At 48.0% G+C, this 115,343-nt stretch carries 94 protein-coding genes and 1 pseudogene (1 of these 95 running past the window's edge); 37 read left to right on the forward strand and 58 right to left on the reverse strand.

The window, feature by feature from the left end; genetic code table 11:
• Positions 1-103: 103 nt before the first annotated feature.
• The 10 genes and pseudogenes from B5F83_RS06875 to B5F83_RS06920 all read right to left on the reverse strand — a co-directional run bounded on the left by B5F83_RS06875 (position 104) and on the right by B5F83_RS06920 (position 8,186).
• Positions 104-1,270 (reverse strand): AAA family ATPase, encoded by a 1,167-nt coding sequence (locus B5F83_RS06875; RefSeq protein ID WP_087278433.1) that lies wholly within the window; start codon positions 1,268-1,270, stop codon positions 104-106.
• Between the two features lies 1 nt (position 1,271).
• Positions 1,272-2,117: a hypothetical protein gene (locus B5F83_RS06880; protein WP_204207348.1), complete on the reverse strand. Its 846-nt coding sequence runs from the start codon at positions 2,115-2,117 to the stop codon at positions 1,272-1,274.
• Positions 2,118-2,310: 193 nt separating this feature from the next.
• Positions 2,311-3,159, reverse strand: a complete 849-nt coding sequence (locus B5F83_RS06885; protein ID WP_087278436.1) for a nucleotidyltransferase domain-containing protein — start codon at positions 3,157-3,159, stop codon at positions 2,311-2,313.
• Positions 3,160-3,169: 10 nt separating this feature from the next.
• Positions 3,170-3,370 (reverse strand): helix-turn-helix transcriptional regulator, encoded by a 201-nt coding sequence (locus B5F83_RS06890; RefSeq protein WP_087278439.1) that lies wholly within the window; start codon positions 3,368-3,370, stop codon positions 3,170-3,172.
• Positions 3,371-3,465: 95 nt separating this feature from the next.
• Entirely contained in the window at positions 3,466-3,870 is a 405-nt protein-coding gene (locus tag B5F83_RS06895; RefSeq protein ID WP_044655277.1) for a hypothetical protein, read from the reverse strand.
• 35 nt (positions 3,871-3,905) lie between these two features.
• A complete protein-coding gene (locus B5F83_RS06900) occupies positions 3,906-4,844 on the reverse strand; it encodes a relaxase/mobilization nuclease domain-containing protein (RefSeq protein WP_087278441.1) in 939 nt (312 codons plus the stop codon).
• The gene (locus B5F83_RS06905) at positions 4,834-5,142 is read right to left on the reverse strand and encodes a MobC family plasmid mobilization relaxosome protein (RefSeq protein ID WP_044655275.1); all 309 of its coding nucleotides are present in this window, start codon (positions 5,140-5,142) and stop codon (positions 4,834-4,836) included. The genes B5F83_RS06900 and B5F83_RS06905 overlap by 11 nt, the downstream gene beginning before the upstream one ends.
• A 142-nt stretch (positions 5,143-5,284) precedes the next feature.
• Positions 5,285-6,355, reverse strand: coding sequence for a DUF6371 domain-containing protein (locus B5F83_RS06910; protein WP_087278443.1), 1,071 nt, complete (start codon positions 6,353-6,355; stop codon positions 5,285-5,287).
• 83 nt (positions 6,356-6,438) lie between these two features.
• Positions 6,439-7,806 carry a DUF3987 domain-containing protein gene (locus B5F83_RS06915; RefSeq protein WP_044656461.1) on the reverse strand — a complete coding sequence of 456 codons (1,368 nt, stop codon included), beginning with the start codon at positions 7,804-7,806 and terminating at the stop codon, positions 6,439-6,441.
• Positions 7,807-7,817: 11 nt separating this feature from the next.
• Positions 7,818-8,186: pseudogene (locus B5F83_RS06920) on the reverse strand (helix-turn-helix domain-containing protein).
• Positions 8,187-8,358: 172 nt separating this feature from the next.
• On the opposite strand from B5F83_RS06920, the gene B5F83_RS06925 reads away from it, so the two are divergent.
• Positions 8,359-10,023 carry a DUF262 domain-containing protein gene (locus B5F83_RS06925; RefSeq protein ID WP_143822560.1) on the forward strand — a complete coding sequence of 555 codons (1,665 nt, stop codon included), beginning with the start codon at positions 8,359-8,361 and terminating at the stop codon, positions 10,021-10,023.
• Positions 10,020-11,447, forward strand: coding sequence for an ATP-binding protein (locus B5F83_RS06930; protein ID WP_087278450.1), 1,428 nt, complete (start codon positions 10,020-10,022; stop codon positions 11,445-11,447). The genes B5F83_RS06925 and B5F83_RS06930 overlap by 4 nt, the downstream gene beginning before the upstream one ends.
• Before the next feature lie 173 nt (positions 11,448-11,620).
• Here the strand turns inward: B5F83_RS06930 and B5F83_RS06935 are convergent, their stop codons facing one another.
• The 4 genes from B5F83_RS06935 to mnmE form a co-directional block, all read right to left on the reverse strand.
• Positions 11,621-12,385, reverse strand: a complete 765-nt coding sequence (locus B5F83_RS06935; RefSeq protein ID WP_087278453.1) for a mobilization protein — start codon at positions 12,383-12,385, stop codon at positions 11,621-11,623.
• Positions 12,386-12,579: 194 nt separating this feature from the next.
• A complete protein-coding gene (locus tag B5F83_RS06940; RefSeq protein WP_087278456.1) occupies positions 12,580-13,686 on the reverse strand; it encodes a site-specific integrase in 1,107 nt (368 codons plus the stop codon).
• Positions 13,687-13,778: 92 nt separating this feature from the next.
• Positions 13,779-14,684, reverse strand: a complete 906-nt coding sequence (locus B5F83_RS06945; RefSeq protein WP_087278709.1) for a helix-turn-helix domain-containing protein — start codon at positions 14,682-14,684, stop codon at positions 13,779-13,781.
• Positions 14,685-14,935: 251 nt separating this feature from the next.
• Positions 14,936-16,408, reverse strand: a complete 1,473-nt coding sequence (mnmE, locus tag B5F83_RS06950) for a tRNA uridine-5-carboxymethylaminomethyl(34) synthesis GTPase MnmE (RefSeq protein WP_087278459.1) — start codon at positions 16,406-16,408, stop codon at positions 14,936-14,938.
• Between the two features lie 217 nt (positions 16,409-16,625).
• Here mnmE and B5F83_RS06955 point away from each other — a divergent pair, with 217 nt between their 5' ends.
• Together B5F83_RS06955 and B5F83_RS06960 are read left to right on the forward strand one after the other, a co-directional pair.
• The gene (locus B5F83_RS06955; protein ID WP_087278461.1) at positions 16,626-18,791 is read left to right on the forward strand and encodes an RNA degradosome polyphosphate kinase; all 2,166 of its coding nucleotides are present in this window, start codon (positions 16,626-16,628) and stop codon (positions 18,789-18,791) included.
• Positions 18,792-18,826: 35 nt separating this feature from the next.
• Complete coding sequence (locus B5F83_RS06960; protein ID WP_087278464.1) at positions 18,827-19,735, forward strand: exopolyphosphatase; 909 nt, start codon at positions 18,827-18,829, stop codon at positions 19,733-19,735.
• Here the strand turns inward: B5F83_RS06960 and B5F83_RS06965 are convergent.
• From B5F83_RS06965 to B5F83_RS06985, 5 genes are all read right to left on the reverse strand, one after another.
• Positions 19,695-21,053, reverse strand: a complete 1,359-nt coding sequence (locus B5F83_RS06965) for a BACON domain-containing protein (protein WP_143822489.1) — start codon at positions 21,051-21,053, stop codon at positions 19,695-19,697. The genes B5F83_RS06960 and B5F83_RS06965 overlap by 41 nt on opposite strands.
• Positions 21,054-21,057: 4 nt before the next feature.
• Complete coding sequence (locus B5F83_RS06970; RefSeq protein ID WP_087278470.1) at positions 21,058-21,288, reverse strand: phosphopantetheine-binding protein; 231 nt, start codon at positions 21,286-21,288, stop codon at positions 21,058-21,060.
• Positions 21,289-21,385: 97 nt separating this feature from the next.
• A complete protein-coding gene (locus B5F83_RS06975; RefSeq protein WP_239383839.1) occupies positions 21,386-21,979 on the reverse strand; it encodes a GNAT family N-acetyltransferase in 594 nt (197 codons plus the stop codon).
• A gap of 60 nt (positions 21,980-22,039) precedes the next feature.
• A complete protein-coding gene (locus B5F83_RS06980) occupies positions 22,040-22,894 on the reverse strand; it encodes a BACON domain-containing carbohydrate-binding protein (protein WP_087278473.1) in 855 nt (284 codons plus the stop codon).
• Positions 22,895-23,040: 146 nt separating this feature from the next.
• Positions 23,041-24,993 carry a BACON domain-containing carbohydrate-binding protein gene (locus tag B5F83_RS06985; RefSeq protein WP_087278476.1) on the reverse strand — a complete coding sequence of 651 codons (1,953 nt, stop codon included), beginning with the start codon at positions 24,991-24,993 and terminating at the stop codon, positions 23,041-23,043.
• A gap of 346 nt (positions 24,994-25,339) precedes the next feature.
• Here B5F83_RS06985 and carA point away from each other — a divergent pair, with 346 nt between their 5' ends.
• Both carA and carB read left to right on the forward strand, forming a co-directional pair.
• Entirely contained in the window at positions 25,340-26,410 is a 1,071-nt protein-coding gene (gene carA, locus B5F83_RS06990) for a glutamine-hydrolyzing carbamoyl-phosphate synthase small subunit (RefSeq protein WP_087278479.1), read from the forward strand.
• Between the two features lie 12 nt (positions 26,411-26,422).
• The gene (carB, locus tag B5F83_RS06995; RefSeq protein WP_162607158.1) at positions 26,423-29,710 is read left to right on the forward strand and encodes a carbamoyl-phosphate synthase (glutamine-hydrolyzing) large subunit; all 3,288 of its coding nucleotides are present in this window, start codon (positions 26,423-26,425) and stop codon (positions 29,708-29,710) included.
• 158 nt (positions 29,711-29,868) lie between these two features.
• Here the strand turns inward: carB and B5F83_RS07000 are convergent, their stop codons facing one another.
• Positions 29,869-30,171, reverse strand: coding sequence for a hypothetical protein (locus tag B5F83_RS07000; protein WP_087278481.1), 303 nt, complete (start codon positions 30,169-30,171; stop codon positions 29,869-29,871).
• Between the two features lie 38 nt (positions 30,172-30,209).
• Positions 30,210-30,671 (reverse strand): DUF4595 domain-containing protein, encoded by a 462-nt coding sequence (locus tag B5F83_RS07005; RefSeq protein ID WP_087278484.1) that lies wholly within the window; start codon positions 30,669-30,671, stop codon positions 30,210-30,212.
• A 1,006-nt stretch (positions 30,672-31,677) separates the two neighbouring features.
• On the opposite strand from B5F83_RS07005, the gene B5F83_RS07010 reads away from it, so the two are divergent.
• From B5F83_RS07010 to B5F83_RS07020, 3 genes are all read left to right on the forward strand, one after another.
• Positions 31,678-32,106 carry a hypothetical protein gene (locus tag B5F83_RS07010; RefSeq protein WP_143822490.1) on the forward strand — a complete coding sequence of 143 codons (429 nt, stop codon included), beginning with the start codon at positions 31,678-31,680 and terminating at the stop codon, positions 32,104-32,106.
• A gap of 112 nt (positions 32,107-32,218) precedes the next feature.
• Complete coding sequence (locus tag B5F83_RS07015) at positions 32,219-32,782, forward strand: hypothetical protein (RefSeq protein WP_143822561.1); 564 nt, start codon at positions 32,219-32,221, stop codon at positions 32,780-32,782.
• A gap of 106 nt (positions 32,783-32,888) precedes the next feature.
• Positions 32,889-33,374: a hypothetical protein gene (locus B5F83_RS07020; protein ID WP_087278495.1), complete on the forward strand. Its 486-nt coding sequence runs from the start codon at positions 32,889-32,891 to the stop codon at positions 33,372-33,374.
• A gap of 10 nt (positions 33,375-33,384) precedes the next feature.
• Here the strand turns inward: B5F83_RS07020 and ispG are convergent, their stop codons facing one another.
• From ispG to ligA, 7 genes are read right to left on the reverse strand one after another with little or no spacing between them, the layout of a single operon-like run.
• Positions 33,385-34,710, reverse strand: a complete 1,326-nt coding sequence (gene ispG, locus B5F83_RS07025) for a (E)-4-hydroxy-3-methylbut-2-enyl-diphosphate synthase (RefSeq protein WP_087278498.1) — start codon at positions 34,708-34,710, stop codon at positions 33,385-33,387.
• Complete coding sequence (locus B5F83_RS07030; protein WP_087278501.1) at positions 34,697-35,467, reverse strand: outer membrane beta-barrel protein; 771 nt, start codon at positions 35,465-35,467, stop codon at positions 34,697-34,699. Before B5F83_RS07030 ends, ispG begins: the two co-directional genes overlap by 14 nt.
• Positions 35,464-37,266 (reverse strand): Ig-like domain-containing domain, encoded by a 1,803-nt coding sequence (locus B5F83_RS07035; RefSeq protein WP_158094177.1) that lies wholly within the window; start codon positions 37,264-37,266, stop codon positions 35,464-35,466. Before B5F83_RS07035 ends, B5F83_RS07030 begins: the two co-directional genes overlap by 4 nt.
• A 43-nt stretch (positions 37,267-37,309) precedes the next feature.
• On the reverse strand, positions 37,310-39,538 hold the full coding sequence (locus tag B5F83_RS07040; protein WP_087278506.1) for a RelA/SpoT family protein: 2,229 nt from the start codon (positions 39,536-39,538) through the stop codon (positions 37,310-37,312).
• Positions 39,539-39,541: 3 nt separating this feature from the next.
• Positions 39,542-40,465 (reverse strand): YihY/virulence factor BrkB family protein, encoded by a 924-nt coding sequence (locus B5F83_RS07045; protein WP_087278509.1) that lies wholly within the window; start codon positions 40,463-40,465, stop codon positions 39,542-39,544.
• Between the two features lie 28 nt (positions 40,466-40,493).
• Positions 40,494-40,865 (reverse strand): thioesterase family protein, encoded by a 372-nt coding sequence (locus B5F83_RS07050; RefSeq protein ID WP_087278512.1) that lies wholly within the window; start codon positions 40,863-40,865, stop codon positions 40,494-40,496.
• 50 nt (positions 40,866-40,915) lie between these two features.
• Positions 40,916-42,952 carry an NAD-dependent DNA ligase LigA gene (gene ligA / locus B5F83_RS07055; RefSeq protein WP_087278718.1) on the reverse strand — a complete coding sequence of 679 codons (2,037 nt, stop codon included), beginning with the start codon at positions 42,950-42,952 and terminating at the stop codon, positions 40,916-40,918.
• Between the two features lie 110 nt (positions 42,953-43,062).
• Between ligA and B5F83_RS07060 the strand changes: the two genes are divergently transcribed.
• Both B5F83_RS07060 and B5F83_RS07065 read left to right on the forward strand, forming a co-directional pair.
• Positions 43,063-44,292 carry a 6-phosphofructokinase gene (locus B5F83_RS07060; protein WP_087278517.1) on the forward strand — a complete coding sequence of 410 codons (1,230 nt, stop codon included), beginning with the start codon at positions 43,063-43,065 and terminating at the stop codon, positions 44,290-44,292.
• Between the two features lie 30 nt (positions 44,293-44,322).
• On the forward strand, positions 44,323-45,897 hold the full coding sequence (locus B5F83_RS07065) for an alpha-amylase family glycosyl hydrolase (RefSeq protein ID WP_087278520.1): 1,575 nt from the start codon (positions 44,323-44,325) through the stop codon (positions 45,895-45,897).
• Here the strand turns inward: B5F83_RS07065 and B5F83_RS07070 are convergent.
• A complete protein-coding gene (locus tag B5F83_RS07070) occupies positions 45,881-46,657 on the reverse strand; it encodes an RNA methyltransferase (RefSeq protein WP_343234008.1) in 777 nt (258 codons plus the stop codon). The two genes, B5F83_RS07065 and B5F83_RS07070, sit on opposite strands and share 17 nt — an antisense overlap.
• 74 nt (positions 46,658-46,731) lie before the next feature.
• Here B5F83_RS07070 and B5F83_RS07075 point away from each other — a divergent pair, with 74 nt between their 5' ends.
• Both B5F83_RS07075 and eno read left to right on the forward strand, forming a co-directional pair.
• The gene (locus B5F83_RS07075; RefSeq protein ID WP_087278523.1) at positions 46,732-48,975 is read left to right on the forward strand and encodes a BamA/TamA family outer membrane protein; all 2,244 of its coding nucleotides are present in this window, start codon (positions 46,732-46,734) and stop codon (positions 48,973-48,975) included.
• A gap of 70 nt (positions 48,976-49,045) precedes the next feature.
• Positions 49,046-50,326, forward strand: coding sequence for a phosphopyruvate hydratase (gene eno, locus B5F83_RS07080; RefSeq protein ID WP_087278526.1), 1,281 nt, complete (start codon positions 49,046-49,048; stop codon positions 50,324-50,326).
• A gap of 95 nt (positions 50,327-50,421) precedes the next feature.
• Here eno and B5F83_RS07085 read toward each other — a convergent pair whose 3' ends face one another.
• The 12 genes from B5F83_RS07085 to B5F83_RS07150 all read right to left on the reverse strand — a co-directional run bounded on the left by B5F83_RS07085 (position 50,422) and on the right by B5F83_RS07150 (position 67,956).
• Complete coding sequence (locus tag B5F83_RS07085; protein ID WP_087278530.1) at positions 50,422-51,621, reverse strand: Ig-like domain-containing protein; 1,200 nt, start codon at positions 51,619-51,621, stop codon at positions 50,422-50,424.
• A 157-nt stretch (positions 51,622-51,778) separates the two neighbouring features.
• Complete coding sequence (locus tag B5F83_RS07090) at positions 51,779-52,909, reverse strand: Ig-like domain-containing protein (RefSeq protein WP_158094178.1); 1,131 nt, start codon at positions 52,907-52,909, stop codon at positions 51,779-51,781.
• Between the two features lie 12 nt (positions 52,910-52,921).
• A complete protein-coding gene (locus tag B5F83_RS07095) occupies positions 52,922-54,091 on the reverse strand; it encodes an Ig-like domain-containing protein (RefSeq protein ID WP_158094179.1) in 1,170 nt (389 codons plus the stop codon).
• Positions 54,092-54,271: 180 nt separating this feature from the next.
• A complete protein-coding gene (locus B5F83_RS07100) occupies positions 54,272-55,609 on the reverse strand; it encodes an MATE family efflux transporter (protein ID WP_087278539.1) in 1,338 nt (445 codons plus the stop codon).
• An 84-nt stretch (positions 55,610-55,693) separates the two neighbouring features.
• Positions 55,694-58,933 carry a S41 family peptidase gene (locus B5F83_RS07105; RefSeq protein ID WP_087278542.1) on the reverse strand — a complete coding sequence of 1,080 codons (3,240 nt, stop codon included), beginning with the start codon at positions 58,931-58,933 and terminating at the stop codon, positions 55,694-55,696.
• A gap of 21 nt (positions 58,934-58,954) precedes the next feature.
• Positions 58,955-60,229 carry a replication-associated recombination protein A gene (locus tag B5F83_RS07110; RefSeq protein WP_204207350.1) on the reverse strand — a complete coding sequence of 425 codons (1,275 nt, stop codon included), beginning with the start codon at positions 60,227-60,229 and terminating at the stop codon, positions 58,955-58,957.
• Positions 60,230-61,455: 1,226 nt separating this feature from the next.
• Positions 61,456-62,778, reverse strand: a complete 1,323-nt coding sequence (locus B5F83_RS07125; RefSeq protein WP_087278551.1) for a TolC family protein — start codon at positions 62,776-62,778, stop codon at positions 61,456-61,458.
• Between the two features lie 12 nt (positions 62,779-62,790).
• The gene (locus B5F83_RS07130; RefSeq protein WP_087278554.1) at positions 62,791-63,891 is read right to left on the reverse strand and encodes an efflux RND transporter periplasmic adaptor subunit; all 1,101 of its coding nucleotides are present in this window, start codon (positions 63,889-63,891) and stop codon (positions 62,791-62,793) included.
• Positions 63,892-63,904: 13 nt separating this feature from the next.
• Positions 63,905-65,188: an ABC transporter permease gene (locus B5F83_RS07135; protein ID WP_087278557.1), complete on the reverse strand. Its 1,284-nt coding sequence runs from the start codon at positions 65,186-65,188 to the stop codon at positions 63,905-63,907.
• Complete coding sequence (locus tag B5F83_RS07140; RefSeq protein WP_087278560.1) at positions 65,185-66,459, reverse strand: ABC transporter permease; 1,275 nt, start codon at positions 66,457-66,459, stop codon at positions 65,185-65,187. The genes B5F83_RS07135 and B5F83_RS07140 overlap by 4 nt, the downstream gene beginning before the upstream one ends.
• Positions 66,440-67,114 carry an ABC transporter ATP-binding protein gene (locus B5F83_RS07145; RefSeq protein ID WP_087278563.1) on the reverse strand — a complete coding sequence of 225 codons (675 nt, stop codon included), beginning with the start codon at positions 67,112-67,114 and terminating at the stop codon, positions 66,440-66,442. Before B5F83_RS07145 ends, B5F83_RS07140 begins: the two co-directional genes overlap by 20 nt.
• Before the next feature lie 44 nt (positions 67,115-67,158).
• Entirely contained in the window at positions 67,159-67,956 is a 798-nt protein-coding gene (locus tag B5F83_RS07150) for a DUF2807 domain-containing protein (RefSeq protein WP_087278566.1), read from the reverse strand.
• A gap of 125 nt (positions 67,957-68,081) precedes the next feature.
• On the opposite strand from B5F83_RS07150, the gene rlmD reads away from it, so the two are divergent.
• From rlmD to B5F83_RS07190, 8 genes are all read left to right on the forward strand, one after another.
• Positions 68,082-69,488 carry a 23S rRNA (uracil(1939)-C(5))-methyltransferase RlmD gene (gene rlmD, locus B5F83_RS07155; RefSeq protein ID WP_087278568.1) on the forward strand — a complete coding sequence of 469 codons (1,407 nt, stop codon included), beginning with the start codon at positions 68,082-68,084 and terminating at the stop codon, positions 69,486-69,488.
• A gap of 71 nt (positions 69,489-69,559) precedes the next feature.
• Positions 69,560-70,255, forward strand: coding sequence for a 4Fe-4S dicluster domain-containing protein (locus B5F83_RS07160; RefSeq protein WP_087278571.1), 696 nt, complete (start codon positions 69,560-69,562; stop codon positions 70,253-70,255).
• A 23-nt stretch (positions 70,256-70,278) separates the two neighbouring features.
• The gene (locus B5F83_RS07165; protein WP_087278574.1) at positions 70,279-71,349 is read left to right on the forward strand and encodes a heterodisulfide reductase-related iron-sulfur binding cluster; all 1,071 of its coding nucleotides are present in this window, start codon (positions 70,279-70,281) and stop codon (positions 71,347-71,349) included.
• Positions 71,350-71,367: 18 nt separating this feature from the next.
• Positions 71,368-72,396: an FAD-dependent oxidoreductase gene (locus B5F83_RS07170; protein ID WP_087278577.1), complete on the forward strand. Its 1,029-nt coding sequence runs from the start codon at positions 71,368-71,370 to the stop codon at positions 72,394-72,396.
• Positions 72,386-72,724, forward strand: coding sequence for a 4Fe-4S dicluster domain-containing protein (locus B5F83_RS07175; protein WP_087278580.1), 339 nt, complete (start codon positions 72,386-72,388; stop codon positions 72,722-72,724). The genes B5F83_RS07170 and B5F83_RS07175 overlap by 11 nt, the downstream gene beginning before the upstream one ends.
• Complete coding sequence (locus tag B5F83_RS07180; protein ID WP_143822562.1) at positions 72,721-74,529, forward strand: (Fe-S)-binding protein; 1,809 nt, start codon at positions 72,721-72,723, stop codon at positions 74,527-74,529. Before B5F83_RS07175 ends, B5F83_RS07180 begins: the two co-directional genes overlap by 4 nt.
• A gap of 31 nt (positions 74,530-74,560) precedes the next feature.
• Positions 74,561-75,859 carry a cysteate synthase gene (locus tag B5F83_RS07185; RefSeq protein WP_087278587.1) on the forward strand — a complete coding sequence of 433 codons (1,299 nt, stop codon included), beginning with the start codon at positions 74,561-74,563 and terminating at the stop codon, positions 75,857-75,859.
• Positions 75,856-76,839 carry a mechanosensitive ion channel domain-containing protein gene (locus B5F83_RS07190; RefSeq protein ID WP_239383840.1) on the forward strand — a complete coding sequence of 328 codons (984 nt, stop codon included), beginning with the start codon at positions 75,856-75,858 and terminating at the stop codon, positions 76,837-76,839. The genes B5F83_RS07185 and B5F83_RS07190 overlap by 4 nt, the downstream gene beginning before the upstream one ends.
• A gap of 15 nt (positions 76,840-76,854) precedes the next feature.
• On the opposite strand, the gene B5F83_RS07195 is transcribed toward B5F83_RS07190, so the two are convergent.
• Entirely contained in the window at positions 76,855-78,081 is a 1,227-nt protein-coding gene (locus B5F83_RS07195; protein WP_158094180.1) for a 1-acyl-sn-glycerol-3-phosphate acyltransferase, read from the reverse strand.
• 247 nt (positions 78,082-78,328) lie between these two features.
• Here B5F83_RS07195 and B5F83_RS07205 point away from each other — a divergent pair, with 247 nt between their 5' ends.
• Both B5F83_RS07205 and B5F83_RS07210 read left to right on the forward strand, forming a co-directional pair.
• Complete coding sequence (locus B5F83_RS07205) at positions 78,329-79,921, forward strand: Ig-like domain-containing protein (protein ID WP_158094181.1); 1,593 nt, start codon at positions 78,329-78,331, stop codon at positions 79,919-79,921.
• A 258-nt stretch (positions 79,922-80,179) separates the two neighbouring features.
• Positions 80,180-81,538 (forward strand): Ig-like domain-containing protein, encoded by a 1,359-nt coding sequence (locus tag B5F83_RS07210; RefSeq protein ID WP_143822494.1) that lies wholly within the window; start codon positions 80,180-80,182, stop codon positions 81,536-81,538.
• Positions 81,539-82,082: 544 nt separating this feature from the next.
• Here B5F83_RS07210 and B5F83_RS07215 read toward each other — a convergent pair.
• Positions 82,083-83,297 carry an S-adenosylmethionine:tRNA ribosyltransferase-isomerase gene (locus B5F83_RS07215; RefSeq protein WP_087278596.1) on the reverse strand — a complete coding sequence of 405 codons (1,215 nt, stop codon included), beginning with the start codon at positions 83,295-83,297 and terminating at the stop codon, positions 82,083-82,085.
• 544 nt (positions 83,298-83,841) lie between these two features.
• Here B5F83_RS07215 and B5F83_RS07220 point away from each other — a divergent pair.
• A complete protein-coding gene (locus B5F83_RS07220; RefSeq protein WP_162607159.1) occupies positions 83,842-84,243 on the forward strand; it encodes a helix-turn-helix transcriptional regulator in 402 nt (133 codons plus the stop codon).
• A gap of 72 nt (positions 84,244-84,315) precedes the next feature.
• Here B5F83_RS07220 and rd read toward each other — a convergent pair whose 3' ends face one another.
• Positions 84,316-84,477: a rubredoxin gene (gene rd / locus B5F83_RS07225; protein WP_087278602.1), complete on the reverse strand. Its 162-nt coding sequence runs from the start codon at positions 84,475-84,477 to the stop codon at positions 84,316-84,318.
• A gap of 102 nt (positions 84,478-84,579) precedes the next feature.
• Here rd and B5F83_RS07230 point away from each other — a divergent pair, with 102 nt between their 5' ends.
• Entirely contained in the window at positions 84,580-85,611 is a 1,032-nt protein-coding gene (locus B5F83_RS07230) for a quinone-dependent dihydroorotate dehydrogenase (protein WP_087278605.1), read from the forward strand.
• Positions 85,604-86,899, forward strand: a complete 1,296-nt coding sequence (locus tag B5F83_RS07235) for a CinA family nicotinamide mononucleotide deamidase-related protein (protein WP_087278608.1) — start codon at positions 85,604-85,606, stop codon at positions 86,897-86,899. Before B5F83_RS07230 ends, B5F83_RS07235 begins: the two co-directional genes overlap by 8 nt.
• A gap of 55 nt (positions 86,900-86,954) precedes the next feature.
• Here B5F83_RS07235 and B5F83_RS07240 read toward each other — a convergent pair whose 3' ends face one another.
• From B5F83_RS07240 to B5F83_RS07260, 5 genes are read right to left on the reverse strand one after another with little or no spacing between them, the layout of a single operon-like run.
• The gene (locus B5F83_RS07240) at positions 86,955-87,974 is read right to left on the reverse strand and encodes a dipeptidase (protein WP_087278611.1); all 1,020 of its coding nucleotides are present in this window, start codon (positions 87,972-87,974) and stop codon (positions 86,955-86,957) included.
• A 27-nt stretch (positions 87,975-88,001) separates the two neighbouring features.
• A complete protein-coding gene (gene rlmB / locus B5F83_RS07245; RefSeq protein ID WP_087278614.1) occupies positions 88,002-88,751 on the reverse strand; it encodes a 23S rRNA (guanosine(2251)-2'-O)-methyltransferase RlmB in 750 nt (249 codons plus the stop codon).
• 3 nt (positions 88,752-88,754) lie between these two features.
• The gene (gene abc-f / locus B5F83_RS07250) at positions 88,755-90,692 is read right to left on the reverse strand and encodes a ribosomal protection-like ABC-F family protein (RefSeq protein ID WP_087278617.1); all 1,938 of its coding nucleotides are present in this window, start codon (positions 90,690-90,692) and stop codon (positions 88,755-88,757) included.
• Positions 90,689-91,096, reverse strand: coding sequence for a thioesterase family protein (locus B5F83_RS07255; RefSeq protein ID WP_087278620.1), 408 nt, complete (start codon positions 91,094-91,096; stop codon positions 90,689-90,691). Before B5F83_RS07255 ends, abc-f begins: the two co-directional genes overlap by 4 nt.
• Before the next feature lie 4 nt (positions 91,097-91,100).
• Positions 91,101-93,752, reverse strand: a complete 2,652-nt coding sequence (locus B5F83_RS07260; protein ID WP_087278623.1) for a valine--tRNA ligase — start codon at positions 93,750-93,752, stop codon at positions 91,101-91,103.
• A 173-nt stretch (positions 93,753-93,925) separates the two neighbouring features.
• Between B5F83_RS07260 and B5F83_RS07265 the strand changes: the two genes are divergently transcribed.
• Both B5F83_RS07265 and B5F83_RS07270 read left to right on the forward strand, forming a co-directional pair.
• On the forward strand, positions 93,926-94,237 hold the full coding sequence (locus B5F83_RS07265) for a DUF3467 domain-containing protein (protein WP_087278625.1): 312 nt from the start codon (positions 93,926-93,928) through the stop codon (positions 94,235-94,237).
• A gap of 4 nt (positions 94,238-94,241) precedes the next feature.
• Entirely contained in the window at positions 94,242-94,817 is a 576-nt protein-coding gene (locus tag B5F83_RS07270) for a Maf family nucleotide pyrophosphatase (protein WP_087278628.1), read from the forward strand.
• Here the strand turns inward: B5F83_RS07270 and B5F83_RS07275 are convergent.
• Positions 94,804-96,813 carry an ATP-dependent DNA helicase RecQ gene (locus B5F83_RS07275; protein ID WP_143822563.1) on the reverse strand — a complete coding sequence of 670 codons (2,010 nt, stop codon included), beginning with the start codon at positions 96,811-96,813 and terminating at the stop codon, positions 94,804-94,806. The two genes, B5F83_RS07270 and B5F83_RS07275, sit on opposite strands and share 14 nt — an antisense overlap.
• A gap of 330 nt (positions 96,814-97,143) precedes the next feature.
• On the opposite strand from B5F83_RS07275, the gene pckA reads away from it, so the two are divergent.
• The gene (gene pckA, locus B5F83_RS07280; protein WP_087278633.1) at positions 97,144-98,751 is read left to right on the forward strand and encodes a phosphoenolpyruvate carboxykinase (ATP); all 1,608 of its coding nucleotides are present in this window, start codon (positions 97,144-97,146) and stop codon (positions 98,749-98,751) included.
• A gap of 459 nt (positions 98,752-99,210) precedes the next feature.
• Here pckA and B5F83_RS07285 read toward each other — a convergent pair whose 3' ends face one another.
• The 5 genes from B5F83_RS07285 to B5F83_RS07305 form a co-directional block, all read right to left on the reverse strand.
• Positions 99,211-100,395, reverse strand: a complete 1,185-nt coding sequence (locus B5F83_RS07285; RefSeq protein ID WP_087278637.1) for an ATP-binding protein — start codon at positions 100,393-100,395, stop codon at positions 99,211-99,213.
• A 400-nt stretch (positions 100,396-100,795) separates the two neighbouring features.
• Entirely contained in the window at positions 100,796-102,463 is a 1,668-nt protein-coding gene (locus B5F83_RS07290; RefSeq protein ID WP_087278639.1) for a PL29 family lyase N-terminal domain-containing protein, read from the reverse strand.
• A gap of 263 nt (positions 102,464-102,726) precedes the next feature.
• Entirely contained in the window at positions 102,727-103,527 is an 801-nt protein-coding gene (locus tag B5F83_RS07295) for an MBL fold metallo-hydrolase (protein WP_087278641.1), read from the reverse strand.
• Between the two features lies 1 nt (position 103,528).
• On the reverse strand, positions 103,529-104,356 hold the full coding sequence (locus B5F83_RS07300; protein ID WP_087278644.1) for a purine-nucleoside phosphorylase: 828 nt from the start codon (positions 104,354-104,356) through the stop codon (positions 103,529-103,531).
• 21 nt (positions 104,357-104,377) lie between these two features.
• A complete protein-coding gene (locus B5F83_RS07305; protein ID WP_087278647.1) occupies positions 104,378-105,652 on the reverse strand; it encodes an amidohydrolase in 1,275 nt (424 codons plus the stop codon).
• A 153-nt stretch (positions 105,653-105,805) separates the two neighbouring features.
• On the opposite strand from B5F83_RS07305, the gene B5F83_RS07310 reads away from it, so the two are divergent.
• The 8 genes from B5F83_RS07310 to rny all read left to right on the forward strand — a co-directional run bounded on the left by B5F83_RS07310 (position 105,806) and on the right by rny (position 113,154).
• On the forward strand, positions 105,806-107,860 hold the full coding sequence (locus B5F83_RS07310) for an acetate--CoA ligase family protein (RefSeq protein ID WP_087278651.1): 2,055 nt from the start codon (positions 105,806-105,808) through the stop codon (positions 107,858-107,860).
• 29 nt (positions 107,861-107,889) lie between these two features.
• On the forward strand, positions 107,890-108,111 hold the full coding sequence (locus tag B5F83_RS07315; protein ID WP_087278653.1) for a ferredoxin family protein: 222 nt from the start codon (positions 107,890-107,892) through the stop codon (positions 108,109-108,111).
• Positions 108,112-108,123: 12 nt separating this feature from the next.
• A complete protein-coding gene (locus tag B5F83_RS07320; RefSeq protein WP_087278656.1) occupies positions 108,124-109,206 on the forward strand; it encodes a 3-methyl-2-oxobutanoate dehydrogenase subunit VorB in 1,083 nt (360 codons plus the stop codon).
• A gap of 28 nt (positions 109,207-109,234) precedes the next feature.
• Positions 109,235-109,996 (forward strand): thiamine pyrophosphate-dependent enzyme, encoded by a 762-nt coding sequence (locus tag B5F83_RS07325; protein ID WP_087278659.1) that lies wholly within the window; start codon positions 109,235-109,237, stop codon positions 109,994-109,996.
• 27 nt (positions 109,997-110,023) lie between these two features.
• On the forward strand, positions 110,024-110,575 hold the full coding sequence (locus tag B5F83_RS07330) for a 2-oxoacid:acceptor oxidoreductase family protein (RefSeq protein ID WP_087278662.1): 552 nt from the start codon (positions 110,024-110,026) through the stop codon (positions 110,573-110,575).
• A 186-nt stretch (positions 110,576-110,761) separates the two neighbouring features.
• Entirely contained in the window at positions 110,762-111,037 is a 276-nt protein-coding gene (locus tag B5F83_RS07335) for a hypothetical protein (protein ID WP_087278666.1), read from the forward strand.
• The gene (locus B5F83_RS07340; RefSeq protein WP_087278669.1) at positions 111,034-111,345 is read left to right on the forward strand and encodes a cell division protein ZapA; all 312 of its coding nucleotides are present in this window, start codon (positions 111,034-111,036) and stop codon (positions 111,343-111,345) included. Before B5F83_RS07335 ends, B5F83_RS07340 begins: the two co-directional genes overlap by 4 nt.
• 264 nt (positions 111,346-111,609) lie before the next feature.
• Positions 111,610-113,154 (forward strand): ribonuclease Y, encoded by a 1,545-nt coding sequence (gene rny / locus B5F83_RS07345; RefSeq protein WP_087278672.1) that lies wholly within the window; start codon positions 111,610-111,612, stop codon positions 113,152-113,154.
• Positions 113,155-113,238: 84 nt separating this feature from the next.
• Here rny and B5F83_RS07350 read toward each other — a convergent pair whose 3' ends face one another.
• The 3 genes in view from B5F83_RS07350 to B5F83_RS07360 are tightly spaced (at most 32 nt apart) and all read right to left on the reverse strand, a layout consistent with a single transcriptional unit that may run on beyond the window.
• The gene (locus B5F83_RS07350) at positions 113,239-114,150 is read right to left on the reverse strand and encodes a DMT family transporter (protein ID WP_087278674.1); all 912 of its coding nucleotides are present in this window, start codon (positions 114,148-114,150) and stop codon (positions 113,239-113,241) included.
• 32 nt (positions 114,151-114,182) lie between these two features.
• Positions 114,183-114,995 carry a hypothetical protein gene (locus tag B5F83_RS07355; RefSeq protein WP_087325290.1) on the reverse strand — a complete coding sequence of 271 codons (813 nt, stop codon included), beginning with the start codon at positions 114,993-114,995 and terminating at the stop codon, positions 114,183-114,185.
• 22 nt (positions 114,996-115,017) lie between these two features.
• A protein-coding gene (locus B5F83_RS07360; protein WP_087278678.1) for a hypothetical protein crosses the window boundary here: on the reverse strand, positions 115,018-115,343 show its 3' portion. Its footprint extends 280 nt past the window's final position; only the last 326 of its 606 coding nucleotides appear in the window; the start codon falls outside the window, past its right edge; its stop codon occupies positions 115,018-115,020.

Genomic DNA, 115,343 nt, shown 5'->3' on the forward strand with positions numbered 1-115,343 from the left:
CCTGTTCGACAAGACTAATTTCAATGATGTCAAAGATCTAAATGATCCCCTGATTCCGGGGCTTTTTGATTAATTGTTTAACTCGTCCCATTTTAACGGGACACTAATGAAATTCTATCTTGATTTTCTTATTAATATCTCTCATATTTTCATACTTATCTACAGGTATGGTTGTTACAAAATGGTGAACATCATTATCTCCTAAAGATTCATTATAGTGTTCATTGTATTTCCGTATGATAGATTTAATTCGATATTCTACATATTTTCTTTTATCTTGATTAAATAATCTAGTGAAATGCCCTTTATAATCAAATCTTGAACGTAGTTCAGGCGATATCCTTGTAGGGAACTCTTCCTTTGTAATATTTGATGTAAATATTATTACAAAACCATTGATATCAATTTCTACTGCTTGAGAACTTACCATCTTACCACTCTCTAATACATCCAAAAAGAAATTAAATAGTGTGGCATTTGATTTTTCAAATTCATCAATTAGAATAAGTCCTACATCCGTATTACGGACACGAATAAAAATCTCACCATCATCGCTTCCGATATAGCCACGAGCACTACCTATTAATGAACTTAATGAGAATTCGTTGCTATAATTCCCGAAATTTACTTTTGCTAAATTATCCTTACCTCCAAGACATTTATATAATGCTCTAGCAACTTCTGTCTTGCCGACCCCTGATTCCCCTAATAGAAATAACGATAATACTTTATGTTCTCCTATTTTGTTAAACAAACGAAATGATTTTGCTATTTCATAGAAATCATCTTTGAACTTTTCGTGCCCGTATAATGATTCTCGAAATGATTTAAAGAATGTTTCAAATTCTTCAGGTGTAAAATCTGTAATCTTCTTATGTATTCTATCTGTTGCAATTATAGGGGGAGGTAATTGTTCGAAGAAAATATCGTATTTTTCTTTGATGTCTACAAATTGTTCAAAACAATATCTTAATTCATATTTAAGTTGATCAAAATACTTGTTGTCACAGATATAAATAATATCTTCATTATTGAATAGTCTAAATACATTTTCTCCAATAGCCTGAATAGCGCTCGTATTATAATATCCTCCACCTAATATTGATACATCAATAACACATATGCCACTTTTGTAGGGAGTGAACTTATCAAGATCTTTTAAGTCTTCTAAAAAGTAACTTAAACTTATCACTTCATACTCTAAAGACTGAAACAATGTCCTTATTGACTCAAATTCTATTTGATTATAAAACAAGAGTTCTTTTTTCATGCTATTTTGTAGTATGTATATTCTGGATTATGGCTAACAAATCAATGTAATGGTATATAGAACTATCTCCTGAACTAGCAAACTCTTTATATGTCGGTTGCTCAATGGGATATTGACTTTCTTGTATTTCCTCAAATTCGGATGTCCTTTTAAATTGTGATTGTATGTTCCCTAATTCTGCAAAGTATTGAAAAGTATTGCCTAACTGATTTATCTTAATAGTACCTTTATATATTCCCAAAACACTAACTTTTCCAATAAATAAATCATCAACATTGTATGAGCTTTCAAATTCATTTTCAAAAGTAACAGGTATCTTTATGATAATCTTATCATTTCCATTTAATAGTACACCTTTAATTTTATATGCATAATCTTTAAACATTGAGTTGAATAAGTTTGTTATATCAAATCCATTAACCCCAGGAACAGAAAGATTTTTGAAAGCTCCACTTGTAAATAACTTTACCGTCCTTAGCTCAACTTCATTTTCTAATGATAATTGAACATTATCAATTAATACTAATTCACCTTCTTTGATAGTATTATCAAACTGAGCAATATTTTTACTTGCGTCCACGACATCACTTAATATAATAGATTTGGTAGTTTTAATCTCGATGGTCTCCAGTACTTTTTTCGAAGCACTTCCCCCTACATTAATATCAGCATTACCTTCACCACTAAATAGTTTTAGAAAGCCCAGTCCCATTTTTGCTCCTAAATGCGCAGAAGCGTTACCTTCTGTATTCTTCTGTACCTCTTTGGCTACAGTTATGAAATTATCAAACATCATCTTAATTTCATAAACCTTAGGGTAATTAATATAATAAATATTAAATGCCATAGACTGTGATATATGTGTATTCTTATTTTTCTTTAATATTATTAATCAGTAATTCTGTAATATTGTTTAGTTACCTTCATCTTGCAATAATTTATATAAGCCCGTGTTTATTACGGGAAATTTAAGATTCTTGCGAATTGTTGAAGGTAAATTAAAATTGTTATTCAATTGTTCTTTCATATCCTCAATTTGTTTAAGATAAATAATCTCTAATCCACAATTCCAATTGTTGGGGCAATGTCGTTTCAATCTTATCAGAATCATATTCCATGTACATTCTAGATATCAAATCGGATGGCAATTTAGGTAACTTACAATCTTTAAGCAGACAAACCTTATTTCCTTTTGCCAACATGTAACCAACTTCTAAAGCGACATTGGGATTATAACTGTCTTGATCATTTTTGTCAAATATTGCTACTGAAACTTTGCAACAATCAAGATACACTTTAACATTATTCCACAAATCATCCGTAAATAGCTTCTCGTTAGCTCGTATGGCAATATATCCATTCTTTGCAAATACACTTTTAATTATATCATAGACTATTTTGAGTTCCTCTCTAAATGGCATAATGACAAAAACTGCATGTTTTCCATAAGTCTTATAAAACTTTATTTCTTCATCTGAATATGAAGGAATGTAAGACATTTTAAAATCAATATCTCGTTGGACCTTAATTTCTTGGTATCTGCCCATTAGAGAACTCTCTCCTTTTTCTTTTGACCATAATAACTTAGCATCGAGAGTGGCCACGATATCGTCTCTTCTTATCCAACTATCATTTGCAAAACTTTCTGCTTCAATCTTATTTGTAGTTTTAAATATATCTAAAGCCTTCTCCATCTCTATTATTGGCATAATCTCATCTCGTCTAAGCCCATCAGGAGCATAAACTAAAATGTCAATATCGGATCTAAGGCTGCCCGTCTCATAAGCGCGTGATCCAAATATGTATATTTCTTTAACATTGTTAATCTTGGAAATTTTATATATTAAATCTCTGAGATTAATTAGTCTTACATCATCTCTAATTGCCATATTATATAGATTATTTATTATAAATTAAGTCTTTGGGATCCACATTCAATATCTTTGCAATCTCAAATAATACCTCTAAACTTGGTTGTCGACGGTTGCAGACATAAGAGTTGACAATACAAAAACTTTTTCCGAGCTTTTCTGCCAACCATGTTTGCTTGATGCCTTTTTCTTCAAGCACCTCTTTTATTCGGTTCATGGGTTTGTACATTGTTAAATCCTTGTTATTTTACAAAGATATAAAACATAATGCTATAAAAAGAGAAAAAGGAGAGAAAAGTCCTCTCCTTCATAAAGAAATCTACATTACACCTCCAACTCCTTCAACGGCAATCCATAATTATATTGTCTGAAAAATCCTCTGTGGATAAGTTTCAGACCAAGGGTCTGGTAATACTTGTAGTCATCATCCTCGGTGCAAAGGTATTTATAACCGTAACGTGGGGCGTACTCTTTGAAGAAGCGGGCAAGGTCTTTCAGGTTTTCCTGCTGGTTCCGTTTGAAGTTGCTGCGCACAATGATAATGCTCCAGTCGGGGATGCTGCCAACGCCGCAACTGTATTCCCAAAAACGGATGTATAAATCCATTTCGCCTACATGGACAGAAACACAAATACCGTTGGCGTTGTGCATGACGGAACAACAGTTTCTGTAACCGAATCTCTCACACAAATAGAGATTGAAATCGTAAATAAAATCGGAATAGTTCATAATAATTTGAATTTTGATGGTTAATAAAAAATTGATTATAGACTGAAACCTCGCTTGCGTTTCGGTTTCTTTTTCTTCTTTTTAAGCCGGTTGGCCTGTATCGCTTCCTCCGTATCATAATCCGTAGGAGAGGGCGTGAACAATCCCACACTGATGCTGGAATGATTCTCCTGCTGGTATTCATGCCGAGGTTCCTCGCGTATGGTTTCTGTCTGTGCCTGACGCTGGTTCATGGTAGCAGAAAGAGCGTTATATCTCAGCTCCTGGTCGATGTTCAGGAAACTGAACTGGCGGTCAATCTTGGAACCGCTAAAGGTCAGTTGGTCACATGTGAACTTGACACCTTGCATCTCTCCGGTCGTGCGACTTAGCTTCCATTGCGTATCAATTCCGTATCTTCGCAAGGCCAGTCGCAGCTCACTCCAGCTTCGGGCGTTCGGAACTTCTCGTTTCAAGGCATGATAGATAAAATACTTTACCTTGTCGTGATGGCGCAACCGCATGAAATTCACATGCTCTTTTCCTTCGGCAAAATGCAAGCGGTAACGAGCTGTCAACATCTTGCAAACTTTTTCATTTCGGTAGCGGTCGTTCTTGTCGCTGATGGTGCAGCCATCATTATCCACCCGGTTGTAAACGATGTGACAATGCGGATGGTCACGGTCGGTATGCCGGGCGATGATGAACTGCGTATTCTCAATTCCCATCAGTTTCATATAGTCGTGGGCGATCTTCAGCATCAGCCCATCATCGTCACGGAGGCGGTCTCTGTCCTCTGCGGAGAAGCTCAATGATATATGGCCGACCGTGTTCTTGACCTTGTCATTCAGTAAAGTCTGCAACTCGAATTGCTCCGCTATTTCTTCGGGTGAACCGTAGACACCAACTGCTTTCAGCAGTCGCGATTTATCTTCTTTCAGCACATAGTTTACGCACCCGGAAAACGATGTGCCCTTAACAATCTTACCTATCATCCTTGAGTTGTTTTATGAGTTGTGAAATCTGTTGAACGGCGGTACTGCACTCATCGGCCACACGATAAAAACCGTAAGCATTGGCTCGTCTGGCAAGCTGATTCAGGTTCGTGCTTTCGCCAATCAGTTTTCGGATAATGTCAAGATTTTCTCTCGTAATTCGTTCACGCACCGTACCGCGTTCGATGAGTGAACGCACAACTTCGCTTTGACTGCGTTTACTGCGTCGGCTGAGTGCTCTGAGCCAGCCGAATTGTTCGTCTGTAAGACGGATTGTAACTGTATTTTTCTTGTCCATAATATTTGCTTTTGAGATTAATAATTGTGACCATCGGGAGCCGTCTCACCTTCTTTTGAGGTGAGCAAGTGGCCGGGAAATGTAATACACCGGCATAAACTTGCTCCAGTGAAAAAGAAGTGAATCAGACATCTGAAAGTTATCATTTAAAAAGTCCTTTCCGGGTACGTTGAACCTTTGCTGAAAGCGGTGCTTTCTCCACATTGACGAGCTGCAAATTGAAAGTTTCGACCAGCGTTTTCAAGGCCGGATTCAACGTGATAAGACGATTGAAAATAGCCTCCTTTGTCTCTTCTCTCAGCAGGAAATCGGCGATGTCATAACCCGCATCCCGTTCTTCTTTTGTTGCGTTTCTTTCCATAAAATCGAAGAGAGAAACCTCTATTCCCAGGCTCCGGATCATCTCCATTTTGCTGTTCCAATAGTCGGTTGCCCCAAGGTCGGGGAAGAGCAGAACACGTCGGTTTCTCAATACGCTCATGGCATCCCGATTGAACGCTCCGTTCTTTCCGCCCGAAGCAATCCATAGATATTGTGGCAGATAGAAGCTGGAAATCAAAGCGCTTTTCTCACTCTCCACAAGGGCAACCGGACGCTGCTGGTCGGAGGACAAAAGATGTTCACCAAACAAACATTGCCGAAGGTTGAAATTCTCTTTCTTCAGAAGGGAATGTACCCACGTGATGTAGTTGTGCGGCTCTTTAATCCGTCTCCCGTTTTCGGGATTGTAGAGCATCACTTTTCCGGTGCGTACCCGTCCGGAAATATCCACCTGCCAGAAGACTGTAGCTCCCGGCCAATGCTTCGAGGTTCCTACATGGTAGCGCAACATCAGTTCTTTGGTAGCCTCCTGTCCGAAATGCAAACTCAGGAATTGAAACAGCTTGTTCGTGTGATACAGCTTCAGGGACTGCCTCATGATTTTCGGCTCAATGAATGAAGGTTCAGGAAGCAGACTGATGCCTGGCTTTGACACCGGTACAAACTTTTCGCTCAATCGTTCTTTGGCAATCGGGTTTTCGTCAAAGTACATTTTGGGCGTATAGTTGTAGCCACACTTCTGTTCATGGTTGCATCGCCCTACATAATTGGGAAAACTGATTTGCTTTTCCGTGTCGATGTATTTGGCGAAACAACTTTTGCGGTGGCAGTTCGGGCATGTATGCCGGGTGCTGACACCTTTGTATGGTTCTAATGTAAATCTGTAGTTCATTTTTCTTTCTGTTTGGATGTTACTATGCACATTTTCGCAACTTCACAAACCCCTCGGTTGCGAAAATGTGCATAGTAACAGGTTTATTTACTGTATTCTCCATGATTCTCTTTTCTGAATAATGTTCCGATGTGGCGTTTTAGAAACATCTTAAAAGCATGTTCCTTCATCCCGTAACTTTCAGCAATGCCGATACCTTCTGCCGTTGTAAATCTGTGAGGCAGATTCAGGTATATGTTGCGGTGCAATTCGCTCAACTGTTCCTGACTGACGGCAGTCTGCACTTTTACGGCTGTTGTCCGAAAATACTCTGCCAGCAGGATGGCACGGTTCACGCTTTCAAGGTCAATCGTATGCTTGTCGCACTCTCCGCAAGTCCATCGGGCAAGCTGTATAATCAGACAAAACCGGATAATGTAGATTTCCAGTTTGCAGTAAATACCTACCAAAGCATCATTGGTTTCCATATCACATTGACGGGCATTTTCATGCTGCCAACCGTAAAGCCGTTGCTTGGCATTTTCATCGAATGGCAGGCATTGAGGCTGCAACTCATTATTCTCGTCATGCGGACAATCCTGTGTGATCAGCTTGTCGATAATCTGTTGCCACTGGATTTCCAGTTCTTCAGGAGTTTCCCGGTCGTTCCATCTGCTTTTCAAGACAGATTCAGGCATCACGAAAAGAATACGGTCAATAAAACCGTTACTCGAACGCTCGCCCTTGACCAGTTCGCCCAGAATCTTCTTTTGAATGGTACCGATAACAGAGATGTAAGGACGTCTGATAAAAATGGAACTTTGCATACTCTTGCGGTCGGAAATCGTGGGCTTGGCATTGAACACCGAAAGCCAGAATTGTTCTTCCGAACCGTTATTGTAACGGTTGAAGTTCTTGAACCAGGCCGACAGCTCGTCCGACCAAAGGCAGAGTCCTCTGGGATTCTGGGCATGTATCAGGCTCAATCCTTCGGGAGTAATATCCGAAACAAGAAAGCGTTTGCGCACGGGAGCCTGCGGAAATTCATCCAAACCAGCTTCCATGCGTTCCTTTTTGCTCATGGACATAGTGCGTTCATACTCGGCATACAACTTCTGATACTCCTGATTCTGACAATAGTCGTGTTCAATAAACGGCTGGAAAGCGAAACTCAGCGGATGACTCTTATTCGCTCCGGGGCGTCCAATCAGTGCCATGTACAGAATAGGACTTTCCAGCCAGTTGCGCTTTACCTGCACCAGATGGGAGTTGCCAATCCCCACGGCAATGGCTGCAAGGATAGCCGCAGCAACATAATCTACGGGATAGCCCTGACAATCGTGTAAACTGCCAATGATACGCTGAATCCTGATAGGAAAGACTTCTATCGGGAACTCACCGCCGGACATCTTGGCCCCGATGCGCACAGCCTCGCCGATGATACCTTCTGCTGTTAATTTGGAGGTTTCCATAGCCGTGCAGATCAAAAGTTATAACCTCCCTTTGGTTTACGCTTTGCTCCATGTACTATTTGCGCGGCTTGTTCCTGGAGCGACATTGCCTGCATCTGCTTGCGCCCGGACTCAATCCATTGCAGTAACTCATCTTCATAGAAGTAGAGTTTCTTTCCTTTTTTATAGGCTGGAATTAGTCCTTTACGTGCAAGCGTGTAAATGGTAGGCTTCGCTTTTCGTGTGATTTTACAGGTTTCGTCAATTTCAACAAGACGATGCTTGTCAGAAGATGTCTGTGGTTGCAATGCCGCCACCATTTACCGGATTTGTTCCATCTGTTCTGTGAGATAACCTACCGCCTGCGGCAGCTTATCAAAAGTGATTTGTTCATTTGCCATACGTACTCGTTTTTAATTGTTCGCTGGCAAAGGAAATTGGTGTTTTGATGGTGGAAAACATCACCGGAATATAACTGTGAGATAACTTTTGGTGGTGATTGGTAGTGATTACAAGGAATTTAAGTATCTTTGTAAACGAATAGATAAGAATACTTTATTAGTTAAGCAAAATATGGCACTATATTTATCTGCAGAACAGAAAAACCTGAAATCATTGTTTTCCAATGACAACAGGTATATAATACCAAACTATCAGCGGCACTATTCATGGACTATGGAACAGTGTAGGCAACTATATGATGATATAATGGATGCATATAGCAGTGGTACCGATTCATATTTTTTGGGAAATATTGTATTGGCAGAAGACGAGCATGACGATCGTCCAGAAGTTGTTGACGGGCAACAACGTTTAATTACTCTATGGTTATTTCTTAAAGCTATTCATATTCTTCATCCGTTTAATAATCGTCTGAAAAGAATGATACAGGTGGAGTCTTATGAGGATGATAGCACTACTGATTTTGTAAGCACCATCTTCTCGGATGTTTTTGAAGTGAAAGATCAAGAACAAATAGATGCTATTCTCACAAAAACAAAAGAAGATTTTGAAAAAGACTATTTGGAATACTTAAAGAAGGGAGAGATGCTGTACTATAAGAATAGTACAGAACAAGTGAAGAATAATGCAATTGCCATCTATGCACTATTGAGAGAGTATTTCTCTCGTTTGGATGATGAAAAACAGAAAGTATTTGTTGATTTTTTTATTAGCAAGATATATCTGCTACCTATAGTATTGAAAGACGATGACTTGGATGAGGCTAGGTCAAATGCTTTATTAGTTTTTGAAACCATCAACAATAGAGGTATGGATTTACAAGACGCAGATATTTTTAAAGCAAAACTCTATTATATGTCTCTATCAGTGGGGAAGGGTGAGAAATTCAAAGAAGAATGGAAAAACCTCATATCTCGATGTGATGACTTAGAACTTAAAATTGATGATTTATTTCGCTATTACTACCATATAATTAGAGGTAAAGAGGGAATTGTGATAGCCGAAAAAAGACTAAGAGAGTTTTTCCAAAAAGATCCAAAATCTCCCTTTAAAACAGGTGGATACGAAATAGTGTTGGAAGATTTACAGAAGACACTAGATGCGATAGAAGTGTACTACTATAAGCGTACAGAGCCTACACGATTAGGAGCTTGGCTACAAGTGTTAGATGCATACACCAATCAGAATCCTGTATATGCGTTAATAGTGTTTCTATACTTTCACAAAGAGGCTAACGAAGATGACTTAATTGAATTCTTAAAAAAAGTTTTGCGTTATTGCTATTACAGAGGTTCAACAATGTCAGTGAAATTTGAGATTTATAATATTATATATAGAGTAGCTGCAAATTTGCCAGTTGATGACTATTTGACAAAGAATATTGATTCATGGATGTGGAATTATCCTGGACGATTGAGGAAAGGACTTTCCTTATTGGCTTTCTATCTAAAGTATCCCAATCAGGTGGCCGTAAAGAATTATAAAGTTGATAAGATTCTCAAGTCAATCGATTCCTGTCATATTGATTCAAACTGGCCAAAAGACAATCTTGATGACGATTTAAACAGTCTAGGGAACAATATTGTTCTTGACATGCCACAGCGTAACACTCCTATCTATCAACGTTATCAGTCTTATAAGATGTCTGAGCTAGAGGAGGTTAAGAATTTAATAAGCACCACTGCAGGTTATACTTATAGCCAATTTACTAAACGAATAAAAGATATATCTAAGCTATTAGAAAATTTCTTTGTAAATGGAAAAGAAGGGTTATGAAACAGCTAACATTAGAAAACTTTAAGGCTTTTGGTAGTGATAGAGCTGTTCTCGGAGATGCTACTGCTGAGGGGAAACCAATGAATATATTGTGTTATGGCGAAAATGGATCTGGAAAAAGTTCAATTTATGAAGCTATTAAATATGTTTTTCATAAGAAACGAATTGAAAATGAAAGAATCCCGGCACATCTAACAGGTGATGGGAGACTGAATGCCGAACGTCAGATCTTAATAGATTATAAGAATTGTATGTCGAGTAGTCCCGTTAATATTACCGTTAACGGGGAATCTTTTTTGACTTTCGACACCTCATGTTATCATGTATATATGATAGACGGGGCTGATTTAGCTGTTAATAAACAGATTGATGTCAAACAATTATTAAAATCAATGTATTTGGGGCATCATGATATTGATAATGAGGTTACACAAGATTTCGTTGATGTAATTGTTTGTGAGACAAACCGTGTTTTAAAAAAAATTTTCTTTGAAGAAGTGACAGTTGCAGTGTCTCAAAATGGGTCGTTCTTGCTAAAGATTAATGATGATAAGCAAAACCTTCATTATGATGATTTTTTAAAAATATATTTCAATGAGGCAAAACTTCACCTGATTGTATTAATTGTTGCTTTGTCATCAATTATGTTAATGGCACCTACACAGGCTGACCAAAAGAGGATTTTAGTTCTCGATGATTTTATTACAAGTTTAGACACTGCCAATCGGTCTTTTTTATATCAATATATTACAAGTTGTTTCAAGTCCTATCAAATAGTAATTTTTACGCACAATACTAGTTTTTACAACCTATGTGATCATTTCTTGAAGGAAGTTCCAGAAGAAAATCAAAAATGGTTACGTCAAGGAATCTACGAATATAATCACAAGCATTGTGTTTATGCCAAGAAGAATGTAGACAGAATAAAAGAAATCGAAAAAGAACTAGATGATCACCCAGAAAATACAATTAATATTGGTAATGACATTAGACAGTATTTTGAGGTACTACTGCATCAGTTAGCCATGTTGTTGATGTCTGGTGCAAAAGAAGAAACCACTTTCATAATAAAAGAAATTTGCCAGAAAAGTGATTTTAGATTTTTTCATATTGATGCCTCCGGCATTAGTGATTTAAGAACACTTTTCAAGGAAATTAATGATATTATGAGACATGCGCCAGAAGCCATGCAGTGGGAGAAGATTAAGAAGACTATCAATAAGTTCAATAATGCCGCAGAATCAGCTGATAAACTATCAGAAAATATACAGGCAATGTCTATATATCAAAAAGTAGTTCTTCATCAATCTTCTCATGGACATGCAGGTCTTCCTAATTTGTCAGGAAAAGAAATAAAAGCTTCAATTGAAGTGATGAAAAAAATAGAAGATACCATCAAAAAAATGAAGATAGAAAGAATATAATTGAGATTGGCCTTCCAGACATTATTGATGAGATACACTTTTCTCTATGTAGCCTCTATTATCCTGATAAATGGTCGTTAACACAATATATTTATGATTACGGCTACAAACTTCTTAAAGTTATGAAAATGGATTTAACTATTGGAATGCGATAATACCTAACGGTATTGCTGTTATACTTTTTTGTTCAGTTTTATCTTGCTCTCTGATTCTGTATGTGACATTTTACGTTCAATCGTTGAAATTTCCAAGTCACGGAGGGGATGGGCAAAGACATTCTTGATGAATGTGGCGGTATGAATACGCTTCCTGCCAAAAGCCTTGCCGATGTTCCAACCAAAGTGCATTATATCAATGCTTTTAAGTTGTGAGTCAACTTTTACAGGCGATATCTTTTGTAAGGTATCTCCTGTACTATATTCTGTAACGTATGTGCATAGACGGTTGAGATCTTCTTCACCCATATAGGCGACCATGGTTTGCTTAGTATAATTGAGCACCTTTTCTAATTTGGTTTGAATAGCACGATTATTTTCTGCGATAGCGTTGGTTCGCATGACTTCATATTCTGAAAGTTCAGAGATTGCTTCTTCAGTGGAAGGAGCAGGGTCAATGACATCAGGCGTAGCCTGGTTTGAATCTTTGATTGTAGGGGCTTCTGGAACAGAAACGGTATCATTGTGATTTTTCATCGTTTGAAAAGCAGTGAAACGCAATAGAAAAGCTTCTATGCGTGGCAGTAGAAACTGATTGAAAGTTGTCTGTAAACTGGCATAGATTGCCATCAAGACAATTACTGTTGCAAAAAATGCAACACTACTACTGAAATCGTCAACGCCTTTGGATAAAACAAACAGCCGAGCTAAAACGCCAACGACAAGCGTACCTACCAATACAAGGGAATAGAGTGCTATATGTTCTATACTTTTCTGATTCATAGTGATATTTGCTAATTGTTTGTGCGCAAATATATGTCATTTCATAGATACCATGTTATAAATCCAAGAAAGTGGCAGCATTTGTCCTCGATATGGTACTTATTTCTATGCCATCTATGCCACAATAGAATAAAAAAGAGTCCGACATGGGAGTAAAACATAGTCGGACTCTTCTTATGTTACAGTACTCAATGCTATTTCAGCGAAATCTTATTCGCTGTCTCTCGCTTCTTAGAGTTAACCAAATCAGCATAGATTTGAGTAGTGGTGACATTCTTGTGTGTCAGCATCTTTGATACTGTGTAAATGTCTGTACCTAAAGAGATTTGGATGACCGCATACGAGTGCCTAAAGCAGTGGAAGGTTATGTGCTTTTTGATTCCGGCTTCGGCAATCCATTGTTTCAGGGGATGATGAGTCATGGATCGGGTTAAGCCTTTGAAGACTTTTCCGGTGCCCCATTCGCCACACAACTCCAGTGCTTCCTGACTGATAGGGAGGGTGGCCTCGGTTTCTGTCTTTTCGGTGCAGATACGGATGTAATAGCCTTGATCCGGACCGACTTCAAAGTCACGCCAATCCAGCTTCAGAATATCACTGATACGGAGGCCGGTCATGCAAGCGAATAGGGAGGCCTGTTTCAAGACTGGAATCTTGCAGGGTGTAGCGGCCAGTTTCTTGACTTCATCAAGTGTCAGATACTCTTTCTTGACCTCTTTCCATTCTATCTTTTCCAGAAAGTCGTTCAAGTTCTCACGCAGCATCTTCTCTTTGTAGGCTATCTTCAACAAGGCTCGGAAAGTTGAATAATAGCCAGCGGCCGAATTGCGTGAGATATAAGCATTGGGATGATTGATTTGTTTGCATTTGAGCAGGTAATCCCTGAACTTCTCGCACAGTTCCACGGTGACATCACCAAAGGTGCATTTACCACCGACAAATTTCTCGAAGTGGTTGTAAACGCAATCCCATTTCTCATACTTTTCTCGTGCTTTAGTCCGGAAATAGGCGAGAAAATCTACCTTGTGTTTGTTCTTATCCAGGAACCCGAATTCTTCATTGATAAGCGACTGGACACGGATACAGCGGATAGCCTCTGCCTTGTTCAGCATATCCTGATTGAACATTCTTTGCTGCTCATTCTTGGGCTTGGCATAGATGTAAATGCCGAGGAATTCCCGGCGACTCATCTTCATCGTGTAAGGATTGCGGATGGCCGGATAATAATCCAGATAAAGAGATATACGGTCGTTACGCAATGGCTTTTGTCTCAGTGTTACGTTGGTACATGTAAGTGTCATAGCTATATTGTTTTTTGATTAATACTTGTTTTTGTTGCAAATAAAATAGGTGTTCTAATGGTGGTATTTATCACCGGAAAATAACTTTCGGCTCATTCTATCTTTGGAGGCGCAAAGAACTTGTCCAGCTCTGCCCGCAGGATCTTGGTATATTTACCGACCTTGATATGGGGAATATTATGGTATTTCACATAATGGTAAAGTTGATCCCGCGTCAAATTGAATCGCTCCATCGCTTCGGCAATGGTGTAGTATTTGGGCTCTTCTGGGGCAATGAGACCTTTGGCAATGTCCACATGCTTTTTGGAGTAGTACACCATGATGCCGACCTTCTTCTTGGGAATGGCATTCTTTGAAACAAAAGAATAGATGGCCGTCAGTGTCATACCGAACTTCTCCTGCATGTCTTGCGTGCTGTACCATTCCCTGATTTCAGGATCGGGAGCTTTCTTTGCAAAGTAGTCATCAATATGCTTTTTGCTCCAATAGGTTTTTCCACGGTGAAAGGTTCGTGGAATATTATGTTCCTTAGCGATATGAAATATCCAGGAATCCTTTACGCCATACTTCTCCTTGATTTCGGCGGTGGTGTAGAAATCATTAATGGAAGGTTTGTCTCTTACCGGAATCTTAAATTCTATAGACTTCTTGAATAAGTTATCAATATCCTCCTTTTTCAATAGAAACTTATATCCAAGTCGGATGGCTTTAAGTTCACCTCTTTTCAGATAGCCATAAAGAGTAGGTCGGGTTACGCCTATGTATGTGGCAGCTTCTGTGATAGTAAGAATAGGCTTGTCTCTGATTTTTGCAATCGGCTTCTCCTTGATGACTTTTTCTACAATTTGGTTGTTGGCCTTAATAGAAGCCTCACGTTTCTTCTGTTTATACAGAAGGTTTGCACATCTGTGCGAACAACAGGTTGTAGTCGTTTTATGCGCAATGAATTCTTGCTTGCACCACGCACAGATTCGTCTGATTTCAATGTTGCTACTCATGTTATTTCTCCTTATTTCTCCAATATTTTTGTATAACTCCGTAAAATCCCGTAAAATGGCGTAAAAGTTCTCCACGACCTTGCCAACGATAATCCTTAGATTTTCGTGGTGAGGTACACAGGAGGTACAAAAAATGGCGTAAAAAGGCTTAGCAACGATTATCAACGATACTTGAGCAACAAAAAAGGCGCCCCGTAAAGAGCGCCATATTAATCGATTATAATCAATTTAACTCATTGATAATCAGATAGTTATTTGCCGACGCAAAACCCTTTGAACACTTCGCCCAGGACCTCTTCCGTGGAGATTTCCCCGGTGATTTCGCCGAGGTGATGGATTGCCTCGCGGATGTCCTGGGAAACGAGGTCGGTCGGCAGGCCGTCGGAAAGCCCTTTTATGGTACGGTCGAGGGCTTCTGCGGTAGCTCGCAAGGCATCGGCATGACGTACATTGGTTACAAGTACGGAATCGGGGTCTCCGAGCATGGAACGCATATAATCGGCTAAAACACCGCGTAATTCGTCCGTTCCGAAAGACATTTTTGCTGACAAAGGTATGACCGGGACGTCCTTGACGATTCTGACCCCCTCGGGAAGCAAGGCCTGAAGCCGGTCGTAAATTCTTGCCAGCCTATCCATAAGTTCCGAAGAAAATCCTCCTTCGTCCCCGGATGCATAAAGGTCCGCCTTGTTCATAAGCAGCATGAGTTTTTGAGCCTTGAAATCCACGTGTCCGACTATCGCTTTAAAACTCTCCGACAAACGGCGGAAAGGGGAGGAGATATCCATAACGGCCAACACGACGGAAGCGGAGCCGATTTTCTCGAAAGTCCGTTCAATGCCTTTCTTCTCGATATTACCGGCACTTTCGCGAAGACCGGCGGTATCTATGAACCTGAAAAGCATCCCGTCGATATTGAGGCATTCTTCAATCGTGTCCCTTGTAGTGCCATGCTGTTCGGAAACAATCGCCCTTTCTTCGCCGAGCAACGTATTGAGCAGAGTGCTTTTCCCGGCATTCGTCGCTCCCGTGATGACTGTCGGCAGACCGTTTTTAACGGCATTTCCGGCACGAAAACTTTCCGCAAGCCTCCGTGCGTGGTCGCGAATCCTGACGGCAAGGGCCGTAAGCGCGGTGCGGTCGGCGAATTGTACGTCTTCTTCGGAAAAATCGAGTTCCAGTTCCATCAACGTCACCAATTGCAGAAGCTCATCCCGCATTTTCTTCAATTCGGATGAAAATCCGCCTCGCATCTGCATCATGGCAAGTCTGTGCGAGGCCTCGTTTCCGGCGGCTATGATGTCAGCAACCGACTCGGCCTGAGCCAAATCCATCTTTCCATTCACAAAAGCCCTTCTCGTAAACTCTCCCGGTTCCGCAAGCCGTGCCCCAGCAGCAACGAGAAGCATCAGAAACTGTTCCGCTATATATGGAGAAGCGTGGCACGAAATCTCAACAGAGTCTTCTCCGGTATACGAATGCGGTGCACGGAATACGGCGGCAAGCACATCATCAAGAGGTCTTCCCTCGGAATCGGCCGCCCGGGCGAATTTTACCGTATTGCCGGGTACTATGTTGCCGTCCGGACCCTTCAGTGTCCCTCCGAGCACCTTGTCGGCAATGCATATCGCATCCGGACCGCTCAGTCTTATCACTGAAATCGCACCAGTGCCCGGGACGGTAGCCGGTGCGCATATTGTATCATTCAATTTATTCTGCCTCATTTTTCCAACCGTTTATAGTCGTTTGTAATCGGATAATTACAAAAAACCGTTGCAAAAATAAGAAAATGGTTTATATTTTTGCGAAATACAACCATTTGTAATAATTATGAAACAAAAATTTGCCTTATTTGCAATAAAATAGAGCCGGATGCGGATACCGGCGGCAGGAGTGTCCGTCCGTATCCGGGATTTGTATAACAATCAGCACCGAAGAACCATGGTTAAGAAAAACGTTTCGCACCCTTATCTGGAAAGAGACATAAGTTGGATGTATTTCAACAGGAGAGTGCTCCAGGAAGCATCTAAAGACAACGTCCCGCTATTGGAACGCGTGTCATTTTTAGGCATATATTCCAACAATCTCGACGAATTTTTCCGTGTCAGGGTCGCATCTCTCAACAGGATAGCGGAGTACGATGAAAAAAGCGGAGCGAAGGAAGCGCATCTTGCAGCCAGGACCGTCCGCACCATCAACCGGATTAACGATGTGTATGTATCTGATTTCGAGAACGAATTCAGCCGGATTTTCATGGCTCTCAGACAGGAAGGCATAATGCTCATCTCCGACAGGGAAGCGGATGCGGAGCAACTGGAGTTCATACACCAATATTACAGGGACAAAATCGACGGCCTGATTGTGCCGATAAGGTTTTCCGCCATAGAATACCTCGACCATGAAACGGACGAAAGCATATACATGGCCGTAAAGGCTTCATACATAAACAAAAACGGCAAGACAAACTACGAATATGCCTATTTCGAGCTTCCGGTTCAGAGCTGCGGCCGTTTCGTCAGGCTTCCGGACAAAGAGGGCAAAAGCTATATAATGTTCATAGACGACATTGTGCGATGCTCGCTTCCGAAAATTTTCGAAGGCACAGAATACGAAAATTTTGAAGGATACACATTCAAATTTACCCGCGACGCCGAAATGGAGATAGACAACGATGGCCGCAACGGAATCCTTCAGAAAATATCCAAAGGTCTGAAAGATAGGAAGAAAGGTGAGCCGCTCCGTGTCGTTTACGACAAAGACATGCCATCCGATCTGCTGAAACGCATAATGAACCGCCTCGATATAGGAAAGACCGATACCGTTTCGAAAAGCGGACATTACCAGAACCATAAGGACTTCATCCGTTTTCCGGACTGCGGGCGCAAAGATCTGAAGTACGGCCCGATGCCTCCGATAGCTAAATCGGATTTGATGGGGCCGGAGAGCATACTCGAAAAAATAAGCAGGCGTGACCGTTTCCTCCATGTGCCGTATCACAGTTTCAACTCATTCATAAGGGTTTTGCGGGAGGCGGCCGTGGACAAGAACGTCCGAAGCATCAAGATAACGCTTTACAGGCTCGCCAAGGATTCAAAAGTGGTGCGTGCGCTGGTAGGGGCGGCCCGTAACGGAAAGAAAGTCACCGTAGTCATCGAACTGCTTGCCCGTTTCGACGAAGAATCCAACATCCAGTGGTCCCAGAAGCTCCAGGATGCCGGTGTCAAGGTGATTTACGGCCTCGAAGGCCTGAAGGTCCACTCCAAGGTCGTACATATCGGAATGAAACGCGGGAAGGACATAGCCTGCATCAGTACGGGCAATTTTCACGAAGGCAACGCTTCGTCATATACGGACTGTATCCTTATGACCGCGGCAAAATCCATAGTAAGCGATGCGGAAAAACTCTTCGAATTCATCGAGAAGCCGTACATTCCGGTACATTTCAAGGAATTGCTCGTTTCCCCGAATGAAATGAAAAACCGTTTCATGCGCCTCGTCAACGATGAAATACGCAACAAGGCCGCAGGAAAACCGGCCTACATCCATGTCAAAATCAATCATTTGACGGATACGGTGATGGTAGGAAAACTATACGAGGCCGCGGAAAACGGGGTAGAGGTGCGTGTTTCCGTCAGGGGAAACTGTTCCGTGGTTACGTCCAAGCTCCGCAAATATTGCGACATACGCCTTAACGGAATCATAGACCGTTATCTGGAGCATTCGCGTATTTATGTCTTCGCGGCAGGAGGCGAAGAAAAGGTATTTATCGGCTCTGCCGACTGGATGCCACGCAATCTTGACAACAGGATTGAAGTCGCAGCTCCGGTATATGACCCTGAAATCAAGCGTGAAATGATAAGAATAGTGGAATATGCGCTAAGGGATACCGTACAGGGGCGCCTCGTCGACGGCAGCGGCGGAAACGGCCCGTGGACGTGCAGCGACCCACTTCCCCATGGTTCCCAGACCGAACTTTACGAATACTACAAATCCGCAAACGGCGGTGGGGACACCGCTCCCGATAGTGGCATCACCACCAGCTGCACTGGCACCAATGGCTGCAATAACATCAATGCTTGCAGCAGCACCAATAACTGCAATGGCTAAAGGTTACAGGCGTAATAAATTATTGGAAAACGACAATGGCATCTAAATCAAAAAATATAACATTTGCGGCGATAGACATAGGCTCCAATGCCGTAAGGCTTCTGATCAAGCAGCTTGAAAATCCTGAAAGCAAGGTCCTTACGAAGGTCCAGCTCGTCAGGGTTCCGCTCAGGCTCGGTTTCGATGTATTCTCAAAAGGCTATATCTCCGATGAAAAGAAGAAAGACATGGTGAGACTGATGAAGGCGTTCAGGCAACTCATGAAGATATATCATGTCGACGTTTACCGCGCCTGTGCCACTTCTGCCATGCGCGATGCCGCGAACGGCAGGGAAATCATAGAAAGCATATACAAGGCCACAGGGATAAGCATAGACATCATAGACGGAAAGGAGGAGGCCGCAATCATTTACGGCAACCATATCGAAAAGAACAACGGCCTGAACGGAAACCTTCTTTATGTGGATGTCGGAGGAGGAAGTACGGAAACCAACCTGATAAGCGAGGGACGACTGATTTTTTCAGCCTCATACAATATCGGTACGGTCAGAATGCTCAACGGCTCGGTCTGTGACAGCGAGTGGGAGAGACTCGGCAGCGACTTGAAAGGGCTCGTCCCGGCATATCCCGGAATAGACCTTATCGGCTCCGGCGGGAACATCAACAAACTGTACAAGCTTTCCGGGGAAAGAGGGCTTGAATCCACCGGGATGAGCGTGACTTCGCTCAGGAAAATCCATGAATCATTGGCATCCCTTACGGTCGAAGAGAGGATTGAACGCTATGACCTCAAGCCGGACAGGGCAGATGTAATAGTGCCGGCCGCCAGGATTTTCCTCACGATAGCGGAAACTGTGGCGGCCGGATACATCTATATACCTATGATAGGGCTGTCGGACGGCATCATCGACGGCTTGTATTCCGCATCCCTGAACCGTACATGAAAGACTCGTCGATGAATTCCGGGAAGCCCGTCCATTCGGCGGTAATCATGTTTGCAGGAGTATCATCATCCCCGCAGGCCACATTTATCGTGTAGGACCCGTCGCTGTTAATGCTTATAATGATTTCTCCGGTCCTTAGCGGAGCGAGCGGCCCGATGATATTGCCTGCCTGGTCCTCATTGTAATACCAGCTTGCTGAGTACATCCCTTCTATGTAACCCCTTACAAATTCGCCTTCATATCCGGCATATTCTTCCGAAGAAGCGACAAATCTGCCGGCAGGCAGCCCGTCTTCGAAAGTATTGGATGGAGAAGTGCAGATATCGAGCTGCAATACCTCACCCGAAGGCGAGGCCATGATAATGAACCAGTCGGATGTATTGGTAAAATAAAAATCCCCGTAATATATCGCACTGACACCCATTTCCGAGCAGTCCACATCCACATCGCCTTCCAGTGACGATTCAATCAGGCCGTTTGAAATCAGTCCCTCGCCGGAATACATTAGTTTGTGCCTTTCTCCGGCATCATCCACAAGTTCCGCATTATAGACGGCTGTCCCGTCCTCATAGCTTACTTTCAGGACACCTTCGGTAAAATACCTGTAAGGGATTTCGTAGCCGGAACCGTCCCCGTTCACCTTGAACCAGTACGAATAGTCCGAAGTAAAGGTCATTTCCTCGGTCTCTCCGGCAGGGCCGAGCCTGTATTCACCCTCCGGAAGCAGGATGTTCCCGAGGTCGGAAGGTTCGGATGAAAATATGTCCAGCTGGTAATAGGTGCCGCCGGCGCTAAGATTCTGCCCGCTGCCCGGCGCATCCGAGAAAATTATGGCATAATTAGTCTCCCCGTCATTTCCGTACATGTCCCCGAAATATTCTCCGGAAAAATAGGTAGCCTCGAAAATACGGTCATAAGGGACTTCGACACCGCGCTGCAATACAGAGACCGTATCGGCGACAGCTCCACTGTTCCCCGCATTATCGTAAAGATAGGAAAGGACCACATCGGCCCTGCGTTCCGTATCATACATATTTTCATCGATTTTAATCACCGTTTCACCGGCATTCGGGTCAATTGAGACACATCTTATCCATTCTGCCCCGGTCTTGCAATCGACAGTTCCGCCTTCAACGGGATTGTCAACTGAGAAGTCCAACGTTACCGTTTCTCCCTGGGAGGAAACCTCTAAGGTCCCGTTTCCCGAAATTGTTATCTCCGGATTGACTACCGGCTCGTTTCCGCTTCCGTCGCATGAAACCGCGACTGCAAAAGGCACTGCGGCCAAGGCAATGCGCAACAAAAATTTTCCAAACATTTTCTTACCTCTTTTTCCTTATCAGTTCCTCGATATCGTTAATTGTACGGATATCATTATATTCTTCGTCCGATATCTCGACATCGAATTCGTCTTCAATCGACATAAAAACCTCGCTGATGTCCATGCCGTCCAGGCCTATGGCCTCCAACTGGGTGCTCGGCTCCAATGATTCAGGGGAAATCCCGGCATGGTCCGCTATAATATTCCTGACGATAGTAAAAATCTTAGACATATCTCGTAGAATTAGGATAATCTATTAAAATTTACGTGTCAGTGCAAAAATAGAAAAAATATCGGATTACGCAATAGTCCGGAGCATTTTATGAAAATCACCGCAGGACTTTCTGGAATGCCGTCCTCGGAGTCCCGTCTTCGACATATATCGTTCCGCAGCGCTCGAAACCGAGCCTTTCGAGAAGCGAAAGCATGGTGGCATTGTCTGCATGCGTGTCAACCCTGAGATTTCCGCACCTCTCCATACACCAGCCGAGAACGGTTTCCCCCACATTCCTTAGACTTCCGTCCGAAGCGAGACGGTGGACTACCCAATAAGGCCCGTCATCGAGCCATTGTCCGCCTTCAATTACTGAATAATTCGGTTCGGGCGAGGGTCTGAAGCAAAAACATCCGGCCACCTCCCCGTCCGGGCCGCGGCATACCAGATGAAAATGTCCTGCCAGTATATCCTCCATTATCACCTTTTCCGAGGGATAACCGCCTGTCCACTGTGTCATATTGCCGTTCTTCCTCATATACACCCTTGCTGCATCGAAAATGCCGATGAGGCGGGGCATCAGCAGGCCCGCCTCGTCGGCAGTGCATTTCCTTATGTGTATCGTTTCGCTATTTTCCCGTGGCATAGTCGAAAATCCCCTCCTTGCCGTCCTCGTCAGGATTTTTCCAGAATATATGCTATGGAGCATGTGTAGCCTTCAGGCGGAACCCGACGGAATCTTTTCATGATATTTTCCTGCTGCATGTTTTTATCGGCTTATAAGTGTCTGATAAAATTCATCGTACAACTCGAAGTCCATGGATTTCCCTTCCTCGGTATAAGTTACGTATTCGATATCCATTTTTCCGTAATTGCCTTCGGCGTCCACCGCTATGGAGCAGAGAGTGCTCGTAGCTCCTGGGGTCACGAAGATGAGGGTCGCCGGATTGTCGCCTTTGTAGGCCATCTGGGCGGCGTTTTTCGTGCTGAGGTAAAGGTCGTCATAGCTCATTTCGGAAAAATCCCCTTGCCAAAGACAGTAGGCGCAGGATTCGGCCAGTTCGTTGTATTCGATTTCCACAGCGGCCACCATTGTCTGCACGCTGTCCCTGAGCAGGCTGCCGCTATAGTCCGGATTGTGTTCTACTAAGTCGAATACCGACCAGTAATGATTGACATGTCCCAACACGTAAGGTTCGTCATCGGGCATCGTTTCCGCCGGCATTCCAGCCTGTACTACCTTCACTGAAAACGACTGTTCTTCCCCCTCGGGATAATTGTAGGTGACGGTTACCGTGGCTTCCCGGCTCTCTTCCGCTTCATTTGCGGCGACTTCGAATGAAATTTCCCCGTCAACGGAATAGTCGTAGCCGAAAATCCATTCCGTACCGTCTGCCTCCACCGCATCCGATGTTGCCTCTACGCCGCCGTTCTCGTCAGGATTTTCCAGAACGTATGCTATGATGCACGTGTCGCCTTCGGCCGAAGCCTCGACTGTGCCTTCGGTAGCGGATGAAAATACCGGATCCTGCCCGTCGTCCGGCTTCTCGTCCGGCGTACAACTTGAAAACAATGCCGCTGCGCCCATTGCTGCCGCGGCCAAAAGATAATTGTAAGCTCTCATGTCAATAAATTAAAAACGCGGCAAGTTATTAAAAAATCGCGATAATTCCGTTTTTTGCGGATAAAAACCGGCAAAAAAAAAGAGGGCGGACCGCAATGGCCGCCCTCAATATGGTTTTTATTGCCTTTCCGGCATCAGAAACCTTGTTATTTCATGGAAACGACTTTGGAAATTTTCTTTTCCGCTTTTGCCTTTATAACCGTAGGCATTTCTTTCGCGATGAAAGTCTGCGGTTTCATGATAGCCGGTGCAGAAGATTTCACAGAGTATGCCATGAGTGCGTTGTAGTAGTCATCGAACAATGCATAGTCGGTAGACTTGCCGCTTTCAGAGAAGGTTATGACTTCCATGTACATGTCTCCAAAGTTGCCGTTTGCATCCATACCGATTACGCAAAGGGTAGTCGGATCGCCGTCGAATGCCACGTAGAAGAGAGGAGCTGCGTCACCAGCGGCTGCAATGTCTCCCTGCTCGAGGGTTGCCGAGTAAATCTCATCTTCAGGAGAAGCAGTCTGGTCTCCAATCCAAAGGATGTATGTGCACTGTGTAGCCGTTTCGTTATATTCGAAGTCTACTGCCGCAAGGACAGGGTTGGTCGGATCCTGAAGGAGTCCGCCATAATCAGGATTGTATTCCGCCAAATCGTTTATGTCCCAGTAGTTGTCCATGCTTGCCGTTACGTATGCATCGGTAGGCTGGCTTTCCAGGGTAGTGAAAGGTTCGGTGAACATTTCAGTGGTGAAAGTAGCTGAGTTAACATCCACTCCGAATGCTATTGCATAATATTTGGTCTGAGGTAGCATGCCCGATATCTGGTAATCCACCATATCTCCTTGCAATGCGTAATAAGCCAGGAAGAAACCGTAAGTTGAAAGGATTTCATTCATGATATCCTCATCGGTATATCCGGCTGTATAGAATGAATCATCGATTACAGTCGCGAAATAATATTCTTCCTGGTCGGAAGGATAGAGATCCAATAATACGGACGTAGTCTGCGGAGTAGGAACGATTTCGATAGTCAGGTCTGACAGCTGCGGTTCCAGGGTAGTGAACTCAGGTCCGAAATAGAAATCGGTGGTCAGAGTCGCATCCATATCCATACCTACGGAATATGTGAGGTGTTTTGTCTGGGAATCTAATCCGCTGTAAACATAGTCATCCGTATAAGTTCCCGGGTAAAGGAAGTCAGGCAACATTTCCTGTATGCTGCCGTAGCCATAATAGTCGGCAGTATTCTGGAGCAATTGCATCAGATAGTTCTCCATATTGGCGATATCGCCCACGTATGTGTCAAACTCGCTCTGGGTCATTATCTGTGAAGTCCAGTAGAGAGAAGCATCACTGCAAGTAGCTATGACCCTTGCGCTGGTTGCGCCGACCTCGTCAGCAGGCACTTCAATCGTGAACGGAGTTTCAGTTTCACCGCCTTGTGTGCCTTTCTGGTTTACAGTCACCGTGAATGAAGGATTGTTTTCTTCCTGGTAAGGGTAGGTAACCGTGATGGTTCCGTTACGCTCGGCAGTATCGGCGTTCGGGTCTACCTTGACAGCTATGTTCCCGTCATTGATTGTAGTGGTAATCCAGCTTTCGTGCTCGGCTTTCAGATTTACGCCTTCAACCGGGTTATCGAGAGTGTAGGTGATTTCGAAGTCACCGCCGGCAGCTTCTGCTGAAATCTCGCCTTCGCTTGTCAGAGTGAGTTCAGGGGCTCCCGGAACAGGAGGCTCGGTGCCTTTGGCAGCCTGAAGCACATTTACTGTAAACGACTGAGGTGAACCTCCGCTGTAAGAATAAGTGACGGTTATTACGGCAGGACGATTTTCCTCGGTTTCATTGGCCTGGACGTTAAATGAAACCTTGCCGTCCGTATCGTAGTTCCAGCTATCTATCCAATCTACATCGGCCGTAGCCGCTACTTCACCGTTTTCTGCCGGATTTTCAATAGAATAGGTAAGCGAATATTCGCCACCCTCAGCAGCCGCAAGGATATCTCCTTCGGTTGTAGAGCTAAACACAGGATTCGGAAGTTTTTCCGTACAGCTGAACATGCCGAATACCGCAAAAACAGCTGCAACAATAAAAGTAAAACGTTTCATGATAATAAAAATTAAGTTTAGTTATACTTGTGTGCGTTTCATGAATTATTATGGGGACGAAATTATATTTTTTATTTTAAAATTACAAATGTTTTAAGTGAAAAATTAAGAAAATGTAATAAAAAAGTTAAAAATTCATTATAAAAAGCAACTGCCGCTCCATGAATAGGAGACACACACCACGGTTCAGGTAATCCCAAATCTCACAGGGGAATCTTCACATGTCCGTGAGATTTGTTTCGTCCCGGCACCATATTTTTTGCGGACCATCCTGGCAAGAAGCAAATTTTTTTGAATAAAACCTGCGGATTGACTAATTTCGCGGCGATATTAAAATTTTGTTAAAATGGACAGAAAGGCGGCTACCCTTTATCTTGAAAACGGGACTGAATTTAAAGGTTATATGTTCGGATACGATGGCGTTGCCGATGGAGAAGTCGTATTTTCCACGGCGATGGTCGGTTACCCCGAAAGCCTTACAGACCCGTCCTACAGCGGCCAGATACTTTGTGTGACCTATCCGCTCATAGGCAATTACGGCGTTCCGGAAAAGACTGTGGAGAACGGGATTTCAAGGTATTTCGAATCGGAGCACATACATGTGCGCGGTCTGGTCATATCGGATTACTCGTTCAATTACAGCCATTGGAACGCGGCTGAAAGCCTTGACAACTGGCTGAAGGAAGAAAAAATCCCGGGGATTTACGGAATCGATACGAGGGAACTCACGAAAATGTTGCGCGACAACGGTTCCATGCTCGGGACAATCCTTCCGGAAGGGGAGAAACCGCATTTTCCTTTATATGACCCGAACAAGGAAAACCAGGTGGCCCTTGTTTCGTGCAGGAAAGTTATCCGTTACGGGAACGGAAACAAGAAAGTGGTCCTTGTAGATTGCGGTGTCAAGCACAACATCCTGCGTTGCCTCATCAGAAGGGACGTGGAGATAATAAGAGTGCCGTGGGACTATGATTTCAACACCTTGGAATACGACGGGCTGTTCATCTCCAACGGGCCGGGCAATCCGGAGTTCTGCGAAAAGACTGTGGAGCATATCCGCAAGGCAATGGAAAAGGGAAAGCCGATCTTCGGCATCTGCATGGGCAACCAGCTTCTGTCCAGGGCAGCCGGCGCCTCTACCTTCAAGCTGAAGTACGGGCACCGCAGCCACAACCAGCCTGTCAGGATGGCCGGAACGGAAAGGTGCTTCATAACATCGCAGAACCATGGTTTTGCCGTGGATGACAGTTCGCTCGGCAAGGATTGGGAACCGCTGTTCACAAATATGAACGACGGCACTAACGAAGGCATAAGGCACAGGACCAAACCTTTCTTCTCGGCACAGTTCCACCCCGAAGCATCGAGCGGCCCTACCGACACGGAATTTCTTTTCGATGAATTTATAAGTTTGCTTTAAAACCGGAATGCTATGGAAAGCGGAATAGACAAGAGTATCAGGAAAGTAATAGTGCTCGGCTCCGGAGCATTGAAAATCGGAGAAGCCGGGGAGTTCGATTATTCCGGTTCGCAGGCGCTCAAGGCACTGAGGGAAGAAGGCATCGAAACAGTGCTCATAAACCCGAATATCGCGACTGTCCAGACATCGGAAGGCATAGCCGACAAGATATATTTTCTCCCGGTAACGCCGTTCTTCGTGGAAAAGGTGATAGCCAAGGAGAGACCGCAGGGAATCCTGCTGGCGTTCGGAGGCCAGACGGCATTGAATTGCGGAGTGAAACTGTACAAGGCGGGGATATTTGAAAAATACTCTCTGAAAGTGCTCGGAACCCCGGTTCAGGCAATCATCGACACGGAAGACAGGGAACTTTTCGTGGAAAAACTGGACCAGATAGGCGTAAAGACGATAAAAAGCATAGCTACGGAAGACACGGCAAGTGCTGTTGCAGCCGCCGAAGAGCTCGGCTATCCTGTGATTCTCCGGGCAGCCTACGCCCTCGGGGGCCTCGGAAGCGGTTTTTGCGACAACAGGGAAGAGCTTCTCGCCTTAGCGGAAAAGGCCTTTTCGTTCTCGCCGCAGGTCCTTGTTGAAAAATCCCTTAAAGGCTGGAAGGAAATCGAATACGAAGTGGTGCGCGACCGCTACGACAACTGCATTACGGTCTGCAACATGGAGAATTTCGACCCTCTCGGAATTCATACGGGAGAGAGCATAGTCGTAGCGCCTTCGCAGACACTGACCAACGAGGAGTATCACATGCTCCGCGAGCTTGCAATCAGGATTGTGCGCCATATCGGAATCGTAGGCGAGTGCAACGTACAGTATGCCTTCGACCCCGCTTCGACAGACTACAGGGTCATAGAAGTCAATGCCCGCCTGAGCCGTTCATCCGCCCTTGCATCCAAGGCGACGGGCTATCCTCTTGCCTTCGTGGCCGCCAAGCTCGGTCTCGGATACGGACTTTTCGATTTGAAAAATTCGGTAACGAAAACGACTCCGGCGTTTTTCGAGCCGGCCCTCGATTATATCGTCTGCAAAATTCCGCGCTGGGATCTTTCGAAGTTCCACGGCGTTTCGAGGAAAATCGGCAGCAGCATGAAAAGCGTGGGAGAGGTAATGGCCATAGGGCGCAGTTTCGAAGAGGCGATACAGAAAGGCCTCCGTATGATAGGCCAGGGAGCCCACGGTTTCGTTGCCAACAAGGAATTTACCGTTCCGGATATCGAGGAAGCCCTCAAAGAACCGATGGACAACCGTATTTTCGTAATATCCAAGGCGATGAATGCCGGCTATACCGTGGACAGGATTCATGAACTCACGAAAATCGACAAGTGGTTCCTCGACAAGCTCGAAAATATCGTGAAGACAGGAAAACTCCTCCGGGAAGAAGGGCGGCGGTTAGATGAAGGCACAAAGGAAATAACGGGTTCTTCCGACATTTGCTCCCGGGAATTGCTTCTTGACGCGAAAAAACAGGGATTTTCCGATTTCCAGATAGGGCGTCTCCTTTTCGACGACCGTTTCGATATGGACGAGGCTTCGGCGATTGTCAGAAAATACCGCAAGTCGCTCGGCATCGTGCCATGCGTGAAACAGATAGATACGCTTGCCGCGGAATTCCCGGCACAGACCAATTATCTATACCTTACATATAATGGTTCCTTCAACGATGTGGATTACGGCAACGACCGCCGGTCGGTAATCGTATTGGGGTCGGGGGCATACCGCATAGGCAGTTCGGTCGAATTCGACTGGTGCAGCGTGAATGCGCTCCAGACCATCCGGAATCTCGGCTGGCGCGGCGTGATGATAAACTACAATCCCGAGACGGTATCCACGGATTACGATATGTGCGACAGGCTGTATTTCGACGAGCTCACTTTCGAGAGGGTGATGGACATATACGACCTCGAAAACCCTCACGGAGTGGTTGTTTCTGTAGGCGGTCAGATACCTAACAACCTGGCCCTCAAGCTTGACAGGAACGGTGTGCCGATTCTCGGAACTTCGGCGGAAGACATAGACCGGGCCGAAGACAGGAACAAATTTTCCTCGATAGTCGACGAGCTCGGCATAGACCAGCCTAAATGGAAGGAACTTACCACTTTCGAAGATGTGGACAGATTCGTTGAAGAAGTCGGTTTCCCGGTGCTTGTCAGGCCTTCCTACGTGCTTTCGGGGGCGGCAATGAATGTCTGCTATAACCGTTCCGACCTCGAAGATTTCCTGAAACTCGCGGCCCAGGTGTCGAAAAAACACCCTGTCGTGATTAGCGAGTTTATCCAGGGCGCAAAGGAAATCGAATTCGATGCCGTTGCGGACGGGGGAGAGGTGCTGGCCTACGCCATTTCCGAACATGTGGAGTTTGCGGGTGTCCACTCCGGCGATGCGACAATCCAGTTCCCGCCACAGAAGCTTTATGTGGAAACCGTGCGCAGAATCAAGAAGATAGCCAAGAAAATTGCCGGCGCCCTTCACATATCGGGGCCTTTCAATATCCAGTTCCTTGCCAAGAACAACCAAATCAAGGTCATAGAATGCAATCTCCGTGCGTCGAGAAGTTTTCCTTTCGTGTCGAAAGTCCTGAAGATAAACCTCATTGAGCTTGCGACAAAGGTGATGATGGGAGAGAGGCCTCGTGCTCCGCACAAAAGCGCCTTCGACCTGGATTATGTCGGTGTAAAGGCTTCGCAGTTCTCGTTCTCGAGGCTCCAGCAGGCGGACCCGGTGCTCGGTGTGGACATGGCTTCCACCGGAGAGGTAGGCTGCATAGGCGACACCTTCGATGAGGCTCTTATAAAGTCCATACTTTCCGTAGGTTACGATATTCCGAAGAAAAATATCCTTATTTCTTCCGGCGATGCCAGGCAAAAGGCCGAAATGCTCAATGCCACAGAGCTGTTGGTAAAGCACGGGTATAGGATTTATGCCACGGGAGGCACCCACAAGTACCTTTCGGAAAACGGGATAGAGTCCGTGAGGGTGCTTTGGCCGTCAGAGGCCGAACATCCGTCCGAAGAGGCAAAAGGCCTCGAAAGTGCTCTCGACATGCTCCAGCACAGGAAAATAGATTTGGTAATCAATATTACCAAGAACTTCTCGCGTGCCGAGATAAGCAACGGGTACCTTATCCGCCGTGCTGCTACCGACCTTAACATCCCGCTGATAACGAATGCCCGCTTGGCCACGGCCTTCATCCGGGCCTTCTGCGAGCTGCCGTTGGATAAGATAGAAATCAAATCGTGGGATGAGTATTGAGAAAAGAAGCGTGGCTCGGGAGTTTCTGCTCCCAGCCACGCTTCCGATTTCACGCTTCGGGCAATTGCCACGCTTCGGATTTGATAGTATATTAAAATTTTTTCAATATTAAAATTGCTTCAATGGCTGTCTGCCACCTTAGAAACTGTTTAGGCTTCCTATTCGGCATACTTTATTTCGTATGTGGCCTCCAGTAAAGTGTCTCTGCGGATTTCCGCTTTGACTACCCGTTCCGAGTCATCAAAACTGTAACTGTAAATATAGGTCGTCCCGTCTATGTCTTCAGATTCTGTCAAATCTGCATTACGTTCACCTACAATCCCCAATAGCATGAAATAGCTTTGATCGGCAGGATTGGAGGATGTAATGACAGATGAAAGGTCTATGTTCGCATCATTGGGTATTTGCCCGTAGGTCCGTGAAGATACCGACATGACTTCATCCATAAGATTGCTCTCCATCAATGTAATATTGCCGTCATTCCAAGTGATGAAAGTATCTACTGTACCGAAATCGCTGTCGGCACTGCTATCTTTGTCAGATGGTTTTCTCCATCATAACTGAAGTCTATGGAACCGATTGCCATATCTTCGCCGGAAATATCATCGACGGTCGTGATATCGCAAGAAACTGCTCTTCCGTTGTTATCCATGGTATAGACGGATTCTGTATAAAAGTCACTGTCGTCCATGGATGATACGGTTCTTTCCGTTACTTTGCCATTGTCATATTCGACACTGGTCGTAACAGTCTGAGAAGGTAGCCCCAGGATTATTTTTACTATACGTCCTTGCGTATCGTACTCGAATGAAAGTTCATTCTTATAATCCGAGGTCGCCGATGTGTATGTCACCGAAGATACGGTTTTTCCTGCTTCCGGATCTGTAGTTTTGCCTTTTTCACAGGAGAATAAAACCAGAAGGGTCAAAATGCCCAAAACGGGGAATAGCTGGGATTTCATAAATCGATGTTTTATTATTAATTAACGTAAGTCATTATAACTTTATAATGCTGGATTACTATGGATTAAAACAATAATAACTATGCTCGCCGAGGACAGAATTACGGAATAATTTTGTATGGCAGATGATTTCTGCAAGTTTTTTATTCAATGATGGAAAAATATACTCTCTTAATATACTCTCTTCAATCCGGTTTTCCATGTAAAACAGGTTCCAATCCGTTTGTAGTTCCCTGAAAAAGGTTGACTCAGTTAATAAGGTTGACTCAAATATTTATAAAAAGGTTTTCCATGTACTTATGGAACAGTCGGTGCATAGTAAAATTTGAATGTATTGATAATCAAATGATTAGTAAAACAGATGCACATTTCGGCCGTTTAAAACTTTCGAAATGTGCACTTGCGTTTTCAGTGTACTGATATTCAACTTGTTATAAAATTGCCTGCACCCGGACTTCCGTCCCGCTACGTCACTTATCAGCCGAAGATATGAACTGCTTTCCCGTTTTTGGTACACTTTCCCGCCATTTTCGTTCTTTGTTCCGGAAAGTGAACCAATTTACCGAGAATCCACGGCACTTTCCCCCGATAAGTTTGCGCCTACCACTATCTATATGCATTCATAGTCCATTCCTGGTCTGCTTTTCCCGGGAAAGTGAACCAGTTTGCCGGGAATTCGAGGCACTTTCCCCCACGGTATACGCATTGTGCCTTTTCTTCCTTCGTTTCCATAGGGAAAGTGCACCAATTTGCCGCGAATCGGTGGCACTTTCCCCTCGAAAATTTGATTCCCGGGACTGAGTGGAGTGATAACGAAACATGCCTCGAAACATGTCACTGTACCAGTGCAAATAAATTTGCATTGCTCCTGGCTTCTGTGTATATTTGCACCGTTTTTTTGCAGAACCACAAATTGTTTTTTGCAGAATCGGCAAAATCAGCATTATCTGCAAAATCACAAACTGAAAAGAACAAAAAAGAACAAAAAAGGAACATAACGGGCATTATGAAAAAATGGTGGATCATCATACTTTCTTTATCCCTTTCCGTGCTGTTGTCTTATGCGGCCGGAGGGGCGGGAAGCATGCATGAAACCGATGATGCTCAAGAAACCGATAATGTTCCTCAAATCAGTACGGACACCCGTTGTGAAGGCATATTGTATGATGCCTTTGCCGGCAGGCATGTCGGGGCGAGGGAGTTTCTGAACGATGCCATGCAGAACGGGGGAAACGTTCTCTGTACTGCAAGACAGAACAATGTACAATCTGCCAAACAAAATACATTCAAAACCCAGGACTTCCTGTCAAGGCCTTCCTTCCACAGCAGGACGGAGGTCAACAGGTACAGGATAGCGATGAATATCGGCAGCGGTATAGTTTCGGGCCATCTGTCCGACTATGTGACCGCTACCTTGATGCGTATCAACATTTAACAGGCTGCAACAGTGACAGAAACGGGGGTGAATCATTCCTCCGTGAAGGAAAGGCGGTGTGCATACGGCATCCGCAGACATGAAACGTTTATTTTAATTGCAGCTGAAAATGATGGCAAAAACATTTAATATCGACAAATCATTAGATAAATATTCAAAAGATTTTTCAGTAAGGCATACTAAAAACAGGATTGCGCTGGCAGTGGCCGCCGTCTGCATTCTGCCTTACGTACTGTCCCTGCTCGTCCCTTCGTTGGACGGTGCCGGTTTCACAGGCTTCGCCAATTCGGCGCTCGCTTTCGGAATCGTCGTGCTGATCGTGGTCGTCGCGTATTATTTTATCGGCGACAGCAGGAAACCTTATTTCAGGCCGTCCCACGAATGGATGGAAAGGTGCGAGATTTTCATAGACGAAAGGAATCTTGCGGAAGTGTCCTCAATGCTTTCACAAGGCAACTTCGGCGCAATCGCCGCAATCCCGCGCAAGCATTCGCAACAGTACCTGATAATCATGTACAAGGCCCCGAAAAGCAATGTGGTGTGCGCACAGATCGCCCAGTCCATCGACGGGCATTACATGCCGCAGGGCGACATCTACATGTTCAGGAACGGGGAACACGACATTCCTCAGGGCAAGAAATTGCTCGACTTCTTTTACAAGGACAGCAACAACTGATGCAATAACGTGGCACTGCCCCTGTATTATACAGGAAAATTATGCAATCAGAAAAATTTTAAAAATTTTTAATTATTAACCCAACAATTCTAAATCGATTACAATCATGGATATGATAGAAAGCAGCCTTGCGTCAAGGCTGGAAGGCAAGATAGTTTTAAAACGCAAAAGCATAGTATTTTCATCATTAATGTTGGTGGCAGGCGTGGCCGTCATAGTCGCATCGGCCGTGATTCCTGCACTGGAAAACGGATTCCTCCATTCGTGCCTTATCTTCATCGGAGGAGTCGCCGCAATCATAGGGCTTCTGCTCCTGCTTTCATCGGCTTTTACGAAGCAGTATTATTATGTGCCTGAAAATTCGAGGCTTCACAAGAGAATCGAATACTTCGACCTCACCGAGGAGTTTTCATTGAAGAAAGCTTTGGAGGACAAAGATATGGCCGCTATCGAAAATTGCAAGAAATCTACGGCGCCTACCCTTCAGGTAGTCATATACAGGACGGGAAAAGGCACCGTTGTGGCCGCACAGTTGCAGAAATACGTGCCTTATACCTACCATCCGGAGACGGACATAATCGTTTTCGTTTAAAACGTGAACGTCATTTAATAATATCGCTATCAATCAATTCAAGTAACCTGTCTATGGCTTCTTCCTGCGGGATATGCCTGAGGACAGGTTCCTTGCTTTTATAGATGGTGACCTTGCCGCCGCCTTCGCCCACATAACCCCAGTCGGCATCGGCCATTTCGCCGGGCCCGTTCACTATGCAGCCCATTACGGCTATGCGCATTCCTTTAAGATGGGATGTACGGGCTTTCACTTCGTTGAAAGTCTTTTCCAGATCGTACATGGTCCTGCCGCATCCGGGGCAGGCGATGTATTCGGGTTTATAGAACTTTCTCCTTGCGGCCTGGAGGATTTCATCCCTGAGATACCCGGCTTTCTCCGGGGACAGGCCGGGATAATCGTCGGCAGGCGAGAAGTCGTCAATCTGCCTGTAAAGCAATTTCCGTCCGTAGGTGCATGACAGGTCAAGGATAGTGTTTTCCCATGCGGCATCTCCGGCTGGTACGGCCTTGTCCCATTGCGGGCATACGGATTTGCTGTAACGTCTTGCGAGGTAGGCCGCTACCGAAAGTTCGTTCTTAGGCGGTTCGGTCAGGGAAACCCTTATGGTATCGCCTATGCCTTCTTCGAGAAGGGCCGATATCCCGACGGCAGATTTTATGCGGCCGCTGTCCCCGTTTCCGGCTTCGGTAACTCCGAGATGCAGGGGGAAAACATAGCCTCTTTCGCGCATTGCTTCATATAGCAGGCGGTATGCTTCGGCCATAACAAATGTGTTACTTGCCTTCAGGGAGACTACCGTGTTGAAAAAAGACTTGTCCATGCACATTTCCAGCCATTCCATCACGGCTTCCTTCATGGCCTGGGGCGTATTGCCGTACATCCGGGTAATCCTTTCACCGAGCGAGCCGTGATTGAGACCTATGCGTATCGCCGTACCCTTTTCACGGCAGACATCGATGAGTTCCGAAAACTTCATGCAGGCCGTCCTGTGGTCTTTAGCGAAATTTCCGGGATTGATTCTAACCTTGTCGGCTATTCCGGCGACTGCCAGGGCTATGTCGGCCGAAAAATGTACGTCGGCTACCAAAGGAACGGTTATCCCGTCGGAGTACAGTTCTTCCTTTATGGCTGCCAGGGCCTCTACCTCCTTCATTCCCGGAACGGTAAGCCTTATGAGCTGTGCCCCGCAAGCCGCCAGCTCGCGGCATTGTGCCACAGAGGCCCGGATATCGGCCGTATGCGTATTGCACATCGTCTGTATGGCGATGGGATTCCCTTTTCCTATAGTGACCTTCGAGGGATTGTCCTCGCTTCCCACGGTCACGGACAAATATTTTATCTTATCTTCTGTCATCGATGAAAATTTTTCTTCCCAACTGGAAATGGAGGCCGACCGTCAGCAGAATCTGTGTCGGATATGTGTAGTTGAAGTAGTACTGGCTGTCCCTCGCCGGGTCGAAAAGAGGGGAAAACGAATGCTTGTATGAACATTCGATATGTATTTCCACCGGCGAAAGCACTATGGCGATACCTCCGCCTGCCTTTATCCCGTAATCGAACCTGTTGTCGCTTTCTTCCCAGTCCGTGGCGGCGAAGTCCTCTGTCTCAAGATAAGGCCGCTCGACTTTCAGCCTGTAGCCGAAATACGCCCCCGCGTTGACGAACAGGCGGACATAGCCTTTGAATATTTCATAATGCAGGAAAGTGTTGAAAGGAAGTTCCGCCACTTCATAAAAGGTGGTCATGTAAGGTTTGAGGTCGGTGTCTTCGTACGAAAATCCTTCGCGTGAATACCTGAGCCCCGTCTGAAGGCCGAACAGCGAGTACATTCCCCACAAGTCCTGCAAGTAAGTATATGTTATTCCTACCCCGAAAGGGGAGAATTCCCTTATTGCCGCCACTGTCGGCACGGTGTACAGGCTTCCCCAGCCTACACTGTAATTGACACCTATCAGGTGGCATCTCTCTACGGGTTTGGGAGGTTTGATGACATCGGTTGAGTCGTTGAAGGTCAGCCCCGGGGTCATACCTACCGTAAATTCCTGTGCCTTCGCCCCAACGGTCCAGAGGGCGGCGAAAAGGCAGATGGCTATGATGTGTTTTTTGATCATTTGAACATTTCCTTTATATTGACTTCCTGCTCAATTTCCATGGCAGGCGGTATGGTAATCAGCGAATTGCCGTCACTGAGCTCAAGGAATTTCACCTTCTCGGGCTGTTTCTTTTCAAGCAATATCCCTGTGTCCACTATTCCGTTGTTGTTAAGGTCTTCGGTAATCCTGACCGAATACATGCCTTCCTTGATGTACGGGAAAACCAAAGTCGTATCGGTCCTGATTTCATACCTTCTGATGGCCTTGTCGCGCTTTTCGTTCATAAGTTCGACGATATAGCGGCATTCCCCGCTCATCTCTTTCAAGGACAGATAGAGAGTACTCAGGTCTTCCGAAGTCGGAAGGGAAACCTTGGTCTTGGAACTGTCGTTAGGCATCCTGTTTATATCGAAAAACACCCCGTACGGAATCTTCAGCTGGCATTCGTAACCTTTTTGCAGAGGTTGTTCCGGGTAGATGCGGTACCGTCTCAAATCCATGGTATCGTGTACTACGGTATAGGCTGCCGGGCTTTCTTCCTGCCGCGGATTTATGAGTATCATTTGCAGCGAATCGAATTTTGCTTCAACCAACGGGAAAGTGAAATCTATGATGAAACCGTCCTGGTCGAAAGTTTCCCCGTTTGCGCTCACCTTGTATACCGTAGCAGTATCTTCGGCCTTCATCTCGTCCCTTCGCTTGTATCTTTTCGCATCCTGGATCATTGCGCGGCTCTTGTGCATGCCTATCCTTTCCGTAGTAGGGACACGGATTTTCAGGGAATCGTCCGTTTTCATGTAGTTTACGTTGAGCCACAGGGAGTCCGGCTGCACTTTCGAGCCGTCGTTAATCCAGATAAGCAGGCTGTCCTCCATGTCGTTGAACTGGGTTATTACCTTTTCCTGCGGGATTCCTTCGAACCACAGGGAGTCTATCTGGGTATAAGGGGCGGAAAATGTGATGTAGAATGTCTTTTCGCCCGTCCTTTCCTTATTGACAAGATATTGCCGTGCAGTGGCTTCCTTGAACATTGCAAGTTCATAGTCCGACTGCCTCGTCAGGCAGGCGAGCGTATCCTTCATGTCGAGTTTGAAAAGTTCGAGTATATTGTCGGCAACGACTTTTGTCGGCCTTACGAGTGAGTCTATGAAAGCCACTTCTTCCGATTCCGGATTGAAGACATTGTCGTTGTTCAGGTCGTTGAAGGCATACATCCTGTACAATGTGTCCTTGATGTTCCTTATGGTGAAGAAGCCCCAATCGTCGGCCTTGGCCGCCGCAACGGGACGTTCCTTGAAAACTACCGAATCGTCATCCGAGATGTAGAGGCCTACCGTGGCACCTTTGAAAGGGGCGAGTGTGTTGCAGTCCGAAACCGTTCCTGTCAGATACATCGAATCCACTGTATTGCCTGTGGAGAAGGCTATGACGAATCCCGGATAGATATTGCCCTCGTTGTTGTCCGCCACGGACTGCCCCATGTCCAGTACGTAGGTGCGGTTGGAATCGAGTTTTCCGTCGAAGGACACTATGATGCTTTTCCCGCGGATTTTGTGTACTGGTTTTTTCTCCATCGGAGGTGAAAGGAAAATATCGGAGGCGGTCTTGACCACGACGTACTCGTCGAAGGTCATTTTCACGTAACCCTTGTCCCTCGATACGTTTGTCGCGAGGTTCTGCGGTTCGACATACAGCAATACCGGCGGAATCGTGTCCTTTGCGCCGCCGGACGGGGGCGTGGTGGTATTGGCGCACGATTTCATGAATATCACCGAAAACAGCAGGGTGCAGAGCACCGCTACCGGATAATGCCTCATCAAATTTTTAAAAATCCTTAACATCTTTCCTCTAAGTAAATAGTCAAATTTCTACTATGTCTTCCCTTCGCACCTTCTCTATTCCGTCTATTTTCGTCAGTTTCTTGATTATCGTATCCAGATCCTTCTTGCTTGTCACCAACAGGTCTATGTCTCCCGTGAAAACGCCACCGTTGCTGTTGAAATCCAGATGCCTTATGTTTACGCCCATGACGAATGATATGTACTTCGTCACATCGCTGAGTATCCCCAACCTGTCCATTCCGTATACCGAGATGCGTGCAGGGTAGGAGTGGTTGCGGTTTTCCGTATTCCATACAGGGTCTTTCACTATCGTATATCCCTGTTTGGATTCCAGTTCCGTTGCCTTCTTGCAGCTTTTCTTGTGTATGTGTATTACATTGTCCGTATCCTTGAAGCCTATTATCGGGTCCCCGGGAATCGGATTGCAGCACGGGGATATAACGAAATTCATGCCTTTCGAAGCCTCGTCCACGAATATGTTGTCGTTCTTGAAGGGATTCCTGAACCAGCTGAACCATGACTGGTTGGATGACATGCGTTTCAGCACATATTCGATGTCGCTGAGGCTCAGCATGCCGGAACCTACATTGAAATACAGGTCTTCGGCGGTGTTCAGTTTGTAGCCGCGGTACAGGAGCTTGATGTTCTTTTCGGAAAATTTCAGGCCGCATTCATGCAGTTTCTGCTCGACGGTTTTCATCCCGGCATCGATATATTCCTGTTTTTCACCCTTCAGATAGGATTTTACGATATTGATGGCCTTGGCCGTCTTGAGGAATTCGAGCCATTCGGCCTTCGGGGCGGCATTGTCGGCGGTGATTATCTCCACCTGGTCGCCGCTGCGGAGCTCCTGCGAAAGAGGGTAGAGCTTCTGGTTGATTTTTGCGGCTATCGCGGTATTTCCTATCTGCGTATGTATCTGGTATGCGTAATCGAGGGCCGTAGCCCCCTTTATTAGCGTCCTCTGTTCGCCTTTCGGAGTGAAAACCGTAATGTTCGGACTGGTCATTTCCTTGTGGAATTCGTCCAGGAGCTCTATGGACGAAGCATCGGGATTATTGATTATCTCCCTGACCCTCTGGAGCATCGTGTCCATTTCGTTTTCCATGTCCGGAAGGATTACGCCGTCCTTCTTGTACAGCCAGTGGGCCGCGATGCCTTTTTCGGCGATGTCGTTCATCCTTTCGCTGCGGATTTGCACTTCGACCCAGAATCCTTTTGCCTCGTCCCGGCACATTATCGTACAGTGCAGGGCCTCGTAGCCGTTGCTCTTTGGGTTGCCTACCCAGTCGCGGTATCTGTCCTGCTTGAAACTGCGCGGAGGGAAAATCTTTTTCAGGATGGTGTAGATTTCGAAGCACTCGGATATTTCCTTTTCCGGCTTGTCCGGCCTGTAGATTATCCTTACGGCGAAAAGGTCGTATATCTGGTCGAATGACACGCCCTTCGTCTTTATCTTGTACCATATCGAATATGGGGATTTCAGCCTTTTCAATATCGTATAACTGATGCCGGCCTCTTTCAAAGCCTCCTCGATAGGGGCGACGAATTTGTCGAGCTTGTGGAAATTGCCCTGCTGGATGTCGGCGAGCTTCTCGGTAATGTCCCTGTATGCCTCGGGCTCCTTGTACCTCAGCCAGGTATCCTCCATTTCGGACTTGATGCCGTACAGTCCGAGCCGGTGGGCGAGAGGGATGAAGATATACATGGTTTCGCCGAGAATCTTGTCCCGCTTGTACTCCGGCATCGCGCCTATGGTCCTGATATTGTGCAGCCTGTCGGCGAGTTTGATGAGCACGACCCGGATATCGTCATTGAGGGTGTACAGTATGCGCTTGAAGTTTTCAGCCTGTAGGGATGTCTTCGTGGCCGTGTCTTCATTGTTCAGGGCTACCTTTATCTTTGTGAGGCCGTCCACCAGCGAAGCAATCTTCTCGTTGAACTGGGCCTTGATGTCATCGATTGTATAATCCGTGTCTTCCACTACGTCGTGGAGCAGTGCGGCGACTATTGACTTGTAGCCGAGCCCTATCTCGCTGACGACTATTTTGGCTACGGCCAAAGGATGCATGATATAAGGCTCTCCCGACCTCCGCCTCACACCCTTGTGGGCTTCGTTTGCGAACTCGAAGGCCTTCTTGATCATTTCGAGCTCATTCGGTCCCTGCACCCGTTTTTTCGCCGCTTCGAGCAAATCTTCATAAGCGGCCTGCACCATGCCGATGTCTTCCTTGGTAAATTCAGTCATATCTCAGTCGTCAAGATTATATTTGTCTACATTCTGGAACGCATACGAAATTTCCGCACCGAACAGAATTATGAACCAGCAGAAATTCATCCAAAACATGAAAAGCGGTATGGCCGCGACAGCCCCGTAAACCGCGCTCAGCCTTGCCACGAACAGCTGCGTTTCAATGTAAATATACTGCAAAATTACAAAAAACAGGGCGGAAACCAATGCCGCCTTGAAGGCCGGTCCGAAATATACCTTCTTGTTGGGTATGAATTTGTACATCGCCGTAAGCACGAGCACCGTAAGTACATATACGGCAATCCAGGCTATTCCGGATTTGAGGCTGTCTGTCACTTCGGCCCCGAAACCTATGGACTCGAAGGCGTCGGCATACATGAAAAATGCGGAAAACATCACTATCACGACAAAAGGGGAGATGGCGAGTATGGTCCCGTAAACGGCGAGCCTCCTGAGAAAATTCCTCGATTTCCTTACCTTCCATACATGATTGAAAGCGGCTTCCACATTAAGCATCATCCAGAATATGAGCCATACGAAAATCAGTGCGCTTATCAGTCCCAGGGCGCTTGACTGGGCGGTGTTTATGATATTGTCCGCATACTGTATGACCTGGTCTATGACCTCCTGGCTCGTGTCGAAATACTCGTATATCATCCGCTGGAGGTATTCGCGCAGGCCGAATCCGTCGGTTATGGCGAAAGTGACTGCAAGGAACGGGACTACGGCCATCGTACCGAAAAAACTCAGGCAGACGGCCTGGCTCCCAATCCTTTCGGAAGAAAATGTCTGTATCGTTATGAAAAGCACGCGGATATAGCGCACGGCCCTGGCTTTCGCACGGCTTATCGTACCCATGTCCAGATGCCAGATGTCGTGGGTGAAAAATTTCCTTATCCTCTCTACGGTGCCTTTCAGTCCCATGTTTTCCTCCGTATGGTATGCTTTTCCGTCAGAGTTTGCCCATGAAACGTTCAGGGTCTACTATGAACCTTTCGTGATATCCCTTTCCTATGACTCCCTTGTCATCGCAGGCCGTGACGTTGAAAGAGAGCTTCCTGCCTTCGATAGCCGTCAGTTCGGCCTCCGCCCATACCTTCGTCCCGACCTTGCAGGCCCTGAGGTGCTCTATGTTCACGAGGGTGCCGACCGTGTCCTGTCCGCTCACATTCTTCACCAAATGCCACGAGGCCCCTTCCATAAGGGCGAGCATGGCCGGGGTGGAAAATACCGGCAGCGCCCCGGAATCGTAGCGTATTGCCGTGGTTTCGTCCGTAACGGTCATTTCAGACCTGTTTTTCATTCCGATTTTCAATTCTTCCATTTTATCAAAAAAATATCAGGTTATAAAAATAAAATATCCGATTATAAAAATTACCCCTCCGTCCTTTCCGTCATCTCGTTGAAATCGCTCTCGCTTATTATCCTTATTCCGAGTTTTTCGGCCTTTTTCATCTTTTCAGGACCCGGTTTCTCCCCGGCGAGGAGGTAGGCCGTCTTCGCACTGACGGACCCCGTGTTCTTGCCCCCGAAAGCCTCTATTTTCTTCTTCATTTCCTCTCTCGGGATTGAAAAATTGCCTGTAATCACTATGGCGGCCCCTCCGAATATGTCGGAAATTTTCTCTCCGCCGTCGGGATCCAACTCCATTTTCAGTCCGGCGCTCCTTAGTTTCAAAAGGAATTCGAGATGTTTCAGGTCTGAAAAATACGCGGTTACCGAATCGGCGATGATATCTCCGACCTCATCCACATCGGCGAGTTCCTCCCTTGTGGCGGCTGCAAGACTGTCTATGCTCTTGAAATGCCTTGCCAGGGCCTTGGCCGTGGTTTCACCGACATACCTTATGCCTATGGCGAACAGAACTCTCGGGAAAGGCACCTGTTTCGAGGCTTCGATGCTTGCGAGGAATTTGGCGGCCGAGCGTTCTTTCCAGCCTTCGAGAGTCAGCAGTTGCTCCATGCCGAGACCGTACAGATCCGAGCTGTCTTTGATGAACCCGGCTTCGGTAAGCTGGTCTATCGTCGCCTCTCCGGCGTTGATGTTCATGGCTTTGCGGCTGACGAAATGCAGTATCCCGGCCTTTATCTGTGGAGGGCAGCCGTCCTTGTTGGGACAGAACGACTTGGCTTCGCCTTCGTTTTTTACGAGTTTCGTCCCGCAGACAGGGCAGTATGCGGGAAACTCCGGCGGAAGGATGCCTCCGGTACGCTTAGACAGCTCGACTCCGGTAATCTTCGGTATGATTTCCCCTCCCTTTTCGACATATACGTAATCGCCTATGTGGATGTCGAGCAGCTTCATCTGGTCGGCATTGTGGAGCGAGGCGCGCTTGACGACCGTACCCGACAGCTGTACGGGTTCGAGGTTGGCCACAGGGGTGACCGCACCTGTCCTCCCGACCTGGTAATCGATGGAAAGCAGCTTTGTCAGGGCCCGCTCGGCCTGGAACTTGAACGCCGTCGCCCATCTCGGCGACTTGGCCGTATATCCCAACCTTTTCTGTATTTCCAGTTCGTTCACCTTTATTACAATTCCGTCCGTGGCGAATGGAAGGAATTTCCTGCGCACATCCCAGTCAGTGATATATGTGTCGACTTCGTCCATGTCATGGCACAGCCTTATGTGCTCCGAAATAGGAAGACCCCATGAACGGGCGGCCTCAAGAGCCTCAATATGTGTGGAGAACGGGAGGTTTTCCCCGATAAGGTGGTAAAGCGTACACTCCAGTCCGCGCCGGCCCACTTCTTCTGGGTCGAGCAGTTTCAGCGACCCTGATGCCGCGTTTCTCGGATTGGCGAAAGGCGGTTCTTCATCAATTTCCCTTTCCGCATTGAGCCTGTCGAAGGCCTTGTAGGGCATGTAAATTTCCCCGCGGATTTCGAATTCGTCCGGAAAAGGCACGGACGACCGTTCCAGCCTGTGCGGTATATTGCTTATCTTCAGCACGTTTTCCGTCACATCGTCCCCCTCGGTGCCGTCTCCGCGGGTAAGCGCCATGGCAAGCTCCCCGTGCCTGTAGGTCAAGCAGATGGCGGTGCCGTCGAATTTGAGCTCCGCCGACATCGTGAAATCGGGTTCCACGTCACGCACCCTGCCGAAAAAGGCATTCACTTCCCCCATGTCGTATGTGTTTCCGAGGGAAAGCATCGGATAACGGTGCCTGCGCTGTACGAATTCCCGTTTTACCGGTTTCCCGGCGGTGTCTATGTCGCTTCCGACCTTCACCGTAGGGGAATCTGGGGAAGCGAATTCGGGATATTTCCTCTCCATTGCGGCAAGCTCCTGCATGAGCATGTCGTATTCGAAATCCGAGATTGTCGGAGAATTTTCGACATAATATCTCCTGTTGTGTTCTCCGATGGTCTCCCGGAGCTCCTCTATCCGTTTTTTAGCTTCCTTTTTGTCCATGTCCGAATCCATATCGCGGTAAAAAACCGAAACAAACTACAAAAATAGTCAATTTATCTCCATCTTTCTTATTATTTTTGCGGTATTAACGGATTTTAACAAGATTGAAAATGAAAGATTCTGTAATCATTCTTGCCGGCGGAGGCCCTGCACCCGGCATAAACACTGTAATCGGAAGTATTACCAAGACATTCATATCCAAAGGATTCCGCGTATTAGGACTCCACGGAGGGTATTCCGGGCTCTTTTCCGAAAAGGCTTCTTTCGAAGAACTCGATTTCAAGATAGCCGACAGATATTTCAACAGGGGAGGCTCTTATCTGCAAATGAGCCGTTTCAAGCCTACCGACAAGGATTTCGAGAACAATTTCAACCTTTCATTGTTCAGGGACAACAACATAAGGCTGCTCGTGACGATAGGTGGGGACGATACGGCTTCCACGGCCAACAGGGTGGCAAAATTCCTCGAAGGGCACAGTTATCCGATACGCAACATACATGTTCCCAAAACGATAGACAACGACCTGCCTCTGCCGGACAATGCTCCGACTTTCGGCTTCAATTCGGCCAAGGACGAGGGAGCGCGCATAGCCCGCACCATATATGAAGATGCGAGGACGTCCGGCAACTGGATGCTCGTTGCGGCGATGGGCCGTTCGGCTGGGCACCTTGCTCTCGGAATCGGGGCCTCCTGCCATTATCCGATGATTATCATACCGGAAATGTTCGACAGGACCGGAATAACTGTCGAGAAAATCATCGCCCTCTCCATATCTTCCATCATAAAGAGGAAGATTCTCGGTATAGATTACGGTGCCGTCATGATTTCCGAGGGTGTCTTCCATGAACTTGACAGCAAGGAACTTGAAGCACGTGGCGTAAGGTTCTCCTACGACGAGCACGGACATCCGGAGCTCGGCAAGGTCTCGAAGGCCGTGCTTTTCAACGATATCCTTGAAAAAGAACTTAAAGACATGGGCATAAAGGTCAAGACACGCCCGGTGGAGATAGGCTACGATGTGAGGTGCAACGACCCTGTAGCATACGACCTTACATATTGCTCGCAGCTCGGGATGGGGGTATTCGAACTGTACAATCGCGGAGAGACCGGCTGCATGGTCTATGTCGATGCTTCCGGCAAGGTTTTCCCGCTGTACCTGAAAGACTTGCAGGACGTTACCGGCAAGATACCGCCGCGCAAGGTGGACATAAACGGAGGCCTGGCAAGGAATTTCTATGACAACCTTGTCCAGTATCTGGGCCCTGAAGACTATGAAGCCGCGCGCAAATATCTTCCGGAACCGGAAAAATACGATTTCAGGAAAATACTCTGCTGGTAACCTGAAAATGGAGACAGGCGGAACCGGCCTATGGGCAAAAGGATAATATACCAGATGCTTCCGAGGTATTTCGGAAACATTTCCGCCGCCTGTATTCGCGGCGGGACATTGGAGGAAAACGGTTGCGGGAAATTTTCGGACATCACTTCCGAAGTCCTGTGCCGCCTCCGTGACGACTTGAAAATAACCGACATCTGGTATACAGGGGTATTGGATCATGCGACGACGGTTTCCTTCGAGGGCAAACCGTCGTCTTCATTTGCCGTAGTAAAAGGACTTGCCGGTTCTCCTTATGCCATACGGGACTACTCCGACATAGCTCCGTATCTTGCTGATAATCCTCATGACAGGATGACGGAGTTTGAGCAGTTGATTAAGCGCACGCACGATGCCGGGCTGAGGGTGATAATGGATTTCGTGCCCAATCACGTGGCCCGCGAATACCGTTCTTCCGCCATCCCTCTCGGCGAAAACGACGACAGTTCGGTCGCATGCCGCGAGGAAAACGATTTTCTGTACATCCCGGGAGAGTGCCTGCACCTTCCATGCGGCATTCCCGGCCACGAAGATTACCATGAATGTCCGGCAAAAGTAACCGGAAACGATTGTTACAGTGCATATCCTTCTGAAAATGATTGGTATGACACCGTCAAGCTCAATTATTGCTCCAGTCATACCGGGACATGGGACAAAATGGCGGAAACTGTAAGGTTCTGGGCTTTGAAAGGCGTGGACGGTTTCCGTTGCGACATGGCGGAAATGGTGCCTGCCGCCTTCTTTTCGTGGATGATACGTAGAGTTAAGGAAGAATTCGGCGGAAATGTCTGCTTTATCGCCGAGGTCTACGACATGTCCAGGTACAGGGAGTATTCCGAAGCCGGTTTCGACCTGCTTTACGACAAGTCCGGACTCTACGATACATTGAGGCACATAACCGTTTCGGGAGGCCCGGCCACAGGAATCACCCGCAACTGGCAGGCCTTGGGGGATTTGCAGCCCGCCATGCTGAATTTTCTCGAAAACCATGACGAACAGAGGATAGCATCCGACTTTTTCTGCGGCAGCGCCAGAAAGGCCTTTGCGGCCCTGCATGTTTCCCTGCTTTTCAACGATGCTCCCTTCATGATTTATTCCGGACAGGAATACGGGGAACGGGGAATGGACTCCGAAGGTTTCAGCGGTGTCGACGGACGGACAACGATATACGATTTCTGGAGCGTAGGGACTTTGAGGCGGGCCCTGACCGGACAGTTGTCGGAAAACGAAAAATACATCTATTCCCGTTACTGCCACCTGCTTTCGGCGGCCTCCGGAAGTCCGGCGTTCTCGGAAGGGAAGGTCTTCGATCTGTGTTATGCAAACATGCAGAATCCCGATTTCAATCCCGACAGGCATTTTGCGTTTTTAAGGTACGCACCGGGGGATCTGAGACTGGTCGCTGCCAATTTTTCCGACTGTCCCGCAAGGCTCCGCATCCGGATACCGCGGCACGCTTTCGAATATTTCGGGATAGGGGAAACGCCCGGATTCAATCATGAAAACCCTGTCGACATGGAAGTCGTGGCCTGGGACGGGGCGATAGCCGTTTTCAGTACCTGCGTCTGAATTCCGAGCAGGTTATGGCGGTCGCCGCCGCCACATTGAGGGACTCGCCTCCGCATTTTCCGAAAGGAGGGATGAAAAGCCTTCTGCCTATATTGGAGGCTGTCTGCCGGGAAATTCCGTCGGATTCCGAACCCATCACTATCATTTCCGGGCTCTCCGACATTAGGTCTGCCTTGTATATGTCCTCCCCGTCGAGGAAGGTACCGAATACCGGGATTCCGTTTTTGCCGAGAATCCCGCACAGCGAAGCGAGGTCGGTATATGCGAACCTTACCCTGAATATCGCACCCATAGTGGCCTGGACTACCTTGGGGTTGAATATGTCCACGCTTCCTTCGGAGGCGAATACGGCATTTATCCCGAACCAGTCGGCTATCCTTATTATCGTCCCGGCATTTCCTGGATCGCGTATGCCGTCGAGCCCGAGATACAGCGGGACAGTATTTCCGGACTTTCCGTTTCCGACACCGCTTGCGGAATCCAGGATGGAGGTAGCCGCTTCCCGGGCGGCAATCCGGCCGCGCCCTTCGGGCATCCTCACCACGGCAAGGGCCGGAGAAGGGGACGACAGGCATGATATGCGGGACATGGCTTCCTCCCCGATTTCATCAGCGCGGTAAACAGCTTCGATGCCGAAACCGGAAGCAAGCGCCTCGGCCACCAGTTTTTCACCTTCGCAGATGAAAAGCCCCGTTTCATCGCGGAATTTTTTCTGCGACAGTGAACGTATGGATTTTATTTCGTTTTTCGTCAGCGGCATACCCGGTTTTTTAGGATTATCTGCAAAAATAAGCTATTTTTGCATAATTTGTGACTTTCGGTTAAAGGATTCGCATGGACATGAAAAGCCTCCATAGGATAATGGCCGTTCTGCCGGCATTGCTGCTCGCCATATCTTGCAGTACCACAAGAGTATTGCCCGAAGGTACATACCGGTTGCAGAAGAATGTCGTGGAAATAATGGGAGACAAGGCCGAAAGGGGGGATGTGAGTGTTTCCGACATAGAGCAATACATAAAACAGGCCCCGAACAAGTATTTCGTTTTCGGCTGGAACCCTTTCCTTAACATTTACAACTGGAGCAACGGCAAGGGGAACGGTTGGGACAGGTTCGTCAAGAAGATAGGGGTGGCGCCGGTGCAGTTCGACCCGTCGCTTGTCGGGAGCAGCAAGGAGAACATCGAATCCCATCTTCGGTATCTTGGTTATTACGGCTCCTCTGTCAAGGATACGGTGACATACAAAAAGCGCAGGGCCAAAGTGAAATACGAGGTCTATCCGGGCAAGAGGTTCCCGATAAAGTCCATAAGCTATGACATCGGGGATTCGCTCATGCGCTCGATTGCGCTTGCCGATTCGTCCCGTTCCCTTGTCGGCAAAGGGGACTATCTGAGCGAATCCGTACTGGAAAGCGAGTCCCAGAGGCTCAATACGGTATACCGCCGGAACGGTTATTACGGTTTTTCCAAAAACTACATATTTTTCGAAGCTGACACTACCGCGGTGAAAGACAGCGCCTTGCTGGAAATACAGATAAGGAATTATCCGCGGGGAGGGCAGCCTTCAGATTCCATAGAGCATCGCCGGTATGCAATCGGAAATGTCAGGATAAAATATGACAAGGATATGAAAATCAGGGAAAACCTCCTGAAAAGGCTGAACCTTGTTAAGCCTGGAGACATCTATGACGAACAAGTCATAAACAACACCTATTCGCGTTTTTCCGGCGTGAGGCTCTTCGGAAGCGTGAATATAACTACCTCCGAGGCCCCCGGGAATCTGGTCGACTGCGACATCTCCCTTACGCAGTCGAAAATCCAGGGAATGAAACTGAATGTCGAGGCCTCCACCAATTCTTCCGGACTTTTCGGCATATCGCCCTCGCTTTCATATTACAACAAGAACATTTTCAGGGGAGGAGAGTGGCTGACCCTCAGTTTTATGGGAAATTTCCAGTTCAAGTTCAACGACCCTATCCGCTCGAATGAGCTCGGTATTTCCGCCGGGATAAGTTTTCCTAAATTCCTCTTCCTGCCCGACAGGCTTTTCCACGGGGCGATACCGAGGACGGACCTGAACATATCGTACAACTATCAGAGCAGGCCAGAATATACGAGGAACATCATATCCACTTCATTCGGGTACAGCTGGAATTCCGGAAACAGGCTTTATTACACCTTGTCGCCCATCCAGCTCAATATCATACGCCTGTTCAACCTCGACCAGGATTTTTACGATGACCTGAGCAACAATCCGTATTTGCAGAGCGCCTATCAGAACCACTTCGATTTGGGGCTGGGCGGCACGGTCTACTATACGACCGACAATTCCGTAAATCCGAAAAACACTTATTTCTATACAAGGCTGCAATTCGACCTTGCCGGAAACGTGCTTAGCCTTTTCAATCCCCTCATGCCGGTGGATGAAAACGGCAGCCATAGGATATGGAACACGCCTTATTCCCAGTTTGCCAGGGCAGAGCTTTCGCTTGTCAGGACATGGGTATTCGGCAAAAGGGGGACGCATTCCCTCGCCGTCAGGGCCATCGGAGGCATAGGCTATTCTTACGGCAACTCGGCGGCGATGCCGTTTGAAAAACAGTTCTACGCTGGCGGGGCGAGCAGCCTGCGCGGTTGGCAGTCGAGGGCCGTCGGTCCCGGCATGTCTGCCATGAACAGCAATTTTGTCATTCCTAACCAGACGGGAGACATAAAAATGGAAGCCAATATCGAATACAGGTTCAGGATTTTCTGGAAAATAGCCGGTGCGCTGTTCGTGGATGCCGGCAATGTATGGAACCTGCGTTCCTCCGTGGCCGACGACCCCGGAGTGCTGAGAGGACGGGACTTTTTCCGGAGCGTGGCGCTGAACTGGGGACTCGGTATAAGGTTCGACCTCGATTTCGTCCTTCTGAGGCTCGATATGGGCATAAGGCTGCATGACCCGTCGATGCAGTCTCTCTCGGACAAGGAGCTGGCAGCAGGTGCCGTACCTGCAAGGAGGGGATGGCTCGGCCCGGACGAATGGTTCAGGCATAATGGTTTTGCCATCCATTTCGGTGTCGGATACCCGTTCTAAGGCACGGATTTTGAGAGTGTCGGCGCGGTTTTTATTAAGGCAGTTTAATTTATTTATTGAGTTTAGTTATATGAAGATTAAAGAAATCGTTGCACGTGAAATACTTGATTCACGCGGAAATCCTACAGTGGAAGTTGATGTAAGACTTGAAAACGGGGTTCTCGGACGTGCTTCCGTTCCTTCGGGTGCGTCGACCGGCGAGCACGAGGCTCTGGAATTGAGGGACTGTGACAAAAAGCGTTACGGAGGCAAAGGTGTCCTGAAGGCAGTCGCCAATGTGAATGACAAAATCGCCCCTGCATTGTGCGGATGCTCCGTATTGGAACAGCGTGCTATCGATATGAAGATGATTGCTCTGGACGGTACCAAGACGAAATCGAATCTCGGGGCGAATGCCATACTCGGAGTTTCGCTTGCTGTTGCAAAGGCTGCGGCTAATTATCTGAATATTCCGCTTTACAGATATATCGGCGGTGTGAACACTTACGTTCTCCCTGTCCCGATGATGAACATCATCAACGGCGGCTCGCACAGCGATGCCCCTATAGCTTTCCAGGAATTCATGATACGCCCGGTAGGCGCGCCTTGTTTCAAGGAAGGGCTCCGTATGGGTGCGGAAGTATTCCATGCACTGAAGAAAGTGCTTCATGACCGCGGACTCAGCACGGCCGTAGGCGATGAAGGAGGTTTCGCTCCGGCATTGAAAGGCACGGAAGACGCCCTTGAATCCATCATGGCTGCAATCAAGGCGGCAGGATATGAACCGGGCAAGGACGTAATGATAGGCCTCGACTGCGCTTCATCGGAGTTCTACAAAGACGGCATTTACGATTATACCAAGTTCGAAGGCCCTAACGGAAAGAAACGTACCTCGGCGGAGCAGGTGGATTATCTTGAAGAACTTATCGGCAAATATCCTATCGATTCCATCGAAGACGGTATGAGCGAGAACGACTGGGAAGGCTGGAAGGCGCTTACCGACAGGATAGGTTCGAAATGCCAGCTCGTAGGTGACGACCTCTTCGTTACCAACGTCGATTTCCTTTCAAAGGGTATCGCAATGGGATGTGCAAACTCAATCCTTATAAAGGTCAATCAGATAGGTTCGCTCAGCGAAACTCTTGATGCAATTGAAATGGCCCACCGTCACGGATATACAACAGTTACTTCACACCGTTCAGGTGAAACTGAGGATGCAACCATAGCTGACATAGCCGTTGCCACAAACAGCGGCCAGATCAAGACCGGCTCACTCAGCCGTTCGGACAGGATGGCCAAATACAACCAGTTGCTCAGAATCGAAGAAGAACTCGGCGACAGAGCGGTATACGGGTACAAAAGGATAAAATAACAGCTTCCAAGAAGTTTTAAAGAGGGCGAGTCTGACTTTTGACCCGCCCTCTCTTTGATTTGGCTACTTCGAAGATATTTCAGGAAATGGCTCCTTTAAAATCCCAAAACGCAGCGCGCTCCAAAGTAATAATACTTGTAGTACCAAAATGAATGGATGAATGATGCATTGTCGAATATTATCACTCTTGCCTGATTTGATGATGCCTGAGACGAAGTCCACAATTGATTAGTCACAGGATCGAACATTGTCTTGTCATCGTCCGCCACTTTCTCAAAGTTAGCATTCATGAGTTCAGGAACGTCTCCTTTCCCCAACCAGAAAAAGTTTCCAGTTTCACCGTCGAAAAATGAAGAAGTGGTATTAAGTGTCGCACCTGCAAGGTTTCTCAGGATATCGAACCATTGTCCGGTTGCAGGGAGGTACCAGCCGGTACTCGTCTCAGGGGCGGCAACGGTTTCATTGAAGTCCACGGCATCCTTGAATATCGGATAGTATCCGGCTTCATAATCGGCGGCACGTTCTTCCTGAATCAGTTTTGTGTAGAGGTAACCGTCTATGTCGGCATCGGAAAGTTCGTAAGATGCGTAATAATCATCCACGACATAGGCATACGGGATTCCTATTTCCCTTTCATCACGGTCCCATCCTTGGGTCGCCGCATCATAAAACCACATATTGCTGTATGTGATATCTCCGACGTGCTTTGTGGCCATTACCGAACCGTGAGGCTCGATACCTTTATCAATGAGAGCCTGCTTCTCCGCCGCCCCCATGCGTGTCGTGTCTGTTGAATAGACTATGCCGATAACATCGTGGGAAGCTACAGTGGCCGCATCCGTCGATACATCAAGCAATGAGCCGTCTGACAGATAAAAATCTCCCACGGTTGCCTGCGACGGAAATTTGTTGCCGCCGTACACCTGCACGACACATGTATCTTTTACATTGGCAGATTCAACGAATATGGATGTCCTGCCGGAACCTGTCGCGGTAACTGTACCGTTTTCGTCCACAGTGGCAATTGAGGTGTCATCGCTGGTATATGATATATTTTCAACCTCCGCATTTTCAGGCAAGACTGTCACCGTCAGTGTAAGATTGTCTCCGATAAGCATCTCGGCCGAAGTCGGATCCACTGATATGGACTCGATCTCAACAGGTTCTTCTACCTCGGTAGTATCGCCTCCGGGAACTTCCGGTCCCGGTTTTTCCGTGTTATTCTTTTCGCAGGATATTGTCGACAATGAAACGGCAATGAATGCGATTGCAATGATAAATAATGACTTTTTCATATCAAAATAACTTTAATAATGTGAATTGATTTTAAACTGTTCTTGTTATTCGCGCCCGGCCTCGGCTTGGTTCAAACAAATTTGTCCTCTGCTCCCGGCTTGCGGTTTAAAAATAATGACTGACGCGGTCGTGCTTGTTGTCAAGTTGTGTTTGTTGTCAAAATGAGCCGAATGTCAGTATAGGCCTTACCAGATATGACTCGTTTTTATTTGCTTTCATGCATATTACACTCCATCCGTTATCAAGATATACATAACGGGCCTGGGTAGATGAAGATGTCGTGGAAGTCCAATACACCCCAGTATCATTAACAGGATCCTTCAGGTTATCGGAAACTTTATCCATGGAAGCATTTATCGCCTCCACTATGCCTGTTATGTTTTCCCACATAAAATCATCATCGTTGATCGGCAGCATATTGCTTTCGTCAAACCTGATATCGGCGAAATTGCGTATGATTTCAAAGAACTGGCCGCATGACGGGAGGTACCATGGCGTGGCATTTTCAGGTACTGGGACATAGTCATTGTACTCATCGGCCGCCAGCATGGCTGGATAATATCCCGCATTATATGCATCCGTCCGGAATTCTTTTACAAGGCATGTTTTTTCAAACCCGCTGAAATCCGCATCTGAAAGTTCGAAAGTCCCGTAAGAATCCCCTTCTACCAATGCATCGGTGAAGCCTATTTCCGTTTCATCCCTGAGGTAGGCCCCTGTATAAGGGTCCTTGTACCACATCTGCGAGGTTTCGGAAGCCTCTTTCAGGGCCATGACAAAACCCCTCGCCATGATTACGCCGTTATCCGACAGATAGCCGGCATCGTATTCGGGAATCTTCCTCAAATCCACACAGAACACGATTCCTATTACGTCAGCATTGCGGACGGTCTCAGCATCGGCATCTTTCGAAAGTATGGAACCGTCGGCCAGGAAGAAGTCTCCGGGCACGATACGTGAAGGAAGGGTACGGTCGGGCTGTACGGTTACATTGCAACTGTCCCTGACTCCTCCTGCTTCCGCTATGACCGTGGCTGAGCCTTCGGACACTGCCTTGACAAGCCCTGTCGCATCCACGGTGGCTACTTCAGAATCGGAGGAAGACCATGAAACGGCGGCACCGGAAGGTATCGTTTGGGCTTCAAGGCGCAACGAATCCCCGGTTTTCAACTGTATGTCGCTTTCACTGATTGTAACGGAAACCACATCGGAGCCGTTCCCTTCGCATGACAATACCATGAGGCAGGCCGCCGCGATGGCAGCCGGAAAAGAAAAATATTTTTTCATGTCAGCCATGTTTTAAAATCCCAGAACACACAGCACGTTCATGTATTCCATCTTATAATATCTGTAACAGCATGAGAATCCGTTGTCATCCAATGAAATGAAACGGGTTTCGCTTGGTGATGCCACGGATGAGGTCCAGAACATCATTCCGCTGCCGATGAATTCCGAATGTTCCTTTACCGGCTCAAGGATATTGTTGATATTCGTGGACAAAGGTCCGAGCTGCATCCAGTAAAAGTCTTCATTGCCTTCGGGAACAAGGTTGTTTTCCTCGACACTTCCCTTGGCGAGGCCCCTCAGTATATCGAACCACTGTCCGTTTGAAGGCAGGTACCAACCCGTGGATATTTCAGGCGAAGGGACACTTTCCTCGAACTCAGCCACATAAGTAAATACCTGGTAATATCCGGCAGCCAGTTCCTTTGCCCGGAGCTCCTTTATCTGGTTATAGTACATGTATCCGTTCAAATCCTCGTTGGCCATGCGGTAGGTAGCCACAGGGTCGTCATATACGATGATATTCGGCATCCCGATTTCTTCTTCGTTCAATGTAAAATCATAGGTATCGGTATAGTACCAGCGCAATGGCTCCGGAGCCTGTTTTGCCGACATTACCAGACCGTTGGGCTCTATGCCCTTTTCCCAAAGAGCCTTCTTTTCGAATCCGCTCATGCGGCTCGTATCCGTACAGAAGACCACACCTATGACATCCATGGCACCGATTTCGGCACGGGAAGAGTTCTGGGAAAGGATGGAGCCGTCGGAAAGATAATAATCCCCGATGTATGCCTTCTCAGGTTTCTTGTCTCCCATGAATACGGTCACCTTGCATTCGGCCGAATAATCCCCGGCCGCAAGCCTTATGACGGTTTTTCCCGGGGACACGGCGCTTACTTCGCCTTCAGGGCTTACCGTGGCGACGGATTCGTCATCGGAGGACCATACGGGAGCATCCGCAAGTTCCGGTGTTTCAGGTGAAAAAGACCAGGAAAGAGTTGTGCTTTCACTGCGCAAGAGGTACAGTAACGACGGTTCGACACCAAGAGCATAGACGATGGTAGTGTCCTTGCCCGGCTCTTCCGTTGAAGTCGTATCCGTGGTCGGATCATCATTTCCGCCCGGATCGATTGCAGGCTTTTCGCAGGATGCCGCAAGAAGGCCGCCTGCAAAAAGCAGTAGCATTAAAAACCGGTTTTTCGATTTCATTTTGAATTGTTTTTTCATCCCTTGTGCCCTTAGGGATACTCAATCTCATAAAAGAGGGGCACACCCAGGAAAAACACGCCTGGCACCTTTTATTACTACAAACTTAGGCAAAAAAAAGACAACGTCAAAAAAACCGATGCTGAAAATAAAGGGGGCTCACACTCTTTTTCCCGCCCATTTGCCTTTCCTGATGTAGGAATAGCTCAATATGCCTATGAGTATGTAATATACATGCTCGGTAGTCCAGCATAACGAGACGTCGAGATGCAGCTGCAATGTGACGAAGGCGCTGTAGGCGAGGTATACGGCAAGGGTGCCGATTTCAAGCGCAAAGGCTTTCCGTGTGTTGCCGGTACCTGAGACGGACTGGAAAAGTATATTGCCTGGTACGGTGAAGAGCAGCGAAGTGCAGAACACCCATACGGAAGGGGCGACGGCCTCATACAGTGACGGTATATTGGTGTAAATCCTGGCGAAAGTCTGCGGAAATGCAGAAAAAAGTATTGCAAGCGGGATGGCGAACATGTATGCCATCCCAATGATTCTCTTGATGGTAGGCATCACTTCCTCCTGTCTTGCGGCTCCGATGAGATTGCTTGTGATCGAACTGCATGTCGAAGAAAACGCGGTTATAATCATGAAAACTATGCTCGCGATGTTCCTGACGATGTTGGTTATGGCCAGCGGATGCTCGCCGAGATGTTCTACGAAGATGATGAAGGCGAACCAGGTGGAAAATGATATGAAATTCTGGATCATCGTCCAGAAGGATATTTTCAGGATGTTGCCCTGCATTGCCGCGGAAGGCTTGTAGACAGTGTCCAGACCGTATTTCCGGCAATTTATCCTGTATTTGGTATATATGATGAAAAATGCCAGCGACACGGCTTCGGCGAGTACGGAGCCGATTGCCGCCCCCGATATGCCCATTGCGGGCAGACCGAGTTTCCCGAATACGAGTATCCAGTTGAACAGCACATTCGACAGTACCATCACAATCGAGTTGAGCGTAAGTGTCTTCGTTTGTGTCGTACCGACAAAGAACGCCCTGAACATGGCGGCGGCGAATGAAAATATCAGGCCGAAAACCCTGTATTTGATATAATCCTTTGCGGCGGAGGCCACTTCCGGAGACGAAACCGCGATATCCAGCAATCTGCCCGAAAAGAGTAGGGACAGGCCCAGCATCGCCAGGGCAATCGCAAGTATGATGTACATGCCCTGGAAGAAAACATTCCCTATTTCCCCGTAATTGCCTTCGCCGTTCCTGCGGGCGATGATTATCTGCGAACCGATGCTGAAACCGAAGCCCATCATGAATATCATCATGTAGAATACAGAACCTATGGCCGAGGCTCCGAGCTCCACTTCTCCGACCCTTCCCATGAATGCCGTATCCGTCATGCCTATGAGCTGTTCCATAAGCAGACAGATCATGATAGGGTAGGCTATTTTCCAGATATCCTTTTTCTTATAGGTAATTTCAGCGGACATTGTTCATGATTGATAAAAAAACGGGGGAACAGCACATGCAAAAACTGTTCCCCCGCATCAAATACTGTTAGAAAAGCCGGAAAATTATTCCGCCTTTGCGGCTTCTATTTCCCTCAGCATCTCTTTGACGGCGGCTTCAATCTGAAGGTCGCGCCCGTCAACCATGCTTTCAGGGTCATTATTGACCATGATGTCCGGTTCGAGCTGTTTGTTTTCCTGATAGTTTCCGTCATTGTCCCTCATTCCTATCTGCGGGATTCCGAAGATAAGGGTAGGGTCTATCTGGCTTTCCCACCATACAGCGGTCATAGTACCAGGGACAGGCATGCCGATGATTTTTCCGATGCCGAGGGCCCTGTATGCGAATGGGAACCCGTGTGCGTCGGAATAGTTTCCTTCGCCTACAATCACGCATGATGGTTTGTACCACTTGTTAAGAGGCTCGGAACCTATGTACTGTCCTCTCGGAGTCATGTCCGCATAGTGTTTTCCGTTAAGGAAGGTAGCGAGGTCGTCATGCAACCATCCGCCGCCGTTGAAACGGGTATCCACTATGAGGGCGTCGCAATTGCGGTATTTGCCGAGCGCCTTGGAGAACACTTCCCTGAAGCTCGGGCTGTCCATACCCTGTACATGCACATAGCCTACACGTCCGCCTGAAAGCGAATCCACGAGATGTTCGCGCTGTTTTACCCAACGGTCATAGAGAAGGACGTTCTGCACACCGTAAGTAATAGGCTTCACGACTTCCTCCCATGTCTTGCCGCCCTTGCGGAGCGAAAGAACCACATTCTTGCCGGCCTTGTGGTTAAGGAACCTGAAATAATCCTCACCGGCCTTTATCGGATTGCCGTCGATTTTCTCTATTATCACTCCCGGTTTTATCTTCGAGTCGGAAGAAATCATAGGATTGTCTTCGATGACCTCGGCAACCATGAGCCCGTCACCTTCATAACCGTTATCGAAGAATATGCCGAATACGGCAGTTGCGTCGCCGCCGCCGTAAGCATAGTACCTTGAACCCGTGTGCGAAGCATTAAGCTCTCCGAGAAGTTCGCTGAGCATCTCTGAAAAATCGAAGTTGTTGTTGATGTACGGCAGGAACCTCGAATATGCCTCCTTGTACATCGCCCAGTCGATTCCATGTATTTCAGGGTCGTAGAACTTGTCAACCACCTGCTGCCATGCGTGGTTGAAGATATACTCCCTTTCCAGTGCCGGACGGTAATTGAACTCTGCGTTTATCCCGACAGGTTTCATCGAGCCGCTGTTCAAGTCGAGAGAACTTATGCGGCCCATCGAGAGTATGTATACCTTGTTTCCGGTCTCGTCGGTATCGAACATCCCGCTGTAGGCGTTCAGCTTGGCAACCAGACGGGTGTCGCCTTCCTTGAGGTCGCGGGTCCAGAGGTCGTATCCGCCTTCGAAAGCGGCAAGATAATACAGTTTCGAACCGTCGTTGTTAAGGTAGCAGTCGCCGTAAGTGGCCGAATTGACGGTAAGCCTTACCATCCTGTCCTCGATATTGTCGAATTCGTATTCGATTTCAGGAAGGGCGGCCTTGGTAGAGTCCTTGTCCTTCTTGTCTTCCTTCTTGTTTTTCTTGGAAGCCTCCTGCATCATTGCATATACTTCGCCTTCTTCCTTGTCCCTCATGAACGAGTCGTACGACTCTTTGTTGAAGAACATGATGTAGATGTCGGTATAGGCGCCCCAGCTTCCGTGGCTGCGGTAACCGTTCTTGTCGGTATACCAGAGGATTGCGTTGCCGTCCAGTACGAAATGCGCGCCGCTGTCGGAATAACCGCTTTCAGTGAGGTTGTGGAGTTCCCCGCTTCCGTCAGCCTTCACGAGGCCGAGGTCGACATAATTCCAGCCGCCCTTTTCGAAGAAATTGACAGCGAACCATTTTCCGTCAGGAGACCATTGATACCACTGGTCGCCGTCGGAATACGAATAATTGTAGTTTCCGTCGAGAATCGTACGCATCTTCCCGCTCTTGAGGTCGATTACGCGGAGAGTTGTCCTTGCTTCAAGGAAGGCCACTTCCTTGCCGTCAGGGGAGAAGGAAGGCTGGAAACGGGCCACGTTACCTTCAGTCACTGGTTTTTCCTTTATTTCTGTAGCGTATGTGAACATGGTTTCGTCCTTATTGACGATTTCGGACATGTATACGTTCCAGCAGCCGTTCCTCTCGGAAGAATATACTATGCTTCTTCCGTCAGGGGCGAAATCGATGTCGCGCTCCTGTTCCGGGGTATCGGTAATCCTTACGGTAGTCCCGTATTCGGTCGAAGCCACATATACATCGCCTCTCATGATGAAGGCCACTTCCTTGCCGCTCGGCGATACTGCCATTGACGACACGCCTGAAGAACGGTATTGTACTATATAATCCGGTTCGGTGCGGTCGGAGCGTATTTCGATGGCTACCTTTACAGGCTCCGAACCTTCTTTTACCGTGTATATTTCTCCGTCATAAAAATATGCCATCGTTCCGTCGGAGGCAACCGAAAGGAACCTTACCGGATGGTTGTCATGCCTTGTTATCTGGGTGTCCTTCCCTGTCGAAAGCGAATGTTTCCATATATTGAAAGAACCGCTCTTTTCCGTCAGGAAATAATATTCATCGTCATTTCCCGGAACGAATACGGCATCCATGTCCTCTCCGTTGAAGTCGGAAACCTTCGTGTGTTTTCCGGTCGCCGGCTCATACAGCCAGATGTCCCTGGTGACGGATGAAGTATGGTGCTTGCGCCAGTTGTCCTCATATCCTTTCAAATCCTGATAAAGGAGTTTGTCTCCAGTGGAGTTGAAGGATATGCTTTCCATGCAGACGGATGAAAACAGTTCCGGACGGCCCCCTGTGACAGGGATTGCGTAAACCTGCTGAAAACCGCCTTCGGGGCTTTGGGAGAAATCCTTGTCCACCATGATGGAAGTCTCTATGTAAAGTGTCTTTCCGTCATTGCTGAATGCGAGCGGTTCCTCGGCCCTCGACCAATATGTCAGCCTTGTCGGCTCTCCGCCGTCCGCCGGCATCGTGAAAATGTCGAAATTGCCGTACCTGTCCGAGGCGAATGCGATAGTCTTTCCGTCAGGAGACCAGACAGGGGCATAATCGTGGGCTTCATTGGTGGTGAGCTGCTGTGCCGTTCCGCCGTCTGCGGATACTTTGTAAATATCCCCCTTGTAGGAAAAGGCTATGCTCTTCCCGTCCGGGGAAATGGCAGGATAACGGGTCCAGAGGGGACTTTCCTGCGCCGTGGCGTTTAACGAGAACGCCGCAAGCATCGTTGCTAAAGTGATTTTTAAGAATCTCATAAAATATAAAAATTAAAAACACTAATATCCGTATTTTTCCCATTCTTCGGAAAGCCTCCTGCGGATTTCCTCTTCCTTCCGGTTCCTGCCGGGGTCGTAAAACCTTGTCCCGGACATTTTTTCCGGAAGGAATTCCTGCTGTACGAAATTGCCTTCGTAGTCATGGGCGTACTTGTAGCCGTCATGATACCCGAGTTCCTTCATGAGTTTTGTCGGAGCGTTTCTCAGATGGAGCGGGACAGGGGCATCCTTCGTCTCCTTGGCGGCCTGCATGGCTGCATCTATCGCCATATAGGCACTGTTGCTCTTCGGAGAAGTCGCAAGGTATATCGCGGTCTCGGACAAAGGAATTCTTGCTTCCGGCATGCCTATCCGGTGTACGGTATCGAAGCAGGCCGATGCGAGCAGCATCGCATTCGGATTGGCCAGACCTATGTCCTCGGAAGCGAGAATGGCAAGCCTGCGTGCGATGAACAGGGGGTCTTCGCCGCCGTCGAGCATACGGGCCATCCAGTAGACTGCCCCGTTGGGGTCGGAACCTCGCACGCTTTTTATGAACGCGGAAATGATGTCATAATGCATTTCCCCGTTTTTGTCATAGAGCGCGATGTTTTCCTGCAGGCTGTCCTGCACTACCTTGTTGTCGATTACGACAGGGCCGTCCGGAGGGAAGGTGCCGACAGTGATTTCGAGGATGTTGAGCAGTTTGCGTGCATCCCCTCCGGCAAAACGGAAAAGGGCCTCCTTCTCCTTGACGGTGATGTCGCGTGTCCTGAGGTATTCGTCCTTTTCCAGCGCCTTCGAGAGGAGGATGTCGAGATCCTCGGGGTCGAGCGATTTGAGGACGAAGACCTGGCACCTCGAAAGGAGAGGGGATATGACTTCGAAAGAAGGGTTTTCGGTCGTGGCTCCTATCAGGACAATCGTCCCGCTTTCGACAGCTCCGAGCAATGCGTCCTGCTGGGCCTTGTTGAAGCGGTGGATTTCGTCAATGAAAAGTATCGGAGAGCCTTTCGAGAACATCGCACCCGATTTCGCCCGCTCAATTACTTCCCTTACGTCCTTGACCCCCGAACTTATCGCCGACAGCGTATGGAACTCCCTTTCCAGGGACGAGGCTACTATGCGGGCGAGAGTGGTTTTCCCTACTCCGGGAGGGCCCCAGAGTATGAAAGAGGAAAGGTTTCCGCTCTCTATCATGTTTCTGAGCACGGAACCTTTGCCTACCAAATGTTTCTGGCCTACATAATCGTCCAATGACGACGGGCGCATCCTTTCCGGAAGAGGTATCAACATCCTGACTTCAGTATTACTAGTAAGTTTTACTCTTGGCTCGTAGTAACTACTGCTCGTAGCTCACAGTAAATCTTACAAAGATAATCAGAAGCCGAGAGCAATGCAAATTTATTTGCATTTCCTGTTTCCTGTTTCGGGAGGAGCCGAGAGCCTGGGAAGGCATGAACCGTATTTCTGCCGCGGGCAGTTCGAGGAAAATATACGCAGAAGTCCATGTCGTCTTATCAATCTTAGATGGTGATAGGCACAAACTTATCGGGGGAAAGTGCCCGGGATTCGTGAAAATTTGGTTCACTTTCCCGGTTAAGTGAACGTAGCGGAAGTACTGGTGCAGATAATTTTGTAACAAGTTGAATATCAATATATTAAAAATTCAAGTGCACATTTCGGCTATTTTAAACTTTCGAAATGTGCATCCGCCTTACTAATTACTTGATTATCAACATATTCAAAATCGTCGTACACTGACTGGGTGGGCAAACGGGATGACTGACGGGGAAGCCGTCAACGACATAAGGCAATTACAACCTTTCAAGACAGGTAAACTTTTTTCAGAACGGGACGAACCTGATAGCCAGCCTGTGTTTTTGTAAGTCATTGATAATTAATAATTTACTAAAAACCATCCTGCGCTTGGGTACTTTCTGAGGTACCCAAAGCCAGCCCATATTTTTACAACTCACTGACTATCAATACTATCAAACTTAACAAGATGGACATGGGGTGGAAAATATGCCGATAAAATACGGTTTTCCTTCTTTCATCATGACCTCTGTCATTTTTACCTCTGTCATTTTTCTCCCGAGATGTTGCTTTATCTGTCATGAAATGGAACTGCGAAGTATAGCCAACTTTATGAATGCGTTGACTATCGGTATTTAATAACCTCAGGGGAAAGTGCACCTGATTCGCGGCAAACTGGTTCACTTTCCCAGGAAAAACGGCGAAAATGGCGGTAGAATCAACATTTTCGGCGGGAAAGTGCCCGGGAGTCGTGGGAATTTGGTTCACTTTCCCGGCGCGTAAAACAGATAGGTGGCATGTGTGTCGCAACAAATGGGTTCACTTTCCCGGATTACTTACTCCCCAGATTGGCATGCCCCCCGGGATTGACTTCCTGGGGATTGTTACATGACTTCCCGAGTTGTCTCCTGGATTGTTGGATTGCCACATGGCTTCCCAAATTGACTTCCCGAATTGACTTCCCTGGATTACCACATGTGCTGCTACATGTAAAATTCCAGAATGCGGTACTTCAGGATGTAATCATACTTGCTGTGCGAAAGGGTGGCTTCGGCCTGGTCGAGGGCTGTCCGTGCATTTATATAGTCATAAACCCCGGATTTTCCCGACTCGTATTTTACAAGCTCGTTTTCATAGGCGGTCCTTGCCGCATCCAGGGCCTTTTTCGCCGCTACCATTGCATCGTATGCTGTCACCGCGCCCCAATAGGCCTGCTCGATTTCCTTTTTCAGGGCTTTCTGGGACTCGTTAAGGGCTATTTCATAACTGCGCACACTGATTCGCGACAGCTTTACGCTGTTCCTCACATTGTTCCTGCTGAAAATCGGAATCGACAGGGAGAGCCCTATGTATTCATTGCCGTTATTCGCAAGTTGGGTCCAGAAATCGCTGTTCAACGACCTGTCAGTAAGGTTCGAGAAGGCGCTGTTGCCATATCCGGCGGTAAAATAAAGGGTGGGGTAGTATGAGCTTTTCGCACTCTTCAGTGCCGCACGGCTGCTTTCAAGGTTCATTTCGGCGACCTTTACGGACGGATGCAGCAGGAGGGACGAAGCGTATATCTCCTGTAAGGACGGGAGCAGCCGGTATTCCGGCAATCCGCCCTCGCCCAATTCGATGTACGGTTCGAAATCCACAGAATCGGGAAGATTCATCGCCTGCCTCAAATCCAGTTCGGCAAGTATATAGTTGTTCTTGCTCTGTGTCAGCGAGGCCTTGTCGGAGGCTACGACCGACTCGTTGTCTATGACATCGCTCCTTGAAGCCTTTCCGCTTTCGTACCTTCCGCGGGCGAGTTCCAATTGGGACGTACTGGCCTCCAGACGGCTCTCCGCTATCCGGACAAGCTCCTTGGTGTAAAGCGCCTGCAGGAAATACGAGGCAATCTGGAGGGAAATATTTTCCCGGACCAAATCAAGCTGGTGGACCGCCGCCTCATAATCGAGTTTCGAGCGATCGACCTCGTGCTTGATTTTCAGACCCTGAAAAACAGGAATGGACGTGGATACCCCGAAAGAGCCCGACAACTGCGAATTGTCTATGTATGTCCCGTCCCTCGAAGGGCCGCGCCCGAAATACACATTGCCGCCAAGGGAGGCGGAAAGGTCGGGCAGGCGGGACATTTTCGCCGAGTTTACGTTGATTTTCCCGCTTTCGACCTGCAATTGCTGCTGCCTGACATCGTTGTTGTTCTCCAAGGCATATTCGATGCATCTGTCGAGGGTCCACATATCCTGCGCTACAGCCGGAACGGTCGCCGCAAAAAGGACGGCGGGGAATATCATTCGGAATAAAAACGGTTTCATGGCAAAAAAAAATCAATTGAGTTTCAACAATCCCTGTATCCTGTCTTCCGGTGACAGGCCGTCGATGACTTCGATATGGACCCCGTCCGACATGCCAATCCGTATGTCGCGCCTTTCAAAAAGCTGCTCCTTGCCGGACATGCCCTTGAAAATATTGACGTAGGCCGTATCCCCCGAAAATCTGACCGCGCTTTCCTCGATGGCCAGCACCCCGGTCTTCTGCTCCGTCACTATCTCGGCATTGGCACTGTATCCGGCCCGCACGAAAACCGAATCCGGAATGTCCATGACCGCCTCGATTTCGAACATAACAACATTGTTTTCTTCCGTGGATTTCGGAGAGATATATGTGAGTACGGCATCGAATTCATAGCCCTGGAGGGCGCCAATAGTGACTTTTACCGGCACCCCGGTACTTATTTTACCGACATCGGCTTCATCCACGTCCCCTTTAAAGAGCATGTTGCCCAGGTCCGCCACTTCGGCTATCGTCGTGCCGTCATTGAAGGTATTGGCCTGAATCACCGAATTGCCGACTTCCACCGGTATGTCGAGTATTTTTCCCGTAATCGTCGACCTCACCTGGGTATTGCTGAGGTGGGCGTATTTTTCCGAAACCCCCTCGGTCACGATTTTAAGGGCATCTTCCGCGTTTTCGACCTCCTCCTCGGCATTGTCCAGACTGGTCTGCGCGGTCTCGAACTCCTCATCCGAGATTATGCCTTTTTCATGCAGCTCCCTGCTGCGCTCGAAATCCCTCTGCGCTTTCTCCAGATTGATTCCTGCAACCCTAAGGCGGCCTTCTGCGCTGTTAAGGGAACTCATTTCCGGAACGACCTTTATCGTGGCTATGATATCGCCTTCCTTTATATCGTCCCCGGGCTTGCAGTGAATGGCCTCTATGATGCCTGAAATCTGGGGCTTTATAAGCACTTCGTTGCCCGGCTCTACCTTCCCTGTCGCTATTATCGAGTTCACGAGGTCCCGTGTCGAAGGGGAAACCAGCTCGTATTCTATGGTTTTCGGCCTCGACTTGATGTAAAGGAAGACCATTGTCCCTAAAAACAGGGCAATTAAGAGTACAATCCAGAAAATTTTAAAAAACTTTTTCATATTCCAATCTGTTTTATTCTTCTCTAAGTGCATCTACAGCACTGATTTTTATTGCTTTATATGCCGGAAGGGCGCCTGCCGCGAGACTTCCCGCAAAAATTATCCCGAATGCAAGCAGGGCTGTGCCGAAGGGCAGTTGCAGGCTGATTCCGAGATTGTAAGCCATTTCCACTTCGTCCTCGAAAATTATCGGCAGCAATATCCTGTCCAGGGCTCCCTGCGTTAACAGTGCCGCCGTCATCCCAAATATGCCAGCAAGGAGGGTCAACACTGAACTCTCGGCAAGTACCTGCCCGACAATCTCGACGGGTTTTGCCCCAAGGGCCCTGCGCACGCCTATTTCCTGCCGCCGCTCGCGCACGATGATTAGCATGATATTGGTTATGCCGATGATACCTGCCAGAAGAGTGCCCGCCCCGACAAACCATGTCAGGAAAATCACTCCCGAAAACAGCCCGTCGACCATTTGGCGGAGTTCCTCGGTATTGAATACCATCAATGCCTTGTCATCTTCGGGGGATATCGTATGTATATCCGAAAGTACTGACCTACAAGCGTTTTCGAGCATCTTCAAGTCGGCATTCCTTTCGGCGAGGATGCCTATCATGCTTATCTCGGAACTACCGTGGTTATGGAGATAGTCAATGGTAGAGTAGGGGGCTATTACTGTATTCGGCGAGCTGAACGTAAAACCGCTCTGCCCCTTTTCATAGACCCCGACAACTGTATAATATATGCCGTCTATCCCGACTTTTTTCCCGAGAACCTGCTGATAGTCGTTGTTCCCCAAAATGTTTTCAGCCGTCCATTTCGACAGCAGGCAGACCTTCCTCCGCATATCCATATCTATGTCGTTCAACAGTCTTCCGGCTATCATGCTTATCTTGTCTATTTCCTGGAAGGCGGCATCGTATCCGGTATATGAAATATTGTATGACGTACCGTCGCAGACCATCTTGCCGCCCCAGTTGCTGTATCCGATTGCCCCGGCCAGTCTTATTCCCGGTATTTTCTTTATTTCCTCCAAATCCCTGTATCGCATTTCCCACCACCTTCCGGCAGGCATGCCTTTGTATGATATGGATGTGGCATCGGTACTTATGAAAGATATTTTCTGGGAAGAATCGCCGAGCTGCTTTGTGACTATCCCCGATATGCCCATACCGGCACCGAGCAGGAGCACAAGCATGAAAGTGCCCCAGATTACGCCGAGCGAAGTAAAAATGCTCCGCTTTTTGTTCCTGCCGAGGCTCTGGAAGATTTCGCGCCACCATTCTATGTCGAATATCCTGATCATATCCCGTCCCTCAATGCATCAATAGTCTTGACCGCAGCCGCCCGCTTTGCGGGAATGTAGCCTGCAATTATTCCCGATATTATAAGTACCGCCGTAGCGCTGAGCACGATAGGAATCTCTACCGTAGGATTTACGAATATGTTTACCTGCTCGAAAATCGTTCCGGCATACACATTCCCTCTGTTTGTCAGATAGGCGTTTACGGCCTCCATAGTCCCGACACCGAGGCACATTCCGACATAACCGAACATGGCGGTGATTGTTATGGCTTCGGCTATGACAAGCGTGATGACCGAGCGGGGAGAGGCTCCCAATGCTTTCCTTATGCCTATCTCGGTAGTCCTTTCCCTTACCGACACGAGCATTATGTTGGAAACCCCGACTATTCCAGCGAACAATGTCCCGAAACCTATCATCCAGATAAATATGTCCAAAGCCCTGAAGACAGTCATCAGTTCTTTGTAAAACTGCATGTTGTTGCTGATATAGAATGCGTTCACATCGTCAGGGGAGAAGCCGTGCCTCCTTGAAAGCCTTGCGCGGAGTTTTTCTTCGAATTCCTCCGATTGCTTTTCCGTTATTTCGGGCCTGAATTCGAATGCGACGTTTGATACCGAATTATTACCACCGGCATATAAAAGCACGCCCGTATCATAAGGTATGAGTACGTCTGAATATGCTCCGTAACCGTCGTTTTTCACGACCCCCACGACGGTATAAGTGAATTTTCCTATGAAAATCCGTTTTCCTATCGGGTCTTCGCCTCCTTTGAACAGGACTTTTTCGAGATTTTCATCGATAACGCAGGATTTCCGCTTCAATCGTATGTCCAAATCATTGATATAACGGCCTTTGGTGAGTTCGGAACCTGAAATGCGCATATAACCTGGAACTACTCCCACTGTGCTGACGGTCATTGTCTGCTGCCTGAACGCCGCCGTATCGTAAGTAAATGATTTTATGGGACATACATTGTCCGTCACATAGTCCGAAAATTCGTTGCGGATGATTTCCAGGTCCTTGCCGTCCATCGTGACCCAACGGTATTTGTCGAAACCTCCGTAACCGACTGACGTATAGCCTCCCCAGATGCGGCCGCTGCTAACCATCCTTGTACCGAAATTGGCCAGCATGCCGTGCATCAGGCCGTTGCCGGCACCGAGCAGCACCACAAGCATGAAAATGCCCCATGCCACGGAAAATCCTGTCAGGAAAGTCCGCAGCCTGTTCTTACGCAAGGACTCGAATATCTCAGTCAGCAGCTCCCTCATCGATTATGCCGTCTTTTATGTGGATAATCCTCTGTGTCTGAAGCGCTATTCCTTTTTCATGGGTGACACAGACTATGGTCATGCCGTAATCCCTGTTCACTTTTTTCAGCAAATCCATCACTTCCTGCGAAGTAACGCTGTCCAATGCACCCGTAGGCTCATCCGCTAGTATCAGTTTCGGGTGGGTTATAAGCGCCCTCGCTATGGCCACGCGCTGTTTCTGGCCTCCGGACATCTCGTTAGGCTTGTGGTCCGCCCAGTCCCTGAGTCCGAGGCCCGCAAGAAAATCCAGGGCCATCGAATTGCGCTTCTTTCTTGAGACACCTTTATAATACAGAGGCAGGGCCACGTTTTCGAGGGCGGTCTTGTAGCTGATAAGATTGAATGACTGGAATATGAAACCTATCATGCTGTTTCTCATTGCGGCTGCTTCTGTCTCGCTGAGGCCCTTGACGAGTTTTCCGGAAAGCCAGTAATTCCCGCTGTCGTAATCGTCGAGGATTCCGAGGATATTGAGCAGGGTCGATTTTCCTGAACCGGATGCGCCCATTATTGAAACAAGTTCGCCTTCCTTGATTTCAAGGTCGATTCCTTTCAGCACATGGAGAGGGGAACCGTTGTTGTAGGTTTTGTGTATTTTTTCTAATACGACCATGGTCTATTTAACATAATGCCCGTTATGTGACAAAACCATTCTTTTTATTCAGCAACGTTCTCGACGACCGAAGCCCCCGTCTTGTCAAGAATGATCCGTGGAGGATTACCTTTATAATATAGCTTCGAGCCTCCGGAAACTTCTCCCTGGAGCAAGCCGGTAACCGTTATTTCGGTAAAGCTGCCTCCGGATGCGGAAATGTCCATCGTCCTGCAACTGAGCGGAAACCCCGAGAGCTTGCTGGAGCCGTTTGTCGAAAGTTCGAAATAACCTACGCTTCCTCCGATTGTAACCTCAGCATTTGCAGAAAGCCCTGCATAGAAATCCTCTGCGGTAACCGAGCCGTTGAATACAGACATTCCGTTAACGTTGAGAATCATGCTCGTACAATCGAAATCGGCATCTATCTGCGACTGTCCGTCCGCTGTCACCTCGACATTGCCGGCCCTCAGCGTATCCTTTGAGGATATGATAGCCCCGGTTCTGGCCGAAAAAGTATCAAAATTGTTGGAGGAAACATATATCGCGACTTCCAACTTGCTGAACGGCATCGACTTGCTGTCGACATACAGGTTCAGGGCACCTTGCCGCTGCTCGACGACCACATATTGCTGGGCGTCTTCGTTGGTAACGACCCTGACGGTCTTTTCCGGTATTTCCGGAGATACCACGAGCCTGATTCCGTCGCTCACCTCTATCTTGGAAAGCGAGCCGCTGACAGAATACTCTTCGGACATTACCCTGCCGGTAGGTACATTCGAGCGGTCCTTGCTGCATGCGGAAAAAGCCAAGGCAAAGACACACAATGACAGAAACATGCTGAAATCACGTATATTTTTCATGATATTTTATTTATTTAAACATTTCATCCAAAAAAAATCTTCATAATATCAAAATTTCTCAAAAAACATGTAAATATAACGATTTAGGAGAAAAAATCTTATTTTTGCGCACCAAAAATTCAAATATGGCAAGAAAGAAAAAAGAAAAGACCATATTGCACAATGTGCTTATTGAAGAAGTCGCCGCCGAAGGCAACGCAATAGCGCGTGTGGACGGAAAAGTCCTGTTCGTGCCGCAGGCCGTTCCGGGGGATGTGGCGGATATCTGTGTGACCAAAAGCAAGAAAAACTATATGGAGGGATATGTCGCCGATATCATACACCCCTCCCCTTACCGGCAAAAACCGTTCTGTATCCATTACGGCATCTGCGGAGGCTGCAAATGGCAGCCGCTTCCCTACCGCATGCAGCTGGAAGCCAAGGAAAAACAGGTCTACGACCAGTTGGTGAGGATAGGCCGTCTCGACGTGCCCGAGATAGAACCGATAATAGGGAGCGAAAAGCAGCGCTATTACCGCAACAAGCTCGAATTCACGTTCTCGAAACGCCGCTGGCTCCTCGACGGCGAAAATCCGGACGAAGTGACCGGAAACGACCGTCTCGGCCTCGGATTCCACGTGGGAAGGTTTTTCGACAAGGTGCTCGACATAAAGGAATGCCATCTCCAGCCCGATCCTTCGAATGACATACGCCTGTTCATCAAAAGGCATGCGCTCGAGAACGGAATCGAATTTTTCGACCTCAGGGAACATACCGGTGTCCTGCGCAACCTTACCATTAGGACGGCATCGTCCGGAGAAACCATGATTATCCTGTCAGTCACACGTTTCGACGAAAAAATCGCGGAACTCCTCAATGCCGTGGCCGACAATTTTCCTCAGATATCATCGGTATATTATTTCATCAATACGAAGGCCAACGATTCCACTTCCGACCTTACGGCCGTCCTGTACAGAGGCAAGGACACCATATACGAAGAGATGGAAGGCCTGCGTTTCAGAATCGGGCCGAAATCGTTTTTCCAGACAAATTCGCTACAGGCCTACAACCTGTACAAAGTGGCAAGGGAGTTTGCCGGACTGACCGGAAAAGAGACCGTATACGACCTGTACACCGGAACAGGCACGATAGCCCAGTTCGTGTCTTCCCGTGCGTCGAAAGTCATAGGTATCGAATATGTCAGGGAAGCCGTCGAAGATGCCGCTGCAAACTGCCGGGACAACGGCATTTCAAACTGTGAGTTTTTCGCCGGCGACATGAAGGACATACTTACCGGGGAATTCCTGCAGGAGCACGGCCGCCCGGATGTCATAATCCTCGACCCTCCGAGGGCCGGAATCCATCCCGACGTGGCGAAAACCATACTTGAGGCGGCCCCTGAACGTATCGTGTACGTCAGCTGCAATCCGGCAAGCCAGGCAAGGGACATCGCCCTGTTGTCGGAACGCTATTCCATCGGGCGCGTAAGGCCCGTGGACATGTTCCCGCAGACCCACCATGTCGAAAACATAGTCCTGTTGAACAGAAAATAGACCTGACGGCATCTGTTTTCGCATATTTTTTTTACCTTTGTATAATCGTGTGTATATAAACCTTAACCGATATGGGCAAATTATACGATGAGCTCGCACAGGATTATAGGGTCAAGGAAGGCCTGAAAGCATGCATAAATTGCGGTACCTGCACCGCAATTTGCCCTGCCGCGGAGTTCTACAGGTATGATCCGAGAAAGATAGTCGACATAGTACAGTCACAGGATGACGAAGCCATAGAAAAGCTCCTGAAGAGCGATGTAATCTGGTATTGCGGCGAATGCATGTCCTGTGTCACGAGATGCCCCCGCAAGAACGCTCCGGGGCTGATTATCATGGCCCTCAGAAACCTTTCGGCGAAAAAGGGCTATTTCATCTGTTCGGAAAAGGGACGGCAGCTGTATCCGCTGACGAAAATCCTTACGGGCAATATCCTGAACTTCGGCTATTGCGTATATCCCCAGACTTTCAAATGGGAAGACCACCCGGAATCCGGCCCGGTGTGGAAATGGCACTGCGAGCATCTGGAAGACAGCCTCGCGAGGAACGGGGCGAATTACAAGGGCGAAGGCCCGGGCGCATTGAGGAGGATACCACAGGAAAGCCTCGACGAGCTCAAGGCGATATTCGATGTGACCGGAGGCACCGAGCGCATCGAGACTGTAAACAAATATTCGAAAATCAAGGCCGAGCAGATGGGAATGGACATGGAAGAATATTTCCGCCATACTTTCAACGATACCGAAAAGGACCATCTCAACGAATGATTATTAATTGAAGGATAAAGAAAATGATATACCAGGGAAAACAGAAAATATGGTCTGATTACAATAAGGAAATTCCTGACGATCATTGGTATTATGTCAGAAGTTGCATACGGCAGAACTTTTTCCCGGCCTCGGAAAGGATGATGGTCGAAATCTGCAAGAACGTGTTGAAAAAGGATTTTTACGAAAATCCCAACCACACGACATGCGGAGGGATAGCCTATCATTGCGATACCCTGCCTCAGGAAACAGCCATGACGATAGTGGCCCGCCAGTTTGCACTGATGACGGAAAGCGGTTATGAAAACTACGCCGCCTCCTGCATAACTTCTTTCGGCAATTATTGCGAGGTCCTCGAAACATGGCATGAATTTCCGGAACTTGAAGCAAAAATCCGCGAGCTGCTGTGGAAATCCTGCCGCCGCGAGTTCAAGAAGCCGAAATACCTCTGCCACACGAGCGATCTTATTTTCAAATACCGCAACGAAATAGCCGCAAAGGCCAAATACAAACTCATCAATTGCCGGACTGGAGAACCTCTGAGAGTGGTCGAGCATATCGGCTGCCACTATTCCAAAATGTTCCCTTCAAAAGGTGTCGGAGGAGCCGAATACCCATACGTACTCGTCGGAATGATAGAATCCTGGGGAGGAAGCGTGATAGACTACCCGGAAAGGAGGCATTGCTGCGGATACGGTTTCAGACAGTACCACATAAGGGCCAACAGGGGCTATTCCCTGTCGAATACCCACAAGAAATTCGAATCGATGGAACCGTACAGACCGGACATGATCATAACCAATTGCCCTGGCTGTCCGTATTTCCTTGACAGATGGCAGTATGTAATCTCGGAGATGACAGGGAAGACATACGGTGAAAACGGTTACGGCATTCCTGTATTTACATACGAGGAGGTCGCCGGACTCGTCCTCGGGTACGACCCGTGGGATTTGGGGCTCCAGCTGCACCAGACTGCGGTGGAACCGTTGCTCGACAAAATCGGCATACCATACGATCCGAAAAGGAAATATCTGGGACTTAACGAGAAAGACCTTAAACGGCCCGAACTTCCCGGGACATTGAGGTGTTGCTGACAATAACATAATGAAGCTATGAACAAAAACATCGTTATCATAGGAGGCGGACCGGCCGGCATGGAGGCGGCTTCACAACTGATAGGATTGGGATACAGCCCCATCATAATCGAGAAGACTTCCGCCCTCGGAGGCCATCTCGCACGCTGGGACCGGCTTTTCCCGGACAGAGGCAAGGCGGACGGGCTCCTCGCCGAACTGTCGGAAAGGCTTAACGGGGCCAACGTGTTTTACGACAGCGACATTGTGTCCATAAACAGGCTCAACGACAGCTACAATGTAATCTTGTCGAGCGGGATTTCCATAATAGCACAGGCAGTACTGGTATCCACCGGTTTCAGGCTATTCGATGCAAGGAAAAAGGAAGAATATGGCTATGGTATTTACAATAAAGTAATTACAAATGCCGATTTAGAGTCCTACTTTAGGACAGGCCATGATGACAGGATTGACGAATCCGGCATTAAAAGAATCGGATTCGTACATTGCGTGGGCTCAAGGGACGAGAAGGCATGCAACCGCCAGTGCTCCAAAGTATGCTGCATCACGGCGCTGAAACAGGCCATAGAGCTCAAGGAAAAATTCCCTGACAGCACGATATACTGTTTTTACATGGATTTGAGGCTTTTCGGACGGAAATACGAGGACATCTATCTTTCCGCGCAAAAAGATTTCGGAATCAGGTTCATCCGCGGAAGGGTCTCGGAAGCGAGCGAAGACATAGACGGCAACGTCATCGTGAAGGCCGAAGACACCCTTACGGGAAAACCTTTGAAGGTGACTCTCGACCTGCTCGTACTGATGGCCGGAATGTCGGCGAACCCCGACGCCAACAGGATAGCGAACATGCTTTCGCTTGCCATCGATTCAGACGGTTTCCTGCAAAGCTACGACAACGTGGCCTATATACACCGCTCCAAAAAGAGGGGGATTTTCTACGCCGGCACCTGCACAGGGCCGAAGACATTGCCGGAAACACTGTCGGAAGCGAGGTCTGCGGCATTGGACATACACAATTATTTTAAAGGCATGGAATATGGCGACTGACTTCGGATTCAAGCTCTCCCCCAGCTCGACAATCAATATGGACAGGGTCGATACCACGGCTTTCGACACCCTTGTGTCCATGGAGCCGGATGTCATGAAATGCATCTCCTGCGGCTCATGCACGGCAACCTGCACCGCCGGGAGATTCTACGACATAGGGCTCCGCAAAGTGATATTATACCTACAGAGAGGGATGGAAAAAGAAGCCGTGGGAATGCTCAGGCACTGCATGCTTTGCGGAAAATGCACCATGGTCTGCCCGAGAGGCTTGAATACAAGGCATATCATATTAAGCATCAGTAAAATATATAAAGACATAGAGCAGTGAGGGAACGATTCATATCAGGGTATAACGATTTTGTGATACCATTCATGGCCGGGATGATTTTTATCCTCGTCTACCTGCTTGTCGCCCTCATAAGGCTGATTCTGCAACTGCCGGCCAGGGACAGGAGAAAGTTTTTCCTCTCCCTCCTCAATCCGAAAATACTGCTCAAAAACATCCGCGACATTATCTGCGATTGCCTCCTGCATGTGAAGATTTTCAAGAGGAATCCGCTCCTGGGCTACATGCACGCCAGCATCGCTTTCGGATGGTTCATGCTGATAGTCATAGGACACATAGAGGTCTTCCTCTTCACCCCGCACCGCGCGAAGCTCCTGTACTACCCTATATTTTTCCGTTTCTTCGTGGCGGAAACGAACGAAACCCTGCAAGGGGCGTTTTTCTTCTTCCTCATGGATTTCTTCCTGCTCATCGTGCTGAGCGGAATAGCGCTCGCGATGTTCAAAAGGATACGCTCGAAGGCTCTTGGAATGAGAAGGACGACAAAACTCAGCTTCATGGACCATATCGGCCTGTACGCATTGTGGTCGATTTTCCCTCTGCGGCTGCTTGCCGAAGGATTCACCGCCGGGATAAGCGGAGGAAGTTTTCTTACCGAATCGATAAACAAGTTACTCCCCGCATTCCTGAGCGACCCGAACAACATCATGCCGACATGGTGGGCCTATTCGATAGCCCTCGGAGTATTTTTCTTCGTAATGCCTTTCACGAGGTACATGCACATTCCGACGGAAATCATGATGATTCTGTTCCGGAATGCCGGGCTCAAAATAACCCACCCGCGCAAAGGTGTCGCGAAAACCCATGTCTATACCTGCGCCAGCTGCGGGCTCTGCATCGATGCCTGCCCTATGGGGGCCGAAAAGATAAATATCAAGGATGCGACAGTTTATCTGACACGTCAGATAAAGAGGGGTAATGAAAAACGTATCAGAGAGATAAGTGAAAAATGCCTGATGTGCGGCAAATGTACGGCGATATGCCCGGTCGGACTCGATGCCACCCTGCTCCGCCAGGCCCAGAGGAACCTGGCTGACTATCCTCTCAAACCGGATTTTTCTTCGCTTCCCGAGACCGTCGCCGAAAGCTCCGAAGGGAAAATCCTGTATTTTTCCGGCTGTATGACACATCTGACGCCCAAAATCCACCGCGCCATGGCCGGTATCCTCGATGCCTCGGGCCTGGAATGGGATTTCATGGACAAGGACGGGGGTATCTGCTGCGGAAGGCCGATGATGCTTACCGGCAGACAGGACGAAGCCATGAAGCTCGTTGAAAAAAACACTGCGCTGATAAAATCGTCGGGAGCGAAGACACTGCTGCTCTCCTGCCCGATTTGCTATAAGATTTTCAAAGAAGAATACAAACTTGAAGGAATAGAGATAATCCACCATACGCAATTGATTGAAAGACTGATAAGCGGAGGAAAAATCAAGACCGCTTTCAATCCTTCGCGCTCATTCGTATATCATGACCCTTGCGAACTCGGCCGGGGCTGCGGAGTATATGAAGAGCCGCGGAAAGTGATTTCGTCAGTAGGAACACTCAAAAAAGCGGCGAAAGAACGCAAGGAAAGCATCTGCTGCGGCGGGTCGCTCGGAAGCCTCACCCTGTCCTTCGAAAGGCGGAAGGCGATAACCGAACACTCGCTGCATAACCTCACGGCCGACAATCCGGACAGCATTGTTACGGCCTGCCCTCTGTGCCTTAACACTTTCGGACGGTATGCCGACCGTCCAGTAGAAGACATAGCGGAAATTGTAAATAAAACATTGATAAAGAATTAACGTTGTTTATTTTAACTAAAACTTATAAACCATGGTCAAATTCAAACCGACAAAATACGTGTTGCAATGTATGGCGACAGGTGAAAGATTCGAAGATTCGGGTTGGGTTCTGGCATCCTCGAAATGCAACATACCATCCCTTGTCCGCACTGTATATGAGAACCGGCAGTTCAACCTGCGTAAAGATCTCGACGGATTCTACCAATTCGCGGACTGGCTTCCCATAAAGAGGACCCTTTCGGATTCAGCATCCCCTGTAACCTACAAAAGCACAGGACTCGCATCGGTCCTCGGTTTGGAGAACCTATATATAACCTTCTCCGGGTACTGGCCGGAAAGGGGGGCCGGAATGAAGACCTGCTCGTTCAAGGAAACCGAAGCATATTCCGTATGCGCAAGGCTGGCGGAAGACAACGACAGGATTCTTGTAGTGGCTTCGGCCGGAAACACTGCGAGGGCTTTCGCCAATGTATGTTCCGAGAACAACATTCCGCTCCTTGTGGCCATACCGGAAGAAAACATAGACGCCCTGTGGTTTGAGAAACCTCTCAATGATTGCGTGAAAGTGGTCGCGACCCCGAAAGGGACGGACTATTACGACGCAATCGCTATCGGGGACATTATCTGCGGTTCCCCGCGTTTCCTTCCCGAAGGAGGTGCCAAAAACGTCGCAAGGCGGGACGGAATGGGCACAACCGTACTCTCCGCCACAACTTTCATAGGCAGGATTCCGGACTGCTATTTCCAGGCCATAGGAAGCGGTACAGGAACCATAGCGGCCTGGGAATGCAATCTCAGGCTCATAGAGGACGGACGTTACGGGACACACAAGATGCGCCTCTACCCGTCCCAGAACATACCTTTCACGCCCATGTATGACGCATGGAAGGCCGGCAGCCGCGAACTTTTCCCGTCGACAGCCGAGGAGGCAAGGCAGAAAGCATTGCAAATCACGGCGAAGGTGCTTTCCAACAGAAAACCCCCTTACTCGCTTTGCGGAGGCCTTTTCGATGCCCTGAAAGACAGCGGAGGGGATATGGAGACCGGTACCAACGAGGACATAATCCGCATTTCGGAGCTTTTCGAAAAGGCTGAAGGAATAGACATACATCCGGCAGCCGCAATAGCGATAGCCGGCCTTGAGCACGCCATAGCGGCGGGAAAAGTCTCGAAAGACGAAACAATCATGCTCAATATAACCGGAGGAGGGGAAAAACTCTTCAAGAAAACGCATGAAGTATTTTATAAGAAGCCGGATCTCATCCTGCATCCGGAAAAAGAAGACAAGAACGACATTATCAACACCGTAGAGCATCTGTTCAGACCATGAGAATCCTCCAGACACTTACCCCGAGCGCGGCCGACACTGCCGCCGCCGACTCATTGGAAAAATTTTCCTCAAAGATTTCCAGCGAAATAGACTCCCTGGCCCAGATGAAACCGGAAGAATTCATTTCAGCGATAACCGAGGACACCTCCAGGCTCTTTTCCCAGGAAACGCTCGACTACCTCATTGACGGGCTTGTCAGCTTCGGACTCAAAATACTTGCCGCCCTGGCGATATACGCCATAGGGGCATGGATAATCAAGAAATGCAAGCATATCGTAAGGAAGATTTTCGAAAAGAGGAAGACTGAAAAGAGCCTGGCCTCCTTCATTATGAGCGTTATCAGCATTACCATGACGATAATCCTCATAGTGATTACAATCAGCACTCTCGGTATCAACACCACCTCCGTGGCCGCCCTCCTCGCTTCCGGAGGTGTCGCAATAGGATTCGCAATGAGCGGAACGCTCCAGAACCTTGCCGGAGGAGTCATGATTCTCGCTTTCAAGCCATTCAAGAATGGAGACTATATCGAGGCCCAGGGCTATGCAGGCACCGTGGACAGCATCGACATCTTCAATACTAAAATCACCACTCCGGACAACAAGATGATTATGATACCGAACGGCATCCTGTCGAACGGGACAATCAACAACTACTCGAAGCAGGATTTCAGAAGAGTGGACTGGATTATAGGAATCGAGTACGGCAGCGATTTCGAAAAGGCTTCCGAAACCGTACAGTCGATACTTTCCGGCGACCCGAGGATACTCTCGGAACCGGCAAAACCCTTTGTCGGCATAGAAACCCTGAATGCAAGCAGCGTGGACGTGGTAGTGAAAGTATGGGTAAAAACCTCTGACTACTGGGACGTTTACTACGACTACAACGCCCTGTTTTACAAGAAACTGCCCGAGCACGGAATCAATTTCCCGTTCCCGCAGATGGACGTATGGTTCAGGAACAATCTTCCGAAAGCGTAGGCAAAAAAGCAGGCCCTACTGGCGCATTTCGCTGTTCTCCTCTATGAGGGAATTGAACTCGCTGCACGAATACCTGTGCTGGTTGAGTCCCTTGTTTATTACCGGGTTGGCATATATCCTGAGGAAGATATCCCTCAATTCGGCACGGTCAAGTTCCGGCTCGACTTTTCCGAGCTGGGCATCGACATAGGCCTTGAAACCGATAAGCTGGTCCGGCGTATATTCAGAAATGAAGCGGGCCTCATTGTTTACACCGTCTATAGCACCCTCGGAAGCCAGTATGTCGTAAGCCATATAATTGGTTTTCCACAGCTTGTATCCGCGGATGATTTTGTCCCCGAGCCTCTGCCTCATGAGAGGGAAACGTTCCGCACGGGGTATGTCGTTGAATTCGGCAATCTCCTCGATAGCGAGCGGTGTCGAAAACGAGATATGTATGCGCCCCTTGAACTGCTTGATACCCGTAAGGATACTGTTAAGGTCTTCATTCGGAGCTTTAACATATTTCTGTCTCTTCGATATATACAGTTCGCGGGCTTTCAGTATGTCGCATGGCTCGTATTCGTAAGATATGCTCATCGGCATTATGTTCAATTCGTCGAAATCCTCAGCGAAATTCCCTGAACCGCTCATGTCGAGCATCTTCAGAAGCCCCTGCTCGAATCTGTCGTTCCCGTCCTTTGTACGCCCCTGCCTCTGGGCGAGCCATACGGAACTGCGGTTGCAGGTAATGTTCTGACGTATGTATTTCGAAAGCTTCAGCGAAGAGTAGTAAAGTTCCTTTGCCGATATTCCTCTGGCGACCTTTATCATCCTGTTGGAACGAATCAGCGATTCTATTATCTTGTTGGATATCAGATTGTCGCCTACTGCAATCTCCGTAAACGGCAGCGAATGCTTGAAAAACAGGAGCTGGAGGAAAGCCGGATCGAGGATTATGTCGCGATGATTGGAAAGTATGAGATACCTTTTATATTCCTTGAAATATTCTATTCCGTCGTATGTAAGGCTCGTGGCCGTCCTTTCCAATATATAGTTGATAATGCGCGACATCACCTTGATCTGGAAATCGTCCACTCCTTTTACCGTCTTCAGTATGTTCGAAAGCACCTTGGGGTCTTCTTCCGGGAAACAGAACTTGGACACTTCCTCCACCATCGGATGGTCGGCTATCTTTGCCAGAGCTTCCCTCGCCTCTTCGTCAGTATATGGTATAATACTCTCGAAATCAGATAAATACATAACGTTTTCAGTTTTATTTCCCACAAAGATAGTAAAATATATCATATTTTTGGTTATTTTAAATAATAAGGCTATATTTGTGTATTGCCTGTAAGGCAATGGGAGGCCGTTTCTGACGGCTTCACGCTTTGAAAAAGGAAAGTGTCCCTTCACTTCATGGGAATCCATGGGGTGCGGATGGCGGCCCACCTTTCTGCAATATGGTATTAATTTTCCTCCTGGCCTCCGGGGAATAAAAACAGTCTTTATGAAATTCTTAAAATTAACCGGCATTATGCTCGCCTCGGCCTGCATAGCATCGTTCTTGCACGGATGTACCACTTCTAACGAAGTCCCTCAATTGCAGGAAATCAGACTCGACAAGACGGAAATATCCCTGAAGGAGGGCGAAACCCAAATGCTGACGGCGGAGATAATCCCGGCGGATGCCGAGGCCGTCCTGTCATGGTCATCATCGGATATCGAAATAGCGACAGTGGACAATGAAGGCCTCGTAACGGCCGTTTCTGAGGGAGAGGCCACGATAACCGTTTCAGACGGAGGTGACATTTCCGCCGAATGTACTGTAACGGTAACCCCAGCCGGCGAGGAGCCAACCCCTGACCCAGAACCGGTGCCTGTCGAGTCGGTAACATTGAACGAAACCGACATCGAGCTTACACGCGGGGACACCTTCACCCTCGAAGCATCTGTATTACCGGAAAACGCCGATTATGAAAATATAGAGTGGTCTTCTTCCGATACCGGAATCGCTACAGTCAACCAGGATGACACCGTAACGGCAGTAGCTGTCGGCGAAGCCACAATCAAGGCCGAAGCGGGAGGAAAATCGGCCGAGTGCCATGTAACCGTAACGGGGATACCTGCCGAATCGGTGACTCTCGATATACATGAAATATCGTTGAATGCAGGTGAGACATGCGTACTGACTGCGACTGTCATGCCGGAAGATGCGGATGACAAGTCCGTTACGTGGAGTTCGTCCAACGAAAACGTTGCCACCGTAACAGATGGCACGGTAACTGCTATGGCAGCAGGAACAGCAGAGATAACGGCATCCTGCCATGGCCTCAGCGATGTCTGCACCGTGACGGTCATAGAAGAGCTCAAAGAACCCGAAGTCGGCGATTTCTATTATTCAGACGGGACCTGGTCAGCCTCGCTAAATACTTCCAAAACCGTAATCGGAATAATATTCTGGACCGGAAACCCAGCCGGAGACGACACCATACTCGGAAGCGACTATCCTGACTGTACTCACGGACTGGTAGTCTCAATCGAACAGCTGGAAGGAAAATGGCAGAGCGGAGCAAGCAAATACGGCCAGCTAATCGACACATGGGTGCAGTCAAACCTTTCCGGATATGAAAGCATGCTTGCAGTTTACGGATATCTTGATGGAGAAATGCTCAACTTCATGTTGGGATACCAGTATACAAAGGCCATCAAGGCGTTCAACGATGCTCCTGAAAATGCAGAATGGCCGGTAGACATAGTCGCAGGAATAGCCGCTTTCAATGAAAGCTGCCCTGCCCCGGAAGGCACGAGCGGCTGGTACCTCCCGTCCGCCAAAGAAGCATCCCTGATAATTTCAGGAGTGTATGACGGAAACATTTATGAGATATCCTATTCAACACCTATCTTAGACAACGTCAACCTGCTGAACGGAATTATAGCCCAGATTTCAGGTGCTCCGACCATAAGCGGTTACTTGTGGACAAGTTCCGAAGTCGAACAATACAGCGCGACGAGCGCATACTGCATAGGTGCCTCCGATGCCGCATTCTGGAGCAATCCTAAGAATTCTTCCTATAACTACAGGTACATACTTGCGTTTTAGAAACCTTTTTGTTTCTGAAAACCATTACAGGGGAGGCCGGTTGCGGTCTCCTCTGATTATATTATATGCCTGCATCATTGTTTTATGTGAATGTCAATTTATTAATAGTGGCTATACAAATAATGTACAAATGTTCCATAAGTATCTGTACGGGATAAAATTCACATAATTTTCATAATTTTGTCAAAACAATTCAATTTCTCCTTTAAAGAAAGAATACTGACTGGGCTTAAAATTACATTAAAAAAAATATTCCAGATGAAAAGATTTTTTATTTTATTGACCGCCATCGCGTTTGCCGTAAGCGCATGCAAGCCTGATGATCCCGAAAAGATTATGCTTCAAAGTCTGTCTGTAAGCCCTGATTCCGTGGGGATTGCCGTTGGGGAAACTGCACAGCTGACTGTGACCGCGACCCCTGAAAACGCAGAAGATTTCTCACCGGTATGGATTTCTTCCGATCCGGAAATAGCCACTGTGGACGACAAAGGCCTTGTTAGCGGAATTGCAGCCGGTTCTGTTACAATAACCGTATCCTCAGGCGAAATCAAGGACGAATGCAAAGTCACCGTTACAAATGATGATGAACCAGACCCGAATCCGGATGTTCCCGTGGAATCGGTAACTCTCGACCCCACCGAAGCAAGTCTCAATGTCGGGGAAACCTATCAGCTTATTGCAACGGTACAACCTGAAAACGCAACAGACAAAACCGTCGAATGGACATCATCCGATAACGAAGTGGCAACCGTATCCGAAGACGGTCTTGTAACAGCCGTAGCTGAGGGAAATGCGACTATTACCGCCGCTTGTTCCGGTTATGAAGCGACTTGCGACATAACGGTCACCTCCAATGGCGGCGATGAGCCAGATCCGGAGCCTACGAACCCTCCTGCCGTAGGCGATTTCTATTATTCAGACGGAACCTGGTCTACCGAACTCAATACCGGCAAAACCGTCATAGGCGTGGTTTTCTGGATAGGGGATCCTGCAGAAAACGACCCTATATTGAAAGCGGACCATCCTGAAGCCACAAATGGGCTCGTAATGTCGCTCGTAAATCAGAACGGTCCATGGCAAAGCAACTACGATGCGTACGGGGCACTTGTAAACCAATGGGTACAGGACAATCTGAGCGGATACCAGAATATTGGCGGAGGATTTGGATATGACCCGGAAGACAACCTCAACTACATGCTCGGATACCAGAACACGAAAGCCATAATGGCCTTCAACAATGCCTCCGAGAATGCAGGCTGGCCTGTAGAGGCCGTTTCCGGACTATCGGATTTCAATGCGACTACACCTGCACCGGAAAGCACGAGCGGATGGTATCTGCCATCGGTAAAAGAAGTTTCCCTGTTCGTCACCGGCGTATATGACGAAAATATCTACGATATATGGGACCCATTGACAGATAACAAAGAATTGCTCAACGGCATCCTTTCCCAGATTTCCGGCGCCGATCAGATTGAAGGTATCATAATGTCAAGTACCGAAGATCTCTATGTACAAGAACTTGTACATACTATAGATGCCCAAAATGGCAGGAACAGTGCACATGGCAATGAATTCAAGGCCTCATCGTGGAATTACCGTTATGTCCTCGCATTCTAAATAGAACCAGCAGACTGAAAATAATTAAGGCGGCAGGGATTTTCCTTCCGCCTTTTTTCGTATTGTACCGCATATCCGCCAGACAGCCCTATTCCCGGACCCACGGATAATTCCGGTCGGAATCTTCCGTGGCTTCATTTCTCGCCCGTGACCCGAACAAAATCAACTTTTCTACCCCATAGCCAGCCATTGTTCTTGTAAAGGATTGATAATAAGCAGTTTACAAAAACCACATCTGCGCTTGGGTACTTTCTGAGGTACCCATAGCCAGCCTGCGTTTTTGTAAGTTATTGATTATCAATCATTACAAAAGAAGCCGAATGGCTGTGGGGTGGAAAATTACACGACAAAATCCTATTTTTCCTCCTCATTCCGCTTCCATCCCACTTCCATCCCTTTTCCTATCATTCTTTCGGCGGAGATGTCGTTTCGCAGCCCACCGGAAACACATCAAAAATCCTTGTTCCCAGCGAAGTCCACGTGGATGCCGCTCTGCCAACCGGAATTATCCGCTGGTCCCTATTCCCCTTAATGGAGACAGCCCCTACCTCCTGTACAGCAGGGAACTGTCTCCGTAACTGAGGAAACGGAATCCGTTCCCGAGGGCATAATCGTATATCCTGCGCCAATCTCCGCCTACGAATGCCGATATGAGCAGCAACAGGGTGCTTCTCGGCTGGTGGAAATTGGTAATCAGCCTGTCTGTCATACGGAAATTGAATCCGGGAACGATGATTATTCCCGTTGAAGCGGTAATGCTGTCTGTTCCGAGTTTTTCGATATGGCCTATCAGCGCTTCCAGAGCCTCTTCGGCGGTATATCCGTATTCCCTCGTGTAAGGCGCCCACTGCTCCACGTAATCGGGTTCCTTGCCTTCAAGCACCTTTACACCCAAATAGTATAGGGATTCAAGGGTCCTTATTGAAGTCGTTCCCACAGCTATGACACGGCCCTTCTTTTCCAGAAGCCGGCACAAGGTATCCCTGGATACCCTGAAAGGCTCATTATGCATCTTGTGCCCGGATATGGACTCGCTCTTTACAGGGAGGAAGGTACCGGCCCCCACATGAAGGCAGATACGCTCCATCTCCACCCCTTTTGCCTTTATACCAGCCAAAACTTCATCGGTAAAATGCAAGCCGGCAGTAGGGGCGGCCACTGAACCCCGGTGCCTGGCATACAGAGTCTGGTATCTTACGTAATCGATTTCTTCGCTTTCCCTGTTCAGATACGGAGGTATCGGTATCTTTCCGCAATGCTCCAGCACGGATGAAAACGGAAGGCCTCCGCTCCATTTGAACCGCACTACTGCACCGGCTCCGTCGCGGGAGACCAATGCTGCTGTCAGTCCGATGGCATTCAATTCTCCGGCATCATCCGGGACCGAAAGCTGTAAAACCTCGCCATTTTTCCATTTTTTTATATTCCCGACGATACAGTTCCACTCGCATTCTCCCGTAGAAGCAAAAGAAAGATTGTAATCCTTGGGAAAATACGGTTCGAGGCAAAAGATTTCTATATGCGCCCCGGTCGATTTCCTGAAGAAAAGCCTTGCCGGCACGACCTTGGTGTCGTTGAAGACCATCATCTCGTTCCCTTCAAGATAATCGGGAAGATTGTGAAAAACATCTTCTTTTATCTCGCCGTCATTCCCGCATACAAGGAGTTTCGAAGTGTCCCGCCGCTCCAATGGAAATTTTGCTATCCTCTCATCGGGCAGCCTGTAATCATAATCGCTTATTCTTATTTCCGGTATCACTCTGTTTTTTTCCGTTTATTTTGATTTTAGATGCAAAATTATACAATAATACGTTTTTTGCGAAATCTTTGATTTTATTAATTTGTATACAAATATACACAACAAATGTAATCTTGTTTAATTACTTTTGTTATCATAGTTAGATACAAAAATCAATAACAAAACACAGCGCAATCGAAGGGCATATCTTTTGATTATATCCACATTTTGATGTATCATAAATATCTAATACCCAGATATTTAATTAATTTTATATAAAGAATAAAATAAGATAAAATCGAACGAAAGAACTGCGCTTATTCGATATTTATGAGGTCTAAGGGTTATTTATTAGTATTAAATCACTCAAAACCAATAAATTAAAATAATTAATATAGAGTAATAAAACATATAACCACCCAAGTATTATATCTGATTGATTTTACCTAATGTATGCAGTATCTCTGATATGCCCGCGGAATTTTTGTATACAATATTATCACTCGCGGTAGTTACAAATGTTATTAAAATAATTCTTACATTTGTACTTTGTAAATTTACAATTATGAACAGGCGTTTACAATATCTTTTGGAGCTCGAAGGGCTGACCCAAGCCCAGTTTGCGGACAGGATCGGTGTCGGCAGGGCCAGCATTTCGCATATACTCAACGGCAGGAACAATCCGGGATACGATATCATCAGCCGGATTCTTAAAAAATTCCCGTCTATCAGTCCCGACTGGCTGATTTTGGGGCAGGGAAAGCCTTATCGTGATAAAACGGCTGAATCCCCTACTCTTTTTTATAACAACGAAAGTACTGTACAAGAAGAAGTTATCGATGATTTACCGTCATTTTTGCCTTCTGAGAATCAAACAGAGCAGCAGAAACAGGCGGCTGTGCAGCGTAAAATCAAACGTGTGACGGTATATTATGATGACAATACCTTTGAAGAATTTACAAAATAAAAGAAGCCGTTCTCCAATCACGGAGCCGGCCCCTATGGCTTAAAGACTTTTGAAAAAAGTCCGGACAGCCTCTTAGTCTATAGGCTCGAAATCTTCCTTTCCTACTCCGCATACCGGGCATACCCAGTCGGCAGGTATATCTTCGAAAGCAGTTCCTGGAGCTATTCCGGAATCCGGATCCCCCACCTGAGGGTCATATTCCCAGTGACAAACCGAGCATCTGTATTTTTTCATAACAATAAAAATTAATTATATTAAACATTTTGCGAAAATAATATTCCGGCAGAGATTCTGCAAATTTATTTTACTAACTTCGCGCGGTAAACCCGTAAGAAAATGTACAGACTGTTAAGACCTTTATTCTTTGCATTCAATCCGGAAACGGCACACCGCATAGTGATGCTGGCACTTAAAGTATTGCGCTACATACCGTTCGGATGTGCCATACTGAGAGCCTTGTATTGCAGGCGCACGCCGAGACTTGAAAAGGAAATTTTCGGGATAAGGTTCAAGAATCCCGTCGGACTGGCCGGAGGGTTCGACAAGAACGGAGAATACTACAACGACATGGCCAATTTCGGTTTCGGTTTCATCGAAATCGGTTCGGTATCCCCTCTTCCGCAGGACGGGAACCCTAAGCCGAGGCTTTTCAGGCTGGTTGAAGACAAGGCACTTGTAAACCGCATGGGGCTCAATAACGTAGGTGTCAAGAAGGTAATCGACAATCTGAAGAAAAAGAAGCCGAAAACGATAATCGCGGTAAATATAACCAAGAACAATACCACCCCGATCGAGAAGGCTGATGCCGATTATGAAAAGGTATTCGCCCTCGCATACGATTTCGCCGATATGTTCGTGCTCAATATTTCATGCCCGAATGTCCAGGGATTGGGCAAATTGCAGGGAGTCGACCATCTGGCAGGGATAATAGACCGCGTGCTCGATATGAGGCGCTATTACGACGAATACAAGCCTATCCTGCTGAAACTTTCCCCGGACATATCGCAGGAGCAGCTTGACGATATCATAGACCTTTCCCTGCTGTCCGGCATAGACGGCATCGTGGCTACCAATACCACCACTTCGAGGGAGGGCCTCAAAACCGGCAGGGAACAGCTGGAATCCATAGGCAACGGAGGACTTAGCGGCGCCCCTCTTTTCAGAAAATCGGTGGAAATGGTCAGGCATATCCACACGAAAAGCAAAGGCCTGATACCGATTATAGGATGCGGAGGCATCATGACACCGCAGCAGGCCAAGGAAATGCTCGATGCCGGCGCTTCACTGATAGAGATTTATACAGGTTTCATATACAACGGACCATCCACGGTCCGCAATATCTTAAATTATCTGGAAAAAAATGCTTAAAGCGGCCATTTGCACAATCGGTGATGAAATCCTGATAGGCCAGGTGCTGGATACCAATTCGAGGGAAATCTCGAAATCACTCAACGAGATAGGCGTGAAGACGGAAACCATGGTTTCCGTCGGGGATGATTGCGGGAAAATCGTACAGAGCCTGGAAACATTGCTGGAATCGCATGACATAGTGCTTGTTACGGGAGGACTCGGACCTACCAGGGACGACATGACGAAAAAGGCGCTCGCAAAAATCAGCGGAGCCTCGCGATGGCGTACCGACAGGGAACAGGAGCGGCTCATCATATCCATGCTGGACAGGAGAGGCATTGCACACACTCCGGACAATCTCGCCCAGGCCCTTGTCCCCGACAGCTGCGAAGTCATCCTGAACAGGCGCGGTATGGCGCCGATAACGGTATACCGGCTTTCCGGAGGGCGCTTTACGGGCAATCACGTACTGTATTCCCTTCCAGGAGTCCCGCACGAAGCGGTTGGAGCCCTTCCCGACATAATGGACGATATCAGAAGGCATTTTTCCCTGAGCGACATATACCACAGGACACTGGTAACCTTCGGAATACCGGAATCAATCATGTCCGACATGTTATCCGGATGGGAGTCTTCCCTGCCGGAAGACATGAAACTCGCATATCTTCCGGACCAGGCCATAGGGCTGAGGCTCAGGCTTTCCATTTACGGAGGCCGACATGATGAAGAGGAAAGGAGGATTCGCAGGGAATTCGGCAAACTTGAGCCGATAATCGGCGATGCGGCATACGGCTGGGAAAACGATACTCTGGAAAGTGTCATTGGCAATATGCTGAAAGAAGCGGGGATGACGGTAAGCGCTGCCGAATCATGTACCGGAGGACGGATTTCGGAACTCATGACTTCCATTGCCGGATGCTCGGACTATTATTTAGGCTCCGTCACCTCGTATGCCAACAGCGTAAAGACCGGGGTCCTCGGAGTAAGGAAGGAAACTATCGACAGATTCGGGGCCGTCAGTGAAGAATGTGTCAGGGAAATGGCCGAAGGCATAAAAAGGATAACCGGCAGCGATTTTTCCGTGGCCACTTCAGGAATTGCCGGCCCAGGCGGAGGCACTGATGAAAAACCCGTAGGTACAGTCTGGATTGGAATAGCTTCGCCGGACAGGACCATTGCACGAAAACTGATGTTTTACGGTGACCGGAAAAGGAATATAGTAAACTTCGCATCGAATGCGCTCAATCTGCTACGTTTGGAAACAGCCAGATTCCTAAAAGTATCGCATATTTTATCAATTGATTGATTATCAAGGAATGTAACATAAATGTTTTAATCTATAACATAATTGTTACATCAGTTTACCATTGTAATTTTGTCGTTTTTGAGTCTTCGACGGCCTTCCAGACCCTCAGAAAATTGCCTCCGGCTATCATTGAAATCTCCTTATCGCCGTATCCCCTTGATGAGAGTTCTTCCCAAATGACAGGCAGCTTCGAAATATCTTCAAGCCCTGCCGGGGTATAGCCGATGCCATCAAAATCCGAACCTATTCCGACACTCCCGATACCGGCAATCTCCACGGCATGTTCTATGTGATCCACGACCTTCTTATATGATGGCATGGAAGAAGCAGGCATGGAAGAAGTGCCGCTTCCCACGCTTCTCAGGCTTCCCATGGTTGCCGCATCCAAAAAGAGAGGATAAAAATTGATCTGCACCACTCCCCCGTTCCCGGCAAGGGCCTTCAGCATCCTGTCGTCCAGATTCCGCGGATGTCCGGACAATGCCCTGCAACACGAATGCGAAGCAATCACTGGAGCCTTGGAAACCGACAGTACATCATAAAAGGTTTCATCCGAGACATGCGAAACGTCTACCATCATCCCTATGCGGTTCATTTCCGCCACGAATTCTCTGCCGAAAGGGCTCAGCCCGTTCCATTTCCTTTCACCGGCAAGGGCGGCGTCGCATATTTCATTATTCCCGTTGTGGGTAAGGGTGACATACCTCGCCCCCATCCTGTACATCTCCCTCAGAAGGGAAAGCGATTTTCCGAGAGGGGCGGCATTCTCGATTCCTATGGCTATGGACTTCAAGCCCCTGCGCTTATTTTCCATGACATCTTCGGCACTGTATGCCAACCTTGCCTTAGGATATGAAGCTACGGAGTCCTTTACGGCCGCCATCATTTCCATGAGCCTTCTCAGCGCGGCATCCGGAGGCATATCATTGGGCGTATAAAGGGCGAAAAATTCGCAGTCTACCCCTCCTTCGTCCATTCTCTCGAAATCGAAGTGACCATCATTTCCGCGCGAAACGATATCGGCACCGGAAATCAGACGTTCCGGAGTATCGCAATGCGTATCGATGACAATCATGGCGTTCCTGATTTATTATGGACAAAACTATTTATTATTGTAACGCTGGCGCACCATTTCGAACAGCACTACGGAGGCAGCGGCAGAGACATTCAACGAGGAAATCTCTCCTGCCATAGGGATGCAGGCTGTTTCATCAGCAAGGCCGAGGACCGACGGGGACACCCCCTTCTGCTCGGAACCCATTATTATGGCCACCGGCCCTGTCATGTCCACATCATATATGGGCGTGCTGCTTTTTTCAGTGGCCGCTACTATCTTGAAGCCGTTTTGCTGCAAATAGAAGATGGCAAGCCTGAGATTGGCAACGCGGCAGGTGTCGATTCTGAGCAGGGCACCGGCAGAGGCCTTTACAGCTTCGGCATTGATGGCCGCACCGCCTTTGGCCGGAACGATTATCCCGTTGGCCCCGGCGCATTCGACACTCCTCGCTATCGCCCCCAGGTTCCTCACGTCGCTTACTCCGTCCAGAAGCACGAATACCGGCGAATCGCCCAATGCGCAGGCCCTGTTCACGGATTCTTCCAAATCGCTGTATTCTATGGTGGCCAGGCAGGCCGCCACGCCCTGATGGGAACCGCCCTTTGCCAGCTTGTTCAGTTTTTCCACCGGCACGAACTGGCTCACAATCCCTTTTTTGTGCGCCTCTTCGAGCAATTCGCGGAACCCCGGCCCTTCGAGCCCCTTTTTGAAGTAAATCTTGTCTATTTCCTTACCGGTCCTGACAGCTTCCAAAACCGGATGAATCCCGAAAATATATTGAATCCTATTTTCCATATCTTATAGATTTTTATTTGTTTCGTCTTCCATCGATGCCCATAAATCCATGGCCCGGTTCAATTCATTTGTCAAATCCAAGTACTTTTGTGTCATGGACATAATATCGTCACCTTCATCCGGTGCTGCAAGTCTCTGCTCTATCTCCGCAACCTCCTGCTCCAAACGGGAAATATCCTTTTCCAGGGAGGCTATCTTGTTTTTCAGCCTGCGGTCTTCAGCCCTGCGCACATTCTGTATGCGGGCCGCTCCTCCCTTGGACTCCGTTTCCTTCCCGGATGCCTTCTTTTCCCCGATTTCAGGAATGCTCCTCTCCAGCTCATGAAGATTTTCCATCTTCATTTTTTCAAGGAACTCGGAAATGCCTCCCAGGTGCTCTTTCACACGTCCGTCGCGGAATTCATACACCTTGTCCACCAGGCCGTCAAGAAAATCCCTGTCGTGTGAAACGATGAGCAGGGTTCCGTTGTACTTCTGGAGTGCCGATTTCAGTATGTCCTTGGACCTGATATCCATGTGGTTGGTAGGCTCGTCGAGCGCAAGGAGATTGTAAGGGTGCAGCATCAGCTTTGCCATGGCGAGCCTCGCGCGTTCCCCTCCGCTGAGAACCGCCACTTTCTTGTCGATATCTTCCCCGCGGAACAGGAACGCCCCTAAAATATCGCGGAGCTTTGTCCTTATGTCTCCGACAGCTATCTTGTCGAGCGTTTCATAAACGGTATCGTTCTTGTCAAGGATATCCTCCTGGTTCTGGGCATAATAGCCGGTGTTGACATTGTGCCCGAGACGGAACTGTCCGGAAAACGGTTCGAGTTCGCCCGTGACCACCCTGACAAAGGTCGTCTTTCCCTCGCCGTTCCTGCCGACAAGGGCAACTTTCTCCCCTCTCTTGATTGTAATGCAGGCCTTGTCGAAAACGACCTTGCTCCCATAGCCGACTTCAAGGTCTTTCGCCTCGATTACGACGTCCCCCGAGCGCGGTGCAGGAGGGAACTTGACATAGATGGCGGAATTGTCCTCATCGTCAATCTCTATCCTTTCCAGACGTTCCAGGGCCTTGATCCGCGACTGGACCTGGTTGGATTTGGTAGGTTTGTACCTGAAACGCTCGATGAACTCCTCGTTCTTCTCTATCATCCTCTGCTGGTTCTCATAGGCAGCCTTCTGCTGGGCTATGCGTTCTTTGCGCAACTCTATGTATTTGCTGTACGGAACCTTGTAATCGTATATTTTCCCGAGCATTATCTCGACAGTCCTTTCAGTGGCATTGTCCAGAAATTTCTTGTCATGCGAGATAAGCACCAGAGCGCCCTTGTAAGTTTTAAGATAATCTTCCAGCCATTGTATGGACTCTATGTCAAGATGGTTGGTAGGCTCGTCAAGCAAAAGGACATCCGGCCTGCGCAGAAGGATTTTAGCAAGTTCTATGCGCATGTTCCATCCTTGGGAAAACGTTTCCGTCGGCCTTCCGAAATCTTCTTTCCTGAAACCGAGCCCCAACAGGGTCTTTTCGGCGGATACGACAGGAGACTCGTCCTTGTAGAGTGCAAGGGAGTCGTTTATGTCATTCATCCTTACAATCAGTTTCCCGTATTCCTTCGATTCGTAGTCGGTCCTTACGGCAAGCTCGGCCCCTATCCTGTCGAGTTCCGCCTCCATCTCATGGAGGTGTGAAAACGCCGTAAGTGTCTCGTCCAGGACGGTCTTTCCCTTAGCATGCTCCATAATCTGGGGAAGGTAGCCTATGGTACAGTCCGCCGGAACATCTATACGTCCCGATGTCGGTGCCTGCAATCTGCAAATCAGTTTCAGAACAGTGCTTTTACCGGCACCGTTCTTGCCGACAAGCCCTATCCTGTCCTTATCGCTTATATGAAAACTTATGTCGTTCAAAAGCGTAAAGCCGCCGTATGAAACCGTCAGATTGTTAATCGAAATCATTTGAAATGGGCTTCTAATGCTTCAATGACGGAACGCGGGGCCCTTACCGGCCGCCTGGTCTCCGAATCGATGAAGCCGAGAGTTACCTTCCCGGTATTCAGCAACTCCCCTTTCTGATTGTAAATCTCGTTCCTTATAAAAAGTTTGGCAGTCGGAATCGAATCCACCATAGTCACGACCTTCAGCCTGTCGCCCATCCTTGCCGGGCGCAGGTATTTCGACTCTACTGAAACTATAGGGGCCATGACCCCTTGCCTTTCAATCTCCCATATCGGGATACCGAATTGGACAAGCATATCGTGACGTCCGCATTCCATATACCGTATATAATTGGAATGGTGTACGATGCCCATAAGGTCGGTCTCGTAATATCTTACGTCCAAAAAAGTTTCGCACCTTACCATGACACTACTCGCCTTTCAGGGTTTTAAGGGCGGTGCGCAGCGTATCGAGCTTGCTGCAAGCGTCCGCCTCTTTTTTACGTTCCAGGGAAACCACCGCTTCCGGAGCATTGGCAACAAATCTTTCATTCGAAAGTTTTGCCCTTACCTGCTTGAGGAATTTCTCGTTATAAGCTATGGCCTCTTCCGTTTTACGGATTTCATCTTCCACATCGACAAGTCCGGAAAGCGGTACGAAAAACTCTGTAGTGCCGACCATAAATGACACGCCTTGAATGTTTTCCTGTATCTTGTCTATAGTTTCGATTGAAGATATGTTCGCCATCTTCATTATTACAGAAGCGAATTCTCCCGGGAAGTCGCCGCGTACCGAAAGGGACAACGTCTCCTTAGGAGAGATGCCCTTGGCCTGACGGACATTCCTCACGGATGCTATGGCTTCGCAAATCATTCCGAATTTCGAAATATAGCCGCCGTCGTATGCCCCAGGGGCCGGCATCGCGCTCAGCATTATGGTTTCACCCTCCTTGCGGTTCCCGAGATTCTGCCACAATTCTTCAGTAATGAACGGCATGAAAGGATGTATCAGCTTCAGAAGCGAGTCGAAGAAACCGACAGTGGCCGAATATGTCTGCCTGTCTATGCCGCATCCGTATCCCGGCTTGATGATTTCGAGATACCAGGCGCAGAAATCGTCCCAGAAAAATTTGTAAAGTGTCATCAGTGCGTCCGACAGCCTGAATTTGTCGAAATGATCGTTCACGGTCTCTATGACCATATTCAACTTCTGCTCGAACCAGGATACTGCAACTCTCGAACAATCAGGCTGCAATAACGTATCGTCAACCTGCCATCCCATGACAAGGCGGAAAGCATTCCAAATCTTATTGCAGAAATTCCTGCCCTGCTCGACCTGGGACTCGTCGAAAAGTATGTCGTTTCCTGCCGCGCTGCACAGGAGCATGCCGAGCCTTACACCGTCGGCGCCGTATTTTTCCATCAGAAGTATCGGATCCGGAGAATTCCCCAGCGATTTCGACATTTTCCTTCCCAGCTTGTCGCGTACCGTACCCGTGAGATACACGTTCCTGAAAGGAATCCTTCCCATGAACTCGTTGCCTGCCATTATCATCCTCGCCACCCAGAAAAACAGGATGTCCGGTGCCGTGATAAGGTCGTTTGTAGGATAATAATACCTGATATCGGCATTGGGCTCATGTCCCGGATTTCCAGGAAGTTCCGGATCGAATACGGAAATCGGCCACAGCCACGAGGAAAACCACGTATCGAGCACATCTTCATCCTGCCTCAAATCCTCCGGCCTGATATCCGGAATCAGTTTCCTTGCTGCCTCAAGCGCCTCTTCCGGAGTGTTTTCCACGACGAAACGTCCGTCCGGAAGATAATAGGCCGGTATCCTCTGTCCCCACCAGAGCTGACGGGAAATGCACCAGTCGCGCACCGTCTCCATCCAGTGCCTGTATGTATTGCGGTATTTGTCCGGAATCAGATGTATTTCCCCGTTCTCCACACGGTCGAGGGCCCCTTTTGCCAGTTCGCCCATCTTCAGGAACCACTGCATGGACAGCCTCGGCTCTATGACGGCATCCGTACGCTCCGAATAACCGACCTGGGACGAATAGTCCTCTTCCTTCTCCAGCAATCCTCCATCGGCCAGCAGCCCGCGTATGTGTTTCCTCGCTTCGAAACGGTCTTCCCCTATCAGTATCACTGCCTTTTCGTTCAGCCTGCCATGCTCGTCGATGATGTCAATCACCGGAAGATTGTGCCTTTGCCCTATCGCATAGTCGTTCACATCGTGGGCCGGAGTCACTTTCAGACAGCCGGTACCGAAGCCTATTTCGACATAATCGTCCTCAATAATAGGGATTTCCCTGTTTATCAGCGGAATCAGGACCTTCTTCCCTTTAAGCCAACCGTATCTTTCGTCCTGAGGGTGTATGCAAACTGCCGCATCGGCCATGATTGTTTCGGGCCTTGTGGTCGCAACCACTATATACTTGTCCGAAGGCCGCCCGTTCTCGGAAATATAATACCTTAAATAATACAGTTTCGACTTGGTCTCCTTCCTTATCACCTCCTCATCGCTTACGGCGGTAAGTCCGGCAGGATCCCAGTTTACCATACGTATTCCCCTGTATATGAGGCCTTTCTTATAGAAATGCACGAAGGTGCGGACTACGGCACGGCTCAAAGCCGGTTCCATGGTGAACCTTGTCCTGTCCCAGTCACACGAAGCTCCGAGCTTCTTCAGCTGCTCGAGTATGATTCCACCGTGCTTTTCCTTCCATTCCCAGGCATGTTCCATGAACTGCTCGCGGGTAAGGTCCTCCTTGGATATGCCTTCCGCCTTGAGTTTCGCCACGACTTTGGCCTCCGTAGCTATTGAAGCATGGTCGGTACCGGGCACCCAGCAGGCGTTCTTGCCGCACATCCTTGCCCTGCGGACGAGCACGTCCTGAATCGTATTATTCAGCATGTGTCCCATGTGGAGCACTCCCGTCACGTTAGGGGGCGGAATAATCATCGAATACGGTTCACGGCCGTCGGGTTCCGAATGGAAAAACTTATGTTTCAGCCAATAAGAATACCATTTGTCCTCAGTCATCGAGGGGTCATATTTTGCAGGCAATTCCATATATGATAATATTTTACTATACTTTATCTATACTATTACATTAAATCAAGAAAAATCCCGGAATCCCTCCGCAGGCGATTTCCGGCCGACAAAATTAATATTTTTAATCGGATATTTCGATGCGTTATCGAAAATTTGAGTATATTGCAGACTGTTTTTAAATTTTTAAGAAAATGGCAGAAGAAAGAAAATCTCTTAATCTTGAGATAAAACCGGAGATTGCGAAAGGGACTTATTCCAATCTCGCTATCATCTCGCATTCACACAGCGAATTCATCATCGATTTCGCACAGGTCCTGCCCGGCTTTGCAAAACCGGAAATCAGCCAGAGAATCATCCTGGCCCCGGAGCATGCCAAAAGGCTGCTTATGGCCCTTCAGGACAATATTGTCAAATATGAAAACCAGAACGGCCCTATTAAAGTAGAGCAGAAGATGACTGCTCAGTTCCCTCTGGATTTCAATTCAAAAGGCACTAAATCATAAAGCCGTGGATTTGAACGGACACAGAGTGATATTGGGATCCGCCTCGCCCCGAAGAAAGGAGTTGCTGGCGGGTCTCGATTTTGATTTTACTGTCGACACCGGGACCGATTGCGATGAAAGCTACGACCCGGCCACGCCTCATGAAGAGATACCGCTCCGGATAGCCGAGGCCAAGTCAGCGGGGTTCCACAGGCCGCTGGAAGACGATGAAATCCTCATTACGGCGGATACGATGGTCTTCTGCGACAACGACATCATGGGAAAGCCGAAGACAAGGGAAGCGGCCATAGACATGCTGCACAGGCTCTCGGGACGTGTACACACGGTCGTCACAGGTGTCTTCATCAGGTCCAACGCCAAAAGCAAGGGCTTCACCTGCACCTCGGAGGTTACATTCAAACAGTTGGCTGACAGTGAAATAGAATATTACGTAGACAAATACCGGCCATACGACAAAGCCGGAGCATACGGCATCCAGGAATGGATAGGTTATATCGGAATAACCTCCATAAGCGGTTCATACTACAACATCATGGGCCTTCCGGTGCAGAGGCTGTATTCGGCCATTAAGGATTTCTGATGTTTCCAAGCGCCCCAGAATCGAGCATCCTCCTCAGGACGGATATGTAATCTTTGTATCCGTCCCCGAAGGCTGCAATCATGTCTTTCAGGAATTCGTTGGTCGAAACTGCGGATATGAGCCATTCACCCCGGGTGTCGATGGAATATTTGCGGCATATACCGCTGAAATCGTACTTTAAAACGAATTCAGCGATTTCCACGGCCATTTCCTTCCTCCTCGATGATTTTCCGGCGGATTTTGCCAGGCAGACGTCGCATTTACCGCATTTTCGGGCCGCTTTTTCCCCGAAATATCCGAGCAGCAGAACGCTTCTGCATTCGTCAGTCCGGGAGACATAGGATATGATGGATTCGAGCCGTTCCGAGAATCTCCTGAGACGGTCGTCGTACCTGCTTTTCGGCAGATATACATCCTTGGGCATGAGGCGGTTTTCCTTAAAACGGATCAAGGGGGTCTTGTCCGAAGGTATGTATATGATTATTCCTTTTTTGTACAGGCCGTACAGGCATTTCTTGAACTCGTTTTCGGAACATTCCACAAGCCTTGCCGCGTATCCGGTGTCGATTGTGACGGTCTGCGAGAATATTCCCGGGTAGCGGCGCATAAGAAAGTCCACGACGTTTTCTTCAAGGGCGTTTCCGGGATTGAACGAATAAAGTTCTTCCCTCGATACCGAGAACCCTACCCTCGTTGGAATCTCGCCTTCCGCCTCCACCTCCCAATGATTTTCCATTTCGATGTATTTTACCGAACTGGCCACCTTGCTACGCGGCAGCTTGTACCGGGAGCAGAAATCGTTGATGTTGAATTTTCCGACATGCCCTTCCCCGTACCCGAAAGGAATCCCGAAATAATTATGCACTTTATGGTAAATGTCCTCGATATAATCCAGCGACGGGAAAGAATTTTCCTTGATTTGCCGCAACCTGCGCACATCGCTGTCATTCCATAACAGCACCGCATACGAACGTTTTCCGTCCCGTCCGCCACGTCCCGCTTCCTGGAAATAGGCCTCGATGCTGTCCGGCATGTCAAAATGGCATACGAAACGGACGTCCGGCTTGTCTATCCCCATTCCGAAAGCGTTTGTCGACACGATTATCCTCGTCTTTCCGCTTTTCCAGCGCTCCTGTATCCCCTCACGGGCCTCCTTGCCCATGCCGGCATGGTAGGCCTCTGCGACATATCCGTTTGCGACAAGGAAAGCGGCTATCTCCTCGGCGCGGCTGCGCATCCTCACATAGACTATCCCTGTCCCGGGCACGCCCTTGCATACCGAGAGCAATTGCCCGAGCTTGTCCTCGCATTTGCGCACTACATAGGAAAGGTTTTCACGCTCGAAGCTCCCCTTAATCAGATTGGGCCTCCGGAATTCGAGCTTCTGCATTATGTCCGAAGCCACCTCCGGCGTGGCAGTGGCCGTAAGGGCGATTACCGGGACCTTCCTGCCAGTTATCTCCCTTATTTTAGAGATTTCAAGATAATCCGGCCTGAAGTCATACCCCCACTGGGATATGCAATGCGCCTCATCTACAACGATATATGCAATCTTCATATATTGCAGTCTCGTTATGAAAATCTCCGTTCTGAGCCTTTCGGGAGAGAGATACAGGAACTTGAAATCCCCGTACACGGCATTGTCCAGCGCCGTGTCTATTTCCTTGGCGGACATTCCAGAATATATGGCAAGCGACTTGATTCCGCGCGAATTGAGGTTGGCCACCTGGTCTTTCATCAAGGCTATCAGAGGAGTTATGACGATGCTTACACCCTCCTTCATCAGCGTAGGCACCTGGAAACACACCGATTTGCCGCCTCCTGTAGGCAGTATGGCCAATACATCGTTTCCGTTTACGGCTGAATCTATTATCTCCCTCTGCTTAGGCCTGAAATCCGGATATCCCCAATACATCCGGAGGATTTCCTGCGGCCTGTCCGGTACGGTTTCTACCATTATCCTCTTACCCTCACGATTTGATCCGACAACTTTCAATCAATATTGTCACAAATTTAACACATATTTTCGGAAGCTTATTGAGAAGCTGTTTAAAATTTTTTCAAAAGTTCTTTGCGGCACCATTCCGGCATCTTTACGCCATTTTTATCGTAAAATAGCGCTGCTATTCTCCTCAAAAAACGGCAAATATCTGCACGGAAGCATGTCGCAAATTTTCTGAGAAAAAATTTTAAACAGCTTCCGAAAATAAAAACTATTTTTGTGCTCCGTAACGGTCTGTTTTTTGCAGATGAGTTGCCGGATTGTCGGAAGGACAACCGTTCCGCTAATCAAGAATTTTTGTTAAAACTAAATATTTTTAAAATTATGGAAAAAATCGATTTGAGCCGGTACGGCATCACTGGGGTCAAGGAAGTAATCTACAACCCTGATTATGACAGTCTTTACAAAGCCGAACTCGATCCGTCCCTGACCGGATACGACAAAGGCCAGATTACCGAACTCGGTGCTGTCAATGTCATGACCGGCGTATATACCGGACGTTCCCCTAAGGACAAATTCTTCGTAATGGACGATGTCAGCAGGAATACCGTTTGGTGGACATCCGACGAGTACAAGAATGACAACAAGCCTGTCACTCCTCAGACATGGAAGACCCTCAGGGAACTCGCCGTCAAAGAACTTTCGGACAAAAAACTGTACGTGGTGGACGCATTCTGCGGAGCCAACCCTGCAACCCGCCTCAAAGTGCGCTTCATCATGGAAGTGGCATGGCAGGCACATTTCGTAAGGAACATGTTCATCCGCCCTACCGAGGAAGAACTCGCCGCATACGGGGAGCCGGATTTCGTAGTATTCAACGCTTCAAAAGCAAAAGTTGAGAACTATAAGGAATTGGGGCTCAATTCCGAAACAGCGGTTGTCTTCAATCTTACTTCAAAAGAGCAGGTAATCATCAACACCTGGTACGGCGGCGAGATGAAGAAAGGTATCTTCTCCATAATGAACTACTACAACCCTCTCCGCGGAATCGCTTCGATGCACTGCTCGGCCAATACCGACCTGAAAGGCGAAAACACAGCCATCTTCTTCGGCCTGTCCGGAACCGGCAAGACCACCCTTTCGACCGACCCTAAGAGGCTTCTCATTGGTGATGACGAACACGGTTGGGACGACAACGGAGTGTTCAACTATGAAGGCGGATGCTACGCCAAGGTCATCAACCTGAGCAAGGAAAACGAGCCTGACATCTACAATGCAATCAAGCGCGACGCCCTTCTTGAAAACGTCACCGTGGATGCAAACGGGAAAATCGATTTCGCAGACAAGAGCGTTACCGAAAACACCCGCGTTTCATACCCGATATACCATATTAAAAATATAGTAAAACCGGTATCGAAAGGCCCTCATGCAAAACAGGTTATTTTCCTTTCGGCAGATGCATTCGGAGTGCTTCCTCCAGTTTCGATACTTACTCCGGAACAGACACAGTATTACTTCCTGTCCGGCTTCACTGCAAAACTCGCGGGAACCGAGCGCGGAATCACCGAGCCTACCCCTACCTTCTCCGCATGCTTCGGAGCGGCTTTCCTTTCACTCCATCCGACAAAATACGGTGAAGAACTCGTTAAACGCATGAAAGCGGCAGGCGCAAGGGCATACCTTGTAAATACAGGCTGGAACGGTTCAGGAAAACGTATCTCCATCAAGGATACCCGTGGAATCATAGATGCCATCCTCGACGGTTCAATCGACAAGGCCCCTACGAAGACGATACCTTACTTCGGCTTCGAAGTCCCTACCGAGTTGCCGGGAGTCGACACACATATCCTCGACCCTCGCGACACATACGCAAACCCTGCGGAATGGGACACCAAGGCGAAGGACCTTGCCGGACGTTTCATCAAGAACTTCGAGAAATTCACGGGCAATGACCTCGGCAAATCCCTCGTAGAAGCAGGTCCGAAACTGTAATCCTGGCTTGCCTATAATAAGGACTCACATGACACTACCGACCGGCCCCGGAGGCAATCTGGAGCCGGTTTTGTTTTTGCACATTTTACTTACAATCCCGTCGCGCCAATCTTTCGCGCCAGCCCTAAAGCGCCAACGTTGAAGCATAAACCCATCGCGCCAATTTGAAGTGCCAATCTTTCGCGCAAACCTTAAAGCCCGGCCCTGAAGTGCAAACCCTGAAGCACAGCCTGACTTAACTCCTGTCGTTATAAAATACTGTAAATCAACAACAAGCGGAATACACAATCAAAAACAAGTGTGGATTTCGGCAGGTTGTGAACCCCTTGAAATCCACACTTAAAAATCTTCATCATAGCGCCAATCAACTGTATATCAGCATATAATAGCGCATCCGGGTTAAGCCGGGGTGTGCCCGCAAAATACAGAAAACTTTCTCAGAAGCTGTTTAAAACTTTCTCAGAACAACCGCCGTATATCCATCGAAAGGAAATCCTCCGCATTGATTCCTCCGTCTCCCACGATAAAGGCCGATTGAGGATGGAACAGATTGCGAAACCTGTCCAATCCTTCAGTCCGTTTCTCCGCATTGCTTTTTACCTCGATAGCGACCACCGAGCCTTTCTTGCGCAGGACGAAATCCACTTCATCATTCCGCTCACGCCAATAGAACACTTCAAAGCAATGTACAAAGGCCTGACTTACCAGATAGGCACCGATGCCCGATTCGAAGATACGCCCCCATGACTTACGGTCCAATATCGCCTGTTCAAAAGTAAAAGGGCTATACACCATCTTCAATGCATTGTTATACACCTGCAACTTGGGGATGCTGGCGCGCCTTCGGGCCATATCCACACTGAACCGATGGAGCCCGCATAGCAATCCGCTTTCATCCAACAGATTGATGTACCTTGCCAAGGTCACTGTGTTTCCGGCATCTTGAAGTGCCCCCAACATCTTATTCAACGAAAGCAATTCACCCGAATACGCTGCGCCCAACTCGAAGGTCTGGCGAAGCAAAGCAGGCTTGCCAATAGGCGTATCCATCAGAATATCCTTATTGATGGTAGCCTCGATAATAGCCGACTGGATGTATTGCCCGAACCGGTCTTCGTCACCAATCAAAACAGCCGCACCGGGATAGCCTCCGTAGAACAGGTATTGGTCAAGTGAGAAACCGAAACATTCCTGCATCTCACGAAAACTCCAATGGCTCATGCGTATCTCCTCAAACCGCCCTGCCAAAGATTCGGACAAGCCTTTCTCCAACAACACACGGCTGCTCCCCAAAAGCAATACCTTGATATTGCGGTCATGAAAAGTATCATCGTCCCATTCCTTCTTCACCACCTCGCTCCAGTTGGCAATCTTCTGTATCTCGTCAATCACAAGGATGACACTCTCCCAGCCCCGGCTCTCTTTCAAGCTGCGCACAGCCGCCCAGCAATCGGAAATCCAGGCACTGTTCGTAGCCGGGACATTGTCGGCAGAAAAGGACCGGTAAGGCATATCCAAATCCTGAAGCACTTGTTTGACAACAGTGGACTTGCCTGTCTGACGGGCACCCATCACCACTTGGATGAACTTCCTAGGCTCTTTCATCCTATCCGTAATCACCTGATATTCCGCTCGTTTATACATACTATTACATTTTACTCAATAGACCAAGTATTTTTACTCAATGCAAATGTAACAAAAATATCAGATACAATCCAATAATGTTCAAATTATGCCAATAGCCAATCTATCGAACAAATCCTGAATCACAAACCTTGATACACAAATCCTAAAACACAAACCCAGAAGCGCAAACCCTGAAGCACATCCCTACTTAACTCTCGCTATCATAAAATACTGTAAATCAACAATAAACGGAGCGAACAATCAAAAACAAGTGTGGATTTCGGCAGGTTGTGAACCCCTTGAAATCCACACTTAAAAACATCTACCAGAGCACTAATCAACTGTATATCAGCACATAATGGCGCATCCTGGTTAAGTTGGGGTGTGCCCGCAATCGCAAAACCTTACCGACAACCCGTCAGAATGCCAAAACCGGCCTTACCTTCATGTCCACATCCCAGGTTTTACCGCAGGCCTCGCATTCTATAGTACCTATGGAATAGATACCCCAAGCCCTTGCATTCGAATCGAATACTTCCGTTGAAGTCCACAGATGCTCCGCACTGCCGGACGGCATGAATATGTCCTTCATGTCATCAGGTATTTCAGACATCCATGCATTGAGCCTGTCTGCAAAATCCCGGTAACCGGTACCTTCCCATGAATAATTGTGGCCTGAACGTTCGGCATCTTCCAGTCCGGTCAGCTGCCCGAAATTTTTAAACAGGTCGTAAACCTGTCCGGACGAAGGCAGGAACCATCCCGAAGTATTTTCCGGAGCCTTGTAAGGACTGCCTTCCTCGTTCCATGCCGCTACGGCCGAAAATGCCTTGTAGTTCGTCGTACTGTAGTCCTCCCTGTTCCAGACCACATTGCAGTTGTACAGTCCGCTGAGATCGGTGTAAAACATATCCATATAGGTGTTTTCCAGTTCGGGTATATCTTCCCTGAACGTACTCCAGTTTACTGATATTGCCGCATTTTTAACGGATATGACCAGCCCGTTGACAAAACCGGCCTCCGTCTCGGCCACTCCCCATCTGTCGGAATCTCCCGTCATGAACACAAGGCCCAAAACGGTTTTTGCAGGATCGAATTCGGAAGACCATGTGCCGTCGGAATAAAAATAATCTCCGATTTCAGGTGCCGGAAGTCCCGGTTCCTCGCCGACCTTCACCTGCTGCTCGGCAAGGAAACTCTGGCCGTTGGAAGCGATAAGTATCACGCTTACGACACCTTCCGTCTCGGCATATACGTTCTCCGCAACAGGTGCAGTGATGGTGATTTCGCCGCCATCCATCGACACCCGCCAGCCATCCGGCTTAGATATGCTGTAATCACCGGCGCCGCTCATCGTATAAACGAAAGACTTGCTCTCGCCCGCAGCGAAATAAACCGTGTCCGCATCAGTGCCGAAGTCGAATACGAGTTCCTTCGTCTTGGGTATCATCAGCACCTCGCCGCCGCGGAGGGTGACGTATACATAATCCTCGTCATCGCTGACATCCTCGAACAACGAATCACCCACACCGCTCGAAGGCATGCCCGTGTCGGTCCACGTCTTGCCGCCGTCCGTGGAAATCTCCCAGTTCCCGCTCTCCGGATTTATCCTCACCTGAGGCGCGGTGCCGGTTACCGGGAACCTTTCGCCGTTTTCCCCGTAGATGTAGTCGGTCTTCCCGTCAGGATACTCGTAGCCCCAGTAGTAGATGCCGTCGCTGTCATCTAAGATTACTATTATAGTCGGAGGGGTAATGGCATCTTTACCCTCGGCACCGTCCTCCCCGTCACGGATGGTAACTTCCGTTCCGTCTGAAAAATAAATCGTCCAGCTCCCGTCGGTGTTCTGCTCCACCCTGTCCACGGTCACTGCCGACTGGATTTTTTCGATAAGCTCCTGCAAGGAGTTGATTTCCTCCTGGACCTCTTTCTGGAAGTCCTCCAAGGCTTCCACACGGCTCGTCAGGTCGTCGATGGACCCGCGAAGGGAGCTGTCATCGTAAGAACAGGAAGAAAAGGAAACAAGCATCAATGCAGATGCCAGGGCCGCAGCAAGCACGCGGCTTGATAAAATGTAACGTTTCATAAGTTTTTATTTAAATTGATTATAAGGTTGAATCATTCCGTTACAGGTTCAGTTTTAAACGTTGGTTTTTTCTTGAACGTTTTTGCACGTAAACGGAAATTACCCTTAATCGCAGAAAGAATCTGACAAACAAAAATTTATGAAAAACTTTGGATAATCGGGAAAAGACTTGTATATTTGTCGTTATAAACCAACGTTTTAACGGCAATCAATCCCTGTCGGGAATCACAGAAAAACGGTTACGGTACAATCAAGACAAACGGTTACAGTTCAATCAAGGCGGAAGCCTCCCTCCGCGGAAGTGGATAAAGCATGAGGTCCCTGCCGGGCACGACACCTATTCCCGCCAAAGCCGCCTTAGTGCATTCGTAGGCCGTTTTCGGCGTATTGTTCTGCTCGCTCAAATGACAGAGGAACACGTGTTTGAGCCCTTTGTGGTATACCCCTCTGATAAAATTGGCGCAATCATCATTGCTGAGATGCCCTTTCTCGCACATTATCCGGGCCTTCAGTTCATGCGTATAAGGCCCGGTAAGCAGCATGTCGAAATCGTAGTTCGATTCGATTATGATATGGGAACATTGCCGGGCAAGGCCGTAAGCCTCCGGCGGAATCCGGCCCAAGTCGGTAAGCAACAGGATTTTTTCCCCATAGAAATCCATAAAGTATCCGACAGTTTCAGTCGCATCATGGCCTACCGGAACGGGCATGAACGTAAAACCCTCGTAGCTGGTACAGGACATGCACTCGCAGGGTCTCAGGAAAGCATTGTCGACCTCCTTCACACGGCTGTCGAACACGAGCGCACGGCACAGTGTCGGAGTCGTATATATCGGCTTTCCATAATGGCCCGCGAATTTTCCCAAATGCCTTATGTGGTCGTAATGGTCATGCGTAATCAGGACAATGTCGATATCATCGGGAGCAATGCCCGCAGCACTCAACGAGTTTTTCATCCGCCGCAGACTCACTCCCGCATCAATCATGACGGCACACTGCTCATTGAAGATGACATAACAGTTGCCGCTGCTTCCGCTTGACAGACTCAGAAACCTGACAGGCATCTCAAAGCGCCTCGATAATACCGGTAAACAGTGCTGTCATCCTGTCTGCCGCAGCATCCGCCGCCGCCACTACATCGTCCCCGTCATTGACATAATCCTCGGCATAATCGTCATGTGCCTCGTTGGTTATCACGGATACTCCGAAAACAGGAATCGAAGAATGCCTTGCCACAATCACTTCCGGGATAGTGGACATGCCTACCGCATCCGCACCTATCATACGGAAATACTTGTATTCCGACGGTGTCTCGTATGAAGGGCCCGTACCTGCAAGGTATACGCCTTTTTTAAGCTCTATCCCGAGCGACTCCCCTATTTTCACGGCAAGGGAAATCAGGGCCGGCTCGTAAGGACGGGTCATATCCGGGAATCTCGGACCGAAATCATCGAGATTCTTGCCAATCAACGGATTAGGCAACAGATTGATATGATCCTTTATAATCATCAAATCACCGATTTTGAAATCGAAATTGACCCCGCCGGCCGCATTTGAAACGAAAAGGTATTTGATGCCGAGGACTTTCATCACCCTTATCGGAAGAGTGACGAGATCCATCGGATAACCCTCATAATAATGGAAACGGCCTTTCATTGCGATGATGAATTTTCCACCGAGAGTACCCGCTATGAGTTTTCCCGCGTGGCCTATCGCCGTAGACACCGGAAAACCGGGTATTTCCTTATAGTCTATGACTGTCTGTCCTTCTATCCTGTCGGCAAGTTTGCCAAGTCCGCTGCCGAGTACTATGCCGGCAAAAGGTTCGCGGCCTCCGAGCCTTTCCTTCACAAAGGCCGCCGCATTATAAATCCTTTCAGCTCTTTCGTCCATAACCATAATAATATCTAATTTTTAAATCAATTTCATCCCTGATTTCGACAACAATTTCCTGCCTGCTTCGGAGGCGGCGTCGAGCACTTCCTGCTCGCCTTCTACCACGCGGCCGCGCATCAGTATATCGCCACCGCAGATTACCGTATCGACGACATCGCTGTGAGCCGAATATACAAGGTTCGAAAGGAAATTGATGTCTGGCACGAAGGCCGGGCAACGCATGTCCACCAAAAGCAGATCCGCTTCCCTGCCGCATTCTATTGTGCCGGCATTCAGGCCCAAAGCCTTTGCCCCGTTTGCTGTTGCCATATCCATGACTTCTTTAAGAGGCATGGCCTTTGGGTCTTCGCGCCACGCCTTCTGCACTAAGGCGGCCGTCTTCATGGCTTCGAGCATGTCCAGATTGTTCGACGACGCGCAGCCGTCCGTACCGAGGGTCACATTGGCCCCCGCATCCTTCAGTTCGTTGTACAGGAACCTGTAGCCGGAAGCTATTTTCAGATTCGAATTGATGTTATGCACCACATTCACCCGGTTTTCGCCGAGCAGCCTTATGTCTTCGGCATCGAGCCACAACGTGTGTGCGGCAATCGTATCCGGACCAAGCATCCCCAACGAATCGAGGTATTTCACAGGAGACAGGCCGTGCCTTCGGATGCAGTTTTCCACCTCCGTCCTGGTTTCGGAAAGGTGGATATGCAGCTTGAGCCCGTTGGCCTTGGCAAAATCCCTGCACCAAACCAGCATGTCTTCGCTTACTTCGTATACGGAGTGGCAACCCACCGTGAAAACGGTTTTCCTTCCCCAACGCGACGAGTCTTCGAATGCCCTCTCCAGACCTTTCCTGTCAAGGGCCGCCTTGGGCATATCCCCATGATCCATGCAGACGTATGCGCTCCACGACCGCATTCCGCTGTCGGCCACGGCCCTGACCGCCGTTTCCGGCATCCAGTACAAATCATTGAAAGCCGTAGTGCCGCTGCGTATCATTTCAAGGCATGCGAGCCTCGTGCCCCAATATATCGTCTCCTCATCGATATTCTCTTCGAGGGTCCATATCTTCTTCAGCCAGGCTTCCAGCGGCAAATCCTCCTCCACTCCCCTCATCAGGGTCATGGCGGCATGGGTATGCATATTGACAAAACCGGGTATCGCACCGAGACCGGAAGCCTCTATCACCGTATCCGCTCCATCGTCCGGGCACGCCCCTATTTTCGTGATTATCCCGTTATCTATGTAAATATCAGTCCTTCCGTTATTCAGAAAAACGTTTTTAATTAAAATACTTCCCATTCCAAATCAAAATTTGCGGTTTCAAATTTAGGCATAATTTTTCAATGCCATTAACAATCGATACTTTTTTCTACATTTACTGTAAAATTCATAAATGAAACAGTACAAATACCATAAAAATTTATAATTTTGCACAGATTTTTTGTTTAATATATGATAAGGAAAGAATTAATATCACCACGGAGCATCGCCGTAATCGGAGCGTCGGAAGACGTACACAAGCCTGGCGGAGCGCTCCTTGCCAATCTTTTAAGGTCTTCCTTCAATGGGGACATCTACGTCGTAAACCCTAAAGCCGATACTGTCCAAGGCATCAAATCCTATCACAAGGCCGAGGATCTTCCGGATGTCGATCTCGGAATACTCGCCATACCTGCACACCTGTGCGAAGAGGCCGTAAGGATACTCTGCGAAGACAAGCATTGCGGAGCGATAATCATCATATCGGCAGGTTTCGGTGAAAATTCGGCAGAAGGCGCCCAGATTGAAAAGAATATCATAAAAATAGTACGCGACCACAACGCCTCGATGATCGGGCCGAACTGCGTGGGCGTAATGACACCTTATTATACGGGAATGTTCTCCCAGCCGGTGCCGAAGCTCGACAAGATGGGCATCGACTTCCTTTCCGGCTCAGGAGCCACCATCGTCTTCATACTCGAAGCCGCGATGCAGCTCGGACTCAAATTCGCTTCGGTATTCTCGGTGGGCAACAGCGCCGTTACCGATATCGAAGACATTCTCGAATATCTCGACGAGACATACGTCCACGGCCAGAGTTCCCCGGTAAAGATGCTGTATCTCGAAAGCATCAAGGATCCGCAGAAACTGCTGAAGCACGCACGCTCACTATATAATAAAGGTGCGCGCATCGTGGCCATCAAATCCGGACGCAGCGCCGAAGGAAGCCGCGCCGCATCATCGCACACGGGCGCCCTCGCATCCCCGGACGATGCCGTCGACGCATTGTTCGAAAAGGCAGGCATACTGAGATGCTTCGGAAGAGAGGAACTCGTGACGGCGGCCGCCGTGCTCATGTACCCGAAACCTGCCGGAAGGAACATCGCAATCGTGACACATGCGGGCGGACCGGCAGTCATGCTTACGGACACCCTTTCCGAGAACAAGCTCAGCATTCCGCACATCGAAGGACCGAAGGCTGAGGAACTGCTGTCCAAACTCTATCTCGGCTCATCAGTAGGAAACCCTATAGATTTCCTTGCGACAGGAACAGCAAAACAGCTCGATGACATACTCAACGCATGCGAAAACGATTTCGATTTCATTGATGCCATCTGTGTCATATTCGGATGCCCTGGCCTGAATACGGTACAGGATGTATATGAAGTGATTTACAAGCACATACAGACTTCCAAGAAACCTATCTACCCTCTTCTGACATCGATTCACAATGCAGAAAAGGAGATAAAATATTTCCAGTCCCTGGGCGGCATAAGCTTCTCCGAAGAAGTGGTTTTCGGAAAAGCCCTCGGCAAATACATGAACCAGCTCGGAGCGACTGCCGATTATCCGGAATACCGGATGGATACGAAGACCATAGACAGGATTATCGCCGAAAACGGCGACGGATACCTGGCCCCTGCCGACGTCAAGGCGCTTCTCGAAGCTGCCGGAGTGGAATGCGTGAAAGAATACGTAATCCACAGTGAAGACGAGCTCAAGGCGAAAGCGGAGAAAGTCGGCTTCCCTATGGTAATGAAAGTCGTAGGCCCTGTACACAAGAGCGATGTAGGAGGCGTAATCCTCAATATCAAGGACCTCGCACAGGCGTATGAAAGCTTCGGCAGGATAATGAAAATCCAGGATGCCACAGGGGCGTTGATACAGCCTATGCTCAAAGGTTTCGAACTTTATATCGGAGCACACAACGAGGGTGCATTCGGTACGATGGTACTCTGCGGAATGGGCGGAACGATGGTGGAAATGATAGCCGACACTAGCCACGCACTTGCTCCGATAAGCAGAGAAGAAGCGGACAGGATGGTTTCATCGCTCAAGTGCAGCAAACTGTTCAAGGGCTTCCGCGGGGCGAAACCTGTCAATGAAGACATATTCAAGGAAAGAATCATGAGGATAGGCGCCCTTTGCGCCGCTTATCCGCAAATCGCCGAAATGGATTTGAACCCGCTGCTGTGCGACGGGGACAGGATACTCCCTATCGATGCGAGAATACGCATAAAGAAATAACGTACTTACAAACTTTATAATAACATTTAATTATGGCAATAAAAGGAGCTATTGTAGTGGATACCGAAAAATGCAAAGGCTGCGGCCTCTGCGTTGCTGCGTGTCCGACTAAGACCATTGCGCTTGCTAAAAAAGTGAATGGCAAAGGTTACAATTACGCCGAAATGGCGACTGACGGCTGCATAGGATGCGCAAGTTGCGCGCTCGTATGCCCTGACGCGGTTATCACCGTTTATAAAGTAAAGATTTAAAACAGTATAATTATGGCAGAGAAAATTTTGATGAAAGGTAATGAAGCTATCGCCTGTTCCGCTATAAGGAACGGAGTGGACGGTTACTTCGGTTACCCTATCACCCCGCAGTCCGAGGTGATGGAAACATTGATGGCTGAAAAGCCTTGGGAAACGACCGGAATGGTAGTCCTCCAGGCTGAAAGCGAGACAGCATCGATCAATATGGTTTATGGCGGTGCCTGCTGCGGTAAGAAAGTGATGACCTCGTCGAGCAGCCCTGGAATAAGCCTCATGTGCGAAGGCCTCAGCTACATGGCCGGAGCCGAACTCCCTTGCCTTGTGGTCAACGTAGTCCGTGGTGGCCCAGGACTCGGAACCATCCAGCCGGGACAGGGTGACTATTATCAGATAGTAAAAGGCGGCGGACACGGAGACTACAGATGCGTGGTTCTTTCGCCGGCTTCAGCACAGGACATGTACGATTTCGTGGACAAGGCATTCGACCTGGCATTCAAATACAGGTGTCCGGCAGTGATTCTTGCAGACGGTGTAATCGGCCAGATGATGGAGAAAGTGGAAATACACGCCACCAAACCTCGCCGCACCAATGAAGAAATCGAAAAGACCTGTCCTTGGGCGACAGTAGGAAAAAGGGCTGACAGGCCTCGCAACATCATCACTTCGCTCGCACTCGAATCCGATGTACAGGAAGCTACCAACCTCCGTCTCCAGGCCAAGTACCGCAAGATGGAGGAGGAAGACGTGCTTTACTCTACATACATGACTGAAGATGCGGAATATCTGTTCGTTGCATACGGCTGTATGTCACGTATCGTAGAAACCACCGTAGACATGCTCAGGGAAAACGGAATCAAGGCCGGACTTCTCCGTCCTATCACCCTCTTCCCGTTCCCTACCAAGCAGATACAGGCACTCGTGCCTCAGATTAAGAGCGCAATGTCCATCGAACTTTCTGCCGGCCAGATGGTAGACGATGTAAGACTTGCAGTGAACGGCGCCGTACCTGTAGGATTCTACGGACGACTCGGAGGCAACATCTGCACTCCTCAGGAAATCTTCGATGCATTCAAGAAGTTCAACAACCTTCAGTAAGCCTACAAACCTTTTAAATTGAATTGAGATGGATATAAAAGATATAATCAAACCTGAAAACAAGGTTTACGGCAAAACCCCTGTCCTTACGGATAATGTGATGCATTACTGTCCGGGATGCTCGCATGGAGTGGTTCACAAAATCATAGCCGAAGTCATTGAAGAAATGGGCATTCAGGACAAAACCATCGGTATCTCCCCTGTAGGATGCTCCGTCTTCGCATACAACTATCTGGACATTGACTGGCAGCAGGCCGCACACGGAAGGGCACCTGCACTCGCTACGGCGACAAAGAGGCTTTATCCGGATAAATACGTATTCACCTACCAGGGCGACGGCGACCTTGCTTCCATCGGTACGGCTGAAATCATGCACGCATGCAACCGCGGAGAGAACATCGTTGTCATCTTCATCAACAACGCCATTTACGGTATGACCGGAGGACAGATGGCCCCTACCACCCTGCTCGGCATGAAGACCGCGACTACCCCTTACGGACGTGACGCCAAACTCAACGGTTTCCCTTTGAAGATAACCGAGCTCATCGCACAGCTCGAAGGAACCTGCTACGTTACCCGCCAGTCCGTACACACTGCGGCAGCCGTAAGAAAAGCCAAGGCGGCCATCAGGAAAGCCTTTGAGAACTCGGCAAAGGACAAAGGCACCTCATTCGTTGAAATCGTCAGCACTTGCAACTCCGGATGGAAACTTTCACCGGTCAAGGCAAACGAATGGATGGTTGAACACATGTTCCCGTTCTATCAGCTCGGCGACTTGAAAGACAGGTAGGAGATTAAACATTAAAATTTTGATACAATGAAAGAAGAAATAATCATAGCAGGTTTCGGCGGACAGGGTGTCCTGTCCATGGGTAAGATTCTCGCATACTCGGGAATCATGCAGAACCTCGAAGTTACCTGGATGCCTTCCTACGGCCCTGAAATGAGGGGCGGTACGGCGAACGTCACCGTCATCCTCAGCGACAAGAAGATCAGTTCACCTATCCTCACGACTTACGATACCGTCATCGCTCTCAACCAGCAGTCATTGGACAAATTCGAAAGCCGTGTAAAACCAGGCGGGCTGCTCATTTACGACCCTAACGGCATAACCCACCTTCCTACACGCAAAGACATCACCGTATGCTCGATAGCTGCCGTTGACGTTGCTGCCGAACTCGGAAGCGCCAAGGTTTACAACATGGTCGTTCTGGGCGCGTTGCTCCAGATGAAACCTATCGTAGAGATGGAAAATGTGACAAAAGGACTCATGAAATCGATTCCTGAACGTTACCACAACCTCATCCCTATGAACGAGGCGGCCATCGAAAAAGGAAAGCAGTCCATTCAGATACTGAACAGAATCTAGGATAGCTACGGAGATATAAAAACATATCCCATATTTGAAGCGGGCGCGGGAAACCGTGCCCGTTTTCATGTCCGCTTCCATGGCAAACCCTGGCCTAACCGCCCTATTCCTCCCTATTCATCAAAAACATTTTTCCAGTTCGCATTTTTTTATTAATTTTGCACGACAGGTTGAGAGTTTGCCATTATGCTGGAAGATTTAACACAATCTATCGAAACCCTTTTGGCCAGATACGAAAAGGTCAAAAGCGACAACGTAGTATTGCAGGAACGTCTCGAAGCATGCAAGGCAAAGCTCGATGCCAATAAAAGTACAATTGAAATATTGGAGAAGAAGATAAGCGACTTGCAATTGTCACACGCCTTCGCCGTTTCCTCCGAAAAGGACGGCAAGGATGCGAAGAAAAGGGTCGGAAAACTTATCCGTGAGATAGATAACTGCATAGAACTGCTGGGCGGATGAATGACGATGGACAAAAGATAAAAATCAAGATTGCCGACAGGGAGCTTTCATTGAAAGTGAAGAGCCCCGATGATGAGGCCAATTTCCGTCGAGGCGCCAAGGATGTCAACGAGCTTCTCTCCCAATACAAGGAGAGATATCCCGGAAACTCTTTGAGCGATTTCCTGTCCATGATTGCCCTTATAATGGCAAAGAAGGTTCATGAGTTGAAAAACAGGATGGACAACGACCCGCTCCGCGAAGACGTTGAAGATTTATCCTCCAGGCTTAAAAAATACTTGGAAAAAGATAACATTGATGATCATTGAAATATAGCCGTCAGAGTTCCTTTCGCTGAAATCAACACTGAAACTTTAACGGGTCTACTCGACAGGCAATGACAGGCCTCTCAGTTACCCCTTGCAGGGGAATTCCGTACCATACGGGACGTAGGAAGTCAAAACCAATAAGTCGGAGCCCAAATCTTATTTTATTAAGATTTTTTTGTAAAACGATCTCTGGCGGTTTTTTTCTTTCATCCTTATCACATTCTCTCCACTATTTCCTAAAAAAACTATATAGCTGTATTATTTATGAGCACTGTATTTACCGTCATCCTGACTGCCGTAATCTCCGCAGCCCTTGCGCTGTCCGTCTATTTATTGATTAAGAATATCGTTCTCAAGAACAAGAAAGAACGTATCCTTATGGAAGCCGAAAAAGAAGGCGAAAACATCAAAAAGGAAAAAATCTTCCAGGCAAAAGAAAAATTCCTCCAGCTGAAGACCGAACACGAGCACTTCATAAATGAGAAGAACGCACAGATCCAGCAAATCGAGAACAAGCTCAAGCAAAGGGAACTGGCTCTGAACCAGCAGTCTTCCGAACTCGGCAAGAAGAACAAGGAAATCGAGGCGCTGAAAGAGAACCTGAGGACACAGACCGAACTGGTAAACAGGAAATCGGAAGAATACGACAAACTTCGCAATGATGTCATAGTACAGATAGAGACCCTCGCTGGAATGTCGGCGGCAGAAGCCAAGAACCAGTTGATGGAAAGCATGAAGGCCGAAGCCAGGACAGAGGCCCTTTCCTACATCAACGATGTGATGGACGAAGCAAGGCTGACAGCTTCCAAGGAAGCGAAAAGGATAGTCATAAACACAATCCAGAGGACGGCTTCCGAAACGGCAATCGAAAACGCCGTTACTGTTTTCCATATTGACAGCGATGAAATCAAAGGCCGTATCATCGGACGTGAAGGTAGGAACATCAGGGCCCTGGAAGCGGCTACAGGAGTAGAAATAGTGGTTGACGATACTCCTGAGGCCATACTGCTCTCCGCTTTCGACCCTGTAAGGAGGGAGGTCGCCCGTCTTGCCCTGCACCAGCTCGTAACTGACGGACGCATCCACCCGGCCCGCATCGAAGAAGTCGTCGCAAAGGTATCGAAACAGCTTGAAGACGAAATAATGGAGACCGGAAAAAGGACATGCATAGACCTCGGCATCCACGGACTCCACATCGAGCTTGTAAAACTGATAGGAAGGATGAAATACCGTTCTTCATACGGACAGAACCTGTTGCAGCACTCCCGCGAGGTAGCCAACATCTGCGCTACAATGGCCTCGGAGCTCGGACTCAATCCGAAAGCGGCTAAAAGGGCCGGTCTGCTTCATGATATAGGAAAAGTATCCGACGAAGACCCTGAATTGCCTCATGCCATCCTCGGAATGAAACTGGCGGAAAAATACAAGGAAAAACCTGAAATCTGCAACGCAATCGGAGCCCATCACGAAGAAGTCGAAATGACTTCCCTCATTGCGCCTCTCGTACTTGTCGGCGACGCCATTTCAGGGGCAAGGCCTGGAGCACGCCGTGAAGTAATCGAGTCGTACATCAAGAGGCTCAAAGACATGGAGAACATCGCACAATCGTTCAACGGGGTTACGAAGAGCTACGCAATCCAGGCAGGACGCGAACTCCGTGTCATCGTCGGCGCAGACCATGTATCCGACAAGGAGGCAGAAAACATCTCGATTGAAATCGCGAAGAAAATACAGGACGAAATGGTTTATCCTGGACAGGTAAAGATTACCGTCATCCGTGAAACCAGATCGGTAGCTTTTGCAAAATAATCGCCTTTTCCTGATTAAAAGGCCTGATTAAAAGATAAATATTTACGGGGCTGTGTCAATTTTGGCGCAGCCCCTTTGCAATTCTTACACACCGATTTTTTCTTTCCTCCTGCCACCCATGATGATAATCACAACGGCTGCAAGAATGACAAGCATGCCGATAGCGGATTTCCATGTCAACGATTCATTGAAAACGAGCAGACCCACTATCACGGCCGTAACCGGCTCCATCGCACCGAGCACCGAAGCCCTCACGGAACCGATGTTCTTTATGGAGACTATCAATGTCTGATTGGAAAGTATGGTACATACGAAAGCGAGCAGCAAGAGATTCAGTATATCGTAACCGCTGTTTAGTGGCTCTATGCCCGTACCGAACGCATAGGAATTTATTATAAGGAACAGGTCCCCTATCAGAAACACATAGAATGTAAGTTTCAGGCCCTTGAGCTTCTGTAGCTTTGCCGAAACATTTATCGACACCATATAGGAAGCGTATCCCAAACCGGAAAAGACGGCCACCGCCACACCGGCAATGCTGATATCTCCCCCGCCCTTCTGGATGGACAGAAGGACAACTCCGGCGACGGCCATGAGTATGGCGAGGATTTTCGGAAAGGATGCTTTTTCCTTGAAAAACGCCATCATTATGATGGTCGTAAGAATCGGATAGGTAAAATGCAGTATCGTTGCAAGGCCGCTTCCGAGAAAGTCGTATGCCCATAACAGGAACATGGACGAAATGTCATAGAATATCGCGACAAGAACCAGCAGCGGGATGTCCGATTTGGAGACCTTGAACGACTCTTTCCTTATAATCATCAGAATCGCTATGAAGAGCGCCGCCAGCGAAAAACGATAGCAAATCAAGGAATCCATCGACATCCCTCCGGCAAGTACCGGCAAAGTGAAAAGCGGTATAAGTCCGAAACTTATCGAAGAAGCAAGGCCGTTGGCCACACCTTTGAACATTGACATATTGGCTGAACCTTTCATATAATCATCCTTCCCTTTATCAGTCGATACGATTAGTCAATATAATTACCTATGCCCTTGTAGGAAGCATATACTTCGGCCTTGTCCTTCGTAGAAGAGTTCAAATCGAAAATATATGTCCCGTTATCGAACTCGTTGTCAGGCAAAGTATTGATATACATAAAGAACTCACCTCCGTAAAGATGTATCCCGGACATCAGCTCATAGTATTCCACATAAAACGGAGCCGGGGTATACGGGTCGTCGAACACCTTGTATGTCAGATTCACAGGACTCTTTATCCTGATATCGATAACGCCTATGCCGTCTTCCAGCTCCCTGTGGTCACGATACGAGCCCTCGGCATATTCTACAGTGAAATCCTGGGACATCATGCCACCCTGCCCGGACACATACCTCAGCAGATATTCTCCTTCGGCTTCTATCTCGTTATCGTATTCCCGCAATTTCATCAATGCCTTGAAAGAAACGGTCCACGCCATTTCTCCGGAATATTCCATAACATATTCGAAATCATCGATATAATCATTGGTCACCGTCCATACGGCCCCGGTCTCGAAGAGGGATTTTCCTCCCCTTACATAGTTCAGGGCCCCGATTTCAAGCGTATCCCCCTTTTCGAAAACCCTCATCCCGTCCAGGAGATAGGCATGCGCGGCTTCCTTGTCGCCGGGCACGGAAACCGTATCCACTATGCTCCACCTGATAGCCCTCGACAAGGCCTCAACTCCGTTATAGAAAAACACATCGCGCGCCTCCCCGTAAAAATGCCTTTCCATGAAATGGTCGGGGCAATACGGTTCATACGAGCACGAAGGCAGCAAAACCGCAGCCGCCAGTATCATAAAAATTTTCTTACCCATAATCCTAAAACCTGACACTTAATCCGATATTTCCTCCATAATACATTGTTCCGATACTCAGTTCAAGGAACCCACTAACTTTCTTACCTATGGATATTCCGAAAGGCGAGGTCTGGAAAGCCAGTTCCGAGTATACCGCGGATACGTTCTTGCCGTACAACATATTGATTCCGATATTTACGTCCGAATAAAGCCTCACCCATTTCTTGTTCAGGAAATGAAAGCGCACTCCGGCCATGAGCGATACATAGCCGTGTGTCATGGAAGAAGAAAATTCGGTATGTGAATAATTGTCCTCGAAATCCGTATACAGAAACGCCGTCCCGACAG

Source organism: Muribaculum sp. An289, from assembly GCF_002159555.1.
Classification (GTDB): domain Bacteria; phylum Bacteroidota; class Bacteroidia; order Bacteroidales; family UBA932; genus Merdivivens; species Merdivivens faecigallinarum.

Bases quoted from the DNA above. Each gene is read 5' to 3' on its own strand.
- B5F83_RS06875 (WP_087278433.1), bottom strand. From the start codon at position 1,270: ATGAAAAAAGAACTCTTGTTTTATAATCAAATAGAATTTGAGTCAATA.
- B5F83_RS06880 (WP_204207348.1), bottom strand. From the start codon at position 2,117: ATGGCATTTAATATTTATTATATTAATTACCCTAAGGTTTATGAAATT.
- B5F83_RS06885 (WP_087278436.1), bottom strand. From the start codon at position 3,159: ATGGCAATTAGAGATGATGTAAGACTAATTAATCTCAGAGATTTAATA.
- B5F83_RS06890 (WP_087278439.1), bottom strand. From the start codon at position 3,370: ATGTACAAACCCATGAACCGAATAAAAGAGGTGCTTGAAGAAAAAGGC.
- B5F83_RS06895 (WP_044655277.1), bottom strand. From the start codon at position 3,870: ATGAACTATTCCGATTTTATTTACGATTTCAATCTCTATTTGTGTGAG.
- B5F83_RS06900 (WP_087278441.1), bottom strand. From the start codon at position 4,844: ATGATAGGTAAGATTGTTAAGGGCACATCGTTTTCCGGGTGCGTAAAC.
- B5F83_RS06905 (WP_044655275.1), bottom strand. From the start codon at position 5,142: ATGGACAAGAAAAATACAGTTACAATCCGTCTTACAGACGAACAATTC.
- B5F83_RS06910 (WP_087278443.1), bottom strand. From the start codon at position 6,355: ATGAACTACAGATTTACATTAGAACCATACAAAGGTGTCAGCACCCGG.
- B5F83_RS06915 (WP_044656461.1), bottom strand. From the start codon at position 7,806: ATGGAAACCTCCAAATTAACAGCAGAAGGTATCATCGGCGAGGCTGTG.
- B5F83_RS06925 (WP_143822560.1), top strand. From the start codon at position 8,359: ATGGCACTATATTTATCTGCAGAACAGAAAAACCTGAAATCATTGTTT.
- B5F83_RS06930 (WP_087278450.1), top strand. From the start codon at position 10,020: ATGAAACAGCTAACATTAGAAAACTTTAAGGCTTTTGGTAGTGATAGA.
- B5F83_RS06935 (WP_087278453.1), bottom strand. From the start codon at position 12,385: ATGAATCAGAAAAGTATAGAACATATAGCACTCTATTCCCTTGTATTG.
- B5F83_RS06940 (WP_087278456.1), bottom strand. From the start codon at position 13,686: ATGACACTTACATGTACCAACGTAACACTGAGACAAAAGCCATTGCGT.
- B5F83_RS06945 (WP_087278709.1), bottom strand. From the start codon at position 14,684: ATGAGTAGCAACATTGAAATCAGACGAATCTGTGCGTGGTGCAAGCAA.
- mnmE (WP_087278459.1), bottom strand. From the start codon at position 16,408: ATGAGGCAGAATAAATTGAATGATACAATATGCGCACCGGCTACCGTC.
- B5F83_RS06955 (WP_087278461.1), top strand. From the start codon at position 16,626: ATGGTTAAGAAAAACGTTTCGCACCCTTATCTGGAAAGAGACATAAGT.
- B5F83_RS06960 (WP_087278464.1), top strand. From the start codon at position 18,827: ATGGCATCTAAATCAAAAAATATAACATTTGCGGCGATAGACATAGGC.
- B5F83_RS06965 (WP_143822489.1), bottom strand. From the start codon at position 21,053: ATGTTTGGAAAATTTTTGTTGCGCATTGCCTTGGCCGCAGTGCCTTTT.
- B5F83_RS06970 (WP_087278470.1), bottom strand. From the start codon at position 21,288: ATGTCTAAGATTTTTACTATCGTCAGGAATATTATAGCGGACCATGCC.
- B5F83_RS06975 (WP_239383839.1), bottom strand. From the start codon at position 21,979: ATGCTCCATAGCATATATTCTGGAAAAATCCTGACGAGGACGGCAAGG.
- B5F83_RS06980 (WP_087278473.1), bottom strand. From the start codon at position 22,894: ATGAGAGCTTACAATTATCTTTTGGCCGCGGCAGCAATGGGCGCAGCG.
- B5F83_RS06985 (WP_087278476.1), bottom strand. From the start codon at position 24,993: ATGAAACGTTTTACTTTTATTGTTGCAGCTGTTTTTGCGGTATTCGGC.
- carA (WP_087278479.1), top strand. From the start codon at position 25,340: ATGGACAGAAAGGCGGCTACCCTTTATCTTGAAAACGGGACTGAATTT.
- carB (WP_162607158.1), top strand. From the start codon at position 26,423: ATGGAAAGCGGAATAGACAAGAGTATCAGGAAAGTAATAGTGCTCGGC.
- B5F83_RS07000 (WP_087278481.1), bottom strand. From the start codon at position 30,171: ATGGAGAGCAATCTTATGGATGAAGTCATGTCGGTATCTTCACGGACC.
- B5F83_RS07005 (WP_087278484.1), bottom strand. From the start codon at position 30,671: ATGAAATCCCAGCTATTCCCCGTTTTGGGCATTTTGACCCTTCTGGTT.
- B5F83_RS07010 (WP_143822490.1), top strand. From the start codon at position 31,678: ATGAAAAAATGGTGGATCATCATACTTTCTTTATCCCTTTCCGTGCTG.
- B5F83_RS07015 (WP_143822561.1), top strand. From the start codon at position 32,219: ATGGCAAAAACATTTAATATCGACAAATCATTAGATAAATATTCAAAA.
- B5F83_RS07020 (WP_087278495.1), top strand. From the start codon at position 32,889: ATGGATATGATAGAAAGCAGCCTTGCGTCAAGGCTGGAAGGCAAGATA.
- ispG (WP_087278498.1), bottom strand. From the start codon at position 34,710: ATGACAGAAGATAAGATAAAATATTTGTCCGTGACCGTGGGAAGCGAG.
- B5F83_RS07030 (WP_087278501.1), bottom strand. From the start codon at position 35,467: ATGATCAAAAAACACATCATAGCCATCTGCCTTTTCGCCGCCCTCTGG.
- B5F83_RS07035 (WP_158094177.1), bottom strand. From the start codon at position 37,266: ATGAGGCATTATCCGGTAGCGGTGCTCTGCACCCTGCTGTTTTCGGTG.
- B5F83_RS07040 (WP_087278506.1), bottom strand. From the start codon at position 39,538: ATGACTGAATTTACCAAGGAAGACATCGGCATGGTGCAGGCCGCTTAT.
- B5F83_RS07045 (WP_087278509.1), bottom strand. From the start codon at position 40,465: ATGGGACTGAAAGGCACCGTAGAGAGGATAAGGAAATTTTTCACCCAC.
- B5F83_RS07050 (WP_087278512.1), bottom strand. From the start codon at position 40,865: ATGGAAGAATTGAAAATCGGAATGAAAAACAGGTCTGAAATGACCGTT.
- ligA (WP_087278718.1), bottom strand. From the start codon at position 42,952: ATGGACAAAAAGGAAGCTAAAAAACGGATAGAGGAGCTCCGGGAGACC.
- B5F83_RS07060 (WP_087278517.1), top strand. From the start codon at position 43,063: ATGAAAGATTCTGTAATCATTCTTGCCGGCGGAGGCCCTGCACCCGGC.
- B5F83_RS07065 (WP_087278520.1), top strand. From the start codon at position 44,323: ATGGGCAAAAGGATAATATACCAGATGCTTCCGAGGTATTTCGGAAAC.
- B5F83_RS07070 (WP_343234008.1), bottom strand. From the start codon at position 46,657: ATGCCGCTGACGAAAAACGAAATAAAATCCATACGTTCACTGTCGCAG.
- B5F83_RS07075 (WP_087278523.1), top strand. From the start codon at position 46,732: ATGGACATGAAAAGCCTCCATAGGATAATGGCCGTTCTGCCGGCATTG.
- eno (WP_087278526.1), top strand. From the start codon at position 49,046: ATGAAGATTAAAGAAATCGTTGCACGTGAAATACTTGATTCACGCGGA.
- B5F83_RS07085 (WP_087278530.1), bottom strand. From the start codon at position 51,621: ATGAAAAAGTCATTATTTATCATTGCAATCGCATTCATTGCCGTTTCA.
- B5F83_RS07090 (WP_158094178.1), bottom strand. From the start codon at position 52,909: ATGAAAAAATATTTTTCTTTTCCGGCTGCCATCGCGGCGGCCTGCCTC.
- B5F83_RS07095 (WP_158094179.1), bottom strand. From the start codon at position 54,091: ATGCTACTGCTTTTTGCAGGCGGCCTTCTTGCGGCATCCTGCGAAAAG.
- B5F83_RS07100 (WP_087278539.1), bottom strand. From the start codon at position 55,609: ATGTCCGCTGAAATTACCTATAAGAAAAAGGATATCTGGAAAATAGCC.
- B5F83_RS07105 (WP_087278542.1), bottom strand. From the start codon at position 58,933: ATGAGATTCTTAAAAATCACTTTAGCAACGATGCTTGCGGCGTTCTCG.
- B5F83_RS07110 (WP_204207350.1), bottom strand. From the start codon at position 60,229: ATGTTGATACCTCTTCCGGAAAGGATGCGCCCGTCGTCATTGGACGAT.
- B5F83_RS07125 (WP_087278551.1), bottom strand. From the start codon at position 62,778: ATGAAACCGTTTTTATTCCGAATGATATTCCCCGCCGTCCTTTTTGCG.
- B5F83_RS07130 (WP_087278554.1), bottom strand. From the start codon at position 63,891: ATGAAAAAGTTTTTTAAAATTTTCTGGATTGTACTCTTAATTGCCCTG.
- B5F83_RS07135 (WP_087278557.1), bottom strand. From the start codon at position 65,188: ATGATCAGGATATTCGACATAGAATGGTGGCGCGAAATCTTCCAGAGC.
- B5F83_RS07140 (WP_087278560.1), bottom strand. From the start codon at position 66,459: ATGAGGGAGCTGCTGACTGAGATATTCGAGTCCTTGCGTAAGAACAGG.
- B5F83_RS07145 (WP_087278563.1), bottom strand. From the start codon at position 67,114: ATGGTCGTATTAGAAAAAATACACAAAACCTACAACAACGGTTCCCCT.
- B5F83_RS07150 (WP_087278566.1), bottom strand. From the start codon at position 67,956: ATGAAAAATATACGTGATTTCAGCATGTTTCTGTCATTGTGTGTCTTT.
- rlmD (WP_087278568.1), top strand. From the start codon at position 68,082: ATGGCAAGAAAGAAAAAAGAAAAGACCATATTGCACAATGTGCTTATT.
- B5F83_RS07160 (WP_087278571.1), top strand. From the start codon at position 69,560: ATGGGCAAATTATACGATGAGCTCGCACAGGATTATAGGGTCAAGGAA.
- B5F83_RS07165 (WP_087278574.1), top strand. From the start codon at position 70,279: ATGATATACCAGGGAAAACAGAAAATATGGTCTGATTACAATAAGGAA.
- B5F83_RS07170 (WP_087278577.1), top strand. From the start codon at position 71,368: ATGAACAAAAACATCGTTATCATAGGAGGCGGACCGGCCGGCATGGAG.
- B5F83_RS07175 (WP_087278580.1), top strand. From the start codon at position 72,386: ATGGCGACTGACTTCGGATTCAAGCTCTCCCCCAGCTCGACAATCAAT.
- B5F83_RS07185 (WP_087278587.1), top strand. From the start codon at position 74,561: ATGGTCAAATTCAAACCGACAAAATACGTGTTGCAATGTATGGCGACA.
- B5F83_RS07190 (WP_239383840.1), top strand. From the start codon at position 75,856: ATGAGAATCCTCCAGACACTTACCCCGAGCGCGGCCGACACTGCCGCC.
- B5F83_RS07195 (WP_158094180.1), bottom strand. From the start codon at position 78,081: ATGTATTTATCTGATTTCGAGAGTATTATACCATATACTGACGAAGAG.
- B5F83_RS07205 (WP_158094181.1), top strand. From the start codon at position 78,329: ATGAAATTCTTAAAATTAACCGGCATTATGCTCGCCTCGGCCTGCATA.
- B5F83_RS07210 (WP_143822494.1), top strand. From the start codon at position 80,180: ATGAAAAGATTTTTTATTTTATTGACCGCCATCGCGTTTGCCGTAAGC.
- B5F83_RS07220 (WP_162607159.1), top strand. From the start codon at position 83,842: ATGAACAGGCGTTTACAATATCTTTTGGAGCTCGAAGGGCTGACCCAA.
- rd (WP_087278602.1), bottom strand. From the start codon at position 84,477: ATGAAAAAATACAGATGCTCGGTTTGTCACTGGGAATATGACCCTCAG.
- B5F83_RS07230 (WP_087278605.1), top strand. From the start codon at position 84,580: ATGTACAGACTGTTAAGACCTTTATTCTTTGCATTCAATCCGGAAACG.
- B5F83_RS07235 (WP_087278608.1), top strand. From the start codon at position 85,604: ATGCTTAAAGCGGCCATTTGCACAATCGGTGATGAAATCCTGATAGGC.
- B5F83_RS07240 (WP_087278611.1), bottom strand. From the start codon at position 87,974: ATGATTGTCATCGATACGCATTGCGATACTCCGGAACGTCTGATTTCC.
- rlmB (WP_087278614.1), bottom strand. From the start codon at position 88,751: ATGGAAAATAGGATTCAATATATTTTCGGGATTCATCCGGTTTTGGAA.
- abc-f (WP_087278617.1), bottom strand. From the start codon at position 90,692: ATGATTTCGATTAACAATCTGACGGTTTCATACGGCGGCTTTACGCTT.
- B5F83_RS07255 (WP_087278620.1), bottom strand. From the start codon at position 91,096: ATGGTAAGGTGCGAAACTTTTTTGGACGTAAGATATTACGAGACCGAC.
- B5F83_RS07260 (WP_087278623.1), bottom strand. From the start codon at position 93,752: ATGGAATTGCCTGCAAAATATGACCCCTCGATGACTGAGGACAAATGG.
- B5F83_RS07265 (WP_087278625.1), top strand. From the start codon at position 93,926: ATGGCAGAAGAAAGAAAATCTCTTAATCTTGAGATAAAACCGGAGATT.
- pckA (WP_087278633.1), top strand. From the start codon at position 97,144: ATGGAAAAAATCGATTTGAGCCGGTACGGCATCACTGGGGTCAAGGAA.
- B5F83_RS07285 (WP_087278637.1), bottom strand. From the start codon at position 100,395: ATGTATAAACGAGCGGAATATCAGGTGATTACGGATAGGATGAAAGAG.
- B5F83_RS07290 (WP_087278639.1), bottom strand. From the start codon at position 102,463: ATGAAACGTTACATTTTATCAAGCCGCGTGCTTGCTGCGGCCCTGGCA.
- B5F83_RS07295 (WP_087278641.1), bottom strand. From the start codon at position 103,527: ATGCCTGTCAGGTTTCTGAGTCTGTCAAGCGGAAGCAGCGGCAACTGT.
- B5F83_RS07300 (WP_087278644.1), bottom strand. From the start codon at position 104,356: ATGGACGAAAGAGCTGAAAGGATTTATAATGCGGCGGCCTTTGTGAAG.
- B5F83_RS07305 (WP_087278647.1), bottom strand. From the start codon at position 105,652: ATGGGAAGTATTTTAATTAAAAACGTTTTTCTGAATAACGGAAGGACT.
- B5F83_RS07310 (WP_087278651.1), top strand. From the start codon at position 105,806: ATGATAAGGAAAGAATTAATATCACCACGGAGCATCGCCGTAATCGGA.
- B5F83_RS07320 (WP_087278656.1), top strand. From the start codon at position 108,124: ATGGCAGAGAAAATTTTGATGAAAGGTAATGAAGCTATCGCCTGTTCC.
- B5F83_RS07325 (WP_087278659.1), top strand. From the start codon at position 109,235: ATGGATATAAAAGATATAATCAAACCTGAAAACAAGGTTTACGGCAAA.
- B5F83_RS07330 (WP_087278662.1), top strand. From the start codon at position 110,024: ATGAAAGAAGAAATAATCATAGCAGGTTTCGGCGGACAGGGTGTCCTG.
- B5F83_RS07335 (WP_087278666.1), top strand. From the start codon at position 110,762: ATGCTGGAAGATTTAACACAATCTATCGAAACCCTTTTGGCCAGATAC.
- B5F83_RS07340 (WP_087278669.1), top strand. From the start codon at position 111,034: ATGAATGACGATGGACAAAAGATAAAAATCAAGATTGCCGACAGGGAG.
- rny (WP_087278672.1), top strand. From the start codon at position 111,610: ATGAGCACTGTATTTACCGTCATCCTGACTGCCGTAATCTCCGCAGCC.
- B5F83_RS07350 (WP_087278674.1), bottom strand. From the start codon at position 114,150: ATGAAAGGTTCAGCCAATATGTCAATGTTCAAAGGTGTGGCCAACGGC.
- B5F83_RS07355 (WP_087325290.1), bottom strand. From the start codon at position 114,995: ATGATACTGGCGGCTGCGGTTTTGCTGCCTTCGTGCTCGTATGAACCG.